Annotated in this window: 87 protein-coding genes and 2 riboswitches; of the genes, 36 read left to right on the top strand and 51 right to left on the bottom strand. The window is 76.9% G+C overall.

Annotated features, from left to right (window positions below):
* Positions 1 to 180: 180 nt before the first annotated feature.
* The 17 genes from ACI79Z_RS16175 to mraZ all read right to left on the bottom strand — a co-directional run bounded on the left by ACI79Z_RS16175 (position 181) and on the right by mraZ (position 18874).
* On the bottom strand, positions 181 to 906 hold the full coding sequence (locus ACI79Z_RS16175; RefSeq protein ID WP_456903225.1) for a DivIVA domain-containing protein: 726 nt from the start codon (positions 904 to 906) through the stop codon (positions 181 to 183).
* Positions 907 to 966: 60 nt separating this feature from the next.
* Positions 967 to 1263 (bottom strand): YggT family protein, encoded by a 297-nt coding sequence (locus ACI79Z_RS16170; RefSeq protein WP_073422422.1) that lies wholly within the window; start codon positions 1261 to 1263, stop codon positions 967 to 969.
* Positions 1264 to 1330: 67 nt separating this feature from the next.
* A complete protein-coding gene (locus ACI79Z_RS16165; RefSeq protein WP_456903224.1) occupies positions 1331 to 2284 on the bottom strand; it encodes a cell division protein SepF in 954 nt (317 codons plus the stop codon).
* On the bottom strand, positions 2284 to 3033 hold the full coding sequence (locus ACI79Z_RS16160) for a YggS family pyridoxal phosphate-dependent enzyme (RefSeq protein ID WP_456903223.1): 750 nt from the start codon (positions 3031 to 3033) through the stop codon (positions 2284 to 2286). Before ACI79Z_RS16160 ends, ACI79Z_RS16165 begins: the two co-directional genes overlap by 1 nt.
* Positions 3034 to 3062: 29 nt before the next feature.
* The gene (pgeF, locus tag ACI79Z_RS16155; protein WP_456903222.1) at positions 3063 to 3764 is read right to left on the bottom strand and encodes a peptidoglycan editing factor PgeF; all 702 of its coding nucleotides are present in this window, start codon (positions 3762 to 3764) and stop codon (positions 3063 to 3065) included.
* Positions 3765 to 3853: 89 nt separating this feature from the next.
* Complete coding sequence (gene ftsZ / locus ACI79Z_RS16150) at positions 3854 to 5134, bottom strand: cell division protein FtsZ (protein ID WP_456903221.1); 1281 nt, start codon at positions 5132 to 5134, stop codon at positions 3854 to 3856.
* A gap of 365 nt (positions 5135 to 5499) precedes the next feature.
* Entirely contained in the window at positions 5500 to 6288 is a 789-nt protein-coding gene (locus ACI79Z_RS16145) for a cell division protein FtsQ/DivIB (protein WP_456903220.1), read from the bottom strand.
* Positions 6285 to 7730: a UDP-N-acetylmuramate--L-alanine ligase gene (gene murC / locus ACI79Z_RS16140; protein WP_387994386.1), complete on the bottom strand. Its 1446-nt coding sequence runs from the start codon at positions 7728 to 7730 to the stop codon at positions 6285 to 6287. Before murC ends, ACI79Z_RS16145 begins: the two co-directional genes overlap by 4 nt.
* Positions 7720 to 8820, bottom strand: coding sequence for an undecaprenyldiphospho-muramoylpentapeptide beta-N-acetylglucosaminyltransferase (gene murG / locus ACI79Z_RS16135; RefSeq protein ID WP_387994388.1), 1101 nt, complete (start codon positions 8818 to 8820; stop codon positions 7720 to 7722). Before murG ends, murC begins: the two co-directional genes overlap by 11 nt.
* Positions 8817 to 10319 (bottom strand): putative lipid II flippase FtsW, encoded by a 1503-nt coding sequence (gene ftsW, locus ACI79Z_RS16130; protein ID WP_456903219.1) that lies wholly within the window; start codon positions 10317 to 10319, stop codon positions 8817 to 8819. Before ftsW ends, murG begins: the two co-directional genes overlap by 4 nt.
* A 158-nt stretch (positions 10320 to 10477) precedes the next feature.
* Positions 10478 to 11557 carry a phospho-N-acetylmuramoyl-pentapeptide-transferase gene (gene mraY, locus ACI79Z_RS16125; RefSeq protein ID WP_456903218.1) on the bottom strand — a complete coding sequence of 360 codons (1080 nt, stop codon included), beginning with the start codon at positions 11555 to 11557 and terminating at the stop codon, positions 10478 to 10480.
* Complete coding sequence (locus ACI79Z_RS16120; RefSeq protein WP_456903217.1) at positions 11554 to 12963, bottom strand: UDP-N-acetylmuramoyl-tripeptide--D-alanyl-D-alanine ligase; 1410 nt, start codon at positions 12961 to 12963, stop codon at positions 11554 to 11556. The genes mraY and ACI79Z_RS16120 overlap by 4 nt, the downstream gene beginning before the upstream one ends.
* Positions 12960 to 14504, bottom strand: a complete 1545-nt coding sequence (locus tag ACI79Z_RS16115; protein WP_456903215.1) for a UDP-N-acetylmuramoyl-L-alanyl-D-glutamate--2,6-diaminopimelate ligase — start codon at positions 14502 to 14504, stop codon at positions 12960 to 12962. Before ACI79Z_RS16115 ends, ACI79Z_RS16120 begins: the two co-directional genes overlap by 4 nt.
* A 65-nt stretch (positions 14505 to 14569) precedes the next feature.
* Entirely contained in the window at positions 14570 to 16516 is a 1947-nt protein-coding gene (locus ACI79Z_RS16110) for a peptidoglycan D,D-transpeptidase FtsI family protein (RefSeq protein WP_456903214.1), read from the bottom strand.
* A 2-nt stretch (positions 16517 to 16518) separates the two neighbouring features.
* The gene (locus ACI79Z_RS16105) at positions 16519 to 17091 is read right to left on the bottom strand and encodes a hypothetical protein (RefSeq protein WP_456903212.1); all 573 of its coding nucleotides are present in this window, start codon (positions 17089 to 17091) and stop codon (positions 16519 to 16521) included.
* Positions 17088 to 18050, bottom strand: coding sequence for a 16S rRNA (cytosine(1402)-N(4))-methyltransferase RsmH (gene rsmH / locus ACI79Z_RS16100; RefSeq protein ID WP_456903210.1), 963 nt, complete (start codon positions 18048 to 18050; stop codon positions 17088 to 17090). Before rsmH ends, ACI79Z_RS16105 begins: the two co-directional genes overlap by 4 nt.
* A 389-nt stretch (positions 18051 to 18439) precedes the next feature.
* Positions 18440 to 18874, bottom strand: coding sequence for a division/cell wall cluster transcriptional repressor MraZ (gene mraZ / locus ACI79Z_RS16095; protein WP_387994466.1), 435 nt, complete (start codon positions 18872 to 18874; stop codon positions 18440 to 18442).
* Between the two features lie 317 nt (positions 18875 to 19191).
* On the opposite strand from mraZ, the gene ACI79Z_RS16090 reads away from it, so the two are divergent.
* The 3 genes from ACI79Z_RS16090 to ACI79Z_RS16080 are packed head-to-tail and all read left to right on the top strand — an operon-like array spanning position 19192 to position 24025.
* Entirely contained in the window at positions 19192 to 20175 is a 984-nt protein-coding gene (locus ACI79Z_RS16090) for an AAA family ATPase (protein WP_387994464.1), read from the top strand.
* 17 nt (positions 20176 to 20192) lie between these two features.
* Positions 20193 to 21596 (top strand): DUF58 domain-containing protein, encoded by a 1404-nt coding sequence (locus ACI79Z_RS16085; RefSeq protein ID WP_387994462.1) that lies wholly within the window; start codon positions 20193 to 20195, stop codon positions 21594 to 21596.
* Positions 21593 to 24025, top strand: a complete 2433-nt coding sequence (locus tag ACI79Z_RS16080) for a transglutaminase family protein (RefSeq protein WP_456903209.1) — start codon at positions 21593 to 21595, stop codon at positions 24023 to 24025. The genes ACI79Z_RS16085 and ACI79Z_RS16080 overlap by 4 nt, the downstream gene beginning before the upstream one ends.
* 30 nt (positions 24026 to 24055) lie before the next feature.
* On the opposite strand, the gene ACI79Z_RS16075 is transcribed toward ACI79Z_RS16080, so the two are convergent.
* The 3 genes from ACI79Z_RS16075 to dinB all read right to left on the bottom strand — a co-directional run bounded on the left by ACI79Z_RS16075 (position 24056) and on the right by dinB (position 26304).
* Positions 24056 to 24508, bottom strand: a complete 453-nt coding sequence (locus ACI79Z_RS16075) for a cupin domain-containing protein (RefSeq protein WP_456903207.1) — start codon at positions 24506 to 24508, stop codon at positions 24056 to 24058.
* 58 nt (positions 24509 to 24566) lie between these two features.
* Positions 24567 to 24995 carry a DUF3040 domain-containing protein gene (locus tag ACI79Z_RS16070; RefSeq protein WP_387994028.1) on the bottom strand — a complete coding sequence of 143 codons (429 nt, stop codon included), beginning with the start codon at positions 24993 to 24995 and terminating at the stop codon, positions 24567 to 24569.
* Positions 24996 to 25131: 136 nt separating this feature from the next.
* Positions 25132 to 26304, bottom strand: coding sequence for a DNA polymerase IV (dinB, locus tag ACI79Z_RS16065; protein ID WP_456903206.1), 1173 nt, complete (start codon positions 26302 to 26304; stop codon positions 25132 to 25134).
* A 230-nt stretch (positions 26305 to 26534) separates the two neighbouring features.
* On the opposite strand from dinB, the gene ACI79Z_RS16060 reads away from it, so the two are divergent.
* The 3 genes from ACI79Z_RS16060 (at position 26535) to ACI79Z_RS16050 (ending at position 29216) form a co-directional block, all read left to right on the top strand.
* Positions 26535 to 26852: a BatC protein gene (locus ACI79Z_RS16060; protein WP_456903205.1), complete on the top strand. Its 318-nt coding sequence runs from the start codon at positions 26535 to 26537 to the stop codon at positions 26850 to 26852.
* A 173-nt stretch (positions 26853 to 27025) separates the two neighbouring features.
* On the top strand, positions 27026 to 28264 hold the full coding sequence (locus ACI79Z_RS16055) for a cupin domain-containing protein (protein ID WP_456903204.1): 1239 nt from the start codon (positions 27026 to 27028) through the stop codon (positions 28262 to 28264).
* 19 nt (positions 28265 to 28283) lie between these two features.
* The gene (locus tag ACI79Z_RS16050; RefSeq protein ID WP_456903202.1) at positions 28284 to 29216 is read left to right on the top strand and encodes a sucrase ferredoxin; all 933 of its coding nucleotides are present in this window, start codon (positions 28284 to 28286) and stop codon (positions 29214 to 29216) included.
* A gap of 9 nt (positions 29217 to 29225) precedes the next feature.
* On the opposite strand, the gene ACI79Z_RS16045 is transcribed toward ACI79Z_RS16050, so the two are convergent.
* The 6 genes from ACI79Z_RS16045 to ACI79Z_RS16020 form a co-directional block, all read right to left on the bottom strand.
* Positions 29226 to 30398 (bottom strand): alkaline phosphatase family protein, encoded by a 1173-nt coding sequence (locus tag ACI79Z_RS16045; RefSeq protein WP_387994039.1) that lies wholly within the window; start codon positions 30396 to 30398, stop codon positions 29226 to 29228.
* Positions 30395 to 31147, bottom strand: coding sequence for a class I SAM-dependent methyltransferase (locus ACI79Z_RS16040; RefSeq protein ID WP_456903201.1), 753 nt, complete (start codon positions 31145 to 31147; stop codon positions 30395 to 30397). The genes ACI79Z_RS16045 and ACI79Z_RS16040 overlap by 4 nt, the downstream gene beginning before the upstream one ends.
* 49 nt (positions 31148 to 31196) lie before the next feature.
* Entirely contained in the window at positions 31197 to 31679 is a 483-nt protein-coding gene (locus ACI79Z_RS16035; RefSeq protein ID WP_387994045.1) for a VOC family protein, read from the bottom strand.
* A gap of 107 nt (positions 31680 to 31786) precedes the next feature.
* On the bottom strand, positions 31787 to 35599 hold the full coding sequence (locus ACI79Z_RS16030) for a DNA polymerase III subunit alpha (protein WP_456903200.1): 3813 nt from the start codon (positions 35597 to 35599) through the stop codon (positions 31787 to 31789).
* Positions 35596 to 36075, bottom strand: coding sequence for an SAV_6107 family HEPN domain-containing protein (locus ACI79Z_RS16025; RefSeq protein WP_387994051.1), 480 nt, complete (start codon positions 36073 to 36075; stop codon positions 35596 to 35598). The genes ACI79Z_RS16030 and ACI79Z_RS16025 overlap by 4 nt, the downstream gene beginning before the upstream one ends.
* Positions 36075 to 36401 carry a DUF6504 family protein gene (locus ACI79Z_RS16020; RefSeq protein WP_387994054.1) on the bottom strand — a complete coding sequence of 109 codons (327 nt, stop codon included), beginning with the start codon at positions 36399 to 36401 and terminating at the stop codon, positions 36075 to 36077. Before ACI79Z_RS16020 ends, ACI79Z_RS16025 begins: the two co-directional genes overlap by 1 nt.
* Positions 36402 to 36630: 229 nt before the next feature.
* On the opposite strand from ACI79Z_RS16020, the gene ACI79Z_RS16015 reads away from it, so the two are divergent.
* The 6 genes from ACI79Z_RS16015 to ACI79Z_RS15990 are packed head-to-tail and all read left to right on the top strand — an operon-like array spanning position 36631 to position 41966.
* The gene (locus tag ACI79Z_RS16015) at positions 36631 to 37164 is read left to right on the top strand and encodes a YbaK/EbsC family protein (RefSeq protein WP_456903197.1); all 534 of its coding nucleotides are present in this window, start codon (positions 36631 to 36633) and stop codon (positions 37162 to 37164) included.
* Positions 37165 to 37178: 14 nt separating this feature from the next.
* A complete protein-coding gene (locus ACI79Z_RS16010; protein ID WP_456903196.1) occupies positions 37179 to 37754 on the top strand; it encodes a GNAT family N-acetyltransferase in 576 nt (191 codons plus the stop codon).
* Between the two features lie 2 nt (positions 37755 to 37756).
* The gene (locus ACI79Z_RS16005; RefSeq protein WP_456903195.1) at positions 37757 to 39391 is read left to right on the top strand and encodes a phytoene desaturase family protein; all 1635 of its coding nucleotides are present in this window, start codon (positions 37757 to 37759) and stop codon (positions 39389 to 39391) included.
* A 20-nt stretch (positions 39392 to 39411) separates the two neighbouring features.
* Complete coding sequence (locus ACI79Z_RS16000) at positions 39412 to 40191, top strand: carotenoid biosynthesis protein (protein ID WP_456903194.1); 780 nt, start codon at positions 39412 to 39414, stop codon at positions 40189 to 40191.
* Positions 40188 to 41288, top strand: coding sequence for a glycosyltransferase (locus ACI79Z_RS15995; RefSeq protein ID WP_456903193.1), 1101 nt, complete (start codon positions 40188 to 40190; stop codon positions 41286 to 41288). Before ACI79Z_RS16000 ends, ACI79Z_RS15995 begins: the two co-directional genes overlap by 4 nt.
* Positions 41289 to 41306: 18 nt before the next feature.
* Positions 41307 to 41966 (top strand): flavin reductase family protein, encoded by a 660-nt coding sequence (locus ACI79Z_RS15990; protein ID WP_387994070.1) that lies wholly within the window; start codon positions 41307 to 41309, stop codon positions 41964 to 41966.
* A gap of 23 nt (positions 41967 to 41989) precedes the next feature.
* Here the strand turns inward: ACI79Z_RS15990 and ACI79Z_RS15985 are convergent, their stop codons facing one another.
* Positions 41990 to 42967 carry a carbohydrate kinase family protein gene (locus ACI79Z_RS15985; protein ID WP_387994073.1) on the bottom strand — a complete coding sequence of 326 codons (978 nt, stop codon included), beginning with the start codon at positions 42965 to 42967 and terminating at the stop codon, positions 41990 to 41992.
* 130 nt (positions 42968 to 43097) lie between these two features.
* Between ACI79Z_RS15985 and ACI79Z_RS15980 the strand changes: the two genes are divergently transcribed.
* A complete protein-coding gene (locus ACI79Z_RS15980) occupies positions 43098 to 43268 on the top strand; it encodes a hypothetical protein (protein WP_387994076.1) in 171 nt (56 codons plus the stop codon).
* Here the strand turns inward: ACI79Z_RS15980 and ACI79Z_RS15975 are convergent.
* Positions 43265 to 43954 (bottom strand): CDP-alcohol phosphatidyltransferase family protein, encoded by a 690-nt coding sequence (locus tag ACI79Z_RS15975; RefSeq protein WP_387994082.1) that lies wholly within the window; start codon positions 43952 to 43954, stop codon positions 43265 to 43267. The genes ACI79Z_RS15980 and ACI79Z_RS15975 overlap by 4 nt on opposite strands.
* 64 nt (positions 43955 to 44018) lie before the next feature.
* On the opposite strand from ACI79Z_RS15975, the gene ACI79Z_RS15970 reads away from it, so the two are divergent.
* Positions 44019 to 44825: a lipase family alpha/beta hydrolase gene (locus tag ACI79Z_RS15970; RefSeq protein ID WP_456903192.1), complete on the top strand. Its 807-nt coding sequence runs from the start codon at positions 44019 to 44021 to the stop codon at positions 44823 to 44825.
* On the opposite strand, the gene ACI79Z_RS15965 is transcribed toward ACI79Z_RS15970, so the two are convergent.
* Genes ACI79Z_RS15965 through ACI79Z_RS15955 form a run of 3 tightly spaced genes read right to left on the bottom strand, consistent with a single transcriptional unit; the run spans position 44822 to position 47685 of the window.
* On the bottom strand, positions 44822 to 45634 hold the full coding sequence (locus ACI79Z_RS15965; protein ID WP_387994087.1) for an ABC transporter permease: 813 nt from the start codon (positions 45632 to 45634) through the stop codon (positions 44822 to 44824). The genes ACI79Z_RS15970 and ACI79Z_RS15965 overlap by 4 nt on opposite strands.
* A gap of 16 nt (positions 45635 to 45650) precedes the next feature.
* On the bottom strand, positions 45651 to 46568 hold the full coding sequence (locus ACI79Z_RS15960; protein WP_456903191.1) for an ABC transporter ATP-binding protein: 918 nt from the start codon (positions 46566 to 46568) through the stop codon (positions 45651 to 45653).
* A 10-nt stretch (positions 46569 to 46578) separates the two neighbouring features.
* Positions 46579 to 47685 carry a transcriptional regulator gene (locus ACI79Z_RS15955; RefSeq protein WP_456903190.1) on the bottom strand — a complete coding sequence of 369 codons (1107 nt, stop codon included), beginning with the start codon at positions 47683 to 47685 and terminating at the stop codon, positions 46579 to 46581.
* A 43-nt stretch (positions 47686 to 47728) separates the two neighbouring features.
* On the opposite strand from ACI79Z_RS15955, the gene ACI79Z_RS15950 reads away from it, so the two are divergent.
* The gene (locus ACI79Z_RS15950) at positions 47729 to 48373 is read left to right on the top strand and encodes a hypothetical protein (RefSeq protein WP_387994096.1); all 645 of its coding nucleotides are present in this window, start codon (positions 47729 to 47731) and stop codon (positions 48371 to 48373) included.
* 66 nt (positions 48374 to 48439) lie between these two features.
* A complete protein-coding gene (locus ACI79Z_RS15945) occupies positions 48440 to 49972 on the top strand; it encodes a DUF222 domain-containing protein (protein WP_456903189.1) in 1533 nt (510 codons plus the stop codon).
* 121 nt (positions 49973 to 50093) lie between these two features.
* Here the strand turns inward: ACI79Z_RS15945 and metF are convergent, their stop codons facing one another.
* Positions 50094 to 51026 carry a methylenetetrahydrofolate reductase [NAD(P)H] gene (gene metF / locus ACI79Z_RS15940; protein WP_387989352.1) on the bottom strand — a complete coding sequence of 311 codons (933 nt, stop codon included), beginning with the start codon at positions 51024 to 51026 and terminating at the stop codon, positions 50094 to 50096.
* Positions 51027 to 51228: 202 nt separating this feature from the next.
* Here metF and ACI79Z_RS15935 point away from each other — a divergent pair, with 202 nt between their 5' ends.
* The 3 genes from ACI79Z_RS15935 to ACI79Z_RS15925 are packed head-to-tail and all read left to right on the top strand — an operon-like array spanning position 51229 to position 54748.
* Complete coding sequence (locus tag ACI79Z_RS15935; RefSeq protein WP_387989349.1) at positions 51229 to 52332, top strand: polyprenyl synthetase family protein; 1104 nt, start codon at positions 51229 to 51231, stop codon at positions 52330 to 52332.
* Between the two features lie 2 nt (positions 52333 to 52334).
* Positions 52335 to 53828: a phytoene desaturase family protein gene (gene crtI, locus ACI79Z_RS15930; protein WP_456903188.1), complete on the top strand. Its 1494-nt coding sequence runs from the start codon at positions 52335 to 52337 to the stop codon at positions 53826 to 53828.
* Positions 53825 to 54748: a phytoene/squalene synthase family protein gene (locus tag ACI79Z_RS15925; RefSeq protein WP_456903187.1), complete on the top strand. Its 924-nt coding sequence runs from the start codon at positions 53825 to 53827 to the stop codon at positions 54746 to 54748. Before crtI ends, ACI79Z_RS15925 begins: the two co-directional genes overlap by 4 nt.
* On the opposite strand, the gene ACI79Z_RS15920 is transcribed toward ACI79Z_RS15925, so the two are convergent.
* Positions 54745 to 55083: an Rv2175c family DNA-binding protein gene (locus ACI79Z_RS15920; protein ID WP_387989340.1), complete on the bottom strand. Its 339-nt coding sequence runs from the start codon at positions 55081 to 55083 to the stop codon at positions 54745 to 54747. The genes ACI79Z_RS15925 and ACI79Z_RS15920 overlap by 4 nt on opposite strands.
* A 39-nt stretch (positions 55084 to 55122) precedes the next feature.
* Positions 55123 to 55206, top strand: a riboswitch (ZMP/ZTP riboswitch).
* A 25-nt stretch (positions 55207 to 55231) separates the two neighbouring features.
* On the opposite strand from ACI79Z_RS15920, the gene ACI79Z_RS15915 reads away from it, so the two are divergent.
* Positions 55232 to 56689 carry a glycine hydroxymethyltransferase gene (locus ACI79Z_RS15915; RefSeq protein ID WP_456903186.1) on the top strand — a complete coding sequence of 486 codons (1458 nt, stop codon included), beginning with the start codon at positions 55232 to 55234 and terminating at the stop codon, positions 56687 to 56689.
* A gap of 48 nt (positions 56690 to 56737) precedes the next feature.
* Here the strand turns inward: ACI79Z_RS15915 and ACI79Z_RS15910 are convergent, their stop codons facing one another.
* Positions 56738 to 56881 (bottom strand): hypothetical protein, encoded by a 144-nt coding sequence (locus ACI79Z_RS15910; protein WP_456903185.1) that lies wholly within the window; start codon positions 56879 to 56881, stop codon positions 56738 to 56740.
* Positions 56882 to 57047: 166 nt separating this feature from the next.
* On the opposite strand from ACI79Z_RS15910, the gene pknB reads away from it, so the two are divergent.
* Together pknB and ACI79Z_RS15900 are read left to right on the top strand one after the other, a co-directional pair.
* Positions 57048 to 59036, top strand: coding sequence for a Stk1 family PASTA domain-containing Ser/Thr kinase (gene pknB / locus ACI79Z_RS15905; RefSeq protein WP_456903184.1), 1989 nt, complete (start codon positions 57048 to 57050; stop codon positions 59034 to 59036).
* Complete coding sequence (locus ACI79Z_RS15900; RefSeq protein WP_456903183.1) at positions 59033 to 59920, top strand: deoxyribonuclease IV; 888 nt, start codon at positions 59033 to 59035, stop codon at positions 59918 to 59920. Before pknB ends, ACI79Z_RS15900 begins: the two co-directional genes overlap by 4 nt.
* Positions 59921 to 59978: 58 nt before the next feature.
* On the opposite strand, the gene ACI79Z_RS15895 is transcribed toward ACI79Z_RS15900, so the two are convergent.
* The 3 genes from ACI79Z_RS15895 to ACI79Z_RS15885 are packed head-to-tail and all read right to left on the bottom strand — an operon-like array spanning position 59979 to position 63422.
* Positions 59979 to 60980, bottom strand: a complete 1002-nt coding sequence (locus ACI79Z_RS15895; protein ID WP_387989325.1) for a threonine aldolase family protein — start codon at positions 60978 to 60980, stop codon at positions 59979 to 59981.
* A 54-nt stretch (positions 60981 to 61034) separates the two neighbouring features.
* A complete protein-coding gene (locus ACI79Z_RS15890) occupies positions 61035 to 62372 on the bottom strand; it encodes a class II 3-deoxy-7-phosphoheptulonate synthase (protein ID WP_456903182.1) in 1338 nt (445 codons plus the stop codon).
* Positions 62373 to 62399: 27 nt separating this feature from the next.
* The gene (locus tag ACI79Z_RS15885) at positions 62400 to 63422 is read right to left on the bottom strand and encodes an ATP-dependent 6-phosphofructokinase (RefSeq protein ID WP_387989319.1); all 1023 of its coding nucleotides are present in this window, start codon (positions 63420 to 63422) and stop codon (positions 62400 to 62402) included.
* A 99-nt stretch (positions 63423 to 63521) separates the two neighbouring features.
* Here ACI79Z_RS15885 and ACI79Z_RS15880 point away from each other — a divergent pair, with 99 nt between their 5' ends.
* Both ACI79Z_RS15880 and ACI79Z_RS15875 read left to right on the top strand, forming a co-directional pair.
* A complete protein-coding gene (locus tag ACI79Z_RS15880; RefSeq protein WP_387989316.1) occupies positions 63522 to 63917 on the top strand; it encodes a PaaI family thioesterase in 396 nt (131 codons plus the stop codon).
* Between the two features lie 124 nt (positions 63918 to 64041).
* Positions 64042 to 66159, top strand: coding sequence for a methyl-accepting chemotaxis protein (locus tag ACI79Z_RS15875; RefSeq protein WP_456903181.1), 2118 nt, complete (start codon positions 64042 to 64044; stop codon positions 66157 to 66159).
* A gap of 48 nt (positions 66160 to 66207) precedes the next feature.
* On the opposite strand, the gene ACI79Z_RS15870 is transcribed toward ACI79Z_RS15875, so the two are convergent.
* Positions 66208 to 66696 (bottom strand): polyadenylate-specific 3'-exoribonuclease AS, encoded by a 489-nt coding sequence (locus tag ACI79Z_RS15870; protein ID WP_456903180.1) that lies wholly within the window; start codon positions 66694 to 66696, stop codon positions 66208 to 66210.
* A gap of 20 nt (positions 66697 to 66716) precedes the next feature.
* Positions 66717 to 67625 (bottom strand): short-chain dehydrogenase/reductase, encoded by a 909-nt coding sequence (locus tag ACI79Z_RS15865; protein WP_456903179.1) that lies wholly within the window; start codon positions 67623 to 67625, stop codon positions 66717 to 66719.
* A 107-nt stretch (positions 67626 to 67732) separates the two neighbouring features.
* Between ACI79Z_RS15865 and ACI79Z_RS15860 the strand changes: the two genes are divergently transcribed.
* Genes ACI79Z_RS15860 through ACI79Z_RS15850 form a run of 3 tightly spaced genes read left to right on the top strand, consistent with a single transcriptional unit; the run spans position 67733 to position 70790 of the window.
* Positions 67733 to 69265 (top strand): flavin-containing monooxygenase, encoded by a 1533-nt coding sequence (locus ACI79Z_RS15860; protein ID WP_456903178.1) that lies wholly within the window; start codon positions 67733 to 67735, stop codon positions 69263 to 69265.
* Positions 69262 to 70203, top strand: coding sequence for an alpha/beta fold hydrolase (locus ACI79Z_RS15855; protein ID WP_456903177.1), 942 nt, complete (start codon positions 69262 to 69264; stop codon positions 70201 to 70203). Before ACI79Z_RS15860 ends, ACI79Z_RS15855 begins: the two co-directional genes overlap by 4 nt.
* A gap of 11 nt (positions 70204 to 70214) precedes the next feature.
* Positions 70215 to 70790: a TetR/AcrR family transcriptional regulator gene (locus tag ACI79Z_RS15850; protein WP_456903176.1), complete on the top strand. Its 576-nt coding sequence runs from the start codon at positions 70215 to 70217 to the stop codon at positions 70788 to 70790.
* 61 nt (positions 70791 to 70851) lie between these two features.
* Here the strand turns inward: ACI79Z_RS15850 and ACI79Z_RS15845 are convergent, their stop codons facing one another.
* Entirely contained in the window at positions 70852 to 71613 is a 762-nt protein-coding gene (locus tag ACI79Z_RS15845; protein ID WP_387989294.1) for a lysophospholipid acyltransferase family protein, read from the bottom strand.
* Between the two features lie 143 nt (positions 71614 to 71756).
* On the opposite strand from ACI79Z_RS15845, the gene ACI79Z_RS15840 reads away from it, so the two are divergent.
* Positions 71757 to 72464 (top strand): hypothetical protein, encoded by a 708-nt coding sequence (locus ACI79Z_RS15840; RefSeq protein WP_387989291.1) that lies wholly within the window; start codon positions 71757 to 71759, stop codon positions 72462 to 72464.
* Here the strand turns inward: ACI79Z_RS15840 and ACI79Z_RS15835 are convergent.
* From ACI79Z_RS15835 to ACI79Z_RS15820, 4 genes are read right to left on the bottom strand one after another with little or no spacing between them, the layout of a single operon-like run.
* Positions 72461 to 73453, bottom strand: coding sequence for an ROK family glucokinase (locus ACI79Z_RS15835; RefSeq protein WP_387989288.1), 993 nt, complete (start codon positions 73451 to 73453; stop codon positions 72461 to 72463). The genes ACI79Z_RS15840 and ACI79Z_RS15835 overlap by 4 nt on opposite strands.
* Positions 73454 to 73771 (bottom strand): hypothetical protein, encoded by a 318-nt coding sequence (locus tag ACI79Z_RS15830; RefSeq protein WP_456903175.1) that lies wholly within the window; start codon positions 73769 to 73771, stop codon positions 73454 to 73456.
* A complete protein-coding gene (locus ACI79Z_RS15825; protein WP_456903174.1) occupies positions 73768 to 74988 on the bottom strand; it encodes an ArsA family ATPase in 1221 nt (406 codons plus the stop codon). Before ACI79Z_RS15825 ends, ACI79Z_RS15830 begins: the two co-directional genes overlap by 4 nt.
* Positions 74989 to 74992: 4 nt before the next feature.
* Positions 74993 to 75424: an SRPBCC family protein gene (locus tag ACI79Z_RS15820; protein WP_387989280.1), complete on the bottom strand. Its 432-nt coding sequence runs from the start codon at positions 75422 to 75424 to the stop codon at positions 74993 to 74995.
* A 156-nt stretch (positions 75425 to 75580) separates the two neighbouring features.
* On the opposite strand from ACI79Z_RS15820, the gene ACI79Z_RS15815 reads away from it, so the two are divergent.
* A complete protein-coding gene (locus ACI79Z_RS15815; RefSeq protein ID WP_456903173.1) occupies positions 75581 to 77380 on the top strand; it encodes an AMP-dependent synthetase/ligase in 1800 nt (599 codons plus the stop codon).
* Positions 77381 to 77504: 124 nt separating this feature from the next.
* On the opposite strand, the gene ACI79Z_RS15810 is transcribed toward ACI79Z_RS15815, so the two are convergent.
* From ACI79Z_RS15810 to ACI79Z_RS15790, 5 genes are all read right to left on the bottom strand, one after another.
* On the bottom strand, positions 77505 to 78647 hold the full coding sequence (locus ACI79Z_RS15810) for a glycosyltransferase family 4 protein (RefSeq protein WP_387989274.1): 1143 nt from the start codon (positions 78645 to 78647) through the stop codon (positions 77505 to 77507).
* Entirely contained in the window at positions 78644 to 79969 is a 1326-nt protein-coding gene (locus ACI79Z_RS15805; protein WP_387989271.1) for a M48 family metalloprotease, read from the bottom strand. The genes ACI79Z_RS15810 and ACI79Z_RS15805 overlap by 4 nt, the downstream gene beginning before the upstream one ends.
* Positions 79970 to 80139: 170 nt before the next feature.
* On the bottom strand, positions 80140 to 81330 hold the full coding sequence (locus ACI79Z_RS15800) for a C40 family peptidase (RefSeq protein ID WP_456903172.1): 1191 nt from the start codon (positions 81328 to 81330) through the stop codon (positions 80140 to 80142).
* Positions 81331 to 81346: 16 nt separating this feature from the next.
* Positions 81347 to 81526: riboswitch (cyclic di-AMP (ydaO/yuaA leader) on the bottom strand.
* 156 nt (positions 81527 to 81682) lie between these two features.
* Positions 81683 to 81970, bottom strand: a complete 288-nt coding sequence (locus tag ACI79Z_RS15795; RefSeq protein ID WP_456903171.1) for a hypothetical protein — start codon at positions 81968 to 81970, stop codon at positions 81683 to 81685.
* A gap of 111 nt (positions 81971 to 82081) precedes the next feature.
* Positions 82082 to 83812: a D-alanyl-D-alanine carboxypeptidase family protein gene (locus tag ACI79Z_RS15790; RefSeq protein WP_456903170.1), complete on the bottom strand. Its 1731-nt coding sequence runs from the start codon at positions 83810 to 83812 to the stop codon at positions 82082 to 82084.
* 165 nt (positions 83813 to 83977) lie between these two features.
* Here ACI79Z_RS15790 and ACI79Z_RS15785 point away from each other — a divergent pair, with 165 nt between their 5' ends.
* Together ACI79Z_RS15785 and ACI79Z_RS15780 are read left to right on the top strand one after the other, a co-directional pair.
* Positions 83978 to 85930, top strand: a complete 1953-nt coding sequence (locus tag ACI79Z_RS15785; RefSeq protein ID WP_456903169.1) for a DEDD exonuclease domain-containing protein — start codon at positions 83978 to 83980, stop codon at positions 85928 to 85930.
* A gap of 10 nt (positions 85931 to 85940) precedes the next feature.
* On the top strand, positions 85941 to 86225 hold the full coding sequence (locus ACI79Z_RS15780) for an Lrp/AsnC family transcriptional regulator (RefSeq protein WP_387989255.1): 285 nt from the start codon (positions 85941 to 85943) through the stop codon (positions 86223 to 86225).
* A 21-nt stretch (positions 86226 to 86246) separates the two neighbouring features.
* Here the strand turns inward: ACI79Z_RS15780 and trpD are convergent, their stop codons facing one another.
* The gene (trpD, locus tag ACI79Z_RS15775; protein WP_456903168.1) at positions 86247 to 87305 is read right to left on the bottom strand and encodes an anthranilate phosphoribosyltransferase; all 1059 of its coding nucleotides are present in this window, start codon (positions 87303 to 87305) and stop codon (positions 86247 to 86249) included.
* Positions 87302 to 87715: a hypothetical protein gene (locus ACI79Z_RS15770; protein WP_387989249.1), complete on the bottom strand. Its 414-nt coding sequence runs from the start codon at positions 87713 to 87715 to the stop codon at positions 87302 to 87304. The genes trpD and ACI79Z_RS15770 overlap by 4 nt, the downstream gene beginning before the upstream one ends.
* A 144-nt stretch (positions 87716 to 87859) precedes the next feature.
* On the opposite strand from ACI79Z_RS15770, the gene ctaE reads away from it, so the two are divergent.
* From ctaE to ACI79Z_RS15745, 5 genes are all read left to right on the top strand, one after another.
* The gene (gene ctaE / locus ACI79Z_RS15765) at positions 87860 to 88474 is read left to right on the top strand and encodes an aa3-type cytochrome oxidase subunit III (protein ID WP_456903167.1); all 615 of its coding nucleotides are present in this window, start codon (positions 87860 to 87862) and stop codon (positions 88472 to 88474) included.
* 7 nt (positions 88475 to 88481) lie between these two features.
* The gene (qcrC, locus tag ACI79Z_RS15760; protein ID WP_387989243.1) at positions 88482 to 89363 is read left to right on the top strand and encodes a cytochrome bc1 complex diheme cytochrome c subunit; all 882 of its coding nucleotides are present in this window, start codon (positions 88482 to 88484) and stop codon (positions 89361 to 89363) included.
* Positions 89360 to 90472: a cytochrome bc1 complex Rieske iron-sulfur subunit gene (qcrA, locus tag ACI79Z_RS15755; protein WP_387989240.1), complete on the top strand. Its 1113-nt coding sequence runs from the start codon at positions 89360 to 89362 to the stop codon at positions 90470 to 90472. Before qcrC ends, qcrA begins: the two co-directional genes overlap by 4 nt.
* Complete coding sequence (gene qcrB / locus ACI79Z_RS15750; protein ID WP_456903166.1) at positions 90472 to 92190, top strand: cytochrome bc1 complex cytochrome b subunit; 1719 nt, start codon at positions 90472 to 90474, stop codon at positions 92188 to 92190. The genes qcrA and qcrB overlap by 1 nt, the downstream gene beginning before the upstream one ends.
* Positions 92191 to 92392: 202 nt before the next feature.
* Positions 92393 to 92492, top strand: a 100-nt coding sequence (locus ACI79Z_RS15745; RefSeq protein ID WP_456903227.1) for an EscU/YscU/HrcU family type III secretion system export apparatus switch protein, incomplete at its 3' end; no start/stop codon positions are given.

The raw sequence follows: 92492 nt of genomic DNA, 5'->3' as shown, positions 1-92492 counted from the left end.
GCGGGTTGTTTATGGGGTTGTGTGGGGCCCCCGGGCGGGGGGGGGGGGGGGGGGGGGGGGGGGCCGGGGGCGGCGGGGGCGGGGCCCCGCCGCGTCCCCGGCGCCGTCGCCCGCGCGGACCGGCCCCGGGACCCCACAGGGCCCCCGGACCGGTGGTCCGGGGGCCCTGTGCGGGTGCTGTCAGGCGGGCGCGTGCTGCGTCTGCCGGCTGGCCGACGACGGCTCGGCGGAGCCGCGGGCGTCGAGGTCGCGCAGGTGCGACTCGAGGTAGGACCGGAACCGGGTGCGGTACTCGCGCTCGAAGGTCCGCAGCTCCTCGATCTTGCGCTCGAGGTTCTGCCGCTTCTCCTCGAGGGGGCCCATGACCTCGCGGTGCCGGCGCTCGGCGTCCTGGTCGAGGGCGGCGGCCTTGGCGCGCGCCTCGCGCTCCATCGTGTCGGCGCGGGTGCGGGCGTCGTTGACCATCGACTCGGCGCGCTGCCGCGCCTCGTTGACCATCTGCTCGCTCTTGGCGCGGGCCTCGGCGACCATCCGGTCGCTCTGGGTCTTGGCGCCGGCGACCATCTGGTCGGCCTGGGCCTTGGCCTCGTTGACGTAGCGGTCGGCGGTCTCCGACGCCAGCGCCAGCATCCGGGACGCGCGCGTGGTGTCGTCCTCGCGCGCCGCCGGCGGCGGGACCGGGGCGGGAGCCGGGGCCGGCTCCGGGGCGACCGGCTGGGCGGCGACCCGGCCGGTGCCCGAGCCCGCGCGCAGCTCGTTGTTCTCCTCGATGAGGCGGGCGAGCTCGGCCTCCACCACGTCGAGGAACGCGTCGACCTCGTCCTCGTCGTAGCCACGCTTACCGATCGGCGGCTTCTTGAAGACGACGTTGTGCACGTCGGCTGGCGTGAGTGGCAAGGGGCTCACCTCGGGTCGGACGGCGGATACGGGTTCTGTCGGATCACGCGCGGGGCGCGCGCACGTCGGTCACGCGGTGAGGGCGAGACCGGACGTGATGCTCCGCAGGATGTAGACGGCGATCAATAACACCATGAACGCGAGGTCCAGGCGGATGGACCCCAGGTTCAGGGGCGGGATCACCTTCCGGATCGCCTTGAGCGGCGGGTCGGTGGTCGCGTACACGACCTCCAGGCCCGCGGCGACGAAGCCGGACGGGCGCCAGCTGCGCGCCAGCACCATCACCCAGTCCACGACGAAACGCGCGAACAGCAGGATCAGGAAGACGAGCAGGATCGACGACACGATCTGCCAGAAGAGAGCCACTGTCCTCGCTCGTCCCGGGGCACCTGCGGTGCCGTCTCTGCCTGCCCTCCGCGCCCCGGCCGACGGCTCAGGACTCGGGGAAGGACCCGCTCTCGCGGATCTTGGCCTTGTCCTCGGCCGTCACGTCGACGTCCCGCGGGCTGAGCAGGAACACCTTGGCCGTGACGGGCTCGATGCTACCGCGCAGTCCGAAGACGAGCCCTGCAGCGAAGTCCACCAGTCGCCGCGCGTCGGCGTGGTCGAGCTCGGTCAGGTTCATGATGACCGGGCTGCCCTCGCGGAACGCCTCGCCGATCGCGCGGGCCTCGTTGTAGGTCTTCGGGTGCAGCGCGGTGATCCGGTAGGGCTGCGCCACGGGCGCCGGCTCCGGCGCGGCGACCGGCTCGCGGGCGGCCAGGCCGGCGGCCGCGCCCCCGGTGCCGCCGCTCACCGAGCCCAGCCGGGACGGGCCCGAGGCCGCGGCCGGGGTCGCGGCGGGGGCCGACGGCGGCTGCTGCGCCAGGCCGAGACGGGTCGCGCCCGCGCGGCGGAGGGGAGCGGGCTCGGACGCGGCCGGCGCGGCGACGCGCGGGCCGGGGCGGTCCTCGTCGGCACGGTCGCCGGGGTGGTGGTCGCCGGGGTGGTGGTCGTCGAAGCGGTCGCCGTCGAGCCGGTCGCCGGCGGGACGGCGGCCCTCGTCGGCGCGGTCACCGGGGTAGGAGTCGTCGAACCGGTCGTAGCGGCGCTCGTCGTAGCGGCCCGAGTCGTACCGGCCCGCGTCCAGCCGCGGGGCCTCCAGGCGCCCGGAGTCGTAGCGGGCGCCGTCGTAGCGCCCCTCGTCGTACCGGCCGTCGTCGTAGCGGCCCTCGTCGTAGCGGCCCTCGTCGTAGCGGCCCTCGTCGTAGCGGCCCTCGTCGTAGCGGCCGTCGTCGTACCGGTCGTGGTGGTCGGGCTGGCGGGCGTCGTAGCGCCCGTAGGCGCGGGCGTCGTCGTCCTCGACGAGTCCGAGGTAGATGCCCATCTTCCGCATGGCACCGGCCATCAGACGACCTCCTCCGGCGTCCCGGGTGGGACCCCTGTGACTGGTGTGACTGCGGGCGAGGGTATGGGCCGGGGACCGAAGAGCGCGGTTCCGACACGCACGAGCGTGGCGCCGGCCGCGATCGCCTCCTCGAGGTCGCCGCTCATGCCGGCGGACAGCTCCGCGGCGCCGGGGTGGTCGGCGCGCACGCGGTCGGCGAGGGCGGCCAGCCGGGCGAAGGCGGGGCCGGGTTCCTCGTCCCGCGGGGCGACGGCCATGAGGCCGCGCAGCCGCAGGCCGGGCAGGCCGGCGACGGCGTCGGCGAGGGCCGGCACGTCGTCCGGGCCGGCGCCGCCGCGCTCGGCGATCTCCCCGGGCGCCCCGCCGAGGTCGACCTGCACGAAGACCTCCACCGGCCGGCCGGCCTCCTCCCCCGAGCGGGCGAGGGCCCGGGCCAGCGGCAGCCGGTCGACGGAGTGGACGACGGCGCCGGTACGGGCGACGACTGCGGCCTTGTTGCGCTGCAGCTGGCCGACGAAGTGCCACTCGAGCGGCAGGTCGGCGAGGTCGGCCGCCTTCGCGGTGAGCTCCTGGGCGCGGTTCTCGCCGAACGCCGCCTGGCCGAGCGCGGCGAGCTCGCGGACGTCGCCGGCCGTCCGCGTCTTGCTCACGGCCACCAGCGCCACCGAGGCGGGGTCGCGCCCGGCGGCGCGGGCGGCGGCGGCGATGCGCTCGCGGACGGCGCGCAGACGGTCGGCCGGGGTGGTCACGGGACGATCATCCCGCGCGGCCGCGACCGTCAGCCGAGCCAGGTGACGCCGGCCTGGCGGCCGGTGACGCCGTCGCGGCGGTGGCTGTACAGCCGCCGGTCCTCGACGGTGCAGCGCGGGTCGTGCACCACCTGGGCCAGTCCCGCGCGGCCGAGCAGCTCGGCGAGCCCGGCGCGCAGGTCGAGCCCCGGCGTGCCCCTGCGGGTGCGCACGGCGGCCGCGGGCGCCACCCGGGCCACCTGCGCCTGCATCTCCCGGGGGACCTCGTAGCAGGCGCCGCAGACGGCCGGGCCGAGCAGCGCGGTGGTGTCGGCCGGGCGGCTGCCCAGCCGGGCCATGGCCGCCAGGGTGGCCGGGACGACGCCCTGCCGGACCCCCTCCCGGCCGGCGTGGACGGCGGCGACGACGCCGGCGACCGGGTCGGCCAGCAGCACCGGCACGCAGTCGGCGACCAGCACGCACAGCACCAGGCCGGGGGTGCGGGTCACCAGGGCGTCGGTCGCCGGCAGCGGCCGGTCGGCCGGGCCGTCGACGACCGCGACGCCGGTGCCGTGGACCTGGTCCATCCACACCAGCCGGTCGCCGGGCACGCCCAGCTCGCGGGCGAGCCGCTCCCGGTTGGCGGCGACGTCGGCCGGGTCGTCGCCGACCTGGCCGCCGAGGTTGAACGAGTCGTAGGGCGCGTGCGAGCGGCCGCCCCGCCGGTCGGTGACGACCCGGCGGGGTCGCACCGCCGGCGGACGAAGGGCCCCCTCGCCCCCCACCGCTCGCACGCTCGCGGCGGGCCCCTGCGCGGGGGCCGAGGAGTTGGACTCCTCCCTCACTGACGCAGGAACTCCGGGATGTCGAGCTCCTCCTCGAAGTCCTCGTTGCCCAGCGGCCGGCGGCCCGCGGCGGCAGCCGCGGCGTTCTGCACCGGCGGCAGCGGCGGGACGGTGATCCCGCCGCCGGCCGGCGGGGCCGGGCGGATCGGGGCCGGGCTGACGGGCACCGGGGCGACCGCAGGCGCCGACGGGACCAGGCGCTCCCCCGTCGCGCGCGGCGCGGCCGACGCCACCGGCGGCGGGCTGCCGCCGAACCGGCTCGGCGCCGGCGGGGCGGCCGGGGCGGGGGCCGGGGTGGCCGCGACGGCGGCGTCCTTGCGGGCGGAGGGCCGGCCGCCGTCGAAGCCCGCGGCGATGACGGTCACGCGGACCTCGTCGCCCAGGGCGTCGTCGATGACCGCACCGAAGATGATGTTGGCGTCGGCGTGGGCGGCGTCGGAGACCAGCGAAGCGGCCTCGTTGATCTCGAACAGGCCGAGGTCGGAGCCGCCGGAGATCGAGAGCAGGACGCCGTGGGCGCCCTCCATCGAGGCCTCCAGCAGCGGGCTGGCGATGGCCTGCTCCGCGGCGAGCAGCGCGCGGTTGTCCCCGCGGGCGCTGCCGATGCCCATGAGCGCCGACCCGGCGCCGGACATGACCGACTTGACGTCGGCGAAGTCGAGGTTGATCAGGCCGGGGGTGGTGATCAGGTCGGTGATGCCCTGGACACCGGAGAGGAGCACCTGGTCGGCGGTGCGGAAGGCGTCCATCACGCTGACGTTGCGGTCGCCGAGCTGCAGCAGCCGGTCGTTGGGGATGACGATGAGCGTGTCGCACTCGTTGCGCAGCTCCTCGATCCCCGACTCGGCCTGGACCGCGCGGCGCTTGCCCTCGAAGGAGAACGGCCGGGTGACCACGCCGATGGTGAGCGCGCCGAGCTTGCGGGCGATCGAGGCGACCACCGGCGCACCGCCGGTGCCGGTGCCGCCGCCCTCGCCGGCGGTCACGAAGACCATGTCGGCGCCCTTGAGCACCTCCTCGATCTCCTCGCGGTGGTCCTCGGCGGCCTGGCGGCCGACGTCGGGCTGCGCGCCGGCGCCGAGGCCGCGGGTGAGCTCGCGGCCGACGTCGAGCTTGACGTCGGCGTCGCTCATCAACAGCGCCTGGGCGTCGGTGTTGATGGCGATGAACTCCACCCCCTTCAGACCGACCTCGATCATCCGGTTGACCGCGTTCACACCGCCGCCGCCGATGCCGACGACCTTGATGACCGCGAGGTAGTTGTGCGGAGGTGTCATGTGGGGCTCCCGACCTCGACCCTCATCCTCAAGTACAGACTTAGTGTTATGTCAACTGGGTCGACGCGGACGAAGTTAGGTGGGCCGCGTCGGGCGCTACAAGCACCCTCCCCGGCCCGGCGTGTCGCCAGGTCGACACCCCACCGTCACCTGGCGACCCGGGTGTCACAACTGCACCACGGTCGGTGACGACCCGCCTGTCGCAGGCCTCATCCCGAGGTCGAGACCCGGGACGGCGGCGGCACGGAGGTGAATCTGACCCGTGCAGCGTGTCGGGCGTGTCGCGAGGACCGGCGTGTCGGCGGCGCGCCGCTCCGGCTGCCGTCCGCGAACGGCCGCACACGGAGCGCGAGCGGTCCGCCGGCTCAGCGCAGGACGACGGCGCGCGGCGAGCTGACGTCGATCGTCGTCGCCGGCTCGATCACCCCGGACGCGACCTGGTCCAGCAGCGCGACCAGCGCCGCGGCCTTCGTGTCGGCGCCGTCCGCGCCGCCCCAGACGACGGTGGTGCCGTCGGCGAGGGCGAGCGTCACGTCCTCGCCGGTGGTGGCCTGCACGCCGGTGACCCGCCCGCGGACGTCGGCCGGCAGCGACACGAGCGCGCCGAGCGCGGCGCGGGTGGCCGGGTCGTCCGGGCCGGGCGTGGCGACGTCGAGCGGGACGACGCCGTCGGGCACCTCGCCGGTGACGGTGTCGAACGGCACACCGTCGCGGTCGACCAGGGAGCGCGTGCCGGCCCGCTCGACGACGGCGACCGGCCGCCGCTCGACCACGGTCACCACGACGCTGCGCGGCCAGCCGCGGGTGACCGTGACGTCGGCCACCTGCGGCAGCCGGGCCACCCGCGCGGCGGCGGCGTCGGTGTCGACCCGCAGCAGCGGTGTGCCCTCCTGGACGCCCGCGGCGGTGCGCACCTGCTCGGCGGTGAGCGTGGTGGCGCCGTCGACGCGGACGGTCCGCACGGCCAGCAGCGGGCTGGCCCACACGGCCCAGCCCGCCGCGACGACGAGCACGAGCGCGACCGCGGCTCCCAGGACGCGACGGCGGCGCCGGTCGGCCGGGCTGTCCCGCCGACGTCGGCGGCGGGCCGGCCGGGCGACCTCGGCCGGGACCCCGCGCTCCCGGTCGGCGGTCGTCAGGCCGGTGCGGCTCACCGCGCCGCACCCTCCGCGCCGGCGGCCCCGCCACCGAGGGCGGTGAGCACCTCGGGGCCGAGCATCGAGACGTTGCCGGCGCCCATGGTGATGACCACGTCGCCGGGGCGGGCGCGGTCGGCGAGCGCCGGGGCGGCCGCCGACCAGGACGGCTCGAAGGCCACCCGGTCGGGCGGCAGCGGCACGGCGTCGGCGACCAGCGCGCCGGTGACGCCGGGCACCGGGTCCTCCCGGGCGCCGTAGACGTCCATCACCACCACCTCGTCGGCCAGGCCCAGGGCCTCGCCGAAGGCGCCGGCGAACTCGCGGGTGCGGCTGTACAGGTGCGGCTGGAAGGCCACGACCACCCTCCCCTCCCCCGCCACCGCGCGGGCGGCGTGCAGCTGGGCGGTCACCTCGGTCGGGTGGTGGGCGTAGTCGTCGTAGACCCGGACGCCCGCGGCGACGCCCTTGAGCTCGAAGCGGCGGTGCACCCCGCCGAAGCGCTCGAGCCCGGTGACCAGCCCGTCGGCGGGCAGGCCGAGCTCGAGGCCGGCCAGCAGCGCGGCGGCGCTGTTGCGGGCCATGTGCTCGCCGGGCACCCGGATCCGGACCCGGCCGAGCACCGCGCCGTCGAGGACCGCGGTCCAGCTCGTGGCGTCGGGGCCGACGTCGAGGTCGACGATCCGCAGGTCGGCGTCCTCGGTGGTGCCGTAGGTGCGCACCCGGGCCGGCGTCGGGACGCCGCGCAGCCGGGCCGAGCCGGGGTCGTCGGCGCACAGGACGACGAACCCGGCGGGGTCCACCGTGCCGAGGAACCGGTCGAAGGCCGCCTCGACCGCGGCGAGGTCGCCGTAGTTGTCCAGGTGGTCGGCCTCGACGTTGGTGACGATCGCGCCGTGCGGGGCCAGCAGCAGGAACGAACGGTCGCTCTCGTCGGCCTCGGCGACGAAGACGTCGCCCTCCCCCGCGTGCGCGTTGCTGCCCGACTCGTTGAGCGTGCCGCCGATGGCGAACGACGCGTCGACGCCGCAGGCCTGCACGGCGACGGTGAGCATCGAGGTGGTCGAGGTCTTGCCGTGGGTGCCGGCGACGGCGACGCTGCGCCGCCCGGCCATCACCGCGGCCAGCGCCACCGCGCGCGGCAGCACCGGCAGCCCGCGGGCGCGTGCGGCGGCCAGCTCCGGGTTGTCCTCCCGGATCGCGGAGGAGACGACGACGCTGTCGGCGTCGCCGAGGTGCGCGGCGTCGTGCCCGACCTCCACCCGGGCGCCGAGGGCCCGCAGCGCCAGCAGGGTCGGGGTGTCGCGCCGGTCGCTGCCGGAGACGGGCACCCCGCGGGCCAGCAGGATGCGGGCGATGCCGCTCATGCCGGCGCCGCCGATGCCGATGAAGTGCACCGCGCCGAGCTGCTCCAGCGAGGGCACCGGCCCGGTCCACGCGGCGGTCGCGTCAGCGGTCACCGGTCGCCACCTCCAGGACGATGTCGGCCAGCCGCTCGTCCGCGTCGGGGACCCCGGCCGCGGCGGCGTGCGCGGCGTACCCCGACAGCGCCGCGGGGTCGGTGAGCAGGGGCAGCAGGGTCGCCTCGATCCAGGCGGGCGAGAGGTCGGCGTCGTCGACCAGGAGCCCGCCGCCGGCCTCGACCACCGGCAGGGCGTTGCGCCGCTGCTCGCCGTTGCCGATGGGCAGCGGCACGAACGCCGCGGGCAGGCCGACCGCGGACAGCTCGGCCACGGTGACCGCGCCCGAGCGGCACAGCGCCAGGTCCGCGGCGGCGTAGGCGAGGTCCATCCGCTCCAGGTAGTCGACGACGACGTAGGGCGCGGCGCCGGCCGGCCGCGGCGGCACCTCGACGTCGGTGTTCTTCGGGCCGCGGGCGTGCAGCACCTGCACCCCGGCGGCGGTGAGCGCGTCGGCCGCGGCGACCGCCGCCCGGTTGAGCGAGGCCGCGCCCTGCGAGCCGCCGAACACCAGCAGCGTGGGCCGGTCGGCGTCCAGGCCGAAGGCGGCGCGCGCCTCGGCGCGGCGGGCGGCGCGGTCCAGGCCGCTGATCGCCGTCCGCAGCGGCATGCCGACGTGCTCGCCGCGGTGCAGCGGCGTGCCGGGCACGGTCACCGCCACGCGGGCGGCGATCCGCGCGCCGATCCGGTTGGCCAGCCCGGGCAGCGCGTTCTGCTCGTGCACGACCACCGGCACACCCGCGCGTCGCGCGGCCAGGTAGGCCGGCAGCGCGACGTACCCGCCGAACCCGACGACGACGTCGGCGGCGAGCTCGTCGAGCAGCGCGCGGGTGTCGCGGACCGAGCGGCGCACCCGGCCGGGCACGCGCAGCAGGTCCAGGGTGGGCTTGCGCGGCAGCGGGACCGGCGGGATCAGCCGCAGGTCGTAGCCGCGCGCGGGCACCAGCCGGGTCTCCATGCCGCGGGCGGTGCCCAGGCAGGTGACCCGCAGGCCGGGGTCCCGCCGCCGCAGGGCGTCGGCCAGGGCCAGCATCGGCTCGATGTGCCCGCCGGTGCCGCCGCCGGCGAGGACGACCGACGGCGCGCTCACCGGGACCGTCCCGGGCGGTCGGCGGGGCGCACCGGGCGGTCGGCCGGGCGCACGGGGCCGCGGTCGGCGGGCCGGGCGGGCACCCGGTCGCGGTCGGGGCGGCGCGCCGGCGGGGGCGGCACCCGGCGCTCGGCCGGGCGGTCCTCGGCGGGCCGGCGCACGGGGTGGGCCTCCATCGGGCGGCGGGGCACCGGGCGGGGCGCGCGCTCGGGCCGGGACCGGGGCGGCCGGACCGGGTCGACGGCGTGGGCGGGGACGGGCAGCAGCCAGCGGGCGAGGCGGCCGCGGGGGGTGCGGCGCAGGTGCTCGATGGCGTCGGGCTCGGATCGGGCGAAGCGGATGAGGAGTCCCACGATGAAGAGGGTGAGCACCAGCGAGGTGCCACCGGCGGAGACCAGCGGCAGCGTGACCCCGGTGACCGGGAGCAGGCCCACCACGTAGCCCATGTTCAGGGCCGCCTGGCCGACCAGCCAGACGGTGATCGCCACGCTGGCCAGCGACACGAAGCGGTCGGTGGCGCGGCGGGCGATGCGGAAGCCGGCGTAGGCCAGCACCGCGTAGAGGGTGATCACGACCAGGCAGCCGAGGAAGCCGAGCTCCTCGCCGATGATCGCGAAGATGTAGTCCGACTCGGCCTCGGGCAGCAGGTTCCACTTCATGGCGCTGTTGCCCAGGCCCACCCCCCACAGGCCGCCGTTGGCCAGCGCGTAGAAGCCGCGGATGGCCTGGAAGCCGGTGTCGGTGGGGTCGTCGAAGGGGTGGAGGAACGCGGTGATCCGCTCCATCCGGTACGGCTCGGCCAGGACCATCAGCACCACGCCGGTGACCACGGTCGCGCCGCCCACCGCCCACAGCCGCCAGGGCATGCCCCCGGCGTAGAGCAGGCCCGAGACAACGAGCAGCAGGCTGATCACGGCGCCGAAGTCCGGCTCGAGCATGAGGAGCAGGGACAGCAGGCCGAAGACCGGCAGCAGCGGGAGCAGCAGCGTCTTCACCGTGAGGTGCCGCCCGTGCACGGCCAGCACGTGCGCCCCCCACAGGGAGACGACGAGCTTGGACAGCTCGGAGGGCTGGAAGTCGGTGAACCCGAGGCTGATCCACGCCCGCGAGCCGTTGTACTCCACGCCGATGCCCGGGACCAGCACGGCCACCAGCAGCACGACGACGACCAGGAGCGCGACCGGCGACCAGCGCCGCACCAGCCCGGCCGGCAGCCGCACCGCGACGCCGAGGGCGACCAGGCCGAGCGCGGCGAACAGCAGCTGGTCCACGCCCGGGCGCCAGGCCGGCTGGTCGGCCAGCGCGGCCTCGATCGCGGAGGCGGAGAAGACCATGACCAGCCCGATGGCCAGCAGCAGCCCGGCCGCGCCGATCACCAGGTGGCAGCTGGTCATCGGCCCGTCGAGCCAGGCCGGCCCGCGCAGCCGCCGGCGCGCCGCGGCCACGGGCACCCGGCGGGCCGTGCGCCGGGGGCGGGTGGACTCGCTCCGGCCGTCCATCCCGCCATCGTCGCCGCTGCGCCCGCGCAGCAGGAGCACCGACGGCGCGTGTCGCGTCCGGTCGCCGCGGACCGGGCCCCGCGGTGAGGTGCCGGAGCGGCCCCCTCGCAGGGGCCCGCGCCGGGCGTGCGAGGCGTGGGGGGCGAGGGGGTCCTTTCTCACAGCCCGGTGACGGAGAGCCAGTCGGCGTAGAACAGGCCGAGCCCGAAGGCCACGGCCATCCCGGTCACCAGCCAGAACCGCACGATCACGGTGTTCTCCGCCCACCCGGCGAGCTCGAAGTGGTGGTGCAGCGGGGCCATCCGGAACACCCGCCGCCGGGTGGCGCGGAAGAAGGCCACCTGGATGACCACCGACAGCGTCACCGCGACGAACAGGCCGCCGAGGACGATGAGCAGCAGCTCGGTGCGGGTGACCACGGCCAGGCCCGCGAGCAGGCCGCCGAGGGCCAGCGACCCGGTGTCGCCCATGAAGATCCGCGCCGGGCTGGTGTTCCACCACAGGAAGCCCAGGCACGCGCCGAGCCCGGCGGCGGCGACCAGCGTGACGTCGAGCGGGTCGCGCACCTGGTAGCAGCCGTCGACCAGCTCGCCGGAGCAGTCGTGGGTGAACTGCCAGAACGAGACGATCGTGTAGGCGCCGCAGACCATCGCCGAGCAGCCGGCCGCCAGCCCGTCCAGGCCGTCGGTCAGGTTCACCGCGTTGGAGAACCCGGCGATGAACAGGTAGGCGAGGACCACGAAGCCGACCGAGCCGAGGAACAGCGGGTCGATGTCGCGGACGAAGGAGACGAACTCCGACGCCGGGGTGACCCCGGCCTCGTCCGGGAAGTTGATCGCGAGCACCGCGAACGCGACGCCGACCACCAGCTGCCCGACCAGCTTCGAGGTCTTGTTGAGCCCGAGGCTGCGCCGGAAGCGGATCTTCAGGTAGTCGTCGAGGAACCCGACGGTGCCCAGGCCCACCATGAGGAACAGCACCAGCAGGCCGCTGGCGGTCACCCCGCGGTTGGGCTGCCCGATGAGGAACAGGTGGGAGATCAGGTAGCCGCCGACCGTCGCCCCGACGATGACGGTGCCGCCCATGGTGGGCGTGCCCTTCTTCGACAGGTGGCTCTCGGGGCCGTCGTCGCGGATCTCCTGCCCGAACCCGCGCCGGCGGAAGGCCCGCACCGCCAGCGGGGTGCACAGGATCGAGATGAACAGCCCGAAGGCCGCGGCGATGAGGACGGACTTCACGCGCCTGCCCCGGCGGTCAGCAGGCCGTCGGCCAGGACCTCCAGCCCGTGGGCCCGGCTGGCCTTCACCAGCACGACGTCACCGGGCACCAGCACCTCCGAGAGCAGGTCGAGAGCGGCCGCTCGGTCGGGCACGGACGCGACCTGCGGCCCGTGGCCCTCCCCGTGGCGGGCACCGGCGGCCGTGGCACCCGACACCATCCCTACCGCATCGGGTCCGACGGCGACGAGCAGGTCGACCCCGGCGCCGACCGCGTCGCGGCCCAGCCGCTCGTGCTCGGCGTCGGCGTCGGGGCCGAGCTCGGCCATCCCGCCGAGGACGGCGACCCGCCGGGTCGCGGGCAGCCCGGCGAGGGCGGCCAGCGCGGCGCGCATGGACTCGGGGTTGGCGTTGTAGGCGTCGTTGACGACGGTCACGCCGTCGGCGCGGCGGGTGACCTCCATGCGCCAGCGGCTGCGCGGCTCGGCGGCCGACAGCGCCTGCGCCACGGCGGCGGGGGTCATGCCGGCGGTGAGCGCGGCGGCCGCCGCCGACAGCGCGTTGGCCACCTGGTGCTCGCCGACCACCTGCAGCGCGACCGGGTGCTCCTCCCCGCCGGCGACGAGGGTGAAGCGGGCGCGGGCGGCGTCGTCCAGGGTGACGCCGGTGGCGCGGACGTCGGCGCCGTCGGACCGGCCGGTGGTGACCACCCGGGCGCGGGTGCGCGGCGCCATGCCGGCCACCCGCGGGTCGTCGGCGTTGAGGACGGCGGTGCCGGTCTCCGGCAGCGCCTCCACCAGCTCGCCCTTGGCCTGCGCGATGACGTCGGCCGAGCCGAACTCGCCGAGGTGGGCGGAGCCGACGTTGAGCACCACGCCGACGTCGGGCCGGGCGACCGCGCACAACCGGGCGATGTGCCCGACGCCGCGCGCGCCCATCTCCAGCACCAGGTGGCGGGTGCCCTCGTCGGCGGACAGCACGGTCAGCGGCAGGCCGATGTCGTTGTTGAACGAGCCGGGCGGGCTGACCGTCGGGCCGGCGGCGGCGAGCACCTGGCCGAGCAGGTCCTTGGTGGAGGTCTTGCCCGAGGAGCCGGTGATGCCGATCGTCAGCAACCCGCCCGCGGCCAGCCGGGCGTGCACCGCGGCGGCCAGCCGGCCCAGGGCGTCCACCGTGTCGTCGACGACGAGCGCCGGCAGCGGACCGCCGGGGCGGGTGGTGAGCGCGGCGACGGCGCCGGACGTGGCCGCGGCGTCGAGGAACTCGTGCCCGTCGACCCGCTCGCCGGCGACCGCGACGAACAGGTCGCCGGCGGCGACGATGCGGGAGTCGAGGGTGACGCCGGTGACGGTCGCCGCCGGGTCGGCGGCGGGCGTCAGCGCGGCGCCGACGGCCTCCGCGACCTCGGCGAGGGTCAGGGCGATCACCGGCGGGCCGCCCCGGCGGCCGCCGCGGTGAGGACCTCGCGCAGCACCGCGCGGTCGTCGAACGGCGTCACGGTGCCGGCGACCTCCTGCCCCGTCTCGTGTCCCTTGCCGGCGACCAGGACGGTGTCCCCGGGCCGGGCCAGCTCCACCGCGCGGGCGATGGCCGCCCGGCGGTCGCCGATCTCCTCCACGCTGCCGCGCCGCTCCGCCGGCACGCCCGCGAGGACGGCGGCGCGGATGGCGGCCGGGTCCTCCGAGCGCGGGTTGTCGTCGGTGACGACGAGGTGGTCGCTGCCGAGCGCCGCGGCGGCGCCCATCGCGGGGCGCTTGCCGGGGTCGCGGTCGCCGCCACAGCCGAGCACGGTCACCAGCCTGCCGGTCGTGGCGCCGCGCAGCGCGGCGAGCGCCGAGGCGACGGCGTCGGGGGTGTGCGCGTAGTCGACCACCGCGGTGAAGGGCTGGCCGGCGTCGACCGGCTCCATCCGCCCGGGCACGACGGCGGTGGCGATCCCCTCCAGCGCCGCGGCCACCGGCACGCCGACGCCGTCGAGCAGCGCGACGGCGAGCGCGGCGTTGGTGACGTTGAACCGGCCGGGCAGCCGCACGCGGGCGGGCCACGTGCCGCCGGGGCCGGTCAGGGTGAACACCGAGCCGCCGTCGGGGGCCGGCGCGACGTCGGTGGCGGTCCAGTCGGCCGGGTTCCCCTCGGCGGACACGGTGACCGCGCGCCCGCCGAGCATCCCGGCCAGGCGGCGGCCGTGCCCGTCGTCGACCACGACGACCTCGCGGGCGGCGCGGCCGTCGAACAGCAGCGCCTTGGCCCGGAAGTAGTCCTCGAGGTCGCGGTGGAAGTCGAGGTGGTCCTGGCTGAGGTTGGTGAACCCGGCCGCGGCGAACGGGACGCCACCGACCCGGCCCTGCACCAGCGCGTGGCTGGAGACCTCCATGACCACGGTGTCGACGCCGGACTCGGCCATGGTGGCGAGCAGCGCGTGCAGCACGGGCGCCTCGGGCGTGGTGCGGACGCTGGGGAAGGCGGTCTCGGCGCCGCGGGCGCGGGTGCGGGTCTGCACGGTGCCGATCAGCCCGGTGCCGTGCCCGGCGGCGGCCAGGCCGGCCTCGACCAGGTACGCCGTCGTCGTCTTGCCGTTGGTGCCGGTGATGCCGACGACCGGCAGCCGGCGGGCGGGCTCGCCGTAGACGCGCGCGGCGACGTCGCCGAGCAGCGCGCGCGGCGCGTCGACGACGCACACCGGCAGGCCCGTGGCCACTGCCTGGTCGCGGCCGGCGGGGTCGGTGAGGACGGCGACCGCGCCGCGGCCGGCGGCGTCGGCCGCGAAGCACGCGCCGTGCGTGCGGGCGCCGGGCAGGGCCGCGTAGAGGTCGCCCGGCCGCACCTCGGGGGTGGCCAGCGTCACGCCGCGCACCGGCGTGGCGGGGTCGCCCTGCACGGGGTCGCCGACGAGGTCGCGCAGCGCGCTGAGGGCGAGCGGGCGGGTCCCCGCAGGCCGGGGCACCGACCCGGTTCCGGTCGGGCTCACGTCTGGCCAATCTACCGTCGGCACCCGCCCGTCCCGCGCACCCGCACGGCCTCGGCGGTGCGCGACTAGTCCCCCGCGGGACCGCCGGTCGCGGCCTCGGCGAGGTCCTCGCCGGTGAGCGCGAAGTCCGGCCGCGGCGTCCCCGACGGCACCACGCCGCGCTCGGTGAGCACGTAGCGCATGACGTCGGCGAAGACGGGTGCCGCGACCTGGCCGCCCTCGGCGGAGCTGCTGGGCCGCTCGAGGTCGACGGCGACGACGTACTGCGGGTCGTCGGCGGGGGCGAACCCGACGAACGTCGTCACGTAGCCGCCGCCCGCGTAGCAGCCGCACTCGGGGTTGGCCCGCTGCGCCGTCCCGGTCTTGCCGGCCACCCGGTAGCCCTCCACCTCGCCCAGCGGCGCGGTGCCGCCCGGGCCGACGACGGCCTCGAGCATGTGGGCGAGGTCGTCGGCGGTGTCCTCGCTGACCACGCGGGTGGGCTCGGGCGCGTCCGGCGTCGACGTCGTCCCGTCGGGGGCGGTCACCGAGGCGACCACCCGCGGGGGGACGCGGACGCCGCCGTTGGCGATCGTCTGGAAGACCGAGGCCATCTGCAGCGTCGTCACCGACACGCCCTGGCCGATGGCGATGTTCGCGGCCCGGCTGGCCTCCCACTCGTCGGAGGCGGCGAGGAGGCCGCCGCTCTCGCCGGGCAGCTCCACGCCGGTCTCCTCCCCCACCCCGAAGGCGCGCAGGTAGCGCTCGAGCGTGGCGTCGCCGACCTCGCGGGCCAGCATGATCGTGCCCACGTTGCTGGACTTGGCGAGGATGCCGGTGACCGTCCAGTCGACCGGGGCGTGGTCGTGGGCGTCGGTGACGACGGCGTCGCCGGCCTGGATGTGGCCGTTGACGTTCAGCACCCGGTCCGGGGTGGCCTTCCCCTCCTCGACGGCGGCGGCCAGGGTCACCGCCTTCATCACCGAGCCGGGCTCGAAGATGCTGGTCACCGCCGGGTTGCCCAGCAGCTCGGGGTCGGTGCTGCCGGCCTGGGAGGGGTCGTAGCCGGGGCAGGAGCCCATCGCGACCACCTGGCCGGTGTGCGCGTCGAGCACCACGGCCGAGGCCCGGGTGGTGGCGCCGTCGGAGCAGGCCTCCGCCAGCCGCTGCTCGGTCGTGAACTGGACGTCCTGGTCGAGGGTCAGCTCGACGGTGCTGCCGTCGGTGGCCGGCGTGGACTCGTCGATGCCCGAGGGGATCGGGTGGCCGCCGCTGCCGACCTCCACCCGCCGCATGCCGTCGGTGCCGCCGAGCTCGTCCTGGAACCGCTGCTCGATCCCGGCCAGCCCGTCGCCGTCGCGGCCGACGAAGCCGACGACCTGCCCGCCCACGGCCCCGGTCGGGTAGAGCCGCACCGGGTCGTCCTCGAACACGATGCCGGCGAGACCCAGGGCGTCGATGGCGTCGACGGTCTCCGGCGAGACCTGGCGGGCGAGGACGACGTAGCGGCCGTCGCGGCCGAGCAGCTCGGTGAGCTCGGGCACCGGCACGTCGAGCAGGGCGGTGAGCGCGAGCGCGGTGCGCTCGGGGTCCTCGACGACGGTGGGGTCGGCGACGACCCGGGAGGCGTCGACGGTGTAGGCGAACGGGTGGCCGTCGCGGTCGACGATCGCCCCGCGGAGGGCGGAGATCGGGTACTCGGCGAGCCGGTCCTGCTCGGCGGCGTTGGCGTAGTCGGCGCCGTCCACGCCCTGCAGCAGCACCAGCTTGCCGGTGACGAGCAGCAGCGGGACGACGACGAGCACCAGCCCCCACCGGAGCCGCTTGGCGCCCATCCGCAGCGGCCGGCCCACCCGGCGGCTGCCCGGGGCGCGCCGCGGCACGAAGGCGCCCGAGCGGGGCAGCGGCTCGCGTGCGCCGCGGGGCCCGCCGGCGCGCGGGACGGGTCGGGGCACCGCGCCCCGGCCGCCGCGGGCGGCGGTGCGCGGGGCGGCGCGGCGGGCGGGCTCGGGACCGCGGGCGGGCGGGAGCACGCTCAGCCCTCGTCCCCGGCCGCGGCGGGGTCCGGGGCCGGCTCCGGGGTCCCGCGCAGGGTGGCGCTGCCGTCGGCGCCGATCACCAGGTGCCCGGCCGCGCCGGCCGGGACCAGGCCCGCGGCGACGGCGGCCGCGGCCAGCTGCACCGGCGTGCTGCCGGAGACGACCTGCTGCTCCAGCTCCTGCACCTCCTCGGCCTTCTCGGCGTTGGCGTTGCGCAGCTCGGTGGCTCGCAGCGAGTTGACCGCGATGGAGGTGTTGAGCACCAGCAGGCCGATGGTGGTGAGCACCAGCAGCGCGACGACCAGCAGCGCGAACGGCGCCCGGCGCCGGGCCGCCGCGGAGCGGGTGCGCGCCGCGCCGCCGGGCAGCAGCCGCAGCTCGGGAGCCGTGGTGCGGGGCGTGGTGCGGGCCGCCGTCCGGGAGGTCCCCACCCGGGGCGCGGGGCCGGTGGTGCGGGTGCGGGCCGGCCGCGAGGGCAGCGCCCGCAGCGGGCGGGAGGGCAGGGTCCGGGCGACCCGCTCCCCCGGTGCCGACGGCTCGGCGCGCGGCGCGCGCGCGGCGGTGCTCACGCCGGCCGCCGGATGCGCTCGGCGGCGCGGACGCGGGCCGACGCCGCGCGCGGGTTGGCGGCGACCTCGTGGTCGGTGGGGCCCTCGCCGCCGCGGGTGAGCAGCCGCAGCACGGGGCCGTACTCGGGCAGCCGGACGGGCAGCTCCGGCGGCGTGCGGTCGGTGGCACCGGCGGCGAGGGTCTGCTTCACGATGCGGTCCTCGAGCGAGTGGAAGGTGATGACGGCGATCCGGCCGCCCACGGCGAGGGCGTCCAGCGCCGCGGGCAGGGCCCGCTGCAGCGCACCGAGCTCGTCGTTGACCTCGATCCGCAGCGCCTGGAAGGTCCGCTTCGCCGGGTTGCCGCCGGTGCGGCGGGTGGCGGCGGGGATGGAGTCGCGCACCAGGTGGGCCAGCCGCTCGGTGCGGGTGAACGGCTCGCGCGCCCGCTCGCGCACGATCGCCGCGGCGATCCGGGAGGCGAAGCGCTCCTCCCCGTACACCCGCAGCACGCGGGTGAGCTCGGCCGCGGAGTAGGTGTTGACGACGTCGGCGGCGGTGCGCGGCGCGCCCGGGTCCATCCGCATGTCCAGCGGCCCGTCGGCGGCGTAGCTGAACCCGCGGTCGGCGCGGTCGAGCTGCAGCGAGGAGACGCCGAGGTCGAACAGCACCGCCTGCACCTCGGGCAGGCCCAGGCGCCCGAGCACCTCGGGCAGCTCGTCGAAGACGGCGGGCACGAGGGTGACGCGGTCGGTGTGGCCGGCGGCGGCGATGCGGGCGGCGGCCTCGGCGCGGGCGTGCGGGTCGCGGTCCAGCCCGACCAGGCGCAGCCCGGGGTGGGCGTCGAGCAGGGCCAGCGAGTGCCCGGCCAGCCCCAGGGTGGCGTCGACCAGCACGGCCCCGTCGGCGGCGCAGGCCGGGCCGAGCAGGTGGGTGACGCGGTCGAGGAGGACGGGGACGTGCACGGCCGGTGCGCTCACGTCGTCCTCCTCGCGGGTCGGGCCCGGCGGGGCGGGCAGGGCGGGTGTCTCATGGTGGCGCGGACGGCGCTCCGGCTGGGGGAGCCGGCCGGGCGTGCCGCGCGGGGAACGGCGCCGCGGGCCCGGGGAGGGAGACCGCGGGGTGGCCCGGGAAAGGGAGACCCCCGCCCCCGCGGTGCCGCCTGGCGCCGGGGAAGAGCGTCAGGAGGCGGCCGCGGGAGCGGGGGTCGCCGGATGCCGGTGGCCGGTCCGACCGGCGGCGGGGAGCGCCGCCTGCGCACGGGGTCCGAGCCGCGGGGAAGACGGTTCGGGCCGCACCCGGTCGAGCCGCGGGGAAGTCGGCTCGCGGACGGGCGCGCGCGGGAGTCGGGGCGACCGGCGGGACGGGGTCAGGACAGCGTGGGCATCCCCTCGCTCTCCATGGCGGCGAAGGCCGCCTCCTGCTCCTCCACGTAGGCGTCCCACGTGGCCTGGTCCCAGATCTCGAAGCGGGTGTCGACACCCACGACGACCACGTCGCGGTCGAGGCCGGCGTACTGGCGCAGGTTGGCCGGGATGGTGATGCGGCCGGCCTTGTCGGGCTCGACCTCGACCATCGACCCGAAGCTCATGCGGGCGCGCATCCGGGCCTCGGCGGTGTCGGCGGGGGCCATGCTGGCGGCGGCGCGGCTCTGCTCGGCGACCCGGGCCATGGTCAGGCCGTAGACGCAGCGCTCCTGGCCCTTCTTGATCACCATGCCGTCGGCCACCTGGTCGCGGAACCGGACGGGGAGCGCGAGCCGGCCCTTCTCGTCGAGGCGCAGGGCGAAGCTGCCGACGAACACCGGATCACCTCCCCCATGTGGTCCTCCTCGTGTCCTCCGCGGACCCGGGACGGGCCCTGGCTCCCCACCGCGCCACACACTAACCCACTACGCCCCACCAGACACCACTCGACACCATGTCGTGACCCACCCGCTCCACCCGTTGGCGTGCAGGTCAGGGGCACGGGGACGGCGGGGGGCGGCCGGGTGGGGTGCGGTGGGGGGACGGCCCACCGGGAGGGGGCGCGGGGGCCGTCGTGGTGGGGACCGGGGAGGGGCCCGGTGGGGGCGGTGCGCGGACACGTTGCGGACCGCTCCGGGCACGTACCGTGGGCCGGGTGACCGACACCATGCGTGCGGCGGGCGGGACGGCGGGGCTGCCGGTGGACGTCGCCGCGGAGGGCGCGCGGATCGCGGCCAACGTGTCCCGCGTCGTCCAGGGCAAGCCCGACGTCGTCCGCCTCGCCCTCGTGGTGCTGCTCGCCGAGGGCCACCTGCTGGTGGAGGACGTTCCCGGGACCGGCAAGACGACGTTGGCCAAGGCGCTGGCCGGCTCGATCGACGCCAGCGTGCGGCGCATCCAGTTCACCCCCGACCTGCTGCCGAGCGACGTCACCGGCGTGGCCGTCTACGACCAGGAGACCCGGGCCTTCGAGTTCAAGCCCGGCGCGGTCTTCGCCAACGTCGTCGTCGCCGACGAGATCAACCGGGCCTCGCCCAAGACGCAGTCGGCGCTGCTGGAGTGCATGGAGGAGCGGCAGGTCACCGTCGACGGCGTCAGCTACGAGCTGGCCCGGCCGTTCCTGGTGATGGCCACCCAGAACCCGGTGGAGATGGAGGGCACCTACCCCCTCCCCGAGGCCCAGCGCGACCGGTTCACCGCGCGGGTCTCGATGGGCTACCCCGACCGCGAGGCCGAGGTCGCCATGCTCGACGACCGCGGCACAGCCGACCCGCTGGCCTCCTTGACGCCGGTGGCCGACGCCGGCACGGTGCGCGCGCTGGTGACGGCGGTGCAGTCGCTGCACGTCTCCGACGCGATCCGCCGCTACGTCGTCGCGCTGGTCGAGGCCACCCGCCGCTCCCCCGAGCTGCGGCTGGGCGCCTCCCCGCGGGCCGGGCTGCAGCTGCTGCGCACCGCCCGCGCGTCGGCGGCGCTGTCCGGCCGCGACCACGTGCTCCCCGACGACGTGCAGGCGATGGCCGTCCCGGTGCTCGCCCACCGGCTGCTGCTCACCGCCGACGCCGCGGCCGCGCGCCGCACCGCCGAGCAGGTGGTCACCGCGCTGTTGTCCACCGTGCCCGTCCTCCGCGGGCGCTGACCGCGGTGGGTGGGCCGTTGCGCACGGCGCTGACCTCGCTCACCCTCCGCGGCCGCTGCCTGGTCGCCGCGGGGGCCACCCTGCTCGGGCTCGGCGCGCTGCTCGGCGAGCGTCCGCTGGTGCAGATCGCCGTCTTCGTGCTCGCGCTGCCGCTGGTGTCGGCGGTCGCCGTCGCCCGGCAGCGGTTCCGCGTCGGCGTCCGGCGCACCGTGTCGCCGTCTCGGGTGCCGCGCGGCCAGGACGCCGAGGTGCTGCTCGAGGTGACCAACGCCGACCGGCGGACGGGACGGCTGTGGCTGCTGTCCGAGCACCTGCCGCCCGAGCTGGGCCGCTCCCCCTCGTTCGTCGTCGAGCGGCTGCCCGCCGCCGCGACCGCCGGCATGCGGTACCGGGTGGCCGGCGCCCGCCGCGGCCGGTTCCGGCTCGGCCCGCTGCGGCTGCGCCTGGTCGACCCCTTCGGGCTGGTGCAGCGCACCACCAGCGGCACCGACGGGGCGCCGCTGGTGGTCGTGCCGCGGGTCCGGCCGCTGGGGCCCGGCGGCCCGGGCGGCGGGCACGGAGGCGGCGGCGAGGGCGCCCGCCGCTCGATCGCGGTGCACGGCGAGGACGACGTGAGCACCCGGGCGTACCGGCACGGCGACGACCTGCGGAAGGTGCACTGGCGGGCCACCGCCCGCACCGGCGAGCTCATGGTCCGGCTGGAGGAGCGGCCCTGGCGCGCCCAGGCGGCGCTGCTGCTCGACACCCGCACCCGCGCCCACCTGCTCACCCGCGCCGCCGGCCCGGGACCGGTCGCCGGCGGCGCCGTCCCCGGCCCGCCCGGTGACCCGACACCGCCGCAGGACAGCCTCGAGTGGCTGGTGGAGGCCGCGGCGAGCATCGGCACCGCGCTGGCGCGGCGGGGGGCGGCGCTGCGCGTGGTCACCACCGCCGGCGAGCTCACCCCCACCGCGCCGGACGGCGGCCGCGCCGCCCCCGCCGCGCGGGCGGCCCTGGGACCGGGCGAGCTGCTGGACCGGCTGGCCACGCTCGGCCCCGGCCGCGGCACCGGTCTGGGACCGGCCGCGGAGCTGCTGCACCGCGTGGCGGGCGAGGGCCCGGTCGTCGCGCTGCTCGGCGCGGTCGGCCCCGACGACCTCACCGAACTCGTCGCCGCGCGCTCGGGCCCGTCCGCCGACGTCGCGGTCCTGCTCGACGTGGCCAGCTGGTCCGATCCCGGCGCCCGCAGCAAGCGCGGGCTGTCGGCCACGGCGCGCGCGGCGCTGGCCGCCCAGCTGGAGCAGTCCGCGACGCTGCTGCGCGGCGCGGGCTGGCAGGTCGTCGTCGCCGACTCCTCGCGCACCGTCGAGGCCGTGTGGGGCGACCTCGCCCCGGCCTCCGCCGGGGTCCGGGGCGGCGGCGTCCTGGGGGTGCCGGCGTGACCACGCTCGCCCCGCCGCCGCCCCCGGTCCGGTCCGGCGGGCCGGTCCCGCCGCCGGTCCCCGCACCCCCGCCGGCGCCCGTGCCGCCGGGCACGCTGTCCCGCGAGGGCGGCACGACGCTGGCCGCCGCGGTCGCCACCGCGCTGGGCAGCTGCGCCCTGGCGCCGGTCTTCACCCGCCCGGCCTGGGCGCCGCCGGCGCTGGCGGCGATCGCGGTGGTCGCGCTCACCGGGCTGGCGCTGCGCGCGGCCGGGCCGGCGCTGTGGGCCTGGGCGTCCGGCGGCCGGGCGCTGCCCGCCCGCGCCGGCGCCGCCGGCGTCCCGCTGGTGCCGCTGGGCCAGCTGGCCGCCCTGCTCTGCCTGATGACGGCGCTGTTCGCCCCCGGCGACGCGATCGGCGGCTGGCTGCCCACCCCCGGCTCCCTCGGCGACCTCGCCGCGGTGCTCACCGACGGCTCGGCCGAGATCCGCGAGCAGTCCACACCGGCGCTGCCGCTGACCGGCCTGCTCGCGCTCACCGTGCTGCTGGTCGGGATCGTCGCCGTCGTCGTCGACCTGATCGCCGTCGGCGGTCGGCAGCCGGCCCTCGCCGGGCTGGGGCTGCTGGTCCTGTTCTGCGTGCCGGTCAGCACGGTCACCGGCAGCATCGGGCTGACGGCGGTCGCGGCCCCGGCCGCGGGGCTGGCGCTGCTGCTGTGGGCCGACCAGGCGCGGCGGCTGGCCGCGCGGGCCGGGCGGCGCGGCGGCGCCGGCGGGCTCGCCGCGACCGGCACCGCCGCGCTGGCCCTGGCCGCCGCCCTGGTGGGCGGCAGCGTGGTGCCGACCCTGCCCGAGGGCCGGGTGGTCGCCGGCTTCGGTCCCGGGGGCGGCGGCGGGTCGACCGGCACCGCACTCGACGCGGCCGCGGCGCTGCAGGGCCAGCTCACGCTGCCCCAGCCGATCGACCTGCTGCGGTTCGACGCCTCGGTCCTGGACCCCGGCTACCTGCGCGTGGTGACCCTCGACGTCTACAGCGCCGAGGACGGCTGGACGGTGGGCAACCTCGACGGCGAGACGTCGGTGGGGCAGCCCGACGACCTCGCGCCGCTGCCCGGGCGCCGCGACGGCCGGCGGGTCGAGGCCACGATCACCGCGGTCGGCCACGACGACCGGTTCCTGCCGGTGCTCAGCTCCCCCCTGACGGTGGAGATCGCCGACCCCGGGGCCTGGCGGTTCGACCCCACCACCGGCACCGTCTTCGGCCGCGACGTCACCACCGCGGCCCAGAGCTACCGGGTCACCGCCGTCGAGGCCCGCCCCACCGAGGACGACCTGCGCGCCGCCGGCGAGGTGCCGCCCGGCTCGCCGGTGCGCGAGCGCGACACCGCGCTGCCGCCGCTGGACCCCGCCGTCACCGACCTGGTCGCGAGCCTCACCGCGGGCGCGGCCACCCCCTACGACGCGGTGCGCGCCATCCAGGGCCACTTCTCCCGCGCGAACGGCTTCGTCTACAGCCTCGCGACCCGGCCGGGCACCAGCGGCGACGACCTCGTCGACTTCCTGCAGCTCAAGCAGGGCTACTGCGAGCAGTACGCCGGGGCGATGGCCGCCATGGTGCGGGCCGCGGGCATCCCCGCCCGGGTCGCGCTGGGCTACACGCCCGGCCGGGTGCAGCCCGGCGGCGGGCGGCTGGTCACCAGCGACGACGCGCACGCCTGGGTCGAGGTGTACTTCGACGACCTCGGCTGGGTGCCGTTCGACCCCACCCCGATCGACAGCGAGCGCGCCGTCGACCTGCCGTGGGCGCCGCGGCCGGCCGACCAGGAGGTGCTCGAGCGCCCGCAGGACGTCCCGACCGCGCCGACCGCGCCGCAGAGCGCCCCGACGCCGCAGCAGGACCGGGTGGACGGCGCCACCCCGCAGGGCACGACGGCCGCGCAGACGTCGTCGGCGCGGCCGGTGCTGGTCGCCGCCGGCGTGCTGCTGGGGCTGGCCGCGCTGCTGGCCGCTCCGGCCGGCGCCCGCGCGCTGCAGCGGCGCCGCCGGGTGGCCGGCGGGAGCCCCGCCGCGCTGTGGGACGAGCTCGCCGCGACCGCGCGGGACCTGGGCCTGCCCTGGGACCCCGCGCAGACCCCGCGGCAGCAGGCGGCGGCGCTGACCCGCACCCTCGACGGCGTCGCGGTCGCCGGGGGCGCGCACCGGGCCGGCGTCCCCGACGCGGCCGACGCGGTCGGGCGGCTGGCCCGGGCGGAGGAGGCGGCCAGCTACGGCCGCCCCGGCGCGCCCGCCGACCCGTCCCTGGGCGCCGCGCTGACCCGGGCGCGGCGAGGGCTGACCGCGGCGGCGGCGCCGCGGGCCCGGCTGCGGGCGCTGCTGTGGCCCGCGTCGCTGGGCGACGCGCTCGCGGCCGCGGTCACCGCGAGGCTCCCCCGCCGGAACCCCGCCGCCTGAGCCCGCCCCGCCGGTCCCGGGCCGGCGGGGCTACGGCCGGGCCGCCCGGACCGAGGCGCCGTGCCGGTCGATGGCCACGACCGGCTCGTCCCCCACCACCCAGGCGTCGTGCCCCGGCGGCAGCGACGTGACCTCACCGCGGCCGGACTCGATCTCGGTGCCGTCGGCCATCACGACGTGGATGCGGCCGGAGACCTGGTACTGCTGGTGCGGGGCCTGGCACAGGTCCGTGCCGGCCACCGGCCGGACGTGCTCGGACCACCGCCAGCCGGGCTGGACGGTGATGCGGCCGACCTCGGCGCCGCCGGCCAGGTGCAGCAGCTCCAGCCGCCAGTTCTCACCCTGCCGGACCTCGTCGGGGCGGTCGAAGGACAGGTGCTCCAGGGGCCGTGTCTGCGTCGTCCGGACTCCCCCTCCCGATCGGCTCGTGGGGCAGGCCCCATCGTCCTCGTCCCCCCGGGACGGGTCGGCTCCCGCGGCCACGGGAACGGCGACGGCCGCCGTCCCGGGTGGGACGGCGGCCGTCGCGGGGTCTCGCGGGCTACTGGTCGTAGCGGCGGCGGAAGCGCTCCTCGAGCCGGTTCTTCAGCGGCTGCTTGCGGGGCCTGCCGCCCCGGCCGCGGCCGCCCTGCGCGCCGCGGGCACCGGCCGGGCCGGTCTCGACGGCGCCGGTGGCCGAGCGGTAGTTGAGGACGCCGAGCGCGGCGCCGCCGAACATCACGAGGAACCCGAGGACGCCCAGCGGCACGGACGGGACGACGGCACCACCGACGAGGACGGCCAGGCCCACCACGACCAGCAGCGCACCGAGCTGCAGCTTCCGCCGCGCCCTGAGCCTGCGGTCGCCGGTGCGGACGGAGGAGGCGAACTTGGGATCGTCGTCGACGAGGGCGCGCTCGATCTGCTCCAGCAGTCGCTGCTCGTGCTCGGAGAGCGGCACCGAGACCTCCAGGTGGGCGGAGCCAGACACCGCCGGGCCCGTACCCGGTGGTGACACCGAGGATACGAGCCGTTGGCGGGGTGCGAAAGGCGAGTCCGCGGCGACCCGCCGTACCGCCGTCGTGACCACCCCTCCGGGGGGTCCCGGGCGGTCCCCCGGGCCCGTCTCAGCGCACCCGGCGGTCGCGGTCGCGGTGCAGCAGGGTGGCCGGCCGCACCGCGCCGGCGCCGAACCGGCGGGCGGCCCGGTCGGCGGCCAGCTCGGCGTCGCGGCGGCCGTGCTCGCGGGCGCCGAGCTCCAGCTGGCGGGGCGCCTGGCCGGCCGGGACCAGCCGCTCGGCCCGCACGCCGACCAGCCGGATCCGCGCCCGGTCCAGCCCGAGGGCGTCGAACAGGGCGCGCGCGGTCTCGTACACGTCCTGCCCGACGTCGGTGGGGACGCCGAGGGTGCGGCTGCGGGTGAGGGTGGTGAAGTCGGCGAAGCGGACCTTGATGCTCACCGTGCGGGTCAGCCAGCCGCCCGCGCGCAGCCGGGCCGCCGTCCGCTCGGACAGCCGCAGCAGCTCCCGGTGGACGACCGCGGGGTCGTCGACGTCGGTGGGGAAGGTCTCCTCGTGCCCGGTCGACCGCTCCGGCTCGTCGGGCACCACCCGGCGGGGGTCGCGGCCCCAGGCGAGCTCGTGCAGGTGGCCGCCGGCGGCGGGGCCCAGCGCCCGCTGCAGGGTGCGCGCCGGGACGTGCGCGAGGTCGCCGACGGTGCGCAGCCCCAGCCGCAGCAGCACCTGCTCGGTCTTCGCGCCCACGCCCCACAGGGCGCCGACCGGCAGCGGGTGCAGGAAGTCGATGACCTCGGCCGGGCGGACGACGAGCAGCCCGTCGGGCTTGGCGTGGGTGGAGGCGAGCTTGGCCACGAACTTGGTGCCGGCCACGCCGACGGAGCAGGTGATGCCCTGCTCGTCGAAGACGCGGGCGCGCAGGTAGTCCCCGATCTCGGCGGCGTCGCCCAGCCGGCGCCCGGCCCCGCCGACGTCGAGGAAGGCCTCGTCCAGGCTCAGCGGCTCCACCAGCGGGGTCACCGACCGGAACAGCGCCATGACCGCGCGGGACACCTCGGCGTACAGCGCCGTGTCCCCCGGCAGCACGGTCGCCGTCGGGCACAGGCGCAGCGCCCGCGCCGTCGGCATGGCGGCGTGCACGCCGTACGCGCGGGCCTCGTAGGTGGCCGAGGTGACCACCCCGCGGTTGCCCGCGCCGCCGACGATGACCGGCGTGCCGGCGAGCTCGGGGTGGCGGCGCACCTCGACGCTGGCGAAGAACGCGTCCATGTCGACGTGCAGCACCGTGCACCCCTCGGCACGCCCCCCCGACGACCCCACGCGACCTCCCCGTTCGAACACGTGTTCGGAGACTAGCGGCCCTCCCCAGGAGGCGGCGCGCCGTCCCCGGCGTGTCCGGGCGCGTCGGGAAGACGCTGGTCGGCGCATGTGTGACCGGCCCACGGGCGAGGTAGGTGGGACACCACCGACCGCCGTCCGGCGGACGGTCCCGACCCGGATCCCGGAGGAGCCCGATGGCGCTCGACGACGACGACATGACCAGCACGGAGGGTCCGGCCGACAGCGGAGCCGGCGAGGGCACGCCCGGCCAGCACGACGGCGGCGCCGACGGCGGTGCCGACAGCGGCGCGGGCCACGGCCCGGCCGACGGTGGCGCGGCCGGCGGCGGTGCCGACGGCGGTGCTGACGGCGGCGCGGACGGCGGTGCGGACGGTGGCGCCGACGGCGGTGCGGACGGCGGTGCCGACGGCGGTGCGGACGGCGGTGCCGACGGTGGCGCCGATGGCGGTGCCGACGGCGGTGCCGACGGTGGCGCGGACGGTTCGGCCTGAGCCAGGACCCGACCGCCGCGGGGCCGGGCGGGGCTGACGCCCGCCCGGCCCTGCGCCGGTGCACGCACCTCGACCCCGCGGTCTTCGCCGAGCAGTACTGGTCCCGCCGCCCGCTGCTCGCCCGCGCCGAGGACACCGGGGAGTCGTTCACCGACCTGCTGACGCTGACCGACGTGGACGAGCTGCTGTCGCGGCGCGGCCTGCGCACGCCGTTCCTGCGCATCGCCAAGGACGGCGCCGTCGTCGACGCCCAGCGGTTCACCACCTCCGGTGGCGCCGGCGCCGAGGTGGCCGACCAGGTCTCCTCCGACGCCGTCCTGCGGCTGTTCGCCGACGGCAGCACCGTGGTCCTGCAGGGCCTGCACCGGCTGTGGCCGCCGCTGATCGAGTTCGCCGACCAGCTCGCCGCCGACCTGGGGCACCCCACGCAGGTCAACGCGTACGTCACGCCGCCGTCCTCGCGTGGGTTCAGCCCGCACTACGACGTCCACGACGTCTTCGTGCTGCAGGTGGCCGGCGAGAAGCACTGGACCGTCCACGAGCCGGTGCTCGAGGAGCCGCTGCGCACCCAGCCGTGGACCGACCGCCGGGCCGCCGTCGCCGCGGCCGCCGGGCGCGAGCCGGTGGTCGACGCCGTGCTGCGCCCGGGCGACACCCTCTACCTGCCGCGCGGCTACCTGCACTCGGCGGTCGCGCTCGGGCAGACCAGCGCGCACCTGACCATCGGCGTGCACTCGGTGACCCGCTGGGCCGCGGCCGAGTCCGCGCTGGACCTGGTGCGGGTGCTGGCCGCCGAGGACCGGGAGCTGCGCCGCGCCCTGCCGCTGGGCCTGGACCTGTCCGACCCGGCGTCGGTCCGCGACGACGTCGCCACGGTCGTGACCGCGCTGCAGGAGTGGCTGGGCCGGGTGGACCCCGGCGAGGTCGCCGAGCGGCTGCGCTCGCGGACCTGGTCGCAGGTCCGCCCCGAGCCGGTGGCGCCGCTGGCCCAGGCCACCGCGGCGGCCGCGCTCACCCCGGACACCGTGCTGCGGCTGCGCCGCCGGCTGCGCTGCGCGCTGCGGGAGGCCCCGGCCACCGCCGAGGGCGAGCGGGTGGCGCTGCTGGCCGGCCGCCGCCGGCTGGAGTTCCCCGCCTCGACCCGCGCCGCGCTGGAGGGGCTGCTGGCCGCCGGCGAGCTCAAGGTCGCCGACCTGGCCGGCCTCGACGCCGACGACCGCCTCGTCCTCGCCCGCCGGCTGGTCACCGAGTCGATCGCGCTCGTCGCCGACGCGGCGGTGCAGGGCGCGCACGGGTTCGACGGCGTCCCGGCCATCGCCCCCGAGCCGGGCCCGCACGGACCGGGCGCCCCGGCGCCCGACGCCGGCGGGGACGATGGGGAGCGTGCCGACGCCCTCGGGACCGGGTCGTGACCCCGTCACCTGCCCCCGGGTGACCGCTCCCGTCCCCGCGCGCGCCGGCCGGCTCGACGCCACCCGCTGCTCGGTCACGGCCCTGGTCCGGGGGGACTCCCCCGTGGCCACGGCCGGGCCGGCGCAGCGCTGGCTGCTCGTCGAGCAGCCGGGCCCGTGGGGCCGCGACGCGCTGACCGGCTCCCGCATCGACCTGGCGGTGACCGCCCGGCTGGCCGCGCGCGCCCGCGCCGAGGGCGTGCGGGTGCTGCTCGTCCGCCGGCCCGGCGACCGGGCCGCGGACTCCGGGCGCCGCTGGGCCTACGCCGACGGCCGCCCGGGCCGCGAGGGCCTGTGGTGGTCCACCCGCACCGACGACGCCGACCTGGTGGAGGCGCCCTGGGACGGCTCGGTGGGCGAGCGCGCCGACCGGCCGGTGTACCTGGTGTGCACGCACGGGCAGCACGACGCCTGCTGCGCGCTGCGCGGCCGGCCGCTGGCCGCGGCGATGCCCGCGCCCGCCGACGTCTGGGAGTGCAGCCACCTCGGCGGCTGCCGGTTCGCCTCCAACGTGCTGGTGCTGCCGCACGGGTTCGCCTACGGGCAGGTGCCCGGCGACGGCGCCGACCTGGTCGCGGCGCACGCGCGCGGCGAGGTGGCGCTGCCGTGGCTGCGCGGGCGGGCCGGGCTGCCGCTGCCCGCGCAGGCCGCCCAGCAGGCCGCCCGTGAGCGGCTGGGTCTGCTCGGCGTCGACGACCTGCCGGTGCGCGGCTCCCGGCGCCTGGCCGCCACCGCGGCGGAGGACGCCGACGGCGTCGAGCGGTTCGAGGTGGTGCTCGGCGGCGCGGACGGCGACGTCGTGGTGCGGGTGGAGAGCCGGCCGGCGGACGAGGCGGCGCAGCTGACCTGCCGGGCGGTGCACGCGGCGCACCCGCGCACGTGGACGGCGCTGTCGGTGTCCCCGGTCCGCTGAGCCCGGCCGCTAGGCCAGCGCCCGGCCGCGGGCGAGCAGCAGCGGGATCGCGACCTCGGCGTCGGTGAGCGACCCGTGGTAGGCGGCCAGCCGGCTCGGTCCCGGCTCGGTGGCCGAGGCGGTGACCGCCCACGGGCCGCGGGCGAGCGCGACGACGTCGCCGATGCGGGCGGCCATCCCCTCGCCGACGGCGCCGAACACCCCGCTGGCGACCGCCTCCTCCCGCCCGGCCACCCACGCCCGGTCGCCGAGCACGCCGCGCCAGGCGTCGAGGACGTCGGCGGCGGCGCCCGGGACGGTGTGCGCGTAGCGGGCGCGGGGCTCGCCGGCCAGCAGCGCGACGCCGTCGAGCAGGGCGGGCTCGTCGTCGACGTCGAGGCGGGTGCCGGCGGGGACGTCGAGCATGCCGTGGTCGGCGGTGACCAGCAGGGCGGCGTCGTCGGGCAGGCCGGCGACCACCTGCTCGACCACCCGGTCGACCAGCGTGAGCTGCACCCGCCAGCTGGCGGAGTCGACCCCGCGCACGTGGCCGGTGAGGTCGAGCTCGGGGGTGTAGCCGTAGACCAGCCCGGTGGGGGTGGCGGCCAGCGACTGCAGCAGCACGGCGGCGAGGTCACCGGCGCCGACCGTGCCCGCGTAGGCCGCGCCCCGGTACACGGCGGTGGTGAGGCCGGAGCCGGCGTAGGCGTAGGGGGCGACGGCGGTGACCGGCAGGCCGGCGGCCGCGGCCTGCTCGAAGACCGTGGGGCGGGGCTGCCAGTCGCGGGGGTCGGGGTCGTCGGCCCACTGCACGTGGTTGAGCAGCCGGTCCTCGCCGGGGACGGCGGTGACGAAGCCGAGGACGCCGTGCCCGCCCGGGGGGACGCCGGTGCCGAGCGTGGCGAGGCTGACCGGGGTGGTGCTCGGGCAGGGGGCGGCGAGGTCGCCGGCGGGCGTGGCCAGCGCGGCGAGGGCCGGGGCGAGGTGCGCGTGCGCGCGCAGCAGGTGCGCGCCGAGGCCGTCGACGAGCAGGACCGCGACCCGGCGGGCGCCGGCCAGGGCCGCGGTGAGGCCGAGCGGGTCGGCGGGCAGGCCGCCGCGGTCGACGCCGACCCCCAGGGCGGCGGCCGCGCCGGGCAGGACGTCGGCGAGGCTGGCCGCGCCGTAGGCGGGGCGGACGAGGTCCGGCGGCAGCGCCGTCACGGGCGCGTGGCCAGGACGTGCAGGCCGGCGGCGACGTCGCGGTAGGGCGAGGTGCCGGCCAGCGCGAGCTCGAGGCGGCGGACGGCCTCGGGGTCGGCGCCGGAGCTCGCGTCGAGCAGGTCGGCGACGACGGCGACGCCGCGCCACTCCTCCGGCTCGAGCCCGGCGTTGCGCAGCAGCGCGAGCAGGTCCTCGGCGGCGAACCGGCGGCGCGCGGGGCGGGTGCGGCCGGGCGCGGGGTCGCGGTCCTCGAGCAGGGCCAGCGCCTCCTTGGGGTGGCCGCCCAGCGCCCGGGCGAGGACGGCGCCGGCCCGGTTGGCGGTCGCCACGCTCACCCGGCCGCCGGGGCGCAGCGCGCGGGTGATCTCGCCGAGGGTGGTGGCGGGGTCGTCGACCACCTCGAGCACCGCGTGGCACAGCGCGAGGTCGTAGCCGCCGCCGTCGGGACCGTCACTGCCGAGGGGCAGCTCGTGCAGCAGGTCGCCGTCGCCCTGCAGGCCGCGGACCCGGTCGCCCACCCCGGCGGTCTGCGCCCGGCGCTCGAGGGTGGCCAGCGCGTCGGCGCTGGGGTCGACGACGGTGACCTCGTGGCCGCGGCGGGCCAGCGGGACGGCGAAGACGCCGCTGCCGCCGCCGACGTCGAGGACCCGCAGCGGGGTCCCCGCGCCGGCCAGCGGGTCGAGCGCGGCCCAGACCGCGGCGGTCCGGACGGGCAGCTGCTCGCCGGTGGACGGTGCGGGGGCGGTCACCCGTCCGACCCTAGTGGCGGGGGTCTCCCCGCACCGGCCCGCGGCCGGTTCAGGCGGAGACCGAGTCGGCGGCGCGCTCCAGGTCGGCGATGACGATCTTCCGCATCGTGAACATCTGCTCGACGGCGCGGCGCCGCCGGTCGGGGTCGGGGTCGGCCTGCAGCTCCAGCAGCCGGACGGGCACGACCTGCCAGGAGACGCCGAAGCGGTCCTTCAGCCAGCCGCAGGGGGCCTCCTGGCCGCCGTCGGTGAGCCGGTCCCAGTAGTGGTCGACCTCGGCCTGGTCGGCGCACAGGACCTGGAAGGAGATGGCCTCGCTGAACCGCCAGTCCTGCGGGCCGCCGTTGAGGCCGACGTACTCGGTGTCGCCGAGCCGCCAGCTGACCGTGAGGACCTGCCCCTCCCGCGCGGGGTCCTCGGCGCCGTAGCGGACGGTGCCGAGGACCTCGGCGTCCGGCCAGATCGACGTGTAGAAGCGCGCGGCCTCCTCGGCCTCGGTGTCGAACCACAGGCACGGGATCTGCTTCGGCACGGCTGTCCTCCTCCACGGTGCCGGCCGGGACGCCGGCGCTCGGGAGGGCAGACGCCGCGGACGCCCGGGACTCATCGGTGCGCCGGCCGGTGCGGGGCGGGCGGGCGTCAGTGGCCGCAGCTGCCCGGGCTGGAGTGCCAGAGCTTGCGCGGCGCGGCCGCTGCGGCGCTCCGTCCTGCCGCGGCGCTCCGTCCTGCCGCGGCGCTCCGTCCTGCCGCGGCGCTCCGGGCGGCGGTCGCGGCGTCGTCCCCGGCGGGCTTGACGTCCGCGTACGGCGACATGCGGAAGCCGGTCGGGTGCACGAGCACCGGCTTGACCACCACCGGCCGCGAGCCGTGCGAGGCCGCCGCCCCGGCTATGGCCTGGTCGGTGTACTCCCCCGGCGCGGCCATGTGCTCGGCCACCGCGGCGAGGCCGCCGGTCTCCCAGGCCTCGTACAGCGCGGGCATCTCCCAGGCGCCGGTGGCCCGGATCGACACCCCGCGCGGGCCGGTGCGCCGCAGCACCCCGCGGATCACCAGCAGCCACGAGTGGAACACCGTCGCCGCGTAGGGGCCCTGCACGTCCTCGAAGAAGGTCGAGTCGGTGCAGCCGGTGCCGTCGTCGAGGGTCACGAACACCACCCGGCGTCCCGACCGGATCGGCGGGGTCTGGGTGGCCACCTTGACCCCGGCCACCAGCACCTCGGCGCTGCTGCGGGCACCGAGCAGCTCCCCCGCCGGCACCGCGCCGATCGCCGAGAGGAACGGCCGGTAGAAGTCGACGACGTGCCGGCTGGCGTCCAGCCCGAGCACCTCCAGCTCGGCACGGACCAGCTCGGCGTCGGTGAACTCCGGCAGCCCGGACCCCCCGCCCCACTCCGGCCCGGTCTCCTCGGGACCGCCTCCTCCCGGGGGTCCCGCGTCCCCGGAGTCGAGGCCGAGCAGGTCCAGGCTGAGCTGCCCCACCGACCCGGCCCTCGCCCCGCTGCGGCTCCACCGGTCCAGCTCGCTGATCTGCAGCAGCAGGTCGCGGCGGGTCACCGACCGGCGCGAGCGGGTGGGCCGGCCGGCCTCGCGGTCGCGCACGCCGAACCCGTAGAGCGAGTCGAACCCGCCGGCGAGCACCAGCCGCTCGACCACCGGCCGGGACACCGCGGCCCGCGACCAGAAGTCGGTCAGCGACCGGTAGGGCTGCCCGGCCACGATCCGCTCCACCTCGTCCTCGCCGATGCCCTTGACGTCGGTGAGCGACAGCCGGATCCCGTAGCCCGACGGGTCGGGCATCGCCGCCGGCATCCACTCCGGCCGCCGCCAGTCCTCCCGCCGGTCCGCGGGGGCGAGCCGCTCCACGCGGTAGGTGCCGGTCGAGGCGTTGACGTCCAGGCCCAGCACCCGGATCCCGAAGTTGCGGGCGTCGTCGAGGATCAGCCGCTTCGGGTACATGCCCGGGTCGTGGGTGAGCACCCCCGCGAGGAAGGCCGCCGGGTGGTGGGTCTTCAGCCACGCCGACTGGTAGGTGGGCAGCGCGAACGCCGCCGCGTGCGCCTTGCAGAACCCGAACGAGCCGAAGGCGACGAGCACCTCCCACACCCTCTCGACGACGTCGACCGGGTAGCGCCGCAGCGCCTCGGGCACGAACCAGGCCCGCACCTCCGGGTGCAGCTCCCGGTCGCCCAGCGCGCGGCGCGCCTCGTCGGCCTGGGCGAGGTCGCAGCCGGTCATCTGCGCCACGATCTGCAGCACCTGCTCGTGGAAGACGACGACCCCGGCGGTCTCCCGCAGGAACGGCGCGAGGTCCTCGTGCGGGTAGACCGGGTCCTGCCAGCCGTTCCGGGCCAGCAGGAACGGCGTCACCATGTCGCTCTTCACCGGCCCGGGCCGGAACAGCGAGATGTCGATGACGATGTCCTCGAACGTCTCCGGCCCGAACTTGCCGACCAGCTCCCGCTGCCCCGGCGACTCGATCTGGAACATGCCGAGCGTCCGGGTGCTGCGGATGAGCTCGAACGTCGTCGGGTCGTCGCGCGGGACGGCGTCGACGTCGACGGTCTCGCCGTCGACCCGGGCCACCTCGTCGAGGGCGTGCGCGATCGCCGACTGCATCCGGATGCCGAGCAGGTCGAGCTTGAGCAGCCCGAGCTCCTCGACGTCGTCCTTGTCGAACTGGCTCATCGGGTAACCGAGGTAGCTGCTCTCCACCGGCGTCCGGTCGAGCAGCGTGGCGTCGGACAGCAGCACGCCGCACGGGTGCAGCGCGATGTGCCGGGGCAGGCCGTCGAGCCGGGCGACCAGGTCGAACAGCAGGTCGAGGTCGCCGGTGCCGCCGCCCCGCCGCGAGCCCATCCGGCTGGCCCGCAGCTCCGGCAGGTCGCGCAGCGCGGCGTGCACCTGGTTGGCCCGGACGTGCGGGAACGCCTTGGCGACGGCGTCGATCTCGGCCGGCGGCAGGCCGAGCGCGGCGCCGACGTCGCGGATGGCGTGCCGCACCCGGTAGGTGTCCATCATCGAGATGCAGCTGACCCGGTGGGCGCCGAAGCGGTCGAGGACCGCGTCGTAGACCTCCATCCGCCGGGCGGACTCCACGTCGATGTCGATGTCGGGCAGCTGGTGGCGCAGCGGGGAGAGGAACCGCTCCATCAGCAGGCCGTAGCGGATCGGGTCGACGTCGGAGATGCCGAGCAGGTAGGTGACCAGGCTGCCCGCGCCCGACCCGCGCGCCGCGGCCCGGACCCGCAGGCCCCTGATCAGGTCGACGACGTCGGCGACGGTGAGGAAGTAGGAGGGGTAGCCGAGGGAGTCGATGACGGCGAGCTCCTCCTCGAGCCGCCGGGTCACCTTCTCCGTGCGGGCCATCCCGCGCCGGCCGAGCCCGGCCTCGCAGCGGGCGCGCAGCACCTCGGACGGGTCCGTCCCGCGCTCGCCGGGCGCGGTGACGACGTCGAGCTCGGGATAGCGCACGGTGCCGATGCCGAGGTCCTCGCGGACGTCGACGGCGCACTGCTCGGCCAGCCGGGCGGTGCGCTCGGTCAGCCGCAGCGCGGCGTCGCGGTCGGGGCCGGCGAGGTCGGCGGCGACCTCGGCCATCTCCTTGCCCGACTTGAGGTAGCCCTCGGCGGTGCGCCGGTCGACGTGCCGGGTGTCGAGGGCGACCAGCCGCCGGGAGGCGTCGAGGACGTCGGCGGTGGGCGCGTCGAGGGCGTCGACGTAGCGGACGGCGTTGGTGAGCACCGCCGGCACGCCCTCCTCCTCGGCGAAGCGCAGCAGCCGCTGGGCGCGGGAGCGGTCGCCCCGGCCGCGGTGGTGCACCACCTCCAGCACCAGCGAGCCCGGGCCGAACACCGACCGCCAGGCGTCCAGCCGCGCGGAGGCGACGTCGGCCCGCCCGGCCGCGAGCGCCCGGCCCACCGGCGAGTCCGGTCCCAGCACCGCGACCAGCCCGGGCGCGTGCTCGGCGGCCAGCGCGAGCGAGGCCACCGGCTCGCCGCGGGTGCCGCGCAGGTGCGTGGCACTGGTCAGCCGGCACAGCGAGCGCCAGCCGGCGCCGTCGCGGGCGAGGAAGGTGACCCGCGGCAGCCGCGGGTCGACGCCGGCGCCGCCCCGCACGGGGCTGCGCCGCGCCGGCGCCGGCCGCGCGGGGGCGTGCCCGGTACGGCGCAGGGAGAACTCGTCCTCGCCCAGCACGTGCGCCCGTGCCGGCGGCACGGTCGTGTCCACCGCCGGCGCGACCGCGAGGTCGACGCCGAACACCGGCCGCAGCCCGGCCGACCGGCAGGCCAGCGCGAACTTGACCGCGCCGTACAGACCGTCGCGGTCGGTCAGCGCCAGCGCCGTCATGCCGTGCTCGGCGGCGCGCGCGACCAGGTCGGCCGGGTGGTTGGCCCCGTACCGCAGGGAGTAGCCGGAGGCGACGTGCAGGTGGACGAAGGGGTCCCCGCTCACCGCCCGCGGGCGGGCCGGTGCGCGGTGCCGCCGACCACGCGCGGCCGGGGCGCCGGCTCGGGCGTGGTGGCCAGCAGCTCCTCGACCACGGCGAGGAAGGTCCCGGCGTCGCGGACCAGGTCGTCGGCCTCGCGCTCGGTGACCGCGCGGGACAGCCCGGCCTCGGCGGCGGCGCGCTTGGCCGCGCCGGCGGCGAAGAAGGTGGCCCACTCCCCCAGCTCGGGGGCGACCTGCTCGAGCAGCACCCAGGCGCTGCGCGGCCGGCGGCGGCCGCTCTCCGGCCGGGTGCGGGCGGCCAGCACCCCCGCGGCGGCCCGCAGCGCCGCCAGGTGCGCGGTGGCGTAGCGCCGGCACGCGTCGGGGGCGTGCCGGGCCTCGGCCAGGGCCCGGGTGGCCTGGTCCAGCAGCTGGCCCGCGGCCGCCGGGAGCGGCGGGGGCAGGGGCAGCTGCTCGGCCACGGCGCGCGCGGCGCCCATCAGTCGTGCACCCGCACGAGCGACCAGCGGTTGTCCGCGGCGTCCCAGCACAGGTCGTAGACACCGGCGAAGCTCATCCGCGAGCGGCCGGCCCGCAGCGCCTCCACCCGGAACACCTCGCGGGGGGCGACCAGGTCGGCCGAGGCGCCGCCGGAGGTGCCGGCGGCCCGCTGCCACCACGGCGCGGTCTCGACCCACGAGTCGAGCAGCTCGCCGACGACGTAGCGGCCCTGCCCGCGCCAGAACTGCGCCGGCCCGAGCGGACCGCGCTCGACCTGCACCTCCTCGCCGGCCCGCTCGCCGACGTCACCCAGCACCCGGCTCATGCCCGTCTCCCCACCCCGTGCCGTCCGACGGTCCGCCCACCGCCCGGGCGGGGAAGGTCCCGGGGCGGTGGCCGACCTGTTCGAACGTGTGTTCGAACACGTCGAGTAGACCCGACCGCGCCGGTCCCGTCAAGCCGGACGCGCCACCGCGTCCTCCCCGGGAGGAGCCCCTCCCGACCGCGTGCCGGACGGTACGGCGGGGGTCCGACAGCGGTGGCAGGATCAGCGCATGAGCCGACCCGCCCACCCCCGGGTGGCCGCGATCGCCGACCTGCTCGCCGGGGCCGGCGCCACCGGGCGGGTCCACGAGCTCGCCGACGGCGCGCACACCGCCGCCGCGGCCGCCGCACAGCTCGGCGTCCCGGTCGGGGCCATCGCCAACAGCCTGGTGTTCGACGTCGGCGGGCAGCCGCTGCTCGTGCTGACCAGCGGCGCGCACCGGGTCGACGTCGCGAAGGTGGCCGCCCTGCTCGGCGTGCCCCGCGTGGAGCGCGCCTCGGCCGCCTTCGTCCGCGAGCACACCGGCCAGCCGATCGGCGGGGTCGCCCCCATCGGCCACCCCGGGCCGATCGGCACGCTCGTCGACGTCGAGCTGGCCCGGTACGACCGCGTCTGGGCCGCCGCCGGCCACCCGTCGGCCGTCTTCCCCACCAGCTACGACGAGCTGCTGCGACTGACCGCCGGCACCCCCGCCGAGGTCGGGAGCGGCCCGACCGCCGACGGTCCGGCCGCCGCTCCCCACCCCGCCGCGGTGGGCCCGTGAACGAGGAGAACCCCGTGACCGGCACGACGCCCGCGACGCGGGTGACCGAACTGCCCGCAGGCTGGCTGCGCGAGCACATGCACGAGGCGCTGGCCATCTACGGCGAGGCGATGGGCTACGACGCCTCGGTGGTCGCCGGCCGCTACGGCTACGCCGTCCAGCACACCGAGCGCCCCGGCTTCCGCGCGGTCGGCGCCTTCGCCGCCACCCCGGACGGCGAGCAGCTGGTCGGCTTCGGCTACGGCTACCTCGTCGCCCCCGGCCAGTGGTGGCACGACCAGGTGCGCGCGGCGCTGGACCGGCGGACCGCCAAGCGCTGGCTGCCCGGCGCGTTCGAGGTGTGCGAGCTGCACGTGCACCCCCAGGCGCAGAGCCGCGGGCTGGGCCGGCGCCTGCTGCACGCGCTGGTGGAGGGCGTGGACGCGCCGGCCGCGCTGCTGTCCACCCCCGACGCCGACACCAAGGCGTTCCGGCTGTACCACGCCGACGGCTTCGTCGACCTCGCCCGCGGCCACCACTTCCCCGGGGACGCCCGGCCCTTCGCCATCCTCGGCGCCCGGCTGCCGCTGCGGCCGGTCCCCGGCACCTGAGCGTGCGGGAGCCGGACCGGGCCGTCGACGCCGTCGTCGTCGGCGCCGGCCACAACGGGCTGGTCGCCGCCTGCTACCTGGCGCGCGCCGGGCTGGCCGTCGAGGTGGTCGAGCGCGACGACGTCCTCGGCGGCGCGGTGTCCACCGTGGAGCGCTGGCCCGGGGTCCGGGTCGACCGCGGCTCCAGCGCGCACGTGATCGTCCGGCACAGCGGGGTCGTCGAGGAGCTCGACCTGGCCGCCCACGGCCTGCGCTACGTGGACTGCGACCCGTGGGGCTTCGCGCCCGCCCCGGCGCCCGGCGACCCCGGCCCGGACGGCCGCCCGCTGGTGTTCTCCGTCGACCTCGACGCCACCTGCGCCTCGATCGCCGCCGCCTGCGGGCCCGACGACGCCGACGCCTACCGCCGGTTCGTCGGCGTCTGGGGCCCGCGCAGCCGGGCCGTCGTCGACTCCTTCGGCCGCCGGCCCACCCCGCTGGGCCTGGCCCGCGCGTTCTGGCCGCTGGGCGCGCCGACCGGCGGCGCCCCGCGCACCCCCGGCGGCGACCTCGCCGCCGACTTCCTCGGCTCCGGTGACGCGCTGCTGGACCGCTGGTTCACCAGCGAGCGGCTCAAGGCGGCGCTGGCCTGGTTCGGCGCGCAGTCCGGCCCGCCGACGAGCGAGCCCGGCACCGCGGCGATGGTCGCCTGGGTGGCACTGCTGCACGACACCCCGCCGGGCCACCCGGTGGGCGGCTCCGGCGGGCTCACCCAGGCGCTCCGGCGCCGGCTGGAGGCCGACGGCGGCCGGGTCGTCCTCGGCGACGGCGCCGCGCGGCTGCTGACCGACGGCGGCCGCGTCACCGGCGTCGAGACGGAGTCGGGACGGCGGGTGTCCGCGCCGGTCGTCGTCGCCGCCTGCCACGTCCTGGCCACCCGCGACCTCGCCGGCGAGGCCGCCCCGCCCGCCCTCGCGGACGCCGCCCCACCGGTGGGCAACGGCTTCGGCCTCGTGCTGCGCTGCCTCACCGACGCGCTGCCGGCCTACCCCGGCGTGGACCCGGCCGTGTCGGCGCAGGGCCTGCAGCTGCTGTGCACCGACCGCGCGCAGCTGGCCGCCGCGCACGGCGACTGGCTGGGCGGCCGGCTGCCGCGCGAGCCGGTGCCGCTGGCGATGTCCTTCTCCGCCGGCGACGACACCCTCGCCCCGCCCGGGCGGCACGTGGTCACCGTGTGGGGCCAGTGGTACCCCTACGCCCTCGCCGACGGCGGCGACTGGGACGCCCTCGCCGACGCCGAGGCGCAGCGGCTGGTGGCCGCCGTCGACCGGTACGCCCCCGGCTTCGCCGCCTCGGTGCAGGACGTGTACGTCCAGACGCCGGTGCTGCTGGAACGCGAGCTGTCGCTGCCGCGTGGCAACGTCATGCACGTGGAGATGGGCCTGGCCAGCATGTTCTCGCTGCGCCCGACGCCGGCGCTGGCCGGCTACCGGGTGCCCGGCCTGGCCGGGCTGTACCTGGCCGGCGCCTCCACCCACCCCGGCGGCGGGGTCTCGGGCAACTCCGGCCGGACGGCGGCGCGGGTGGTGCTCGCCGACCGGCGGCCGCTCGCCCGCGCCCGTGCGGCGGCGGGGCGGCTCGCGCGGGCGGCCCGGTGAGCGCAGCAGCGGGTCCCGGTGTGGCGGCTCTCCGGCGGGCACCCGCGCCCGCCCGCCTGCCGCTGGCCCTCGCCGTGCTGCTGGTGCTGGCCGCGGTCGCCTACCCGCTCACCGACGGCGCGGCCCGCGACACGGTGTCCTGGACGATCGTGCTGCTCGGCTCGGCGGTGTCGGTGACCTCGGCCGCCGCCGCGCACGGCGCGCGCACCGGCGCCGCGGTGCTCGGGCTGGTGGCGGTCACCGCGGTCGCGTTCGAGTCGGTCGGGCTGGCCACCGGCGTCCCCTACGGCACCTACTCCTACAGCGACGCCCTCGGCCCGACGCTGCTCGGCGTGCCGTTCCTCGTGCCGCTGGCCTGGCTGATGATGGCCTGGCCGAGCCGGGTCCTCGCCGGGCTGCTCACCCGCCGGGTGCGGCCGGGCCGCCGGCGGGTCGCGCGGCTCGCCGTCGCCGCGGCGGTGTTCGCCGGCTGGGACGTCGTCCTCGACCCGCAGCTGGTGCAGGCCGGCTACTGGACCTGGGCGCACCCCACCCCGGGGCTGCCCGGCATCGACACCGTGCCGCTGACCAACCTCGCCGGCTGGCTGCTCGCCGGGCTGGTGCTCATGACGCTGCTCGAGCTCGCCGTCCCCCCGACCGTCCGCGTCGACGCCGCGCCGCTGCTGGTGATCGCCTGGATGGTGGCCGGCGGGGCGCTCGCGCACGCCGTCTGGCTGGACCTGCCCGGCTCCGCGGCGTGGGGCGCGGCGCTGACCGCCGTCGTCGCCGCCGTCCTCGTGGTGCAGGCCCGCCGCCGGTGAGCGGCGCGGTCGTCCGGGTCCTGTCCGGCCTGGCGGTCGCCGGCGCCGCGCACGCCGCGGTCAACGCCGTCCTGCTGCGCCGCCCGCCGACCGACCCGCCGGAGGCGACCCGGCCGGTCACCGTCGTCGTCCCGGTCCGGGACGAGGAGGCGCAGGTCGGCGACTGCCTGGCCGCGGTGCTGGCCTCGGCCGGCGTCCCGGACCTGCGGGTGGTCGTCGTCGACGACGGCTCCACCGACGGCACCGCGGCCGTGGTCCGCGGCACCGGTGACCCGCGGGTGCGGCTGGTGTCCGCCGGGGACCCGCCGGAGGGCTGGCTGGGCAAGCCGCACGCCTGCTGGGTCGGCGCGCGGACGGGGACCGACGACGGCGTGCTGGTCTTCCTCGACGCCGACGTCCGGGTGGCGCCCGGCGCGCTGGCCGCCGCCGCGTGGCTGCTCGAGGCGCACGGCCTGGACCTGGTCTCCCCGTGGCCGCGGCCGGTGGCCGGCACGCTCGCCGAGCGGCTGGTGCAGCCGCTGTCGCCGTGGTTGTGGATGACGACGCTGCCGCTGCGGGTGGCCGAGCGCTCGCCGCGGCCGTCGCTGACCGCGGCCAACGGCCAGTTCCTCGCGCTGACCCGGCGCGGCTACCTGCGCGCCCGCGGGCACGCGGCGGTGCGCGCGGAGGTGGTGGAGGACGTCGCGCTGGCGCGGGCGGTCAAGCGGTCCGGCGGGCGGGCGGTGCCGGCGGCGGGCGCGACGCTGGCCGAGTGCCGGATGTACGACGGCTGGGCGGCGATGCGCGCGGGCTACGGCAAGTCGCTGTGGGCGTCGGTCGGCGGGTCGCCGGCGGCGTCGGTGGCCGCGGCGGCCGTGCTCACCGCCGTCGGCGTCGTCCCGCCGCTGGCGGCGCTGCGCGGGTCGCGGGCGGGCCTGGCCGGCTGGCTGGCCGGGGTGGCCGGGCGGGCGGTGAGCGCGGCGGCGACCGGCGGGCGGGTGTGGCCCGACGCCCTGGCGCACCCGCTGTCGCTGCTGGCCCTGGACGTGCTGCTGGCCGGGTCGGTGGCCGGGCACCGGCGGGGCACGCTCACCTGGCGCGGACGCGCGCTGCCCTGACCCGGGCCAGGATGGGGCGTGACCTCGCCCTCGAGCAGCCCGGCCCGCACCGCCTTCGACCCCGGGGACATGCGCCCCACGGACTTCTACCGGGTGATGAACTCGGTGGTGGTCCCGCGGCCGATCGCGTGGGTGTGCAGCCGCTCGGCCGAGGGGGTGCACAACCTGGCACCCCACTCCTTCTACACGGTGGCGTGCGTGCGGCCGCCGGTCGTGCAGTTCACCTCGGTGGGCCGCAAGGACTCGCTGAACAACGTCGAGGCCACCGGCGACTTCACGGTCAACCTGGTCCCCGAGGAGCTGTTCGAGCAGGCCAACGCCACCGGCACCGACTTCCCGCCCGACCAGAGCGAGGCCGAGGCCGCCGGCGTCCGGCTGGAGCCGAGCGAGCGGGTGGGCGCGCTGCGGGTGGCGCAGTCGCCGGTGAGCATCGAGTGCACGCTGCACTCGACGGTGCGCCTCGGCGACAGCACCGTCGTCTTCGGCCGGGTCGAGTGGATCAGCGTGTGGGCCGACGCCGTCCGCGACGGCCGCCCGCGGATCGAGGCGCTGCGGCCGCTGGCCCGGCTCGGCGGCAACGAGTGGTGCACGGTCGGCGAGGTGCGCGCGATCCCGCGCATCCCCTACACCCGGTGGGCCGAGGACCCCTCGATCGGCGAGCAGGTCCGCGGCAGGTGACCGCCCGCTCCCGGGCGAGGAGGTCAGGCCGGCAGGTGCTCGGCGACCTCGGCCGCGGCGTCGTCGCCGAAGGCCGCGGCGAACCGCCGGAGGAACGGCTCGCGGCGCAGCTCGTACTCCTGGGTGCCGACGACCTCGACGGCCTCGGTGGCCACCGCCGAGCCCAGCTGGGTGGCCCGCTCCAGGCTCAGTCCCCAGGTGCGGCCGGCGATGAACCCGGCGCGCAGCGCGTCGCCGCCGCCGGTGGGCTCGACCGGCTTGGTCTCGGGGACGGCGATGACCTCGATCGGGGCGGCGTCCTGCTGCCGGACGAGCACGCCCTTGGCGGCGCGGGTGGTGACCCAGGTGCCGACCCGGGCGAGGACCTCGCCGGCGTCCCAGCCGGTCTTCTGGGTGAGCAGCGCCGACTCGTACTCGTTGGTGAACAGCAGGTCCGCGCCGTCGACCAGCTCGCGGATCATCTCGCCGTCGGCCCACGCCAGCTGCTGGCTGGGGTCGGCGGCGAAGGGGTAGCCGCGGTCCCGGCACTCCTGGGTGTGCCGCACCATCGCCTTCGGGTCGTTGGGGCCGATGACGACGAGGTCGGGGTGGCCGACGCGGTCGCAGACCGGCCCGAGCTCGATCTCGCCGGCCTCGCTCATCGCACCCGAGTAGAAGGACGCGATCTGGTTGTTGACAGCGTCGGTGGTGCACACGAACCGGGCGGTGTGCTTGAGCTCGGACCAGCGCACGGCGTGGGTGTCGACGCCGTGGCGGGTGAGCCAGGCGTCGTAGTCGGCGAAGTCGCTGCCCACCGAGCCGACCAGCACCGGCGAGAGGCCGAGCAGGCCCAGGCCGTAGGCCATGTTGGCGCCGGCGCCGCCGCGGTGCTGGATGAGGTCGTCGACGAGGAAGGACAGGGAGACGTTCTCCATCTGCCCCTCGACGAACTGCTCGGTGAACCGGCCGGGGAAGGTCATCAGGTGGTCGGTGGCGATGGAGCCGGTGACGACGACGGGCACGGGGGGCTCCTCGGGACGAGCGGCGGACGGCGGACGGCGGACGGCGGACGGCGAGCACGGCAACCCTAGAAGGCGGTCCCGGTCACACGCGCCCCGGCGTGCGCCGGGACGGAACGGGTAGGGCCGTCCCATGAGCGACCGGCACACCCTCGCGACCATGGAGAAGCTCGACCTCGGCCACGGCAAGGGCAGCCTCGGCGACCACGTCGCCGTCTGCGCCTGCGGCTGGCGCAGCGACCCCGAGCCGGACAAGCAGGCGGCGCTGGACCGCCTCACCGAGCACGCCGAGGCGAACGACTAGTCCCCCAGCGCCCGGCGCAGCGAGATCCCGAGCTGCGCCGTGCCGACCAGCCCGAGCACGGCCCCGACGGCGGCCCCGGCGGTGACCACGACCGCGGGGCCGTCGTCGACGCCGGCGAGCGCGTCCAGGCCGGTGGCCGCGACGATCCCGGCCCCGCCGACGGTGAACCCGGCCATCGCCACCCGGGTGGGCCGCTCCCACACCGAGATCGCCCCCGTCTCGGCCACCCCGGCCTGCCCGGCCCGGGCGCGCAGGTAGTCCGGCAGCCAGCACAGCGCCCCGAAGACGGCGGCCAGCCAGCCCGGCGCCCCGGCCGCCCACAGCGCGAGCGCGTACGCGGCCTCGGTGAGCCGGTCGACGGCGGAGTCGAGGACGTAGCCGCGCCGCGACGCCCGCCCGCCCGCCAGCGCGAGCGCGCCGTCGAGGGAGTCAAGCAGGCCCGACAGGCCGATCAGCAGACCACCGGCCACGAGCCACGCGCCGCCGGCCAGCGCCGGGCCGACGGCGGCCAGTGCGACGAGCAGGCCGAGCGCGGTGGCGGCCAGCGGCGGCAGCCAGGACAGCGCGCGGGCCAGCGCGTAGGCCAGCGACAGCCAGCCGTGCACCAGCCGGCTCGCGGCCGGGTCGGTGCCACCGTGCCACCGCGACCACTCGGCGAGGTACTCGTCGCGGCTCAGCACGGGCACCCTCTCACCGGCGCAGTCTCTCCCAGTGCGGGCCGACGCCGGCGGGACCGGGGACAGTGGACGGGTGCTCGCCGGCCTGTCCCCCGCCCGCCGCCGCCTGGTCCTCGCCGTGCTGGCCCTCCTCCTCGTCGCCGCCGTGGCCGCGACCGTCCTGCTCCTCACCCGGGCGGACGGGCCGGGCCCGGCCGCGCCGGTGTCGCAGGAGGAGCCCGGCCCGGTGCTGCTGGTCCCCGGCTACGGCGGCGCCACGGGCTCGCTCACGTCGCTGGCGGACCGGCTGACCGCCGCGGGCCGCGACGCCACGGTGGTCGCGCTGCCCGGCAACGGCACCGGCGACCTCACCGCCGCGGCCGGCGCGCTGGACGACGCCGCCGACGCCGCGCTCGAGCGCACGGACGCCGGGAGCGTCGACGTCGTCGGCTACTCCGCCGGCGGCGTCGTCGCCCGGCTCTGGGCCGCCGGCGACGGCGCGGAGGTGGCCCGCCGGGTGGTGACCCTCGGCTCGCCGCACCACGGGACCACGCTGGCCGACCTCGCCGCCGGCGTCGCGCCCGGCCAGTGCCCCGAGGCGTGCCGGCAGCTGGCCACCGACAGCGAGCTGCTCGCCGGCCTCAACGCCGACGACGAGACGCCCACCGGACCGACGTGGGTGTCGGTGTGGACGACGCAGGACGCGACGGTGACCCCGCCGGACTCCGCCCGCCTCGACGGCGCGCTGAACCTGACCGTGCAGTCGGTGTGCGCGCAGGCGGAGGTCGGCCACGGTGACCTGCCGCGCGACCCGCTGGTGCAGGCCATCGTGCTGGCCGAGCTGGCACCGGGCGACCCCGTGCCGCTGGGCCCCGCCGACTGCGCCCGCCTCGGCGGCTAGCTGGTCACGTCCTTGGTGGTGAAGTTCGCCCACGCCGCGGTCAGCAGCACGCCGACGTACACGCCCTGCAGCGCCAGCCCGCGGACGACGTCGCGCCACAGGACCGGGTCGCGGAACAGGTCGACGAACGCCAGCCAGTAGCGCGTGGGCAGGTACGGCGCGATCGGCGAGGCGGCGTCGAGGGTGAACAGCAGCGACGAGGTCACCAGCACCGCCAGCGCGCCGAGCGCGGCGGCCAGCGGCGAGTCGGTGAGCGTGGAGAAGAACAGCCCGAAGGCCGCGACGCCGAGCATCGAGACCGCGACGTAGCCGATCGCCATCAGCGTCCGGCCGGCCAGCTCCTCCGGCGTCAGCGAGGTCCCCGACACCGACGTCCCGGCCGCGACCGGCTGCGCGTCGAACAGCAGCGTGCCCACCAGGTAGCCGACGGCGGCGACCACCACGACGGTCACGACGACGAACGCCAGCACCGCGACCAGCTTGGCCACCAGCAGCCGGGTGCGGCCGGCCGGGCGGGCGAGCAGGTAGCGCAGCGTCCCGGCCTGCGCCTCCCCGGCGACGGCGTCGCCGCTGACCACCGCGACCGCGATCGGCAGGAACAGCGGCAGCACGATCGCCAGCGCGGCCAGGGGGAACAGCTGCCCGTTGGTGAGGACGGCGGACAGGAACGGCGGGCCCTCGCCCGGCCGCGGCGCGAGGTCGGTGACCTGCAGCAGCACCGCCACCAGCACCGGCAGCGCGTTGAGGACGGCGATCGTCGTCCAGGTGCGCGGCCGGCCGAAGGTCTTGCGCAGCTCGACGCCGATCACGCCCGCTCCCTGCCGATCACGCCCGCTCCACCCGGTCGGCGCTGGTGCCCGCGGCGGCGAGCACGACCTCCTCGAGCGTGGGCCGCTGCAGCGCGAGCCCCGCCACCGGGACGCCGGCGCCGACGAGCAGCGCGTTGACCTCCGCCGGGTCCGCGCCGCGCACGACGACCCGGCCGCCGTCGGTGCCGAGCACGCGCCCGTCGAGCACCGCGCGCACCCGCTCGGGCGCCGGCGTGTCGACGACGGTGGCGCCGGTGGGCGCGGTCAGGTGGGCGATCTCGTCCTGCAGCACCAGCCGCCCGCGGTCGAGGACGCCGACCCGGCTGCACAGCTGCTCGACCTCGGCCAGCAGGTGGCTGGAGAGGAACACCGTCGTCCCGCCGCGGTGCAGCTCGAGCAGCAGCTCGCGGATCTCGTGGATGCCCTGCGGGTCCAGGCCGTTGGTCGGCTCGTCGAGGACCAGCAGCTCCGGCCGGCGCAGCAGCGCGCCGGCCAGGCCCAGGCGCTGGCGCATGCCGAGGGAGTAGGCGCCGACCTTCCGCCGGCCCGCCCCGCCCAGGCCGACCTGGTCGAGCACCTCGGCGATCCGCCGCCGCCGCGTGCGGCGGGAGCCACCCGGGCCGGCGGCGTCGAGCAGCGCCAGGTTGGCCGCGCCCGACAGGTGCCGGTGGTGCGCCGGGCCCTCGATCAGCGCGCCCACGCGGGGCAGCACCCGGCGCCCGGCCCGCGGCATCCGCTCGCCCAGCAGCTCGACCTCGCCGCGGGTGGGCAGCACCAGCCCCAGCAGCATGCGCACCGTCGTCGTCTTGCCCGAGCCGTTGGCGCCGAGGAAGCCGTAGACGTCGCCGGCGCGGACGTCGAGGTCGATGCCGTCGACCGCGCGCACCCGGCCGTACTGCTTGACCAGCCCCCGGGTGACGACCACCGACGTCACGACAGCACCCTCACGACGGCACCCCGGGGAGCCCGGCCGCGGCGTCGGCGAGCGCGTCGAGGGTGACGGTCCCGGTCAGCAGGTAGGTGCCGGAGCCGGGGGTGTCGAGCAGCATCAGGCCGAGCGGGCCGACGGCGACCCGGGTGCCGCGCTCGTCGCGCACGGCGTCGGGGGCGGCGGCCAGCGCGGAGCGGACGGCCGCCGCCAGCCGGCCGGGGACCGGCGCCACGGCCAGCAGCGTCACGCCGCTGCCGTACACGCCGATCACCTCCGGCGCCCCGCCCAGCTCCCGCCGCGGCAGGCCGGCCAGCTCGCGCGGCAGCGGGACGAGCCGCAGCCGGCGGTCGGCCTCGCGCAGCAGGCCCTCGGCGTCCTGGCCGGCCCGGGCGCGGACGTCGGCCGGCGGGACGAACGCGACGACGCCGGCCGGCGGCACGGTCAGGTCGAGGTCGAGGAAGCGGGTGTCGAGCGCGGGGACCGACGCGCCGCCGGCGACGACCTCCACGGCCAGCGGCAGGCCGGTCCCCGCGTCGGCCCACACGTCGACGCGCGCCACCGAGGCGGCCGGCGCCGCGGGCACCAGCCGCAGGCCGAGCGCGTCGCGGCCGGCGACGCGCCGGGCGCCGATCCGGGACAGCTCGTCGTCGGCGGCCTCCGACAGCAGCCGCCGGCCCAGGGTCGCCGGCACCAGGTCCGGCGGGGCGGGCAGGGTGAGCGGGGCCGGGGCGGTGCGGATGGCGGTCGCGGACTCGTACTCCCACGTCCACGTGCCGCCCACGTCGACGTGCACGCCGGTCTCCCCCGTCGCCGACACGACGTCGACGCGGTGCTCCTCGGGGCCGCGCCACCAGACGCGCATCGCGGTGCGGTCGCTGAGCAGGTCGGCGACGGCGGGCAGCTGGTCGCCCACGGGCAGCGCGAGCCCGCCTGCCGAGACGGCGTAGCCGGAGAAGCCGACGGCGTCGCTGGCGAGGACGGCTTCCCGCAGGTCGGCGGCGGGGACGTCGGCGTCGTCGGCCGGCAGTGCGCCCACGAGCGCGGGCAGTGACGCGAGGACGGCGACCAGCCCGACCACGACCGTCCAGCGGCGGGCCCGCCCGTACCCGCGTGCGGCCATGACGGCCACGGTACGAGCGCCGCGCCACGGGTAGCCCATGGGCATGGCACCCCCGTTGAGCGACGCCGTCGTCGTCGACGTCCTGCGCCGGCTGGACCGGCTCACCGCCCCTCTCGTGCGGCGGCTGGCCCGCCCACCGGAGCTCCCGACCACCCAGCGCGACGCCTGGTGGGCCGAGCAGGCCGCCCAGGTGGGCGCGGTCGCGAGCAGCCTGCCGCGGGTGGCCGGCCGGCTGGCCGACCTCCTGCCGCTGCAGAACACCGTCGGGACGGCGGTCCAGTCGCTCGTGGTGCTCGGCGTGGCCAACGAGCACGGCGTCACCGACCCCGCGGAGCGGGTCTCCCTGCTGTCGGAGGTCCTGCTCGACCGCGACCTCCCGCCCGGCCGGGTCCGCCCGCTGCTGGAACGGGTGCGCGGCGCCTACACCGAGACCGCGATCGGCGCGAAGGAGGAGCGGGCCGGCCTGCGGGGCGTCGTGCGCACCATCTGGCGGGCCTCCCGGCTGCTCGGCCGCATCGACGAGGCGCTCGACGCCCGGCCCAAGGGGCGCATCGGCGCGCGGGCACTGGCCCAGCTGCCGGTGGTCGGCGTCCTCGGCGGGTACGCCGCCGAGCGGGAGGCGCTGCGCCGCGCCGCCCGGATGACCGCCGAGCTGCTGGAGCCCGGCCGCCGCGTCAGCGTGCGGTGATCTTCTTCGGTCGCATGCCCCCCTGAGCTGCGGGAACTGTCGTACCCCGGCCGTAGCGTGCGGGGTGTGGAGGAGGTCGCGGAGTACCGGTCACCGGTCGAGCAGGCGTTGCTCGACGCGGTGATCGAGCTGCCCGCACCCTTTCGCCGGCTGCCGGTGGCGCTGCTGTCGCGGGAGCAGAAGGCCGCCGAGCTGCAGCGGGTGGCCGCGCTCAAGGCGATGACCGCCGCCTACGAGGCGGAGCTGGTCCTCGGCCTGGCCGACGACACCCCGGCCGATCCCGATCCCGCGCCGGGCACCCCGGGCGCCCGCCGGGGATCGTGGGCGCCGGATGCCGAGCTGCCCGGGGTGTCGGAGTTCTTCACCGCCGAGCTGGCACTCGTGCTCAACATCGGCCGGGGCACCGCCTCCCACCTCGCCCACCGGGCGTGGACGTACCGCTCGCACCTGCCCGGCACCTGGGCGGCGCTGGCCGCCGGCGCGCTGGACGAGGCCCGTGCCAGGGCGCTGGTCGACGTGCTGGAGCACACGAGCGCGGCGACCGCCCGGACGCTCGAGGCCCGGCTGCTGCCGGAGGCCATGTCCCTGACGGTGCGCACGCTCAAGGACCGCGCGCTGGCGCTGCTGCTCGCAGCCGACGCCGAGGCCATCGACGGCCGCCGGCAGCAGGCCGAGCGGCACGCCGACGTGCGGCTGTACGACTGCCCCTTCGACGGCATGGCCACCCTCGCCGCCGACCTCCCGGCAGATGTCGCCGCCGCCAGTCATGCGCTGGTGGATGAGCTGGCGCGGATGCTGAAGGCCGACGGGGACCAGCGGCCGATCGGGCAGCTGCGCACCCTGGTGTTCGCCGACCTGCTGCAGCGCCCCTGGGAGACCGGCCGCCCGCCGGTGAGCGCCCACCTGCAGGTCATCGCCACCCTCGCCGCGCTGACCGGCCGCAGCAGCGAGGCCGGGGCGGTGAACGGCCTGCCGATCACCGCCGCCCACCTACGGGAACTCCTGCAGCAACTGGAGGCGCTCGGCGTCCGGGCACCGGAGGGCGGCTCGGTGACGCTGGCGCTGGTCGACGACGACGGCACGCTGCGGGCGACGAGCACGCTGAACCGGTTACGCCGGCTCGCCCGCACCGGCTGCGCCGACCACCCGGCCGACGCTGGAGTCGAGCAATCGGCCGAAGCCAGCGGCGACTGCGACTGTGCGGTGCTCGACCGCCCGGCCGCGACCGACGCCTACGCACCCTCCGCGCCGCTGCAGCGGTTCGTGCACACCCGCGACCGCACCTGCCGCTTCCCCACCTGCGGCCAGCGCGTCGGCTGGGCCGACACCGACCACGTCGTCCCCCACGCCGCCGGCGGCGCCACCGACTGCGCCAACCTGTGCTGCCTGTGCCGCAGCCACCACCGCCTCAAGACCTTCGCCCGCGGCTGGCGCTTCCACATGAGCGCCGACGGGACCCTCATCGTCACCACGCCGTCCGGGATCACCCGCACCACCCGGCCACCGGGGGTGCGACCACCACCGGATGAACCCGATCCACCGCCCGAGGACGCCGGGATGCCGCCGGCCGACCCGGGTGACGACCCGCCAACCTTCTGAGTCAGGGGATCAGTCCGGCGTCGGCTCACCACCGGACGGGGTGAGCCGACGCCCGGAACGGTCGTGCCGGACGTGCGGGACGGGGAGCCGCTGCCCGCAGGAGGCGGAGCAACCGCGCCGGTCAGGGGGTGGCGGCCAGCGTCGAGGGCACCGAGGTCCCGGTACCGGCGTCGGTGAGGTTGGTGAAGACCTCCCGCGTCGCCGTCGACCGGTTCATGGTGATGAAGTGGATGCCCGGCACGCCCTCGTCCAGCAGCCGCCGGCACATCGCCGTCGCCACCTCGACGCCGTAGGCGCGCACCGCCGCCTTCTCCTCGGGTGAGTCGCCGTCGAGCTCGGCGAACCGCGCGGCCAGCCCCTCGGGGAACGCCTGGCCCGACAGCTGGACGATGCGCGCGATCTGCCGCGCGTTGGTGACCGGCATGACCCCGGCGATCACCGGCACGTCGCAGCCGTGGGCGGCGACCCGGTCGCGCAGCCGCAGGTAGTCCTCGACGCGGAAGAACATCTGCGTGATCGCGAAGTCCGCCCCGGCGCGGCACTTGCGCACGAACATCTCGACGTCGGTCTCGAAGTCCGGCGAGCGCGGGTGCCGCTCGGGGAAGGCCGCGACGCCGACGGAGAAGTCGCCCATCGAGCGGATCAGCTCCACCAGCTCCGAGGCGTACTCCAGGCCCTCGGGGTGCCGGACCCACTCGGCCTGCGGATCGGTGCCCGGCGGGTCGCCGCGCAGCGCCAGCAGGTTGCGCACGCCCGCGGCGGCCAGCCGGCTGACCACGTGCCGCAGCTCGGCAACCGAGTGGTCGACCGCGGTCAGGTGCGCCAGCGGGGTCATCGTCGTCTCGGCGGCGATCCGCTCGGTGACGGCGACGGTGCCCTCGCGGGTCGAGCCGCCGGCGCCGTAGGTGACCGACACGAACGACGGCTGCAGCCGCTCGAGCTGCCGCAGCGCCGTCCACAGCTGGACCTCGGCCTCGGGCGTCTTCGGTGGGAAGAACTCGAACGACCACGTGGGCCGCGACGAGGCGAGCAGCTCGCGGACGCTTCGGGTCACGGGTGCCGAGGGTACGGGGAGCCGCAGCCACTGCATCCGTCCACACGCTCCCGGCAGAAGACCCGGGGAAGACGACGACACCGCGACGGCAGTGCGGCGAGGAGGTCCCGTGAGCGCCCACCACCGGCCCCTGGACAGGACGCGCGCGACTCGATGGGGCGATACTGGCCGCGTGATCACCGGGGCGGCAGAGGCAGAGTCCGTGGTCCGGCCCCTGGCGCCGCCCCTGGAGGCCGCCGACCTGGACCGGATCCGCGGCGCCGTCTCCGCCGCGCTGACCGGGTTCCTCGAGGAGCAGCGGACCACGCTCGCGGGGATGGCGCCGGCGCTCACCCCCGTCGTCGACGAGGTCTGCGCGCTCGCCGACGGCGGCAAGCGGCTGCGCCCGCTGTTCGCCTACTGGGGCTGGCGCGGGGTCACCGAGGACGTCCGCGGCCCGGCCGAGGACGAGGCCGCGGTGCTGCGCGCGGTCGCCGCGCTGGAGTTCGTCCACGCCAGCGCCCTGGTCCACGACGACGTCATGGACGGCGCGCTCACCCGCCGCGGCCGTCCCGCCACGCACGTCGGCTTCGCCGCCCGGCACGGCGACGGCGGCCTGTCCGGCGACGGCGAGGCCTTCGGCGTCGGCGCGGCCATCCTCGTCGGCGACCTCGCACTGGTCTGGTCCGACGAGCTGCTGCGCCGCTCGGGCATCAGCGCCCCGGCGCTGGCCCGGGCCCGCTCGGTCTGGGACACCATGCGCACCGAGGTCACCGCCGGCCAGTACCTCGACCTGCTGCGCGCCGCCGGCGGCCTGCCCGGCGCCCAGGGCGCGCTCACCGTCGCCCGCTACAAGAGCGCCGGCTACACCGTCCAGCGACCGCTGCAGCTCGGCGCCGCCATCGCCGGCGCCGGACCCCGCGCCGCCGACGTCTACACCGCCGTCGGCCTGCCGCTGGGCGAGGCGTTCCAGCTGCGCGACGACGTCCTCGGCGTGTTCGGCGACCCCGCCGTCACCGGCAAGTCCGCCGACGACGACCTGCGCGAGGGCAAGCAGACGCTGCTGGTCGCCCTCGCCGAGGAGGCCGCCGACGACGCCGGCCGCCGCCTGCTGCGCAGCTGCCTGGGCAACCCGGACTGCGGCGCCGAGCAGCTGGACGCGCTGCGCCGGCTGATGGAGGACACCGGCGCCCGCGCCCGGGTCGAGGAGCGGATCGCCGAGCGCACCGCCACCGCCCGCCGCGCGATCGCCGACGCCCCGATCGCCGACGAGGCCCGCGCCGCACTCGACGCGCTCGCGGTCGCGGCGACCTCGCGGACCGCCTGAACGTGCGCACCGTCCCCGGGCCGACCGACCGGGTCGTCGTCGTCGGCGCCGGCCTCGCCGGCCTCGCGACGGCGCTGCGGCTGCGCGGCGCCGGCCGCGAGGTGACCGTCGTCGAGCGTGGCGAGGGCCCCGGCGGGCGCGCCGGTGTCGTGGCCCGCGACGGCTACGTCCTCGACACCGGCCCCTCGGTGTTCACCGCGCCGGAGCTGGTGGCCGACACGCTGGCCGCCGTCGGCGAGAAGCTCGAGGACCGGCTGACGCTGGTGCCGCTGGAGACCACCTACCGGGCGCAGTTCGCCGACGGCTCCCACCTGGACGTGCACGCCGACGTCGACCGGTTCGCCGCCGAGGTCGAGGCGCTGGCCGGCCCGGCCGAGGCCGCCGCGCTGCGCCGCTACCTCGCCGACCTCGCCGAGCTGTACCGGCTGCAGCTGGACACCTTCATCGACCGCAACCTCGACACCCCGCTGGACCTGCTCGGCCCCGAGCTGTGGGCGCTGGTCCGGCGCGGCGGGTTCGGGCGGCTGTCGAGCCACGTCGCGCGCTTCTTCACCGACGACCGGCTGCGCCGGCTGTTCAGCTTCCAGGCCCTCTACGCCGGGGTGTCGCCGTTCCGGGCGATCGCCGCGTACGCGGTCATCGCGCAGCTCGACATCGGCGCGGGCGTCTGGCACCCGGTCGGCGGGATCGGCGCGGTGCCGCGCGCGATGGCCGCCGCGGCCGCGGACGCCGGCGTGGTGTTCCGGTACGGCGCGACGGTGGAGGAGCTGGAGCTGCGCGGCCGGCGGGTCACCGGCGTCTGCCTCGCGGGCGGCGAGCGGCTGCCCGCCGACGCCGTCGTCGTGACCGCCGACGTGCCCGAGCGGCTGGTGCCGGGCTTCGCCCGCCGCCGGCGGCCCACCTACTCGCCGTCGTGCGTGACGCTGCACCTCGGCGTGCGGAACGAGCTGCCCGGGCAGGCGCACCACACGATCAGCTTCGGCGCGGCCTGGCGGCAGGTGTTCGACGAGCTCACCCGCGACGGCCGGCCGATGAGCGACCCCAGCCTGCTGGTGAGCACGCCCTCGGTCACCGACCGGTCGCTGGTGCCCGGCGGCGGGCAGGTGCTCAGCGTCGTCGCGCCCGCGCCGAACCTCGACCCGCACTCCGGTGGCAACCCCGGCATCGACTGGGACGCCCTCGCCCCCCGCTACCGCGAGGAGGTGCTGGGCGTGCTCGAGGCCCGCGGCTGGACGGGGATCTCCGACGCGATCGAGGTGGAGCACGTGGACACCCCGCTGACCTGGGCTCGGCAGGGCATGGCGGCCGGCACGCCGTTCGCCCTGGCGCACACCTTCGGCCAGACCGGTCCCTTCCGGACGCCGACGCTGCCCCGCCGGGGCCCGGAGAACGTGGTGCTGGCCGGCTCGTCGGTGCAGCCCGGCGTCGGCGTGCCGATGGTGGTGATCAGCGGCCGGCTGGCCGCCGAGCGGATCACCGGGCCGGTGACGCGGTGACGGCGACCGAGCGGCCGCTGACGCAGGCCGAGCGGCAGGAGCGGCTCGACGCCGCCTACCGGCACTGCGCCGCGGTCAACGCCGAGCACGGCAAGAGCTACCACCTCGCCACCCGGCTGCTCACCGCCGACCGCCGCCCGGCGATCCACGCGCTGTACGCCGCGGCGCGCACCGCCGACGACCTCGTCGACCACCCCGGCGCCGACCCCGAGGCCGACCTCGCCGACTGGTCGCGGGCGCTGCTGGACGAGCTGGAGGCCGGCTGGTCCGACGACCCGGTGCGCCTGGCGACGGTGCACACCTACCGCCGGTACCGCATCCCGGTCGAGCACCTCGTCGACTTCCTCGCCGCGATGACCAGCGACCTCACCGTCACCGGCTACGCCGACATCGCCGCCCTGGACCGGTACATGTGGGGCTCGGCGTCGGTGATCGGCCTGCAGGTGCTGCCCGTCCTGGGCACCGCGCCCGGCGTCACGCAGGAGGAGGCCGCGCCGCACGCCATCGCGCTCGGCGAGGCGTTCCAGCTGACCAACTTCCTGCGCGACGTCGCCGAGGACGCCGACCGCGGCCGGGTCTACCTCCCCGCCGACGTCATGGCCGCCCACGGCGTGACCCGCGAGCAGATCGAGGCCAAGCGGCACGACGCCCGCTTCCGCGCGCTCATGCAGGAGATGGTGGAGATCGTCCGCCGCCGCTACGACGACGCCGCCCCCGGGACGCCGATGCTCGCGCCCGAGTCCCGGGACTGCGTGCGCGCGGCCACGGCGCTCTACGGCGGGATCCTCACCGAGATCGAGCGCGCCGACTACCGGGTGCTCGACCGCCGGGTGACGGTGTCCAAGCCGCGCCGGCTCGGGGTCTTCGCCCGCCGCCTCGCGAGCGCCCAGGCGGTGCGGCTGAGGAGGCGGCGCTCCTAGAAGGCCAGGGCCTGCGCGCGCCGGGTGACCTCGGTGTGCCGGTCCCCGCGCAGCGCCTCGACCGGGGTGCCGGGCAGCGACTCGTCGGCGCGGAACAGCCACTCGAAGACCTCGGCGTCGGTGAACCCGCCGTCCTTGAGGACGGTGATCAGCCCGGGCAGGTGCCGCAGCACGGCGCCGTCCTGCAGGAAGTCGGCGGGGATGCGGCTGTTGCCGCTGCCCGGCACGGCCATGAGCTTGCCCTCGCGGACCAGCTGCCGGACCTTGTTGGGCGAGACCCCGAGCGCGTCGGCGACCTCGGCCGGCGTGAGGGTCTCGATCTCGTCGGACTGCACGGTCCGAGCCTAGGACGGCGCGGGACCCGGCTACCATCGGCAGCGGGCCGTGACTGGCGCATCGAGGTGGGGCACCACCGGGGAGCGGCCTGCACTCCCCCGCCGGGCGCCTGGGCACCGCTGACGCCGACACCCGCCAGGAGCCCCCATGAGCGACGTGACCCCCTCCTTCGACGCCGCCGCCGCGTCCACCGCCTACCGCAGCGCCCTGTCGGTCATCGCCGAGGTCGAGCCGCGGGTGGCCGACGCGATCGGCGCGGAGCTCGCCGACCAGCGCGCCTCCCTCAAGCTCATCGCCAGCGAGAACTACGCCAGCCCCGCGGTGCTGCTGACCATGGGCAACTGGTTCAGCGACAAGTACGCCGAGGGCACGGTCGGCCACCGCTTCTACGCCGGCTGCCAGAACGTCGACACCGTCGAGGCGCTGGCCGCCGAGCACGCCCGCGAGCTGTTCGGCGCCCCCTACGCCTACGTCCAGCCGCACTCGGGCATCGACGCCAACCTGGTCGCGTTCTGGGCGGTGCTCGCCCAGCGGATCGAGTCCCCCGCCCTGGAGCGGGCCGGCGTGCGGCACGTCAACGACCTCACCGACGAGGACTGGGCCACCCTGCGCCACGCCCTCGGCGACCAGCGGATGCTCGGCATGAGCCTCGACGCCGGCGGCCACCTCACCCACGGCTTCCGGCCGAACATCAGCGGCAAGATGTTCGCCCAGTCCTCCTACGGCACCGACCCGGGGACCGGGCTGCTCGACTACGACGCCGTCGCCGCCCGCGCCCGCGAGTTCCGCCCGCTGATCCTCATGGCCGGCTACTCCGCCTACCCGCGCAAGGTCGACTTCGCGAGGATGCGCGAGATCGCCGACGAGGTCGGCGCGACGCTCGTGGTGGACATGAGCCACTTCGCCGGCCTGGTCGCCGGGAAGGTCTTCACCGGCGACTTCGACCCGGTGCCGCACGCGCACGTGGTCACCAGCACCAGCCACAAGTCGCTGCGCGGCCCGCGCGGCGGGTTCGTGCTGGCCCAGCCGGAGTACAGCGACGCCGTCGACCGCGGCTGCCCGATGGTGCTCGGCGGCCCGCTGCCGCACGTCATGGCCGCCAAGGCGGTCGCCTTCGCCGAGGCGCGCCGCCCGGAGTTCGCCGGCTACGCGCAGGCCGTCGTCGACAACGCCGTCTCCCTCGCCGAGGGGCTGTCCCGCCGCGGCGCCCGGCTGGTCACCGGCGGCACCGACAACCACATCGTGCTGCTCGACGTCTCCGGCTTCGGCCTCACCGGCCGGCAGGCCGAGTCGGCGCTGCTCGACGCCGGCATCGTCACCAACCGCAACGCGATCCCGGCCGACCCCAACGGCGCCTGGTACACCTCCGGCGTGCGGCTGGGCACCCCGGCGCTGACCACCCGCGGGTTCGGCGCCGCCGAGTTCGACCGCACCGCCGAGCTCATCGTCGACGTGCTGTCGCACACCAGCCCGACCGCGACCAGGGACGGCTCGCCGTCGAAGGCCAGGTACGTCGTCGACGGCGGGCTGGCCGAGAAGACCCGCGCGGCCGCGGCCGAGCTGGTCGCCGCGCACCCGCTCTACCCCGGGCTCGAGCTGTCCTGAGCCCGCGACGGCGGCCCGGCCCGGGGCGGGTGCCCCGGGCCGGGACCGTCAGACGTCGCTGTCGCGGTCCTCGGGCTTCTTCGACGTCTCGATCTCGGTCTCGGTGACCGGGGCGCCGCTGGCCTCGTCCATCCCGCCCCGCTCGACCCCGGCCTCGTCCTGCGGGCCCGGCTCGGGTGTCTGCTCGCTCACGTGCTCGTCCTCTCGCTCGTCGGTCGGTGCCCGCACGCCTACCCCCGCCGGGGCGGGAGCACGCGGGCGGACCCTCCCGTGACCGGTGTGACGGGAGGGTGCGCCGGCCCGCCCGCCTGCGCGTGTGCGGACCGCTCCCGGGCCGGGCGCTCCTAGAATCCTGCTCGTGGACACCGCCGTGACCGACCCCGTGGTCGGCCTGGTCCTCGAGGGGCGCTACCGCCTCGAGGAGCGGCTGGCGCGCGGCGGCATGTCCACCGTCTACGCCGCCACCGACCTCCGGCTGCACCGCACGGTCGCGGTCAAGGTCATGGCCGAGCACCTGGCGCACGACCCGACGTTCGTCGGCCGGTTCACCCGCGAGGCGCGCGCCGCCGCGATGCTCAGCCACCCCAACGTCGTCGGGGTGAGCGACCAGGGCAGCGACCAGGGGCTGGTCTTCCTGGTGATGGAGCTGGTCCGCGGCCGCACCCTGCGCGACCTGCTGCAGGCCCGCGGCCGGCTCACCGTCGCCGAGGCCTTCGCCGTCCTCGAGCCGGTGCTGGCCGGGCTGTCGGCCGCGCACCGCGCCGGCATCGTGCACCGCGACGTCAAGCCCGAGAACGTGCTCATCGGCCACGACGGCACGGTGAAGGTCGCCGACTTCGGCCTGGCCCGCGCGCTCACCGGCACCGGGCAGACCAGCCACACCGGCGGCGTGCTCATCGGCACGGTCGCCTACCTGTCCCCCGAGCAGCTCGAGCGCGGCCGCGCCGACGCCCGCAGCGACGTCTACGCCGCCGGGCTGGTGCTGTTCGAGATGCTCACCGGCCACCCGCCCTACGGCGGCGACACCCCGCTGGCGGTGGCCTACCAGCACGTGCACCACGACGTGCCCCTGCCCTCGGCCGAGGTGCCGGCCGTGCCGTGGCAGGTCGACGAGCTGGTCAAGCGGACGACGCGCCGCGACCCTGCCGTCCGCCCGCTCGACGCCGGCGCCTTCCTCGCCGACCTCGAGGACGTCCGCAGCGACCTGGGCCTGGCCCGCGTGCCGGTCCCCACCGGGCGCAGCTCCGCGGGCCCCGCCACCATCCGCCCGACCAACCGGCCCCCGCGCCGGCACCCCAGCGACCCCGGCGACGGCAGCGAGCCCGGCACCGAGGTGCTCGGCGGCAGCCGTCCCTCCCGCGCCGGGCGCACCAGCCTGCTGCCGAGCGTGGGCACCGGCTCGACGGCCGACGTCGGCGGGCGGCGGCCCGCGCCGCCGCAGCGCACCGGCGTCTCCCCGCAGGTGCGGCGCCGCCGCGCGCGGCTGGCCGTCGCGGTCGTGCTGCTGCTGGCGGTCACCATCGGCGCGATCGGCTGGTGGATGGGCTCCGGCCGCTGGACGCAGGTGCCCTCGCTGGTCGGCAGCGACCGCGCCGCCGCGGTCGACCTGCTGCAGGAGGCGGGCCTGGACCCCGTCTTCGCCGAGGAGCAGTTCAGCGAGACCGTGCCCGAGGGCACGGTCATCGCCGCCGACCCCGACGGCGGCGAGGCGATCCGCAACAGCGACGTCGAGCTGGTGGTCTCCAAGGGGCCCGAGCGGTTCACCGTGCCCACCGACCTGGTCGGGCAGCCGATCGAGGCGGTGCGCGAGGCGCTGGCCGGCATCCCCGTCGTCCCCACCGAGCAGCAGGACTACGACGAGGAGATCCCGGTCGGGTCGGTCACCGGCTTCGAGCCCGAGGCCGGCACGGAGGTCAGGCGCGGCGACCCGGTGACGGTGTTCGTCAGCCGCGGGCCGGCGCCGGTCGCGGTCGCCAACGTCGTCGGCCAGCCCGCCGACGCCGCGCAGGCCAACCTGGAGGCCCAGCACTTCACCGTCGTCCGCACCGAGGGCCGCAGCGCCGACGTCCCCACGGGGGCGGTCATGGCGGTCACCCCGGGGCCGGGCACCGAGGCGCCCTACGGCAGCGAGGTGACCATCCAGGTCTCCGTCGGCGTGCCGCAGGTGACCGTGCCCGACGTGACCGGCATGGGCGAGGACGAGGCGACCGCGGCCCTCGAGGCCGCGGGCCTGACGGTCACCACGTCCACCTTCATCACCGGCGACCGCGTGTACCGGCAGAGCCCGGGCGCGGGCACCGTCGTCGACCAGGGCAGCCAGGTGAGCCTGCTGCTCAGCTTCGGGTGAACGGCGCCCCCTCCACCCCGGTCGGTGCGCACGTCCAGGTCGCGGGGGGCCTGGCCACCGGCGGGCTGCGCTACACCGACGACGTCGGCGCGCAGGCGGTGCAGGTCTTCGTCGGCAACCCGCGCGGCTGGAAGCGGTCGGCCGGCGACCCCGCCCAGGACGCCGCGTTCGTCGCGGGCCTGGCCGAGCGCGGCGTCCCGTCGTTCGTGCACACGCCGTTCCTGGTGAACGTCGGCTCGCCCACCCCGGCGACCGTCGACCGCTCCGTCGAGACGATCGCCGCCGACCTCGCCCGCGGCGTGCAGCTCGGCGTGCGCGGCGTCGTCGTGCACGCGGGGTCCGCCGTCGACGAGGACCGCTACGAGGCCGCGCTGCGCCAGCTGCACGAGCGGCTGCTGCCGGTGCTCGACGCCCTCCCCGACGACGGCCCGCGGCTGCTGGTCGAGCCGACGGCGGGCGGCGGCCGGTCGCTGGCGGCCACCGTCGAGGACCTCGGCCCCTACCTCGCGGCGCTGGACTGGCACCCGAGGGTCGGCGTCTGCCTGGACACCTGCCACGCGTGGGCGGCCGGGCACGACCTGGCCACCCCGGGCGGGACGACGGCGATCCTGGACGCGCTGGAGGCCACCGTGGGCCCGGGCCGGCTCGGGCTGGTGCACGCAAACGACTCCCTCGACGAGCGCGGCTCCAAGCGGGACCGGCACACCACCATCGGCGAGGGCTCGATCGGCGTCGGCGCCTTCGGCGAGCTGATGGCGCACCCGTCGATGGCCGGGGTGCCGGTCGTCGTCGAGACGCCGAGCGCCGACCGCGGCCACGCCCGCGACATCGCCCTGCTGTGCGCCCTCCGCGACGGCCACCCACTGCAGGCCTCCGCGGCGTAGGGAGCGATCCGCGCGTCCTCGGCGGGAGGACGTGGGGATCGCTCCCCGTCCTCGGGGCCTAGCGGTCGAGGAGGTCGGCGAGGACGTCGCCGGCGCGGTCGACCGCGGCCCGGTCGACGTCGAGGTGCGTGACCAGGCGGATCCGCCGCGGGCTCACCTGGGACACCAGCACACCGCGCGCCTTGGCGGCCTCGGCCACGGCCGGCGCCGGGACGTCGTCGACCACGACCATGTTCGTCTCGACCGTCGCCGGGTCCACGCCCAGCCGCTTGGCCAGCAGCCGGGCGTGCTCGTGGTCCTCGGCCAGCCGGGCGAAGTGGTGGTCCAGGGCGTACAGCCCGGCCGCGGCCAGCACCCCGGCCTGCCGCATGCCGCCGCCGAGGCGCTTGCGCCACAGCCGGGCGGCGGCGATCCGCTCGGCGGAGGCGACCAGCACCGACCCGACCGGCGCGCCCAACCCCTTGGACAGGCAGACCGACGCGGTGTCGGCCAGCCGCCCGTAGGTGGCGAGGTCGGTGCCGGCGGCGACGGAGGCGTTCCAGATCCGGGCGCCGTCGAGGTGCACGGCGACGCCGGCGTCGCGGGACCAGGCGAACAGCCGCTCGAGCTCGGCCAGCGGCTGCACCCGCCCGCCGCCGCGGTTGTGCGTGTTCTCCACGGCGACGGCGGCGGTGGCGGTCAGGTGCCAGTCACCGCGCGGGCGCACCTGGTCGATCAGCGCGCCGGCGTCGAGCAGCCCGCCGGAGGACACCACCGTGCGGGTGGAGATGCCGAACACCGCGGCCGCGGCACCCATCTCGTAGGTGACCACGTGCGCGTCCGCGTCGCAGAGCACCTCCTGGCCGGGCTCGCACACCAGCCGCATGCCGATCTGGTTGCCCATGGTCCCGGACGGCACGAACAGCGCGGCCTCGTGGCCGAACAGGTCCGCGACGCGCTCCTCGAGCGCGGTGATCGCCGGGTCCTCGCCGTAGACGTCGTCGCCGACCTCGGCCTCGGCCATCGCCCGGCGCATGCCGGGGGTGGGCTTCGTGACGGTGTCGGACCGGAGGTCGATCACGGCCTCGTCCCGAGGCTCGTCCCGGGCTTGCGAGGGATGGGGAGGACGAGGTCCTTACCCACGCAGCATCTCCGCCACGAGGAAGGCGAGCTCCAGGGACTGCCCGGTGTTCAGCCGCGGGTCGCAGGCGGTCTCGTACCGGCTGTTGAGGTCCTCGTCGCTGATCTCCATGGCCCCGCCGAGGCACTCGGTGACGTCCTCGCCGGTGAGCTCGACGTGGATGCCGCCGGGCCAGGTGCCCAGCGCACGGTGCACGTCGAAGAAGCCGAGGACCTCGTCGACGATCCGGTCGAAGTGCCGGGTCTTGTAGCCGGTCGAGGACTCGTGGGTGTTGCCGTGCATCGGGTCGCACTGCCACACGACCTGGTGGCCGCTGGCGGTGACCTTCTCCACGATGGCGGGGAGGACGTCGCGGATCTTGCCGTTGCCCATGCGGCTGATCAGCGTCAGCCGGCCCGGGACGCCGTCGGGGTCCAGCCGCTCGACCAGCTCGGTGGCCTGCTCCGGGGTGGTGGAGGGCCCGATCTTGACGCCGATCGGGTTGGCGATGCGCGACATGAACTCCACGTGCGCGCCGTCGAGCTGGCGGGTGCGCTCGCCGATCCACACGAAGTGCGCCGAGGCGGCGTAGGGCCGGCCGTCGTGCACCCGCAGCAGCGCGGCCTCGTAGTCGAGGACCAGCGCCTCGTGGCTGTTGTAGAGCTCGACGCCGCGCAGCGCGCTGTCGTCGACCCCGCAGGCCTTCATGAACGCCAGCGCCCGGTCGATCTCGCGGGCGATGACCTCGTAGCGGACACCGGCCGGCGAGTTGGCGACGAAGTCCTTGTTCCAGTCGTGGACGGCGTGCAGGTCGGCCAGGCCGCCGTGCGCGTAGGCGCGGATCATGTTCATGGCCGCGGCCGAGTTGGCGTAGGCGCGCACCAGCCGGTTCGGGTCGGGGATGCGCTTCTCGAGCACCGGCTCCAGCGAGTTGACCATGTCGCCCCGGTAGGACGGCAGGCCCAGGGCGTCGGTGTCCGACGAGCGCGGCTTGGCGTACTGCCCGGCCACCCGGCCGACCTTGACCACCGGCACGCTCGCGCCGTAGGTGAGGACGACGGCCATCTGCAGCAGCGTGCGCGTGGTGCTCTGCAGGTGCGCGTCGGTGTTGAGGTCGAAGGTCTCCGCGCAGTCCCCGCCCTGCAGCAGGAACGCCCGGCCCTGCGCCACCTCGGCGAGCCGGCCGCGGAGCTCGTCGACCTCGCTGGGCGCCACGATCGGCGGCACGGACGACAGCGTCCTCAGGACGCCGTCGAGCGCGGCGCGATCGGGCCAGGTCGGCTGCTGGGCGGCGGGGAGCTCCCGCCACCGGTCGAGACCGGGCACCGGCTGCGGGGATGGGGACAGGCTCACGCGGTCGAGGGTACGGCGGTCACCTCCTCACCCGAAGAACACCTCGGCCTCGGCGTACCGCTCCAGGGGGACCAGCTTCAGCCGCGCGGTCGCCTCCGCGATCGGCACGGGGACGACGTCGGTCCCGCGCAGGGCCACCATGACACCGGAGCGGCCCTCGTGCAGCGCGCCGACCGCGGCCAGGCCGAAGCGGGTGGCCAGCACCCGGTCGAACGCCGACGGCGTGCCGCCGCGCTGGATGTGCCCGAGCACCACCGCGCGCGCCTCCCGGCCGGTGCGCTCCTCGAGCAGCGCGGCCAGCGCGGCGCCGATGCCGCCGAGCCGGACGTGGCCGAAGGCGTCCCGCTCGCCGGTGGCGGTCACCAGGTCGCCGTCGGCCGGCCGCGCCCCCTCGGAGACGACGACGATCGGCGAGTAGCCGGACTCGAAGCGGTGCAGGCAGTGCGCGACCACGGCCTCGACGTCGAACGGGCGCTCGGGCACCAGCACGACGGTGGCGCCGCCGGCCATCCCCGCGTGCAGCGCGATCCAGCCGGCGTGCCGCCCCATCACCTCGACGACCAGCGTCCGGTGGTGGCTGTCACCGGTGGTGTGCAGCCGGTCGATGGCCTCCATCGCGACGCCGACCGCGGTGTCGAAGCCGAAGGTGTAGTCGGTGCCGTCGAGGTCGTTGTCGATCGTCTTGGGGACGCCGACCACCCGCACCCCCTCCCCCGTCAGCTTCGCGGCGACGCCGAGGGTGTCCTCGCCGCCCACCGGGACCAGCGCCTCGATCCCGTGCCGCTCGAGGGTGGCCATCACCCGCGCGGGGCCGCCGTCGATGGCGTAGGGGTTGGTGCGCGAGGTGCCGAGCACGGTGCCGCCACGGGGCAGCAGCCCGCGGACGGCGGCCAGGTCCAGGGGGACGGCGTCGTCGTCGAGCAGCCCGCGCCAGCCGTCGCGGAAGCCGACCACCTCGTCCCCGGAGCCGATGCCGCACCGGACCACGGCCCGGATGACCGCGTTGAGGCCGGGGCAGTCTCCCCCGCCGGTCAGGATCCCGATGCGCACGACGCCTCCCGGACGGACGAACCGCAGGTCAGCACGATCCTGCACCCGATCGGTGACCGCGGTCACCGTCTACGCGCCGGAACCGGCAGGATCGCCGGCGTGGACCCCGCCGAACTGCTCGCGCTGATGCCCTTCGCCGTCGCCACCGGCGTCGAGCTGGACCGGGCCGGGCCCGGCGAGGTGGCCGGCCGGCTGCCGTGGGCGCCGCAGCGGTGCACCGCAGGCGGGGTGCTGCACGGCGGGGCGCTGATGACGCTGGCCGACACCGTCGGCGCGGTGTGCGCCTTCCTCAACCTGCCGCCCGGGGCCTCGACGTCGACCCTCGCCTCGTCGACGTCGCTCCTGCGCGCGGTCCGCGGCGGGACCGCGCACGCCACCGCCCGCCCGCTGCACGTCGGCCGCTCGACGGTCGTCGTCCTCACCGAGGTGACCGACGACGACGGGCGCCCGGTCGCCTCGGTCACCCAGACCCAGGCCGTGCTCGGACCCGCCTGAGTCACGGTCCGCCCCACCCGCCCCAGCCGCCCCGACGCCGCCGGTTCCGGTACAGGACCGGCCGCGCCCTGCCGACGCTGCGGCGCGGTGCCGGGCGCTCTGCCCGGGCCGGGAGGGGGACGGCGTGCTCGGACGGTGGGGCATCAGGACGAAGGTGGTCGCGCTGGCCGTCGCCAGCGTGGCGGCGACCGGCGGCGCGATGGCCGGGGTGAGCGCGTGGCAGAGCGCGCGGTTCGCCGACACCACGCAGGAGTCGGTGACCGAGCTGGTCGAGGAGAGCGTCGCGCGCACCGCGGCCGGCGTGCGGGACGTCGTCGCCACCCAGGGCCAGTCCACCGCCGCGCGGGTCGACAGCCAGCTCGCCGTCGCCCTCGACGTGCTCGCCCGCTCCGGCGGGCTGGCCGTGGGCGGCCCCGGCGGGCCGGTGCGCTGGGAGGCGCGGAACCAGCTCTCCGGGGAGGTCACGCCGGTGGACCTGCCGCGGGTGACCGTCGGCGGCGCGTGGCTCGGCCAGAACGCCGACCCCGCCGTGCCCACCGCCGTCGTGGACCAGGTCGAGGCGCTGGTCGGCGGCACCGCGACGATCTTCCAGCGGACGCCGTCGGGCGACATGCTGCGCGTGGCCACCAACGTCACGTCGGCCACCGGCACCCGCGCGATCGGCACCTACATCCCGGCCACCGACCCCGACGGCACGCCGAACCCCGTCGTCTCGGCGGTCACCGCCGGGCAGACCTACCGGGGCAACGCCTTCGTCGTCGACTCCTGGTACGTCGCCGCCTACACGCCGCTGCTCGACCGGGCCGGCCAGCTGGTCGGCATGCTCTACGTGGGCGAGAAGCAGCAGTCCATCCCGGCGCTGCGGGAGAGCCTCGAGGCCACCCGGGTCGGCGAGAACGGGCACGTGGAGGTCTGGGGCGGCACCGGCGACCGGGCCGGCACCGTGCTGGTCAGCCCCGGCGGCGAGCGCGACGGCGAGCAGCTCGTCGACGCGACCGACGCCGACGGGAAGCCCTACGCCCGGGAGATCGTCGAGGCCGCCGTGGCGCTGGAGGACGGCGCGCAGGCGACCGTGCGCTTCACCGACCCCGAGGCCGGCGCGAGCACCGCGACCGTCACCTACTACGCGCCGTGGGACTGGGTGCTGGTCACGATCGCCCGCGACGCCGACTTCACCGGCCCGGTCGACCGGCTCGCCGACGGCCGCGCCGCCATGGTCACCGCGCTGGTCCTCGCCGCCGTCCTCGTCGCGCTGCTCGGCGGGGTCGTCGCCTGGCAGCTGGGCCGCCGGCTCACCGCGCCGCTGCACCAGCTGCGCGCCCGCATGGCCGAGATCGCCGACGGCGAGGGGGACCTGACCCAGCGCATGACGGTCAGCGGCGACGACGAGGTCGGCCAGCTGTCCGCGGCGTTCAACCGGTTCGTGGAGAAGGTCGCCGGCACCGTGCGCGACATCGGCGGCTGCGCCCGCCAGGTGGCGGCGTCGGCGTCGGGCGTGGCCGCGGTCGCCGACGGGCTCGCCACCCGCGCCGCCCGCAGCCGCGACCAGGCGCAGTCGGCGCACGCCGCGGCCAGCGACATCAGCGCCGGCGTGTCCGCGGCCGCGGCCGGCGCGGAGGAGATGGGCCTGTCGATCACCGACATCGCCCGCAGCGCCGCCGAGGCCGCGCAGGTGGGCCGGCAGGCCACCGAGCTCGCCCGCCGGACCGAGGGCGCGATCGCCGCGCTGGGCACCAGCTCCGCGGAGATCGGCGAGGTGGTGCGCGTCATCGCCGCCGTCGCCGAGCAGACCAACCTGCTCGCGCTCAACGCGACCATCGAGGCCGCCCGCGCCGGTGAGGCGGGCAAGGGCTTCGCCGTCGTGGCCAACGAGGTCAAGGAGCTCGCGCAGGAGGCCGCCCGGGCCAGCGACGACATCGCCCGCAAGGTCGAGGCCATCCAGGCCGACACCGGCGCCGCGGTCGGCTCGATCACCCGCATCGCCGAGGTCGTGCACGCGATGAACGACCACCAGCTCACCATCGCCAGCGCGGTGGAGGAGCAGTCGGCGACCACCCGCGAGCTCACCCGCAGCGTCGCCGCGGCCGCCGAGGGCGCGGGCTCGGTGTCCGCCACGCTCACCACGGTCAGCACCGACGCCCGGGACAGCGCCGACGACGTCGAGCGGGCGCACGCCGCCGCGGTGGAGCTCGACGGGCTGTCCCAGGAGCTCACCCGCCTGCTCGCCGTCTTCACGGTGTAGCCGCGCACCTCCGCGGGGGTGCACCCGTCGAGGCCGTCCGGGCCCTGCTCAGCGGGCCCGGGCGGCCTCGATCGCGTTCCAGCGGGCGAGGTTGTAGCGGGCGTCGACGAGCGCGTCGTGCGTGCCGGCCGGCCTGGGCGGGAGCTCGGGCCGGCCGGCGTCGTCCCACCGCTGCCGCAGCTCCCGGGTGAACCGCGGCACCGCCCGCGGCAGCGCCGTCATCGGCCCCCACAGCTGGGCCAGCGCCACGTGGTCGTAGGCGGCGAACCACGCCCACAGCTCGACCTCCTCCCCCGGGCCGGTGAGGAAGGCGAGCAGGTCGTCGCGGATGCGCCGGCGGCTGCGCCAGGCCCGGTCCGACGGCGGCGGGAGCTGGTCGAGCACGTTGCGGCGCACCCACGGGATGGCCCGGCGCTCGTCGAACTCGGTGCTGACGGCGTAGAACTCCCGGCCGGTCTCGTCGACGACGCCGATCGAGACGAGGTCGATCGTCGTCCCGTCCTCGATGAACTCGGTGTCGTAGAAGTACCGCCGCACGCCGCCCACCGTAGGTGCGCTCAGCCGGCCCGGCGGCCGCCGACCGAGGACCGGCCGAACTCCCGGCCCTGCAGCGCGGCGACGTCCCGCTCGAGCTGCGGCACCCGCGCGGCCGACAGGCGGATCATCAGCTTCTCCGCCACCGCGCCGGTGACCGCCTGGCGCAGCGCCGAGACGACGCCGACCGAGCGCGGCACGAACACCCGGCGGCCGCGGGTCTCCAGGTTCTCCACCAGCGCCTCGGCGCAGTCCTCCACCGACGTGTACGCGCCCAGCGGCCCCGGGAGCGACCGGCGGGTGGCGGCGAAGGTGGGCAGCGCCGCCTCGGTGTCGCGCACCAGGTCGGTGTCGATCCAGGTCGGGTGGGCGCTGGCCACGGTGACGCCGCGGTGGGCCACCTCCAGCCGCAGCGCGTCGCCGAAGCGCTCCAGCCCGGCCTTGGCCGCGCAGTAGGCGCTCATGCCCGGCAGCACGGTGAAGGCCGCCGCCGAGCTCACCAGCAGCACGTGCCCGCGCCGCTCCGCCACCTCGGGCAGCGCGGCGTGCGCGGTCAGCACCGCGCCGGTCAGGTTCACCTCGATCGTCCGGGACAGCGCGTGCGCCGAGCTCGTCATCACCGTGGTGAGCGGGGCGATCCCGGCGTTGGCGACGACGACGTCGAGGCCGCCGAAGGTGTCCACGGTGCGGGCGACGGCGGCCCGCAGCGCCTCGGGGTCGGTGACGTCGCACTCCACCCACAGGTGCCCGGGGCCGAGCTCGTCGGCGACGCGGGCCAGCAGCTCGGGCTCGAGACCGGCCAGCGCCACCCGGGCGCCGCGGGCGGCGGCCCGGCGGGCCAGCTCGGCGCCGATGCCGCGGGCGGCGCCGGTGACCAGCACGGCCCTCCCGGCCAGCGGTGTGCGGGTCCTCCTGCGGGGCGACAGCGCCATCGGTGCTCCCTGGGTCTCGGCCGCTCGTGTTGAGCACTGCTCAACGAGGGTTGTAGCTTGTCGACCGTTGCTCAGCAAGCCGGACGTCGTCGCAGGAGGAGCACCCGGTGACCAGCACGCTGGACAGGCCCGCCCCGGGCGCGGAGGACACCCGGGAGGTCGGGGTGGCGATCATCGGCTCCGGGTTCGCGGGCCTGGGCATGGCGATCCGGCTGCGGCAGCGCGGCGAGACCGACTTCGTGCTGCTCGAGCGGGCGCACGACGTCGGCGGCACCTGGCGCGACAACCACTACCCCGGCGCCGCCTGCGACGTGCAGTCCAACCTCTACTCCTTCTCCTTCGCGCCCAACCCGGACTGGCCGCGCTCCTACTCCGAGCAGCCGGAGATCCAGGCCTACCTGCAGGCCACCGCCGACCGGTTCGACGTCCGGCGGCACTGCGTCTTCGGCGCCGAGGTCACCGCCGCCCGCTGGGACGACGCCGACCGCCGCTGGGACGTCGAGACGACGGCCGGCCGGTTCCGCGCCCGGGTGCTCGTCTCCGCCGCCGGTGCGCTGGCCGACCCGCACCGGCCCGACATCCCGGGGCTGCACTCCTTCCGGGGCACCGTCGTGCACTCGGCGCGCTGGGACGACGACCACGACCTCACCGGCGAGCGGGTCGCCGTCGTCGGCACCGGCGCCTCGGCCGTCCAGATCGTCCCCGCGATCCAGCCGCGCGTCGGCAGCCTCGCCGTCTACCAGCGCACGCCCCCGTGGATCGTGCCGCGCACCGACCACCCGGTGTCCCCGTGGGTACAGCGGCTGTACCGGCTGGTCCCCGGCTTCCAGCGGCTGGTCCGCGCGGTGCTGTACCTGGCCCGCGAGTTCCTCGTCCTCGGCCTGGCCAAGGACCGGCGGTTCCTGACGCCCGTGGGGCGGGTGACGAAGGCGCACCTGGAGCGGCAGGTCCGGGACCCGCGGCTGCGCGAGGCGCTGACGCCGGACTACACCATCGGCTGCAAGCGGATCCTGATCAGCAACGACTACTACCCGGCGGTGTCGGCACCCGGCGTCGAGCTGGTCACCGCGGGCATCGCCGAGGTCCGGCCGCACTCGGTCGTCACCGTCGACGGCGTCGAGCGGCCCACCGACACGATCGTGCTGGCCACCGGCTTCTCCGTCACCGACCTGCCGATCGCCCGGCGGATCACCGGCCGCGACGGCCGCACCCTCGCGCAGGTGTGGGACGGGGGCATGGTCACCAACCGGGGCAGCACCGTCGCCGGCTTCCCCAACCTGTTCCTGCTGGTGGGGCCGAACGTCGGCGTCGGCCACACGTCGATGGTCTACATGATCGAGTCGCAGGTGGCCTACGTCGACGACGCGCTGCGCACCATGGCCGCCGAGGGCCTGGACACCCTCGAGACCACCCCGGAGGCGCAGGAGGCCTACCGCGAGCTCGTCGCCCGCCGGTCCCGCGGCACGGTGTGGCTGGCCGGCGGCTGCGGCAGCTGGTACCTCGACCGGCACGGCCACAACACCACGCTCTGGCCGGACTTCACCTTCCGCTTCCGGAGGCTGACCCGGCGGCTGGACCGGGAGAACTACGTCGGCACCCCCGCCGGCGTGCCCGCCCGCACCCCGGAGGTGGCCGCGTGAGCACGACCGCTCCCCCGCGCCTGCGCCGCACCGCCGCCGTCGCCACCCCCGACGGCGCCCTGCTGCACGCCACCGTCGAGGGTCCCGACGACGCCCCGGTCACCCTGGTCCTCGTGCACGGCTGGACGCTGGCGCAGGCCGCCTGGGACGACGTCGCCGCGCTGCTCACCCCGCAGGTCGCCGACGGCCGGCTGCGCCTGGTCCGCTACGACCAGCGCGGCCACGGCCGCTCCGGCTGGGGCACCGCGGACGTCTCGGTCGACCGGCTGGGCGCCGACCTCGCCGCGGTGCTCGACCAGCTGGCGCCGTCCGGCCCGGTGGTGCTGGCCGGGCACTCGATGGGCGGGATGACGGTCATGTGCCTGGCCGCGGCCCGGCCCGAGCTGTTCGGCGACCGGGTGCTCGGCGTCGCGCTCGTGTCGACGTCGGCCGGGGACCTGCAGCGGCCGCCGCGCACCCGCGCCGAGCGGGTCCGGCAGCGGCTCACCCCCGGCGCGCTGGCGCTGGCGCTGGCCGGCGCCCGCGTCGTCGAGCGGCTGCGCCGGCTGGTGCCGCCGGAGCACCCGCGGCACCGGGCGGTCGTGCGCGACCTGCTCTACGGCGCCGACGCCACCGACGCGATGGTGCGCGCGGGGGCGGAGATCGTGCACGCGACCACCGTGCGGGCGTTCACCGCGTTCCTGCCCGCGCTGCTCGAGCACGACGAGCACGCCGAGCTCGCCGCGCTGACCCGCGTGCCGGTCGAGGTGCTGGTCGGCGACTCCGACAAGCTGACCCCCGTGCGCCACACCCGCCGGCTCGCCGAGGCCCTGCCCGGCGCGCACGTGCAGGTGGTCCCGCGGACCGGGCACATGCTCCCGAACGAGCGGCCGTCGCTGGTGACCGCGTCGATCGCGCGGCTGCTCACCGACGCCGCGGCGTCCCGGGCCGCCGCCTGAGCCGGGCGCCGGTGTCGTCTCCCCCCGCGCGCTCCCGCCGGTCGGCCGCCGACCGGCGGGAGCAGCTGGTCGGCATCGGCCTGCAGCTGCTGCCCACCACGCCGGTGCAGGAGATGACCATCGACGAGGTGGCCCGGCGGGCCGGCATCAGCCGCAGCCTGCTGTTCCACTACTTCCCGTCCAAGCGGGAGTACTACCAGGCCGTGACGCGCGCGGCGGCCGACCTGCTGCGCGCCCACCTCACCCCGCCGGCGGACCTGCCGGCCGCGGAGCGCCCGGCGTGGATGCTCGACCGCTACGTCGGCTGGGTGGAGACCTACCGGGAGTCGCACCTGGCGTTCGTCCGCGGCGCGGCCGGCGGCGACCCGTGGGTGGCCGAGGTCTACGAGGAGACCCGCGAGGCGCTGGTCGACCTCGGCATCGGCGCGCTCGGCGGGCTCGAGGACCCGCTGCGCCGGCAGCTGGTGCGCTCGTGGTTCGCCTTCACCGAGGACCTCGTGCACCAGTGGGTGCGCGAGCCCGCGACCAGCCGCGAGGAGCTGCTGGCCCTGCTCACCGACCTGCTGGAGCGACTGCTCCGGAGGTGACCTGCTGGGACGGCCACTCCTCGGGGCCCTCCGCCTGCGCCTGCGAGGCGTGCGGGGTCCTTCAGCCGGCGAGGGTGTCCGGCGCCCGGTCGCCTGCCTCGCCGGCCGGCGGCTGCAGCCGCCCGACGACGTCGGAGGCGCTGGCGCCGGTGGCCTGCATCGACTTCTTGACGGTGGCGCCGTAGACGTCGACGTACTCCTGGCCCGACATCGTCATGATCTCGTACATGATCTCGTCGGTGATGGACCGCTCGACGAAGCGGTCGCCGGCCAGGCCCTCGTAGCGGGAGAAGTCCAGCGGCTCGCCGAAGCGCACGCACACGCGGACCAGCTTCCTGCCGAACGGCATCCGCCGCGGCCGGTAGACCATCGCCACCGGGACGACCGGCACGCCGGTCTCCAGCGCCATCCGCGCCACGCCGACCTTGCCGCGGTACAGGCGGCCGTCGGGCGAGCGGGTGCCCTCGGGGTAGATGCCCAGCAGCCGGCCCTCCCGCAGCATCCGGAGGCCGGTGCGGATCGCGTCCTCGGCGGCCGTGGCGCTGGAGCGGTCGATGGGCACCTGCCCCGCGCCGGAGAAGAAGGCCCGCTGCAGCCACCCCTTGACGCCGGTGCCGGTGAAGTACTCCTGCTTGGCCAGGAAGGTGACCCGGCGCCGCAGCGACAGCGGCATGAAGATCCAGTCCGAGGCCGAGAGGTGGTTGCTGGCCAGGATCGCGGCGCCGTCGGCCGGGACGTGCTCGCGCCCCTCGGCCCGCGGGCGGAACACGAGCTTCACGACCGGCCCGATGGCCACGAACTTGAGGAACCAGTAGAACAACACGCCTCCCTGTCGAACTGCCAGACTAGGGATCCGGGTGCCCCGGCGACAATCGGCTCCGCGCGTCGTCCCGGCCGCACCCGCGCCCGACCCCGGAGGAGGACCACCGTGGCTGCTGACCGGCCGCTCCCCCGGGGAGCCGCGGCGTGACGGGGCCGCGGCGCGGGCGGGGCCGCCGCGACAACGGCCTGGACGCCGCGCTCTGGGCGCCGCTGCGCGACGTCGACCCGCGCGTGGGCGAGCACCTGCTCGACGTGCTGCGCGACGCCGGCATCGCCGCCTACCTGGAGCCGGCCGCCGACGTCGGGCCCTACACCCGCACCGTCTTCCTCCCCAGCCCGCCGGCCGACCGGCTGTTCGTCGACCGCACCCGCCTGGGCGAGGGCCGGTCCCTGGTCGAGCGGCACGCCGACGACCACGCCCCCGCCGGCGGTCCCGCGGCCGAGCGGCGCCCGCTGCGGCGCGACCTCGACGAGGACGCCGAGTGGGCGCGCATCGTCGCCGCCTACGAGGCCGAGCACGGGCGCACCGTCGTCGAGGACGCCGACCCCGCGGAGCCCGCCGTCGTCCGGCCCGCCGCGCCGCCGGCCGACGACGACGAGGACGACCCGCTCGCCGAGGAGCACTACGAGCCCCCGCCGGCCCCGCCGGTGCCGATGCCCTCGCCGTCGACCCTCTACGCGGTGCTGCTCGCCGCGGCCGGCGTGGTGCTGGTCGGCGCGCCGGGCGTGCTGGGCCTGAGGACCGAGACCGGCCTGGTGCTCGGCGTCGCGGCCCTGGTCGGCAGCGCCGCCCTGGCGCTGTCCCGGATGCGCGACCGCGACGACGACGGCGACGACGGGGCCGTCGTCTAGAGCCCGGCGCAGACCGCCGCGCGAGCGAGGTCCGCCGCGCCGACCAGGCCGGCCGAGGCGCCGAGCGCCGCGGCGACCACCCGCGGGCCGGGCCGGAAGCCGCGTCCGGGCAGCGCGCGCCCGAGCCGCTCGCGCGCCGGGTCGAGCACCATGTCGCCGAGCACGCTCACCCCGCCGCCGATGACGACGACGTCCGGGTCGAGGACGCTGGCCAGGTCGGCGATGCCCTGGCCGAGCCACTCCCCGACGTCGCTCACCAGGCTGAGCGCCACCGGGTCGCCGTCGGCCGCGGCGCGGGCCACATCCTCGCCGCTCAGCTGCGCCGGGTCGCCGTCGACGCGGTCGAGCAGCCGGGCCGCCGCGGCCGGCGAGCGGGTGGCCACCTCGCGGGCGGTGGTCGCCAGGGCGCTGCCGCTGGCGTACTGCTCCCAGCAGCCGCGGTTGCCGCAGGCGCACAGCCGCCCGTCGGGGACCACCCGCATGTGCCCCCACTCCCCCGCCACCCCGTGCGCGCCGCGCTGCAGCCGGCCGCCGGCGACGATCCCGCCGCCGATGCCGGTGCCGAGGGTGATGCACAGGGCCAGCTCGGCCCCCCGCGCGGCGCCGAAGCGGTACTCGGCCCACGCGGCGGCGTCGGCGTCGTTGCCCACCCACAGCGGCCGCTGCAGGCGGGCGGCGAGGTCGCGGCGCAGGGCGGTGTGCCGCCAGGCCAGGTGCGGGCTGAACAGCACGACGTCGCCGGTGCGGTCGAACCAGCCGGCCGCGCCGACGCCGACCGCCGCCAGCGGGCCGCCGTGCCGGACGGCGAGCTCCTCGACCACCCCGGCGATCGCGGCCTCGGTCTCGGTCACCGACGCGGTCGGCGTCGAGCGGCGGGCGGTGTCCAGCACCGTCCCGTCCGGCGCGACGACGCCGCCGGCCACCTTGGTCCCGCCGACGTCGACGCCGAGCGCGGGCAGGGCGGCGGGACCGGTGCGGTCGCCGGCCACTCAGCCGAGCTCGATGTGCTGGACCTGCGCCGGCTCCGGCTCCGGCGTCGGGGCCGGCTCCGGCGCGGGCGGCGCCGACGGGGCGGCTCCCGACCGCAGGGCGCCCGCGGCACTGGTCAGCAGGTCGGCGAGCGCCTCGCTGACGTCCGGCCGGCGGGCGACGGCGGCCGCCCGGCACAGCGGGCACCAGCGGCAGTCCCCGCCCGGCTCGTGCCCGGGCGTCTCCCCCTCCGCGGCGGCGCCGGTCTCGGCCCAGGCCTGTCCCAGCCCGGCGGCCAGCCGCCGCGCCTGATCGAGCCAGTCGGCTCCCTCGCTCACCGTGTCCCCCTGTCGTCCGCCGGGCCGTCCGCCGCACCGCTCGACGGTGCTCCCTCCGCACCGTCCGCCCCGACGGCCGCCAGCAGGTCGGCCGGCCACTGCTGCGGGTCGGCGGCGAAGCCGACCTCCAGCCGCGCGGCGGCGGTGCCCGGGTCGGCCAGGGTGCCCGAGGTGACCACGCACCGGCGCAGCAGGGGGTCCAGGCGGAGCGAGCGGCGGGTGCCGGCGGCGGTGACCACCAGGTCGTCGTCCCAGCGGGTGAGCCGCACCCCGGCGCGCTCGGCGAAGGGCAGCGGGAGCGTCAGCCGCCACCCGCCGTCCACGCGCTCCGGTGCGGGCACCGGCGGGGCGGGGTCGCCCGCGGGCCCGGGCGGGTCGGGCAGGTCGGGCAGCAGCGCGGCGAGCGCCTCGGCGCCGGCCGGCTCGACCGGGGCCTCGGCGACGTCCCGCACCGGCGCGATCCCGGCCAGCCCGGCGAGCGCGGCCTCCTCCTCGGCGGCCCGGGCGACCGCCCAGTCCGCCGGCCCGGCCGCGGGTAGCCGGCGGGCGAGCACGCCCACCGGGCGCTGTCCGTGCACGGCCAGGGCGGTGGTCGCGGTCCGCAGCGCGGCGACGGCGGAGGGCCGCGGCCGGCCCACCAGCCAGACCGCGGTGGCGGCGGGGTCGGTCAGGCGCAGCCGGTCGAGCAGCGCCTCGAGGTCGGGCACCGCGTCGAGGGCGAGGTCGGCGGCGCCGCGGCGCACCGTGCCGGCGCGGACGGCGGCGGTGCGGACGGCGGCGAGCACCCGCACGCGGGTGGTCAGCACCTGCTGCAGCCACCACCGCAGCGCGCCGGGCAGGGCGACCAGCCCCGTGGCGGCGGGCAGGGGCCCGGCGTCGAGGACGACGAGGTCGGTGTCCGGCCGCACCCGGCCGAGCGCGGCGAGGACGCCGAGCTCGCCGGCGCCGGGCAGCGGCACCACCGAGGTCGCGGGCGGCAGCTCGAGGTCGGGCACCGCCGACGCCGGGCCCGCCACCCGCTCGGCCCACAGCGCCTCGAGCCCGGCCTGCGGCTCGGCGACGACCACCTCGACGCCCGCCGCCGCCGTCCCGTCGGGGACCGGCTGGCGGGTCACCAGCACCACCCGGCGCCCGTCCCGGGCGGCGCGCACCGCGGCCGCGGCGGCGAGGGTGGTCGTGCCGGCCCCGCCGGGGCCGGTGAGGAGCAGCGTGCGCACGGGCTCAGCCCTCGACGCGCTTCTTGAGCTCCTTGAGCGCGGTGTCGAGGATGACCTTCTCCGCGCGGCGCTTCATCATCCCGAGCATGGGGACACCGATGTCCACGGCGAGCCGGTAGGTCACCTCGGTGCCGCCACCGGTCTCGCGCAGCGTGTACGAGCCGTCCTGCCGCTTCATGATCTTGCTGGTGACCAGGGTCCAGGAGACCTGCCGGTCGTCGTCCCAGGCGTAGTCGAGGACGTACTCGTCGGTGAGGACGGTCGCGTCGATGACGAACCGGACGCGGCGGGCGCGGCCGTCGGGCCCGCGCTCCTGCACCTCGACGGTCCGGGCCGCCTTGACCCACTGCGGATACGCCTCGAAGTCGGCGATCACGGCCATCACCTCGGCCGCCGGCGCGGAGACGACGATCGACTGGGTGGACTGCTCCGCCATGCGCCTGAGGCTAGCCGTTCACCCGGAAGACGCAGGGTGGGTGGACCGGGCACGGCTACTCACCGGTAGCCCCAGCCGGTAGATTCGGCGGGACGTGTCCCGCGCGGGGACCGCGGGCAGCGGCGCCCCGGCCGCACGGGGAGGAGAGGACGGAGCGTGCGCGAGTACAGCGTCCCGGCGACGACCGAGGTGGGTGCCTCGGAGGCGCTCACCGACATGCTGGCGGAGAACGTCGCCGAGCACGGCGACGAGGTCGGCCTGCGCAGGCAGCGGGACGGCCGCTGGGTCGACGTCACCTGGCGGGAGTTCGGTGAGCAGGTGGCCGGCGTCGCGAAGGGGCTGGTCGCCGCGGGCGTGCAGCCCGGCGACCGGGTCGCGCTGCAGGCCAAGACCCGCTACGAGTGGACCGTCATCGACTTCGCCATCTGGACGGCCGGCGCGGTCACCGTCCCGGTGTACGAGACCTCCAGCCCCGACCAGGTCGCCTGGATCCTCTCCGACTCCGGCGCGGTCGCCGCGATCGTCGAGAAGGCCGAGCACGCCACCGCCGTCGACTCGGTGCGCGACCAGGCCCCCGACCTCGGCCCGCTGTACGTCATCGAGGACGACGCCGTCGGCACGCTCACCGCCGCCGGTGAGGCCGTCCCCGACAGCGAGCTCGAGGCCCGCCGCGCGACGCTGAACGCCGACAGCCTGGCGACGCTCATCTACACCTCGGGCACCACCGGCCGCCCCAAGGGCTGCGAGCTCACCCACGGCAACTTCCTGTTCGAGGTCGGCAACGGCATGAGCCTGCTCGACCGGTTCATGAACGTGCAGGGCTCGCTGCTGCTGTTCATCCCCCTGGCGCACGTGCTGGCCCGCGTCATGCAGGTCGGCGCGGTGAAGACCCGCACCGTCATCGGCCACACGCCGGACGTGAAGAACCTGGTCGAGGACCTCGGCGGGTTCAGGCCGACGTTCGTCCTGGCCGTCCCGCGCGTGTTCGAGAAGGTCTTCAACCAGGCCAAGGCCAAGGCCGAGGCGGACAGCCCGGTCAAGGGGAGGATCTTCGACCGGGCCGCCCAGGTGGCCATCGCCTGGTCCCGCGCCCAGGACACCGGCGGCGCGAGCCTCGGCCTGCGCGTCCAGCACGCGGTGTTCGACCGGCTGGTGTACAGCAAGCTGCGCGCCGCTCTCGGCGGCCGCTGCCTCGGCGCCATCTCCGGCGGCGCCCCGCTCGGCGAGCGGCTCGGCCACTTCTTCCGCGGCGCCGGCGTCACCGTCTACGAGGGCTACGGCCTCACCGAGACCACCGCCGCCGCCTCGGTCAACCACGACCGCGCACTGCGGATCGGCACGGTCGGCCGCCCGCTGCCCGGCGTCTCGTTCCGGATCGCCGACGACGGCGAGATCCTCATCCGCGGCGGCGTCGTCATGCGCGGCTACTGGAGGAACGAGCAGGCCACCGCCGAGGCGATCGACCCCGACGGCTGGTTCCACTCCGGGGACATCGGCGAGATCGACGCCGACGGCTTCACCCGGATCACCGGCCGCAAGAAGGAGATCCTGGTGACCGCCGGCGGCAAGAACGTCGCCCCCGCGGTGCTCGAGGACCGGCTGCGCGCCCACCGGCTGGTCAGCCAGTGCATCGTCGTCGGCGACCAGCGGCCGTTCATCGCGGCGCTCATCACCCTGGACGCCGAGGCCCTGCCCGCCTGGCTGGAGAGCAAGGGCAAGCCGGCCGACACCCCGGCCTCCGCGCTCGTCGACGACCCCGAGGTCAGGGCCGAGATCGACGCCGCCGTCGCCGACGCCAACAGGGCGGTGTCCCAGGCCGAGGCGATCAAGAAGTACCGCGTCCTCGCCACGGACTTCACCGAGGACAACGGGATGCTGACGCCGAGCCTGAAGCTCAAGCGCGCGGTGGTCGTGAAGGAGTTCGACCAGGAGGTCGAGGCCCTCTACAACAGCTGAACCGGACCGACCGAGCCCCGTCCCGCCGCTGCGTGGGGCGGGGCTCGGTCGTCGCGGGGCCCGGTCGTCGCGGGGCTCGGTCGTCGCGGGGCTCGGTCGTCGCGGGGCCCGGTCGTCGCGGGGCTCAGTCGTCGCGGGGCTCCAGGAGCCCGGCGAACTGCGCGGCGATCGTCGTCCACGACCAGCGCCGCTCCACCCACGCCCGCCCGGCGGTGCCCATGGCCCGCGCCCGGGCCGGGTCGTCGAGCAGCGCGGTGACCGCGGCGGCGACCGCGTCCGGGGAGCGCGGGTCGGGGACGACCGTGCCGGTCTCGCCGTCGCGCACCGCCTCCGGCGCCCCGCCCGAGGTGCCCGCGACGACGGGCAGCCCGACGGCGGCGGCCTCCAGGTAGACCATGCCCAGGCCCTCGACGTCCAGGCCGCCGCGGCGGGTGCGGCAGGGCATGGCGAACACGTCCCCCGCCGCGTAGTGCTCGGGCAGCCGGTCCGGGGTCACCGGGCCGGTGAGCACCACCGAGTCGCCGAGCCGCCGGTCGGCCACCGCGCGGTGCAGCCGGGCCTCGTCCGGGCCGCCGCCGACCAGCAGGAGCCGCGCGCCCGGGTGCCGCGCGAGGACCTGCGGCCAGGCGGCCACGAGCACGTCCTGCCCCTTGCGCGGCACCAGCCGGGACACGCAGACGACGACCGGCGACTCCCCCAGCCCGTGCCGCCGCCGCACCGCGGTGCCGTCGACCGCGGGGGTGAACCGGTCGACGTCGACCCCGGGCGACAGCTGCGCCAGCCGGGTGCACCCGCCGAGCGCCGGCTCCAGGCGGCTGCGGGTGTACTCGCTGATGTAGGTCAGCACGTCCAGGCCGCTGGCGATGCGGCGCATGAGCCGGCGGGCGCCGGGCAGCGCCACCCAGCCGGTCTCGTGCCCGTGGGTGGCGCCGACCAGGTGCCGCACCCCGGCGTCGCGGAGGGTGGGCGCCAGAAGGCCCAGCGGCGCGGCCGCGCCGAAGAAGGCGGTGTCGCAGCCGTGCTCGGCGGCCAGGGCCGTCGCGGCCCGGGCGGTCGCCGGCGTGGGCAGCAGCACCGCCGTCCGCTGCCGGACCACCCGGTAGGGCAGCCGCGCGTCGTACGCCTCCCAGCCCGGTGAGCGGGAGGCCAGCACGACGAGGGAGTCCGGCGGGCGGCGCTCGAGCAGCGCCGCGACGAAGGTCTGGATGCCGCCCTGCCGCGGCGGGAAGTCGTTGGTGACGACGAGCGTGCGGCCGCGGTCGCTCACCGGTCGCCCCGCCGCAGCCAGTCCTCGGCCATCGCGACCCGCTCGGCCGCCGTCGGGTGGGAGCCGAAGAACCACTGCCACGGCGCCGGCGGGCTCGGGTCGGAGACGTTGGTCTCGGCCAGCCGGCGCTGCATCTCGATGAAGGCGGCGGCGTCCCGGGTGAGGTCGAGCGCGGCCAGGTCCGCCCGGGCCTCGACGTGCCGGGAGACGAGGTTCTGCACCGGCGTCGACACGAGGGACCCCACCGCGACGAGGAGCAGCACCAGCGGCACCACGCGCGGGTCGCCCGCCGAGTCCGCGCCGGCGCGGCGCAGCAGCGGCGCCCAGGTCAGGAGCCAGCCGAGCAGGGCGACGGCGGCGGCCGCGCCGAGCGCCCCGATGAGCGTGCCGGTCAGGACGTCGTCGGTGGCCACGTGCCCGAGCTCGTGGGCGACGATCGACTCGATCTCGTCCGGGGGGACGTCGGCCAGCAGGGTGTCGTAGAGCACCACCCGGCGGGTCGAGCCGAACCCGGACACGTAGGCGTTGAGCGACGTCGTCCGCCGGGACGCGTCGGCGACCAGGACGTCCTCGACCGGGGAGCCGCTCTCCTCGGCCAGCCGGAGCAGGTCGGTGCGCAGCTCGCCGGCCGGCAGCGGCGTGAAGCTGTTGAACGCGGGCTCGATGACCACCGGGTAGAGGAAGGAGCCGACGACGACCAGCGCGGCCGCGCCGCCGGCCGCCCACGCCCACCAGGCGCGGGGGGCGCGGCGGGCCAGCGCGACGAGCACCAGCAGGCCCAGGGCGGTGAGCCCGGCGTCGATGGCGGTGGAGACCGCGACGTCGCGCAGCCACAGCGGCCAGGAGCGCGTGGACAGCCCGTAGCGGTGCCGCACGACCTCGCCGTAGGCGGAGATCGGCAGCGTCGCCAGCCGGCCGACGACGACCAGCGTGACCGTGCCGAGCAGCACGGTGAGCGGCCAGCGGCGGCCTCCCGCCCGGCCGACCGCGGTGACCAGGCGGCTGCCCAGGCGGGTGAGGCCGAGCAGCGCCGAGACCGCGAGCCCGAGCACCAGGTTGGTCAGCGACGCGGGACGGATGTCGGCGGCGAGGGCCTCGGCGCGGCGGACGACCTCGGCGGGCAGCCCGGCGTCGTCGGTGACCGGGGAGGCGCCGCCGGGCGGGGTGGGCAGCGGCGTCCAGGGCGTCCGGAGCGCGATGACGAGGACGAGCGCCGCGCCGAGCACGAGCGCGACCAGCAGCGCGGCCCGGCGGGAGCCGGTGCGGTCTGGCCGGGTGGCCTCGGGGCCGGGGCGGGTGCTCGTCCCGCCCGCCCTGCCCACCCGGCCGATCCTAGGCGCGCGCCGGTGCCGCACCGTGCGCTCCCCCGGCGGACGCCGAGGGCCGGCGACCCGTCCGGGTCACCGGCCCTCGGCCTCGCGACGTGCTGGAACGGCCTCCCTGCAGGGGCCCGCCGGGAGCTCGCGAGCGGTGGGGGCGGGGAGGTCCTCCGTCAGGCGATGCGGCGCATGGCGGTGATGCCGCCCATCGAGTCGACCGACACGACCTTCACCGGCTGCCCCGACGTGGAGGCGTGCACCATCTGGCCGTTGCCGATGTACATCGAGACGTGGCTGACCGGGCTGTAGTAGAAGATCAGGTCACCCGGCTGCAGGTCCGCCCGCGAGACGGCGGTGCCCATGCGCGACTGCATGCTGCTGGAGTGCGGGAGGCTGATGCCGGCCGCGGCGTAGGCGTACTGGGTCAGGCCCGAGCAGTCGAAGGCGTTCGGCCCGCCGGCGCCCCACACGTAGGGGTCGCCCACCTGGGCCAGCGCCGTCTGCACCGCGGTCTGCGCGGCACCGCTGCCGCCGCTGCCCGCCGACGGCGCCGGGGCCGGAGCGGGGGCCGCGGCCCGCGTGCCCGCGGTGGCCGGCGCGCTCTCCCCACCCGCGCCGCCGTCGGCGCCGGGCCCGGCCTGCGCGCCGGCGGCCAGGCCGGCCTCCTGCGCGGCGAGCGCCGCCTGCCGCTGCGCCTCGGTGAGCGCGGCGAACTGCGCCTGGTATTCCGCGATGTCGCCCTGGAGCTGCGCCTCCTGGGCGCTCAGGTCGTCGAGGGTGCGCTGCGCCTCGGTCTCGGCGGCCTCGGCGTCGGCCTGCGCCTGCCGGGCGGCGGCGGCCGCCTCGTTCACCTGGTCGAGGACCGAGGTGGTGTGGTCGGCGATCTGGCCGAGGGTGGCCAGCGAGGCGACGAAGTCCTCGGCCGAGTCGCTGGTCATCAGCAGGTCGAGCCCGGCGAAGCCGTCGCCGTTGCCGGCGGTGTAGGCGCTGCGGGCCACCTCGCGGATCCGGCCGTCGAGGTCCTGCAGCCGGTCCTGCGCCTCGGCGGCGGCCCGGTCGGCCTCGTCGGCGGCGGCCTGCTGCTGGGCGAGGACCTCGCGGGCCTCGTTGACCTGCTCGGTGACGACCTCGAGCCGGTGACCGGCCTCGGCGGCGAGCTGGGCGGCCTGCTCCGGGGTGCCGGCCCGCTCGGGGTCGGCGGCCGCGGTGCCGGACAGCAGGGTGAGGGTCAGCGCGGCGGTGGTGCCGACCAGGGTGACCCGGCCGAGGCGGCGGGCCTGCGACGGGCGGTGCGGGCCGGCGATCCGGGTGGTGGGTGTGGACTTCTCGCGTGCATGCCCCAGGGCAGGGCGGGGGGTCGCCACGGGCGGCGGCTCTCCGTTTCTTCCTCAGCAACCGCCTACCGAGTTAGCTGACGGGTTCGGGCTGGGAAGACGTGCCCTATCTCCGCGCCCCGGTCGGGACCGGCGCGCGCGAGAACTCACCCCAGTGCTGCGGTGGGTCCCCGGCTCACCTCGCGCACCTCCGGGAGGGCGTCCGGTGACTCGGCGGTGTCGGCCGAGGTCACCCTGCGTCGGGTGACGACCACCCGGCCGGACGGCGCCACAGTACGGACGTGATGCAGTTGTGACAAACGGGGGGTGCGGGAACTGTGAGGACACACACGGTCAGCAGCCGCGCCACTCCGGTGCGTACCTGATCGGGTGTCCGCGCCGGTCAGCCCGTGCGCCGGCGCCCGTCCCGCGACGGCCGGTGCCGCAGGGGCGGCACCAGGCCGCCCTCGGCCAGCGCCCGCACGGCCCGCCGCTCGACGTCGTCGAGCTCCACGACCACGCCCGGGCGCGGCAGTGCGCCGTCCGCCGTCCGGGCCGCCGGGACGGGGGGCACCGGCAGCAGCACGGGGCCGGTGTCCCGCTCCGCGGGCGGGGCGCCCAGCAGGGCGGTGACGACGCAGTCGGCGCAGCCGGCGCCGCGCGCGGTGCACGAGTCGCAGTCGATGAGCATGGCCGTGTCCCTCCGGTGCCCCGGCCGCGCCGCCCGGTGCCGGGCCGCGGTCGGGACGGGTCTCCCTGTCGGTCGACCAGCACGCTAGGGACGGCCACCGACAGTCCCGGCTCAGCCGCCCGCGTACTCCCAGTGCCAGGGCTCCTCGCGGCCGTTGCCCGGGTCGGCCCAGGTCGGGTGCAGCCACCCGAACCGGCCGGCGTTGGCGACCATCCACGCGTACTGCGGCGTGCCGAAGCCGTCGATGCCGCCGCACAGGTCGACCGCCAGCCCCCAGCCGTGGTTGCTGGTGCCCGGGACCGCGGCCAGCGCCGGCTTCTCCCCGTACAGGCGGACCTGGCCGGCGTAGGTGCGGTAGGAGTCGGTGATGCAGATCGGCTGCCCGAACGCCGACGCGAACGCCGCGCTCATCGCCCGCCAGGCCGCCGCGGCGTCGCAGCGCAGCGAGTGGCCGCCCACCCCGATCGGGCACAGCGCGCTCGGCGGGATGAGGCCGTTGGGGTAGCCGCCCCAGGCCCGGGCGCCGTCGAAGCTCGGCGGGTAGACGGTGTTGCCGCACTCGACCCGCAGGGCTCCGCCGACCGGACCGGGGGCGGGCACCTCCGGCCGCGGGCCGAGGCTCGGCCGCCCGACGTGGACCACCTGGTCGGCCGGCAGCCGGCGGACGACGACGGCGCCGGCCCGCGCGTCGGCGGCGAGCACGGTCTGCGCGTCCAGCGCGATGCCGACGTGCCCCAGGCCCGCCTCAGGGGTCCCGAGGAAGACCAGGTCGCCGGGCAGGACGTCGGCCGGGTCGACGGGCGTGGTGACCGCGAACAGGCCGGCCTGGTCGGCGGGCAGGTCGATGCCCGCGTCGCGGTAGACGGTGGAGACCAGCGAGCCGCAGTCCCAGGAGTCCGGGCCGGCCGTCCCCGGCGCGTAGGGCCGGCCCAGGGCGTCCATGGCCGCGGTGACCGCGGCCAGCGTCTCGGCGGGCAGCACGAGCAGCGACACCGGCCGGCGCGGCAGCTGCGCGGCGCCGCGCTGCGCGCCGCCGGCGGCCGCGCCGATCGGCGTGAGCCCCGCGGGCAGGCCCCGGACCGGGTCGAGCAGCTCGGCCGCCGGCGGCGCGGTCACCCCGGCCTCGCGCAGCTGGCCGAGGTAGGCCCGCCAGTTGGCCGCCGTCTGGGTGTTGACGTCGACCTGCTGGCGCTGCAGGTCCGACAGCTGCCGGTCGACGTCGCCGAGAGCGACGTCGAGCTCCGCGGTGACCGCGTCGGCGGAGGCCTCCAGCTCGGCCACCTCCGCGGCCAGCCGGTCGGCCCGCTGCCGCGCCTCGGCGAGGACGGCGTCGGCGGAGGTCTGCCGGTCGACCGCGGTCCGCCGCTGCTGCTCGGCGGCACCGACCACCTCGGTGGTGTGCGCGTCGACGGCCTCCAGGTAGCCCAGCGCCGCGACGACGTCGGCCGGGTCGCCGCCGGTGAGCAGCACGGTCAGCGGGGTCAGCGCGCCGCCGTCGCGGTAGACCGCCGACGCGTACCGCGCCACCACCGACCGGTGCTGCGCCAGCTCGCCCTCGGCGGCGTCGACCGTGGCGCGGGCGGCGTCGACGTCGGCCTGCGCGTCGGCCAGCTGCTGCCGGGCGGCGGCCACCTCCGTCTGCCGCTGCTGCAGGTCGGCCTGGACCTCGGCGGCGCGCCGCTGCAGCCGGTCCAGCGCCTCGCTGTCGAGGACCCCGCTGGTCCCGCCGGGCTGGTCGCTGGGCGCGGCGGCCGCCGGGGCGGCGAGCAGGACGGCCACCACCGTCGTGACCAGCACGGACACCACGCCCCGCCGGGTGCGCCCCAGGGAACGCGCGCGCATCGGACCACCTCTGCAGTTCCGGACCCCGCCGGTCCGCCCGGGGATCGTCATCTCCGTGGAGCCGCTGCCGCAAGCGCGACGCGCCCCGCCGGTCCCCCGGTCGGGCGAGGTCTCCCCCGGGCGCGCGTCCCCGGGACTGTCCGACCCCCGGCCTACCGTCCCGCCGTGCTCTTCCCCGCCAGCGGCACGGGCTCCTCGGTGCCGCGCCACGAGCAGGCACCCGCCCACGGCGCGCGGCCGCTCCCCCGCACCCCCTACGTCCAGGCGAGCATCGACGACCTCGGCACGCCACTGGCCGGCGTCACCTTCGTCGTCGTCGACCTGGAGACCACCGGCGGGTCGCCGAAGGACAGCGCGATCACCGAGATCGGGGCGGTCAAGGTGCGCGGCGGCGAGGTGCTCGGGGAGTTCCAGACGCTGGTCGACCCCGGCTGCGAGGTCCCGCCCTACATCAGCGTGCTCACCGGGATCACCACGGCGATGGTCGCCACCGCCCCGCGGATCGACGCCGTGCTGCCGGCCTTCCTGGAGTTCGCCCGCGGCGCCGTCCTCGTGGCGCACAACGCCCCCTTCGACCTGGGGTTCCTGAAGGCGGCCTGCGAGCAGACCGGCACGCCGTGGCCCGCGGCCGCCTCGGTCGACACCGCGGTCCTCGCGCGGCGGCTGCTCTCCCGCGACGAGGTGCCCAACTGCAAGCTCGCCACCCTGGCGCCCTACTTCTCCGCCTCCACCTCGCCCTGCCACCGGGCCCTCGACGACGCCCGGGCGACCGTCGACGTCCTCCACGGCCTGTTCGAACGACTCGGCCCGCTCGGGGTGACGTCGCTGGAGGAGCTGCACGGGCTCACCCGCCAGGTCGACCCCGTCCGCAGGGGGAAGCGCCACCTGGCCGACGGCGTCCCGTCCGGCCCGGGCGTCTACGTCTTCCGCGGGCCGCGCGAGGAGCCGCTGTACGTCGGGACGTCGAACGACCTGCGCACCCGCGTCCGCAGCTACTTCTCCTCCGGGGAACAGCGCAGCCGGATGACCGAGATGGTGGCGCTGGCCCAGCGCGTCGAGGCCGTCCCGTGCGCGCACGACCTCGAGGCCGCCGTCCGGGAGCTGCGGCTGATCGCCCAGCACAAGCCGCGCTACAACCGCCGCTCCCGCTTCCCCGAGCGCGCGCTGTGGCTGCGGCTCACCGAGGAGCCCTTCCCCCGGCTGTCGACCGTGCGGCGGGTCCGCCCCGACGCGGGGCTCTTCCTCGGCCCGTTCGCCGACCGGCGGGCCGCGGAGATGGCCACCGCCGCCATCCACGAGGCGCTCCCGCTGCGGCAGTGCACCGCCCGGCTGTCCCCGCGGGTGCGCACGAGCACCTGCGCGCTGTTCGGCATGGGGCGCTGCGGCGGCCCGTGCGGGGGCCACCAGTCGGTCGAGGAGTACGCCGCGGTCGCCGCGGTGCTGCGCGCGGCGGTGGCCGGCGACCCGAGCGCCCTGGTCGCGCCGCTGCTGGACCGGGTCGACCGGCTGTCGGCCGCCCAGCGGTTCGAGGACGCCGGGGTGCTGCGCGACCGGGTCGCGGTCCTCGTGCGTGCGGTGCGCCGGCGGCAGCGGCTGGAGTCGCTGGCCGCCGTCCCGGAGGTGGTCATCGCCCGGCCCGACGGCGCCGGCGGGTGGGCGCTGTCGGTCGTCCGGCGGGGCCGGCTGGTCGCGGCCGGGTGCGCGCCGCGCGGGACGTCGGTCCGCGACACCCTCGCCGTCCTGCGCGCCACCGCCGAGACCACCCCCGACGACGGCGGGCTGGCCGCCACCGTCGACGAGACCGAGCTGGTCATGCGGTGGATGGAGAAGCCCGGCACCCGGCTGGTCGAGGTCACCGGCACGCTCGCCTGCGCCGCCCCGGGCACCGGCGGGCTCAGCGGGTTCCTCGCCCGGGTGGAGGCCGGCCGGGCACTGCGCGACCCCTTCCACGACGGCCGGCAGCTGGGCACCCGCACCCGCCCCGAGCGCGTCTCCCCCGAGGGTCCGGCCGCCGCGGGTCCGGCGCCCGGCGGCCCGGTGACGTCCTGGAACGGCCCTCCCGCAGGGGCCCGCGCCGAGCGGAGCGAGGCGTGGGGGGCAGGAGGGTCCTTCAACTAGCATCCGGGGCGTGATCACCGCCATCGTGATGATCGACGCGGCCACCGACGCGATCCCCGAGGTGGCGGCGGCGATCGCCGACCTCGACGGCGTGAGCGAGGTCTACTCGACCGCCGGGGAGGTCGACCTGATCGCGATCGTGCGGGTCCGCGAGTTCGACCAGGTGGCCGAGGTGATCGCCGGGCGCGTCAACAAGGTGCCCGGCGTGCTGGAGACCGAGACGCACATCGCCTTCCGCGCCTACTCGCGGCACGACCTGGAGGCGGCGTTCTCCCTGGGCCTCGAGAACCAGTGACTCGAGGGCGAGTGACCGGCCTCAGCGGCCGGCGGCCTCGCGGCTGACGGCCACCCACCGGTCCAGCAGCGCGGCGGCCCGGCCGTCGTCGACCGCGGCGGCGGCCCGCTCGATCCCCGCGCCGAGCAGGTCCCCGAGCTCGCCGCCGCGCTCGTCGAAGGCGGCCAGCGCCGCGGCGGCGTTGAGCAGGACGGCGTCGCGCACCGGTCCCCGCTCGCCGTCGAGCACCCGCCGGAAGACCGCCGCGTTGTGCGCCGGGTCACCGCCGCGCAGCGCGTCCGGCCCCGCCGGGGCGATGCCCAGGGCGGCCGGGTCCACGCGCCCGGGCACCACCGCGCCGTCGCGGGCCACCCACACGCTCGACGTCGTCGCGGTGGTCAGCTCGTCCAGCCCGTCGTCGCCGCGGAAGACCAGCGCACGGGCGCCGCGGCCGGCGACCACCTCGGCGAGGACCGGCGCCATCCGCGGGTCGGCGCAGCCGATCGCGGCGGCCACCGGCCGCGCCGGGTTGGTCAGCGGCCCGAGGAAGTTGAAGACGGTCCCGATGCCCAGCTCCCGCCGCGGCGCCGCGGTGTGCCGGAAGCTGGGGTGGAACACCGGCGCGAAGAAGAACCCGATGCCGGCCTCCTGCACGCAGCGGGCGACGGCCGGGGCCGGCAGGTCGATGACGACGCCCAGCGCCTCCAGCACGTCGGCGGCCCCCGAGGACGACGACGCGGCGCGGTTGCCGTGCTTGGCCACCGGCACCCCCGCGGCCGCGGTGACGACGGCGGCCATCGTCGAGATGTTCACCGTGTGCGCGCCGTCGCCGCCGGTGCCGACGACGTCGACGGTCGGGACCGGCACCTCGACCGGCGTCGCGCGCTCCAGCATCGTCGCGGCGAGCCCCGCGACCTCCTCCGGCGCCTCGCCCTTCGCGCGCAGGGCGACCGCGAAGCCGGCCACCTGCGCCGGCGTCGCCTCGCCGGACATCACCTCGCGCATCGCCCAGGCCGTGTCCGCGGCGGTGAGGTCCTGGCCGGCCAGCAGGCGCGTCAGCAGGCCGGGCCACGTCGGCCCGGCGGTGGTGCCCGCGCTCACCGCGAGACGGGACGGCGGCCCGCGTGCGCGCGCAGCAGGCCGGCGACGACCTCGGGGGCGACCAGCGGGTCGACCGGGAACGCGAGCGTGGCGTCGGCCTGCGACCAGTGGGCCAGCCAGCGGTCGGGCTGGCGGGCGATCAGCACGCACAGGGCCGGCCGGTCGGCGACCTCGACGGTCAGCTGCCGGGCCAGTGCCAGGCCGCCGGTCGGCTGCGCCTCGCCGTCGAGGATGCACAGGTCCACGCCGCCGCCGTCGACGGTGTCGACCACGTCCTCGCCGGTGGCGCACTCGATCCAGGTCAGCGGCCCGACGTCGGGCGCCGGCCGGCGGCCGACGGCGGTCCGGACGGCCTCGCGGACCTCGGGCCGGGAGCTGTAGACCAGGACGGTGGCCGGCGCGTCGCTCACGCCCGGCAGCCTAGTGCCCGCGCGGCTCCCGTCCGGGTCGACGCGGACCCCCGTCCGGGGGACGGTCTCGGGCCGGTCACGGCGCGGCCACGCCGTGCCACCCACGGTCTGTGCACGTCGGCGGCCGATGCCATGATGGGCGGCGTGACAACGGCCCCCGTGGCGAGCAGCACCTTCGACACCTCGCGGGTGCACTCCCTGACCCGACCGAACATGGTCAGCGTCGGCACGATCATCTGGCTCTCCAGCGAGCTGATGTTCTTCGCCGGGCTGTTCGCCATGTACTTCACCGCGCGGGCGCGCTCGACCGAGGGCTGGCCCCCGGAACCCACCGAACTGAACCTGCCGTACGCGCTGGTCTTCACCCTGATCCTGGTGGCCTCCTCGGTCACCTGCCAGATCGGCGTGTTCGCGGCCGAGAGCGGCAACGTCTACGGCCTGCGCCGGTGGTTCACGATCACCTTCGTCATGGGGCTGGTCTTCGTGCTGGGCCAGGCGAACGAGTACCGGGTGCTCGTCACCGACCACGCGACCACCATCTCGAGCAGCACCTACGGCTCGGTCTTCTACCTGACGACCGGCTTCCACGCCCTGCACGTCATCGGCGGCCTCGTGGCCTTCGTCTACGTGCTCATCCGGTCCACCATGGGCCGCTTCACGCCGGCACAGGCGACCTCGGCGATCGTGGTCTCCTACTACTGGCACTTCGTCGACGTCGTGTGGGTCGGGCTCTTCGCCACGATCTACCTGATCCGCTAGGGAACCGGTGTCCACCACGAACCCGCAGTCCGACACCCTGCCCGACGAGGAGCCGCGGCGGTCGCGCTGGTCGCGCCGCCGTCCGGCCGAGGGGACCCCGGCCGCCGCCGCCCGCGCCCGCCGCCGCTCCAAGCAGCGCCGCCGCATCGGCAACGTCGCCGCGCTCATGGCCGGGCTGGTCCTGACCGGCGCGCTCTACTCGACCCTCGCCCCGGGCGCCCAGGCCGCCGACGAGGGCAGCGAGTCCAGCGCCGAGGCCGCCGGCCGCGAGCTGTACGAGCGCAGCTGCATCAGCTGCCACGGCGAGAACCTCGAGGGCGTGCCCAACCGCGGCCCGTCGCTCATCGGCGTCGGCGAGGCCGCCGTCTACTTCCAGGTGCACACCGGCCGCATGCCGCTGGTGCGCCAGGCGGAGCAGGGCCCCGACAAGCCGGCCGTCTTCTCCGACGAGGAGATCGACCAGCTGATGGCCTACGTCCAGGCCAACGGCGGCGGCCCGACCCTCCCCTCCGGGGACCTGCGCGACGGCGACCTGGCCGCCGGCGGTGAGCTGTTCCGGCTCAACTGCTCGCAGTGCCACAACTTCGTCGGCCAGGGCGGCGCGCTCTCGTCCGGCAAGTACGCGCCCAGCCTCGAGGACTCCAACGACCTCGAGATCTACACCGCCATGCTGACCGGCCCCGAGAACATGCCGGTCTTCGGGGACAACCAGATCACCCCCGAGGAGAAGCGGGCGATCATCAACTACGTGCAGACGATCACCGACATGCCCGACCCGGGTGGCGCGGGCATCGGCCGCATCGGCCCGGTCAGCGAGGGCCTGGTCATCTGGACCGTCGCGATCTCCGCGCTGATGTTCGGGATCTTCTGGATGGGGAGCAAGGCGTGACCACGCACGACACCCGCCCCGGCTCGACCGGCGGGGCGGACACCCCGGGCCCGCTGCACGGCGGCCCGGACGACGACTACACCCCCGAGCAGCTCGCGGCACTCCCCCGCGAGGAGCTCGACCGCCTCGGCGCCCGGTACGACGGCGTGCAGATCCTGCACGTCGAGCCGGGCCCCGAGCCGGGGTCGGCGATCGAGCGGCGCGCCGTCCGCCAGGTCGGCCTGATGTTCGGCCTCGCCGGGCTGTCGGCGTTCGCCTTCGTCGTCGTCTACGCCGGCGCCGGCTGGTTCCTGCCCGACTGGCAGTGGGAGCTGGGCAGCAGCACCTTCAGCACGCTCTACACCCCGCTGCTCGGCGCCCTCATGGGCCTGGCGTTCACCTTCTTCGGCGTGGGCCTGGTGCTCTACACGAAGAAGCTGCTGCCGCACGAGACGGCGGTGCAGGACAAGCACGACGGCTCGCACTTCGACCGCGTCACCACCGGCGCCACCCTCGTCGGCGGGCTGCACAACAGCGGCCTGAAGCGGCGCAAGCTCCTCACCCGCAGCCTCCTGTTCATGGGCGGCGGCCTGGGCCTGATGCTGATCGCCCCGCTGGGCGGCCTCATCAAGAACCCGAACCGGGGCAACCCGCTGGGCACCACCGAGTGGGCCGAGGGCGTCCGCCTCGTCCGCGACGACGGCACCCCGATCCGGCCCGGTGACCAGGTGCCCGGCTCCCTGGAGACCGTCTTCCCGGCCGTCCCCGGCGGGAACCGGCTGTCCGACGCCGCCACGATGCTCATCCGGCTGCGCCCCTCGCAGCAGGAGGAGTCGGTCCCGCGGCAGGGCCAGGAGGACTTCGGCTACGGCGACTACGTCGCCTACTCCAAGATCTGCACGCACGCCGGCTGCCCGGTGTCGCTGTACGAGCAGGAGACCAGCCGGATCCTCTGCCCGTGCCACCAGTCGCAGTTCGACGTCACGCAGGGCGCCAAGCCGGTCTTCGGGCCCGCCACCCGCTCGCTCCCGCAGCTGCCCATCACGGTCGACGACGAGGGATTCTTCGTCGCGCGCAGCGACTACATTGAAGCCGTGGGTCCCACCTACTGGAACCGGGAGCGCATCTGATGGCTCGCACCGCCACCGCGCCGGGAGCGCCCACCACCCGCATCGGCAAGGCCGCTCTCGAGGTCGACGACCGTCTGATCGTCGCCGGCTGGACCCGCCGGACGCTGAACAAGGTCTTCCCCGACCACTGGTCGTTCCTGCTCGGGGAGATCGCGCTCTACTCGTTCATCATCCTGCTGCTCACCGGCACGTACCTGACGTTCTTCTTCCAGGCCTCGATGACCGAGGTCACCTACGACGGCTCGTACGCGCCGCTGCGCGGCGTGCACATGTCGATCGCCTACGCCTCGACGCTGGACATCTCCTTCGACGTCCGCGGCGGCCTGCTCATGCGGCAGATCCACCACTGGGCGGCGCTGCTGTTCATGGCCGCGATCGTCTGCCACATGCTGCGGATCTTCTTCACCGGCGCCTTCCGCCGGCCGCGCGAGACCAACTGGCTCATCGGTGTCGCCCTGCTGATCCTCGGCATCTTCGAGGGCTTCGCCGGCTACTCGATGCCGGACGACCTGCTCTCGGGCACCGGCCTGCGGATCATGTCGGCGATCATCCTGTCGATCCCGGTCGTGGGCACCTGGGTCCACTGGGCGGTCTTCGGCGGTGACTACGTCGGCGAGCTGATCGTCGGGCGGCTCTACATCGCCCACGTGCTGCTCATCCCGGCGATCATCCTGGCGCTGATCGCCGTGCACCTGCTGATCCTGGTCAAGCAGAAGCACACCCAGTTCCCCGGCCCGGGCCGCACCGAGCACAACGTGGTCGGCAACCGGCTGTTCCCGACCTTCGCCGGCAAGGCGACCGGTCTGCTGCTGGTGGTCTTCGGTGTCTGCGCAGCCCTCGGTGGCCTCGTGCAGATCAACCCGGTGTGGCTGTGGGGCCCGTACAACCCGGCGCAGGTGTCCTCGGCGTCGCAGCCCGACTGGTACGTCATGTTCCTCGACGGCTCGACCCGCCTGTTCCCGGCCTGGGACATCTACCTGCCGGGCAACTACAACATCCCGGCGCTGTTCTGGCCGACGGTCGTGCTCCCCGGCATCATCTTCACGCTCCTGCTCGCCTACCCGATGCTGGAGCGGAAGCTGACCGGCGACACCGCCTCGCACCACCTGCTCCAGCGCCCGCGCGACGTGCCCGTGCGCACCTCGCTCGGCATGATGGCGATCGCCTTCTACGTGGTGCTGCTGCTGTCGGGTGCGAACGACGTCATCGCCGACAAGTTCCAGATCAGCCTCAACGCGATGACCTGGATCGGCCGCATCGGCCTGATCGTCCTGCCGCCGATCGCGTACGTGCTCACCTACCGGATCTGCCTCGGTCTGCAGCAGCACGACCGCGAGGTCCTCGAGCACGGCATCGAGACCGGTGTCATCCGCCGGCTGCCGCACGGTGAGTTCATCGAGGTGCACCAGCCCCTCGGCCCGGTGGACGCGCACGGCCACAGCCAGCTGGCCTACGGCGGTGCTCCGGTGCCCAAGAAGATGAACCAGGTCGGTGGCGCCCGCCGCGCCATCCGCGGGTTCTTCTCGCCGATCGAGGAGCCGACCGCGGTGGAGCTCGAGCAGCGCGGCGAGGAGCGGGGCCTGTCCGCGGCCGAGCCGGGCCGCGAGCTCACCACCAGCGGCCGTCCCGCCGACGGCGGGCGCCCGGCGGAGGGTGGTCGGCCGGCCGAGGGTGGACGCCCCTCCGAGGGCGGACGCCCGCAGGAACCGCGCGACTGACGCGACGCACAGCGCACGCAGGGCCCCGGTGGAGCACTCCACCGGGGCCCTGCTGCATCTCCGGGCACGAGTGCGCCCACACGAGGCGGCCACGCCGAGCCCGGGCACAGCCGCCCCTGGCCGCACGACACCAGGACGGTCCCGGGACAGCCCGGGCGGCGTCGGCCGCGACGAGGGCCCTGGGCGGGACCGCAAGCAGACGATGACCAGGCTGAAGATGACCAAGTACGAGATCCAGCAGGAGCACAAGCAGTCCGAGGGCGATCCCCACGTGAAGGGCCAGCGCCGGTCGATGCAGCTGG

This window comes from Geodermatophilus sp. SYSU D00663, from assembly GCF_054050655.1.
This window is presented reverse-complemented; position numbering and strand designations above follow the sequence as displayed.

Excerpts from the sequence above, each read along its gene's own strand:
- ACI79Z_RS15955 (WP_456903190.1), bottom strand. The coding sequence starts at position 47,685 with ATGGCCGCACGCGGGTACGGGCGGGCCCGCCGCTGGACGGTCGTGGTC.
- ACI79Z_RS16060 (WP_456903205.1), top strand. The coding sequence starts at position 26,535 with ATGGCGCTCGACGACGACGACATGACCAGCACGGAGGGTCCGGCCGAC.
- ACI79Z_RS15915 (WP_456903186.1), top strand. The coding sequence starts at position 55,232 with ATGAGCGACGTGACCCCCTCCTTCGACGCCGCCGCCGCGTCCACCGCC.
- ACI79Z_RS15820 (WP_387989280.1), bottom strand. The coding sequence starts at position 75,424 with ATGGCGGAGCAGTCCACCCAGTCGATCGTCGTCTCCGCGCCGGCGGCC.
- ACI79Z_RS16025 (WP_387994051.1), bottom strand. The coding sequence starts at position 36,075 with ATGGGCGCCGCGCGCGCCGTGGCCGAGCAGCTGCCCCTGCCCCCGCCG.
- ACI79Z_RS16165 (WP_456903224.1), bottom strand. The coding sequence starts at position 2,284 with ATGGCCGGTGCCATGCGGAAGATGGGCATCTACCTCGGACTCGTCGAG.
- ACI79Z_RS15950 (WP_387994096.1), top strand. The coding sequence starts at position 47,729 with ATGGCACCCCCGTTGAGCGACGCCGTCGTCGTCGACGTCCTGCGCCGG.
- ftsZ (WP_456903221.1), bottom strand. The coding sequence starts at position 5,134 with ATGACACCTCCGCACAACTACCTCGCGGTCATCAAGGTCGTCGGCATC.
- ACI79Z_RS16020 (WP_387994054.1), bottom strand. The coding sequence starts at position 36,401 with ATGAGCCGGGTGCTGGGTGACGTCGGCGAGCGGGCCGGCGAGGAGGTG.
- ACI79Z_RS15790 (WP_456903170.1), bottom strand. The coding sequence starts at position 83,812 with ATGCGCGCGCGTTCCCTGGGGCGCACCCGGCGGGGCGTGGTGTCCGTG.
- ACI79Z_RS15865 (WP_456903179.1), bottom strand. The coding sequence starts at position 67,625 with ATGGCGCTGTCGCCCCGCAGGAGGACCCGCACACCGCTGGCCGGGAGG.
- qcrB (WP_456903166.1), top strand. The coding sequence starts at position 90,472 with ATGGCTCGCACCGCCACCGCGCCGGGAGCGCCCACCACCCGCATCGGC.
- ftsW (WP_456903219.1), bottom strand. The coding sequence starts at position 10,319 with ATGGACGGCCGGAGCGAGTCCACCCGCCCCCGGCGCACGGCCCGCCGG.
- ACI79Z_RS15795 (WP_456903171.1), bottom strand. The coding sequence starts at position 81,970 with ATGCTCATCGACTGCGACTCGTGCACCGCGCGCGGCGCCGGCTGCGCC.
- ACI79Z_RS15980 (WP_387994076.1), top strand. The coding sequence starts at position 43,098 with ATGAGCGACCGGCACACCCTCGCGACCATGGAGAAGCTCGACCTCGGC.
- ACI79Z_RS16015 (WP_456903197.1), top strand. The coding sequence starts at position 36,631 with ATGAGCCGACCCGCCCACCCCCGGGTGGCCGCGATCGCCGACCTGCTC.